Raw genomic sequence first — 115343 nt, 5'->3', positions numbered from 1 at the left:
CGTTAAATATCGATTGTTCGATCATAAGCGACTAAATATGGATCAGGTTTAATCGCAGATGGTGCTCTCCATAAAATATCATATTGCCCTTCTGCATTAGATTTAGCAACGTAAGGCCTCATTGTAAAATGATTGGTATCTAAATCGAGAAAAAGGTCTCCTCCTGGAGATTTGAAAACAGCGCCTGAAAGTGCAGCCAAAATACTTTCCGTATCGGTATACTCGGCATCAGATAAAGCACTAGCAAAGATATTAACAAGGGAGTATGCAACTTCACTAAAAACACAAGGTGTTTCATTTTCGCCAAATTTACTTTTAAAGTTATTATTAAACTGAGCGTTGATATCGGTACTTAATGACGAGAAATAAGGAGCAACGGATATATAACCGTCTCGTTTACCTTTATCTAGGGCTTGAATACTTGTTTCAACAGCAGTTAAAGAGGCTATCGGTGGTTTAATACCATCAACTTCTAAATCAGCATAAGCACTGAACAAACGAATACTATCTAAGCCGACGACTGTCGAGAATATAACACTAGGCTTGGTTGCTAGTAGTTGCTCTAAGCTAGTTTTTAAGTCTTCCTCTTCGGTCGAGAAGTTGAGATATTTTTCAATAACAACTTCTCCATCGCTAGCATCAAGAAATTCAGAAACGACTCGGTTGATTTCTCTTGGGTATAAGTAATCTAACCCTATTAATGCTACTTTTTTCCCATAGTGATCAAATATATATTTTAGAAGAGGCAATACTAGTTGGTTTGGTACGCCTCCTCCATAAATAACATTGGGGGAATATTCAAACCCTTCATAAACAGAAGGGTAAAATAAAATACCGTTAAAGCGCTCTATAATAGGTAAGACTGCTTTTCTACTAGATGACAAACAACAGCCAAAAATTACATTAACTCGATATTTTACTAATAATTCCGTAGCCATTTTAGCGTATAGCAAATCATCCCCTGCTGGATCTAAAATAATTGGCTTTAATAGTTTCCCTGAAATTCCTCCTTTTTCATTAATCTCTTCACAGGCTAATAAAACCCCACTTAGATGTGCTTTTTCAGGGATTGCCATCGGGCCTGATTGAGAAAAAAGAACGCCAATTTTTATTGAGTCTTGATGATTATTTTGTGGTGTTTTGTTGGGCATAAGCATTACTCTATTTAGTCGCTACAAATGGTTTATTTCTATGTCTTTATAATGGACTGTTCAAACTGCATAGCCATCGCTAATAACTTTTCGTCTTCATTGGGTTTACCCATTAGCATGATACCAATAGGTAGGCCATTGTCAGAAAACCCAACGGGTAACGTCACACAAGGGAAACCAGTCATGTTTCCTAATACACAAAACCACAACATACTTTTATGAGCATGGACTGTTTTTCCAGCAAACTCTTGCTCTTCTTCGTTTTGTGATGGTGCAGTGATGGGTAAAGTTGGCGTTGCAATTATGTCCCATTCCCCTAATTCGTTGGTTAAAGTATTGATTAACCGACTACGTAGTTTTTGAGCATGTAAAACTTCTAAGGCAGTAAGTCGAGAACCTGCTTCTAATTTAACTCTTAAGCTAGAAGAGAATCCATCAGCGTTAGCTTGTAGTAATGGTTGATGGTAAGAAGCCGCTTCACTAAATATGATGGCTTCCCACGCCTCATAATAGTTATCAACATTAGATAATTCAGCTTCTTTTACATGAGCTGATGATGCAATCAGGGATTTTTTAACAGTTTGATCGACCTCTTCGCTACTTTCTAAGCCATCTCCTGTTAAGTAAACAATCTCAAGAGTGTTATTGCTCTGTTCTTTTTTAAAATCCGTTGAAGCAAAGGTTGATACATCTTTTGGGTCATTGCCTAAAAAGTAAGGCAATAACATTTCAATATCCTGCAAAGAACTTGCTAGCGGTCCAGGCGCATCTAGTGACCAACTTAATGGTAAAACACCATGACGTGACGCTCTCCCATAACTTGGCTTGAAACCATAAATACCGCAAGCTGCAGCTGGCATTCGAATTGACCCGCCAGTATCACTTCCTAATGCCGCTGCCACAATACCAGAAGCAACAGCAGCAGCGGAGCCACCACTGCTTCCGCCTGTAACATGTTGAGTATTATGAGGATTAAGCACCGGGCCTATATTGGAGTTAACATTAGTCGGACTAAAAGCCCATTCATCCATATTAGTTTTGCCAAAAATGATCACACCCGCTTCACGAAGATTCGCAACAATCGTTGCATCCTGGCCACTTGGCTCAAGAGGCTTAGCATTAGAGCAGGCTGTGGTTGGGTAGTCCTTGGTTAAATAGTTATCCTTTATTGCAATAGGAATACCATCTAACGCACTCAACAACTTCCCAGTCGTACGACGAGCATCAGATGCCTCTGCTTGCGCTAAGGATATCTCTTTATCAAGTACTACATATGCGTTTAAATGTTTAAACTCTTCCGCCTTCTCCAATGCTTTTAGTGTTAAAGAGACAGCAGTTTCTTTACCAGAGGCTAAATCTAAGCTTTGCTGCTCTAGAGTACGATTATTTTTTAACATTGAATGCTCCTGAGTTTAATAGGTGTGCTGGCTCTTCAAATTGCGATTCAACTGGGATAGCTAATCCCGATCTAATACGATCTAAAATTTCCAGAACTTCTTGCTCTTCCGCTTTTGTTAATGGTGTAAATTGTTTATTTTTTTCCATGTTTAAACTCCTAATAACTCTTGTTGTAATGCTTTATTTTCACGTAAATCATCGCGGCTTATTACTCTATTTATTTCCCCTTTGTCCATCACATAAGCTTGTTTAGCAATGGATAAACAAAAATCTAGATCTTGCTCAGCAACCAGTATTGAGATGTTATCTTCTTTATTAATGCGTTTTAGAATGCCTGACATTTCATCAATAATAGAGGGTTGAACTCCCTCTGTAGGTTCATCTAGCAATAGGATTTTCGGTTTTGTTGCTAAGGCTCTAGCTAAGGCTAAGATTTGTTGTTGGCCACCGGATAACCCACCAGCAAGGTCGTTTATTTTTGGAACAAGAATCGGAAAATCTTCAAGAAGTTTTTCAACTATTTGATGAGCAATATGGCCATTGGCTGCAGCAGCAACAGCAATATTCTCTCTCACTGACATACGAGGAAAAACATATCGCCCCTGTGGAACATAACCAATGCCTAATTTAGCTCTGCTTGTCGGGGACTTTTCAGCTTTTACACCATCCATTTCTACGTGCCCAGTCATCGCGGGAATAGTTCCAGTCGCATATCGCATCACGGTTGATTTCCCCACACCGTTTCTGCCTAATAGTGCAACGATCTCACCCTGTTTAACTTCTAATGAGATACCTCGGATAATGGTTGTTTTTCCGTACCCTCCTGTTGCATTTAAGATTTTAAACATGCTTTCTTCTCCCTAAATAAACATCAAGTACTCTCTCGTCTTTACGTAATGATTGAATGTCACCCTCAGCAAATACTTTACCTTGATGAAGTACTGTTACTTCTCCTTCCAACGTGCGTACAAAATCCATATCATGCTCGACGATGACAACGGTTGTATGTAACGCTAAAATTTTAATTAAAGAAGAGAGTTCTCGAGTTTCTTCTTTGGTCATGCCTGCTGCTGGTTCATCTAAGAAAATAACTCTAGGAGCTAAACAAAGTACCATGCCGATATCTAACCATTGTTGTTGACCGTGCGAGAGAGCAGAAGCAGCTACATTAGATTGATCTTCGAGTCCTAACATAGTCAATATTTTATGACTGACTCCTAAGGCTTGTTGATTTTGCTTAGTACGTGAATATGCAGCTACCCAAAGATTATCCAGTACTGATAAATCACCGAATATTTGAGGTTTTTGGTTTTTCACTCCCATACCATTTTCTACTCGCTCAAAAACAGCTGAATGAGTTATATCAAGATCCCCTAGGTGAACAGAGCCACTTTCAGGTTTATACATACCAACACAGGTTTTTAGAAATGAACTCTTACCTGCGCCATTGGCCCCAATTAATGAGTAAGGTTTACCTGGAATAAACGAGCGATTTACTTTATTGACTGGAATCACTCCACCAAACTTTTTAAATAAATCATTTGTGGATAAGCTTTTGGCTGGGCCAGCTTGTTGTTCGGCTTCTTTTAGGATTTCTTTTAAGGTATCACCATCAATTTTTACTGGGTTGGTATTACGCGCCGCCGCATTGGGATCAGGAAGGAACCTTTTCCATAAAAGATCTAAACTCCCTAAGATGCCATTCTTTAAGAATAATACGAGGAGAATCAATGTTGCTCCTAAGATCAAGGTAGTTTGGCCTCCAGCAGTACCACCTAAAACAAAGGATAAAATACCAATAGTCAAAGCTCCCACAAAAGGCCCAACCAATGTGCCCAAGCCACCGACCAATACATAAATAGGCGGTAAAAAAGCTTCTTGGATAGAAAATATTGATGGACTTAAAAAGTTTGACCAGAGTGCATATAGGGTTCCAGCTAAACCTGCAATTGCCCCTGCATAAGTAAAATTAAGCAGTTGATACTTTCGCACGTCGTAACCAAGTAGCGCAGCTTTCTCCTGGTCTATGCGAATGCAGTCAATAATTCGTCCAAAATGGCTACTCATTAAACGACGAGTCACAAAGTAAAGTATTGAAGCGATGATAATAACGGCCATTAACGCTTGGTTAGGAGCCAAAGGTTCAGCCTCTTCGCCAAAACTAATGATAATGCCAGGAATATTAGATAAACCACTATCACCAACAATAGATGCTTCACCTACTTTGAGCTTGAATGGCTGCGCAACCGACCAAAGTAATAATGTAAATGTGTAAGTTAAAATCGTGCTTTGTAATGCCCCCATGCGGGCATAAAAAATAATATATCCTAATATGACGGCCAGAATTGCCCCAAAAAGAGCGCCAGCAGGTAATGCCCATATGATTGAGTTACCTGTGGTCGCCGAGAAATTGATTGCTACAATACTGCCAAAGTATCCACCCATTCCATAGAATGCTGTTTGACCTAAGCTTAATAAGCCACCTCTGCCCCATACGATGTCCAAACTCATTCCCAGTAAACCAAAAATAACCCATGAAGTTGAAACAAAAGCAAGATAAGGATCGATATAATAAGCTGCTATCAATGCGAATAAGATTGAAATAGCAGGTAAAGTGATCCCTGCTGATTGATAAATTTTTTCTGATAAAGTCATATTGATACCTACAGCTTTCTGCGCCATTTAACTGAAACTCCAAACGGGTATAACCAAAGCAATAATGCTGTGATGAGAAAGAAGAAAACTTCACCTATCACTGAGGATAAAAAGCTTGCAGTGATAGAAGCACCTCCACCTAGCCCTAGAGCAGTTAACACAGTTCCAGTTAATGCAACTGGTCCAGCAACAACAACGGCTAAGAAAGATTTAACGGCGAACGCTAATCCCATTGTTGGAGTAGCAGGGACGAGAGGTAATAATATTGCGCCAGCAAAACCAGCCAAACCACATCCGATAGCAAAAGTCAGTGTATTCACTTTATGTGAGTCAATCCCTATGGCTTGAGCCATTTGGGGCTGTTGTATTGAGGCACGAGCTTTCATTCCATATACCGTTTTAGTCATTAAGGTATATACAAATAAAAACATTAAAGCTGCGATGACTATCATCAATAATCGGTAGCCGTCTAAGCTATATTCTCCGATATTAATGCTGAAAGATGGGATAGTGGCAACGCTTGCTGTACTTGTTCCAAACAACACAACCACTAGTTGCATGAAAAACATACTTAAGCCCCAAGTCGCTAGCATGGTGTCAAATAATCTGCCATAAAGGCGTCTAATAATAAGCACGTCTACAATTGCTCCCATTAACATGGTAAAAGCAACAGCTAAAGGTATTGATAGTAGATAAGGTACACCCAATTTTGTTAGCGTTAAGGCGGTATAAGCCCCAATCATTAAAAACTCACTATGGGCAAGATTAATGACTCCCATAAGTCCAAATACAACCGCTAAACCCATTGCAGCTATCAGCAAAATTGAAGCGCTGGATAATGATGACAGTAACACTGTCATTAGATAGTCGAATTCCATAACTTTTCTCTCAAAAAGTGAAGAAATACACTCTCTTATGAGAGTGTATACAATACTGATTACACTAATTAACTAATCTAGTTTGCTTGTTAGAGTAATTGGTAGAGTGATAAGTAAACACTAAGCTTCTGGAGTGAAATGCCCTACTAATTTAGGGTTGCTGATAAGGTCACACGTTTCGTTTTCATAACTAGGTGCAATTGCATCAAATGTTTTTATAATGTCGAAACCATAGTTATCATCACCAACCGCAATGTAAGTATTTTGTTTTACATGATGAGATCCTGGTTCAACGCTGACAAAGCCATTGGGGCCTTTGAAGTTAATATCGCCACTTTCCATAGCGGCATAAACAGGCTTAGATTTGAAAGAACCTGATTTTTCTATCGCCTCAGCCCATAAGTGCACTGCATTCCATGCTGTCACCGCTTCTGGCGAAATAGTTTGTCCTTCACCATAAGCTTTGCTCCATTTATCTAGGAAGGCCTTATTTTCTGGGTTATCTAAACTTGAAAAGTAGACATGACTTGAAACGATTCCTTCACTCGCTTTAGGTGTTAGTAATACTTGCTCATTTGCAGTACTGTAGTTTGAAGAAACAACAGGAATATTTTCTTTTAAGCCTGCAGAAGAAAATTGCTCTAAGAATCCCACTTGATTAGGACCGACTGGAATAGCAACAACGAAATCAGGTTTTGCTTTTTGAATTTTTTGAATAGTAGGAGCATAGTCTGTCACAGTCAGAGCAAGGAACTCTTCTCCGACAACTTCACCCCCAAACTGTTTTGCGTACTCGTGGTACCAAAGTGCTGAGATAGTGCCGTAGTTATAATCAGGTGCCATAATATACATTTTTGGCCCGTATTCTTTTATTGCCCATTCAACCAACGGTTTTATTTGCTGGGAAGCAGAAGGACTTACTACAAATGTTTGTTTGTCACATGCTCCACCTTCATAAAGCGTACTATAGAAGTAAGGAACATCAGCTTTTCTAAAAATTGGGCGAATAGCTTCACGAGACGAACTTGTCATGCCTCCGAACACTGCAACTGGTCTATCCTTTAACACGGTTGTATTAGCATATTGAGTATATTTACTTAGCTCTGATTGTGTATCATAAGTAATCAATTTCAGCTTTTCACCCAGTAACCCTCCTTCTGCGTTAATGTCATCAATAGCTAATTTAACAGCATTGCTTTGCATGACACCAAAGATACTAAAGCTTCCTGTAATATCATAAATAGCACTGACTTTAATTTCAGCAAAAGCTGAATTCATTCCTAAGATTGCGCTACATAAAAATGCCCTTTTGACTATATTTTTTTTCATTACTTATTTCCCTTTTTCGGCAGAACCGTAAATTTAAAGCAAAAAAAAACGCAGCTGAATAAAGCAGAAATCTATAAAAAATTTCTTATTTATTCAGCTGCGTCGCTGATAATTCGTACTTAATTTAGTTATTAAATAAACTAAGTGTTATAAGTTATATCTCACTTAAAATAATTAAGCAACTATAATATTTTATATATATTCGCCTATTTAGCGGCGAGATTTGTCAGTCTTTTTAAAATATTTACGACTTTTTAGTTAGCTTGTCACAGCCTTGTATATTGTGTCTTTGCTTGATACATTCGGGAATATTATAAGATACTAAAATAGTATTATCGGCATCTTTTGAAATTATTAATTTTTGTGGAACATCGATCGCAACCTATTGTTCACACTGCATAAATGGAGCGCCAACGTTTGGGTTTAAAAAATCAACACTTCTGTTTCTATTAATTTTAGACCAACGCTTTTGGCATTTTTTTGATGGCCTATCAGAGTGAACAGAGTCAGACATTTTTCCACTAAATTTTTGTAAAAAGATCTGCTGTTTTTTCAACAGAGTTGTGACTTCTCATCGAAACGAGATCTTCTAAAGCATGACTATAGATAGTGTGCGATAGTTCAGGTTTTGAAAGACACCAAATTCAAACATGGACACCGTTATAACCACCATTTGGACACCTGTAGTAGTACGTTAAATTTGGTCACTTCGTTAGAGGTGATATCATCACCTTATAAATTAATAGGCGACACTATGAAAAAACGTACAAGACAACTATTTAACCCAGAATTTAAGTTAGAAGCAGCACAACTTGTTCTGAATCGGAGCCCATAATTGCCTCTCTGACTCGGATAGAGATAGGCCAACCAACTCTCTTTCTCTCATTGTTTAAGCCCAAGATCGAGAATGGCATCGAACTACACAAACGGATACAAACCATCTAGTGAGCACTACTGCCAATCCTTAATCTCTGGTATCAAACATTGTACCCCGAGGCGAGCAGCAGCTCTCTCTCATGTTTAAGGAGTGCTGCTCTGTCATCAATGATTTCTGAAAGCACTTGGCGTGGTGTCGCTGCTACCGATTTATATTCTTCAAACGAATCAACATCACTAATCTTCAAAAACAAACCACTGATATAATTGCGCGCATCGCAAGTGCTCTCTTGAGATTTAAAATACTCAACACCCTGAGCCGCTTCTCGTATTTCAACTAGTAATTCTTTAGGGCTACTTTCGCACGCAATGGCCGTATAGTTATCAAGCACACGCTTTGCAAATATCAATTCACTTAACGGAATATCGCGACCACTTTCAATCAACTCAAGACTCAAGGTTTTATTTGCGGACATTTTTTCCTCTAATACTTATTCATTTCATTAAGATGCAAGTTTATTTCAATAAGAGCTTTTGCGGAAGAATTTAGTGTGAGACCACTGACTATATTTTTTAAAATCTAAAGATTTAAAGAAAATGGTGAGCTATCTGAATGTTTTTCAGTTCTAGCATCCAGTAGTGGGCTCGATTTCAATGTGAGAAACTGAATACAACTAGATAGGCGACACCCGTAACCAAGTGCCGCCCTCCGGAGCTTCACATCTTATTACCTATGTGCTAGCGGCTGACCTTGAACGCCATTTTCAATACGCTCACTTTCTTCATCCAGCAAGGACTGAGGGAACTGGCTCATAAAGCAATGGCAAATTCCTTCTCCAATCATCGTTCGTGGGCCAAGTGGGTGTGTAATATGCTTATAAACCCCATGGCTATGTGGCTCTGTATGAGCATGTTCATGTTGATGACTGTGCGAGTGGTCATGCGCGTGGCTGTGTGAATGGCCATGATGATGAGCATGATCGTGTTGATGATCATGCGTCTCCGGATCTTTATATTCAGCATGATGATGGTGCACATCCACCTCCCCTGCTGCTAATCGTCGTTTGAAGGTCGTCATTAAGTCTTCATCAACGACCTTATCATCCATGATATTACGTACACGTACTTCAAAAGCATCAATCACTTTTTTATGATCGCGTAAATATGGCGTATTAATAAACTCAACATCTGGATTTTCACCTGCTACTTTATTGATGTACCCGGTAATTCGTTTAATTAATCGACCAGTAAACAGAAAATAAGGTGCAACCACAATACGTTTATATCCTAGCTTCAACAATTGCTCTAAGCCCACACCAACCGATGGATAAGTCACTCCTGAATACACGGTGTCAGCCCATCCAAAGCCCATATTTTCACTCACAATACGAGTTAATTTAGCGACTTCCGCATTGGCTTCTGTATCTGAGGTTCCGCGCCCCACCACCACTAACATGGTGTCATACAAATCTGCTGGAGGGTTATCCGCATTGAGCCCTAAAGACTCATAAATACGCGCCTGAAAAGCATCAATCATGGGATCTTGCAAACCTAGCTCTTGCCCATAAGTCACCGTTAAGCCTTCATTTTTTTCTTCATAAGTCGTCAACACTGAGGGAATATCATTTTTAGCATGCGTTGCGGCAAACAACATACCTGGCACCGCATAAATATGCTCAACACCCTGTTCAATTAAGCGATTTAATCCCATATGAATATTAGGTGCAGAATACTCTAAAAAGCCATACTCAATGGGGATCTCAGGAAAACGTTTTTTTAAGCCTTCAGCGACCAGTGAAAACTCGACTTCAGCGTCTTTATCTCGGCTACCATGGCCGCACACCATGATCCCTTTTTTAGTTGATTGTGTACTCATCTGATTCCTTTTTATAAATAATGAAATAGTTTAAAACAGTATCAAGCAATAACTTGCAGTATTCATATAAGCATGACGGTTTAACCTACTTACAATTCTTGTTGGGCCAATAGTTATCATATAAAAAAGATTCAATAGGCGCTGCCTGCGCCCAATTCTCTTCAATTAACATCGGCTTTTCATAAAACTTTTCAACATGGCCAATACATAAAATAGCGACTGGGCGACTATCTGCTGGCATGTTTAACAATTGTGCTAATGCAATCGGGTCAAACAAAGACACCCAACCCAAGCCAATTCCTTCAGCTCGAGCAGCTAACCACATATTTTGAATAGCACAGGATACTGAGGCGAGATCCATATCCGGCATCGAACGACGTCCAAAAATATGTTTTTCACGCCCTTCAGGTAAAGCTACTACGACCAGTTCAGCACACTCTAAAATGCCTTCTACCTTTAATTTTAAAAATTCACTTTTACGATCACCTAATAATTCAGCGGTCGTATTTCTCTCGCGCTCGACTAAGGCTTTTATTGCATTTTTTAAAATATCATCGGATATACGCAAAAAACGCCATGGCTGCATTAAACCAACACTTGGAGCTTGATTGGCAACGGTTAACAAACGCAATAACAAACCGGGCTCTAATGGTTGATTATTGAAATGGCGTATATCTCGACGCTCTTTGATCACACGATAAACCGCATCTTTTTCAAGGTCGCTATAACTATGCTGGCTTTTCATTATTTACTCTCTTGCATTTCGTCGCAGTCCAACAAGAGATCTTGCAACTGCCGTTCATATTCATCACTGGCTTGCCATAGGCCACGCTGGGCTGCTTCCATTAAGCGCTCAGCCATCTCTTCCATAACTTGTGGGTTATTATCTTTTAAAAACTGCTGATTCTGTTCATCAAACAGCAATGCATCACACACTTGTTTATATTGATAGTCTGCAATTAAATCTGTCGTTGCATCATAGGCAAAGAGGTAATCCACAGTCGCCCCCATTTCAAAGGCACCTTTATAACCATGCTCTCGCATCGCTTCAATCCACTTTGGGTTTAATACGCGAGAACGCAATACACGGTTCAATTCTTCTTTCAACGTTCTAACAACTGGCTGATGTGGGTTACTGTTATCACCATGATAAATACTCGGTGCACGACCAGAATACACAGCCGCGGCATTACTCATTCCGCCTTGAAATTGGTAATAGTCATCGGAATCAAGTAAGTCATGCTCGCGATTATCTTGATTTTGCACAACAACTTGCAGATGACTTAGCTGATGTAAAAAAGCCTCTTTTGCATCCACGCCATCCCCTGCTTTGTTGCCATATGCATACCCACCCCAGTTTAAATAGGCTTCAGCTAAATCACTTTTTTGCTCCCAACAACGCTCATCAATTAAGCCTTGTAAACCTGCTCCATAAGCACCGGGTTTAGATCCAAAGACACGATAACTGGCCTGCCGCTTAGCTTGTTGAACCGTCATGCCATCCGCGATAAGTTGTGCTTCTCGCTGCTCAATATTTTGCTGAATCACATTCCCATTACCTGGCTCTCGTAGTTCTCTGATTGCCAACACCGCCGCATCAAACAGAGCCATAACATTCGCAAAAGCATCACGAAAAAAGCCAGATACTCGCAATGTCACATCGATACGCGGACGATTAAGTAATTGAAAAGGTATCACCTCAAAATCGACCACGCGATGACTACCTTGAGCCCAAATCGGTTTAACGCCCATTAAGGCAAAGGCTTGTGCAATATCGTCACCACCCGTGCGCATGGTTGCCGTCCCCCAAACCGATAAACCTAATTGCTGAGGGTATTCGCCATGTTCTTGCAAATGACGATGAAGTAAGGCTTGTGCTGATTTTTGGCCAAGCTCCCACGCCGTTTTAGTTGGGATTGCCCGGTTATCAACAGAATAAAAGTTACGCCCAGTTGGTAATGTGTCTAAGCGGCCACGAGTTGGTGCACCACTTGGACCGGCCTCAATAAATTTAGCCGATAACCCATCAACGATAGCTTGCAATTCATTATCAACACTCGTTTTTAATGCGCTGTGAATATGCTGCTGTGCATAACGTAACAGTGCACAAGTGGCAGGATAAAGCGCAAGTGCATCTAAATTTTGTGCATCTAATAGGTACTCTGTTACCCAGCGTAACGCCAATAATTCTAAGCGTTCACGTGTATCTGCTTGGCTACGCCACAGCGTGTCGCTAACAGCGGCTAATAATGGCGGCTTATCACCTTGCCATGGTCTCCGATCGGCTTGTAATGGGTCAAACAACTGACCATCAACAGTCAATGCAAAATCAGCAACTAAACAATGTAATATACCCTGATTTTGAGGGCCTTCACCTCGCGGTAAACGTAATAATGCAACCAGCGTATTGGCGACCTTATGCGCATCAGGTAACTGGCCAAAGATATGCAAACCATGACGAATTTGCGCTTCTTTAATGTCACAAAGGTAAGTGTCTAACTCTTCTAATACTTGCTCGTCATCTTCGAGTGCCGCTTGATTTAATTCTTCTACAATATGTGTCTGCTGCACTTTTTCTAAAATTTGCTCACGTAACCAAGACTCTCGTCGTGTATCTAACCCTTGAGCTTGATAATACTCATCCACCAGCGCTTCTAGCTCGGCTAATTCTCCATAGCTTTCAGCTCTTGCCATCGGCGGCATTAAGTGATCAATAATCACCGCTTGGGTACGTCTTTTTGCCTGCGCCCCTTCACCGGGGTCATTAACAATAAAAGGGTAAAAATGAGGCATCGCACCTAACACAGCATCGGGCCAACATTCATTCGATAAGGCTAATCCTTTGCCTGGTAACCATTCCAAATTACCATGCTTGCCGACATGAATAATCGCATTTACTTGGTAGGTCACTCGTAACCAAAAGTAAAACGCTAAATAATGATGAGGTGGCACGAGATCTGGGTCATGATAATTAGCGAGCAAATCAATATTAAAACCACGCGCGGGTTGAATCCCAACAAAGGTTTCACCTAGGCGTATTCCAGATATCATTAACCGATCATTGCGGCACTTAATATCCTCTTCTGGTTGTCCCCAGCGCGTATTGATCGCTTGCTGACTTTGCTCCGGTAATGTTGCAAATAATTGTTTGTACTCTGCTAAGGATAAACTCTGCCAACAAGGCAAATGATGTAAGGTATTTGGGTTATTGGTCACCGCTTCTAATAATGATTCAATTAATGCATTACCATTCTCAGGAATATCTTCAACTGGATACCCCGCCGCTTGTAAGCGACGTAAAATATTAATCGTTGATTGAGGCGTATCTAACCCAACGCCATTACCAATGCGTCCATCTTTGGTTGGATAATTCGCTAAGACCAGCGCAATACGTTTTTTATTATTATCCAGCGTTGATAGTTGCAGGTATTTTTTAGCAAGCTCAATCACAAACAGCGCACGCTCATGATGTAATTGATACTGTACTAGTGATATTTGAGTTGCTTGATCAAAGAACGCCTCGCTTTTAAAGCTAATTGCCCGCGTTAAGACCTTTCCATCCATTTCAGGTAATACCACTTGCATCGCAATATCACGACTACGTAAACCTTGTTTATATTCTCGCCAATCGTCCAAAGTGCTACTCGACAGCACCACTTGTAAAATAGGGATATCAACTGTAAATAAGCGTTTAAAACTATTTGGCTCCGAACTTAAGTCTGGAGTGCTGACGGTGTTGGCAGCAAAACCGGTGGTATTCAATATTAAACGACAATCAAACTCTGTTAACAGCTGATTCACAACCAACATCGCTTGCGCATCTTTTAATGAGCTAATCACAATAGGTAACGGGTTAATACCATTTTCAGACATTAAATCAATCAACTGATCAAACATCTCGCAGTTCGCAGATTGCAAATGGCTACGATAAAAAATCAGCGCCACTGTTTTTTGCTGAGAGTGCCACTTTTGCATGACCAGCTGTTGATTATAAAACTGAGCTTGTGCTAAAAACGTGGGGGCTTGGCATGTGACGTCGAGAGAAAAAAACAACTTATTTAAATAATTGAAAAGTTGCAAACTATTTTCAATACCGCCCCCACGAAAATAACGCCATACCGTGTGCTGGACGACTCCAGAAACATTCGATAACTCTGTTAACTCAGGGTCAACATTATCATCACCGGGAACCAATATAAGCGTTCTTTCCGGCTTCTCGGTTGACCAACGCAACAACCCTTCAACGCCGTATTGCCAATACGCTTTGCCACCTAATAGCGAGACGACAACTACTTTCGCCTGCTCAAGCACCTTACTTTCATAAAGGTCAAAAGCAGCAGGCTTTAGTAAATGTGTCCAATTAGCCAAACGTGTTTCAGCCAAGCCCGGTGTTTGCTTAGCTTGTTGAAAACCCACTGACAAGGCGGTCAATTGACTATCGGCTGCACTAAGCACAACGAGTGGTGCGGGCGATTGCGCTAAATCGACAATCCCTTCTTCTTCAACAAACCCGCCTGGCTGTGCTGCTAATAGATGCATTGCCGATTAAACCTCAGCCGTTTTCAAAATGCGTAGTACTGCTGCTTCATCTAAGCCTTTACCAATTAAGACTAATTGTGTGCAAGGGGTTTCTGAAGCGTCCCATAATCTATCAAAGTGTACATCTAAACGCTTGCCTACGGCTTGTAACACTTGGCGCATCGGCTTATTTTCTACTGCCGCAAACCCTTTTACACGGAACAAGTTAAAGGTATTCAGTAGTTCCGTGACACTGCTTTTTAATTTTTCTGCATCGACCTTGCCTAAACTGACAACTATCGAGTCAAAGTGGTCATGAGCATGATCATGGTGTTCGCCATGTGCATGGTGATGATCATGATGATTATGCACTTGCTCGATGTTTTTTTCAGAGGCGGCATTGATGCCAATCAGTACCTCTATTGGCACATCACCATGATTGATATATGCGGTTTTTACCGAGTCGGGTAAACGCTTTTCAATAACCGATTTCACGGTTTTCTGGGCATCTTGATCTAACAAGTCACTTTTACTCACGACCACTAAATCAGCTGAATTTAATTGATCATCTAATAACTCTTGTAAGCTTGGATCATGATCTAAGCTATCATCGAGCGCGCGCTGTGCCTTCACCTTCTCTTCATCTGCAGCAAATCGCCCTGCAGCAATCGCTGGTCCATCAACGACTGTGATGACTGCATCAACTGTGCAATGCTCTTTAATACCCGGCCAATTAAACGCTTGTACTAATGGCTTTGGTAAAGCAAGTCCTGATGTCTCGATCAAGATATGATCTATCTGATCACGGCGCTCAACCAATTTTTCCATCACTGGTAAAAATTCTTCTTCTACGGTACAACAAATACAGCCATTCGCTAATTCATATATTCCATCATCTCCACCAATGAGCTCTGCTGTTTCATCTTCACATTCGAGTGGACAGCTACGCAGTAATTCAGAATCAATATCTAGCTCGCCAAATTCATTCATAATCACAGCAATACGCTTGCCTTTGGCTTTTTTAAGTAGATTAGCCAATAAGGTCGTTTTACCACTACCCAGAAAACCAGTTACTACGGTCGTCGGAATTTTATTTAATAAGAGATTACTTGCTGACATTATGTTCCTCTAACTCTTCAAGGGTGAGCTCGCCTTTACGACGGCGAAAAATATTGGGCTTATCTTTATGGTAAAGATAAGAATCATTAAAATTGTCTGTATCTAACACGTGCCCAACTAAAATAAGTGCGGTAAGTTTAAAACCTTTCGCTTCTACTTTTTCAGCAATATCCCCTAAGGTTCCAGTGACCTTATCTTGATCCGGCCATGAGCTCCGATAACACACCGCTACAGGGCAATCTTCACCATAGTGAGGAAGGAGTTCCGCGACAATTTTTCGTATTTTAGTGACCCCTAGATGGATCGCAAGGGTGGCGCCACTTTGTGCTAATTGTGGTAAACGCTCACGCTCTGGGAATGGAGTTTTACCTTCATAGCGCGTCATAATCACAGTTTGTGACACACCAGAAAGTGTTAGTTCTTTGCCGAGATAGGCGGCAGATGCTGCCATTGCACTGACACCTGGTATCACTTGATAATCAATATTGTGTTTTTCAAGACGACGGATTTGCTCCGCAATTGCACCATATAATGCGGGATCACCGCATTGCAAACGCGCCACATCTTTTCCGGCGTTGGCCGCTTCCACAAAGTAAGCTTCCATTTCATCAAGGTTAATTTTGGCAGTATCAACAATCAATTCTGCACTTTCCTCGACATCTTGTAACAGTTGCCGTGGAATCAATGATCCTGCATATAACACAACTGGACATTGCTTAAGTATTCGTGCACCTTTAATCGTCATAAGTTCAGGATCACCTGGCCCTGCACCAATAAAATAAACGGTCATGTTTCATTCCTTAACACTATTTGTATTCTGCCTATTACGCTAAAGCTGCGTATTTCAGCCAGGCTCAACATTTATGCAAAACCATGCTCACCCTCTCCATACAAGGGTAAATTGGGCAACAGTCTATAGTTTCTTTTTATAACCTCGTGGCGTGTATACCCACTCTTTTTGGCCATTAACAATATGCCTTGATTCGCTGTTACCTACGCTCACCAAAGTGAACATATCAACGTCTTTCGCATCTAATTCATCTAAACGGATGATACGAATACTTTCATCTTCTCGAGTAAGTTGCCTTCCTAATAACACGGGAGTTGAAGCTGGGCGATATTGTAATAACACATCTCGGGCATGGTTTAATTGCCAATCGCGCTTTTTAGATACCGGATTGTAAAAAGAGATAACAAAGTCCCCTTCTCCTGCGCTATGAATGCGTTTATCAATTGTTTCCCACGGCGTTAATAGATCGGATAAGCTAATCGTACAAAAGTCATGCCCAAGCATCGCGCCAACACAACTTGCTCCCGCCTGCATCGCCGAGATTCCCGGTATTACTTGAATTTCAACCTCTAACCATTCAGGGTTCTGTTGATCGCCCTCAAGTTGTCTATCAAGTAATTCAAAAACCAATGTTGCCATCGCATAAATGCCAATATCACCACTTGAAATAAGCGATGTTGTTTTACCGCTGGCAGCTAAATCGAGTGCTAATCGTGCTCGCGCAATCTCTTCCCCTAAAGGTAAATCATGGTGTACCTTGTTATTACAAGGTGCCCCTAATAAGTCCAAATAAAGCCCATAAGCGACTAGATCCGTACTTTCCTCAATCGCTTGTAATGCTTTCGGCGTGACTAACTGCGCATCACCCGGCCCCATGCCAACAATAAAAAGTTGTTTTTTACTATTCATTTCATTCCTTACTTTATGTGACTATTTTGACCGGACTCGGTGCACTCAATAGCACAGCTTTTATTGGCCTTATGGTAACTTCTCGCAATAGAGCATGTTGCCTGTCTATTTTTATGCTTATTCAGTAATAACTCACTGCCATTATCGGTATATTGTTGCGCTTGATATAATGCCGCCGATTCTGCCACACCATACACGCCAACGGTCTTCAATATATAATCCGATTTTGTCGATAACCGCTCTTCCATCTCACTTAACTGTGCGGCACTAAACGTCAGATACGGCTTACCTAATGTTGTAGCCAGTGACATTAAGCCCACTTCATCGGCTTTAATATCAATGCTACAAATGGCACTCACATCCTCAAAGGTCAATCCGGCTTTAATTAAACATGCTTCCAGTAATGACGCTAACACCGCTTCTGGACAGTCACGCTCACACCCCATGCCCACGACATAGACCGGCTTGATATAACTGTTCGCCGTGGTGATCACTACCTGATTATTCAACTGTTCAGAGACTTGCCGCGCGAGCTCATTCGCGCCACCTTCATGCCCTGAAAGTAATGGGATCACGAATTCACCTTTTTCATCCAACACGAGTACGGCGGGGTCAGAATATTTATCATTCAGCACCGGCGCTAAGGTGCGCACTACAATCCCCGTGGCACAAATAAAGATAAGCTGCTGACCTTGCATAAAGCACTCTTGCACAACCTTGGTAAAAGGAGTGGGTTTAAAACAGATACTCACCGGCCCAGAGAGTGACGTTTGCATCAAGCTGTGCTTTAAACGCCGTGCCAGCTGCAAACCAGTGTCGGTCAAACACACAATCGTAATCATTCGCAAGGCTCATCACGTGTTATAACAAACAATGAAAAATAAGGACCCGCTTGATCGGCTAGCTGGGATAAGTCACTCACCACCTGTTGATTATCACGGCTGATATACTCTAAATACTGCGCGTCATCAAAGCGATTGGTTTCTTTTAACAGGGTTAATATGCGCGCTCTCTCTTGTCCTGCTTTCATAATAACCACCGCATCATGTTCACATAATGCCGCTTTAATTTTTTGATCACTGTGGCGCCCTGTGACCACGGCAAATGATTGCTTAAGCACTGTCAACGGTTGCTTTAATTCAGCGGTTGCGGCAACGAATGCGGGAATACCGGGGATCACTTGAGAAGCGTACTGGCTATCTAAACGAGCTAATAAATAAGTAAATGAACCAAAAAAGAGTGGATCACCCTCACATAAAAACACCACTTTTTTACCTGTTTGCAGTTGCTCATGTATTTTTGATATGGCCTTATCATAAGCAGCATTCGCCGCGGCTCTATCACGAGACATCACAAAATGTATTCCTAAATGAGATTGTGTTTTACGTGGTGCTTTAAATGCTTCAGCGGCAATCGACAATGCATGTGACTGCCCTGATTCGTTTTCTAAATAACAAACAACATCTGCATCTTGAATCGCACGAAATGCTTTTAAAGTTAATAATTCCGGATCGCCAGGTCCAACACCTACGCCAATAAATTGCCCAATACCTGACGAGCTTTCAGAACATGCCTTATTCACTTTCACTTCCTTTGTTACATGGCTTTAGGTTGCACTTTGTAAAGCTAAATAAACTAACGGGCAATGCTGGCTGATAAGCCAATTGTTCCGCCAGACTTCTGCTCTTGCTTACCGCGATTTGTAACGTTTCTAATTCACTATCGTGTTGATTTTCGCGTTGCTCATAAAAGGCTAAGCATTGTGACTTGGTTTTTTCCATCACTGCAGATACTAGGATTTGCCCACCAGCAGGCAATTGCTGCCAAAGTGTCTCAAGTAAATGAGGAAGTTCACCATCACTGCCACCAATAAATATTTTGTTAGCAGCAGGTAATGAGGTCAGTGCATTAGGTGCACGCCCCCACGTCGGATACAAGTTACTCACCACACCAAATTTTTGTTGGTTGTGAATTAAACAATCAAAGCGTGCTTGATGGTGCTCAATGGCATAAATCGATGCCTTTGGCTGCCAATATGCCAACTCAACTGACACCCCGCCACAACCTGCTCCAATATCCCAAATCACATCGTCATTAGCGGGTTGGAGCAATGACAAAATCGCTAAACGCACTTCGCGCTTGCTGATCATTCCTTTACTGCCCAACTCACCTGTTTCAAAATCGGTATCCTTAATACCAGGAAACTCGGGTAAGTAACCGCCATTTCGTCCACATTCAATAAACGACACATGCAATGCGTCAAACTGCCATTCGCCACTCAGTAATGCTTCAACAGTAAAGTGAGTAATCTTTTGATCGCTATAACCTAAACGCTCTGCGACAATAATCCTCGCATCCGTAAACCCCGTTTGTAGACAAATCTCAGCAATATGTTGAGGCTGGCTATGCTTATCGGTAAGCACTAATAAGGTACGCTGTGCTTTTAAAGCTTGCTTTAATTTTGCTAGCGGGCGGCCATGTAAACTCAACACAACAATATCTTGCTGAGCGACACCTAAACAGTGACAAGCCTGTGTGATGCTCGAAACAGCAGGAAAAAATTGCACCTGTGCGTCATCGCAATGCTTAGTAATCCAGCTGCCTATGCCATAAAAGAGTGGGTCGCCAGATCCTAAAACAACGACTGCCTGAGCACGTACAATTAACGATTTTAACGCAGCTAGTTTTGGCATTAGCGCCACTTTAGAATGATAAGCATCATCACTAAGGTGGGCTTTGATGGTCAATAATTGCCGTTCCGAGCCAATAATTAATTGCGCAGATTGTAAAGCTGCCAACGCCTCTTGGGTTAACAGTGCGGTTTCAGCCACCCCCAATCCAACCACGCTAATAGTACGAGGATTTGTTATGTTTGCTGACATTAGTAGAATTCACCATTGATACAGCGTAGCAAGGCGTTACAGGTCGCACTAGAAACCGCACTGCCGCCTTCTTTACCGAGTAAGGTAATGCATTCGATCCCCAATGCTTGATGATGCTCCCATAACGCTTGTTTTGATTCAGCCGCCCCAACAAACCCAACAGGCATGCCAATCACTAGCGCAGGTTTAGGTGCCCCTTCAGCGATCATTTCCAATAATCGAAATAGTGCAGTCGGTGCATTACCTATCACTACAATACTGCCTGCTAAATAGGGTAACCAATCCGCTAATGCGGCCATCGTTCGCGTTTCTCCTGTCGCTTTGGCCCGAGCTGGCACACCTTGAGCATTTAAAAAGCACAACGGTTCGGTTTTAATCATGCGCTTGGTAATGCCCTGCTTGACCATTTCCACATCACATAAAATTGCCGCTCCGTTTTGTAACGCTTTTATCCCCGACTGGCACGCCTGTTCGCTTAATTTGACATGTTCCGCGACGGCTGGAATACCAATGCTATGTACGATACGCATCACCACTTGCTGTGCTTCTATCGATAAATGATCTAGTTCTGTTAACGCCCGTATTTGGCGAAAACTTTCTTGCTCTATCAAGGCGGGATCGTGGATATACTGAAACTTCATGTTATTTTCTCTTGCTTTGCCAAGTCACTTAATAACGCAACACAACTTGATCTATTATCAACCTGATAAGTTAATGGCTTAAGCTGTGGGCGTTGAAATTGATAAACAGGGATAGCAGCTTGCGCAGCGGCTTGAATTTTTGCGTAAGTCGCTTCACCTCCGCTATTTTTACTAATGATCACATCGATATGATGCTCCACCAGCAACGCTTTTTCTTGTGCCAATAAGAAAGGCCCTATCGCCTTTAACCAAGTGACGTTCTCTGGTAGCGCCACTTTCGCTGGCATTGCCGTCCGCAACACAATATGTCGTGCTTTTTTGGCTAAAGCATCAATGGTTGATTGACTGATTTGTCCTGCGGTAACAAAAACACACTGATGACTTGCGATTTGTGATATCACCTCTGACCATTGGCTTATTTCAATCCAATGATCTTGCTCTGTTTTGGGCCAAGGCAAACGATGAAAGCGAATGGCGGGAATAGAGAGGTCCTCACTCACCTGTGCAATACGGTTGCTCATTTGTTGCGCAAAAGGGTGCGTTGCATCTACAACATGACTAATGCCCTGATCGTGAAGATAACGCGCTAAGCCACCAAACTGGGTAAACCCGCCACTAATAACAGCACACGGCACCGTTGCTTTGCGAACAAGGCCGGCAATACTGTATACAACATCAACCCCTTGTTCGTGCAATGTTGTAGCTAATTTACGGCCATCTGCCGTCCCGCCAACAATTAACACTTTCATAGTGCTATCTCTTGCCTTTGATTAATCGCGGCTAACTGTTCTGAAGTGGCACCATTGCTATTGGCGACAAACTTGCCTTTTCTATCCACGGCCCAGACTTCAACCTCTATCGACTCGTGAACAATATCGGTGGCAACGGTGAGTGCGCGTTGACAAATCTCTGCCGCAATATCAATTTCAAGGGCTTGGCATTGATTAAGCACTTCGATAGTCGTATTGGCAGCGAGGATCTGCTGTTGTACTTTTTCACTCGCACCTAATGATTGTGCAATGTCGGCAAGCTGGTGAAAATCGATACTGGATTGGCGACTATTGAGATCCAAGTGACCATTCGCTAATTTGGTTAACTTTCCAAAGCCTGCGCTGATACTGAGCTTAGTAATGCGATAGCCTGTTTGTGCTTGTTTTTTTTCACGACGCAGGTATTTCAACATTGCCCCAACAAAGTCGCCCATTTCTATCAAGCTCATGTCATCCATCCCATAGTGCGCTTTAATTGCACGTTCACTAGCATTCCCCGTCGAGGCCGCTATGTGTATCACGCCGTTGGCACGCGCCACATCAATACCTTGATGAATTGATGCGATATAAGCTGCACAGGAAAAAGGACGAACAATCCCCGTTGTCCCTAAAATAGATAGCCCACCGATAATACCTAACCGCCCATTCATGGTGTGTTGGGCAATTTGCTCACCATTTTCCACTCCAACCGCAACTTCAAAACCACCTTGATATTGATAAGTAAGTGCATAATGTTGCAGGTGGCTTATCATCATTTTACGTGGAACAGGGTTAATGGCTGGCTCTCCTACTGTTAGCACCAAGCCTTCTCGTGTGACCGTACCGACTCCGTCTGCCGCTTTAAAGGTGACGCCAGGCTGAGTCGTTAAGCGCAACTCCACAAAAACGGTGGCGCCGTGTGTTGCATCAGGATCATCGCCTGCATCTTTAACTGTTGCGGTGCGTACTCCGCCATCAATCTCCTGATAACTGATAATATCTAAATTTACTTTTTCACCACGAGGTAGAGTGATTTCAACGAATCCAGGTTGTTTATTCGCCAATAACGAACGCAGCGCAGCAACACAGCAAGCAGTAGCACAACTTCCTGTGGTTAAGCCATTACGTAATGGCTGAGCTGTTTCACTCGATTCTGGCCACATCGTAATTAGTTGCCTTTTGGATTAATACTGTTTGGCTGATTCGTAACCACAGCATGTTGATCATTTTCCCAAGCATCAAGCATCTCTTTATCTGCTTGTTGCAAGTGACCACAAAAAATATCTGCAATCAGGCGCGGGTTGGATGGAAAAAATAGATGCAGATAACTGGCGGTTAAATTTTTATGACGATAAATCGCCTCTCCCGGTGCAGGATGACGTTGCCGTTGACCATAACCTATAGGCTGCATATTCATGATTGCACGTGAGCGGTGATGCGCATGCCCATGGATCTCTCCTTCGGGTAATATCGCTTTTTGCATACCTTGGCAGCCACGTTTACCTGACATACTGCCGTAACCATTTAGTAGCCCCAACATAGTATGTTGCTGTTCTTGCAAATCCAGCAACGAATCCAAACAATATAGGAAACCACCACACTCTGCTAACACTGGTTTGTTGGCATTAAAAAAGTCATTAATTTGCTTATGCAATACACTGTTGTCCGCCAAGGTTTGTGCATATAATTCAGGGTAACCACCCGGTAACCACAATGCATCAGCTTGCGGTAGTTGCGTATCTTTCAAAGGAGAAAAATAGCGAAGCTTTGCTCCCATCTCTTCTAATAAGCGCGTATTAGCCTGATAAATAAAGCTAAATGCACTGTCACGAGCCACAGCAATGTTTTTTCCAACCAATAAAGCTTCAACAGTGGGCGTTTGTACACTATAAAAATCGACTTCCGGCGGTAAGGTTAGTAATCGACTGGCTTCACTCTTGTTTCCTTGCGCTCGATCTTGCCCTTCTAGCAACCACTGACAACCTAACGTAAACTTTTCTTCTAACTGCTCACTGACTTCACTGGCTTGCACTAAGCCTAAATGCCGCTCTGGTAATGCAATGTTTGGATCTTTTTTAAGGCAAGCAAGTAACGGCAATTTATCTGCCAGTGCGTCACTTATTAGTTGGGCATGACGCGCTGTACTGCAGTTATTAGCTATGAGTCCGTAACATTGATAATCATCTCGAAAATTAGCTAATCCTATCGCCACTGCCGCAGCCGTTTGCGCCATCCCTTTCACATCCATGACAATGGCAATCGGAATATTAAAACGCGCGGCTAAATCGGCACTGGACGGCTCGCCATCAAACAACCCCATCGCCCCTTCGACTAAGATGAGATCCGCTTGCTGAGCTGCTTGATACAATTTTTGTTGGCAATAAGCTTCCCCGGCCATCCACATATCCAACTGCTCAACATGCCCCTTTGAAGCTTGTGCAAGAATTTGCGGATCTAAATAATCAGGGCCTGTTTTAAACACTCGGACGACTTTGCCTTGGGAGGTAAAATAGCGTGCAATAGCCGCAGTGATGGTGGTTTTACCCTGACCAGATGCTGGGGCCGCTAAAAATAAGGCTGGGCATGAGGCTGTTTGAGTTACGTGATTATTCATCAATATACTCCCTACTTTATCCATTCATGGCGACATATTCAGCTGCTAGCTGCTGCGCCAAAACGGGCCCTCTCCCTCTCTTTACCACTGACTTTTCAATATCAACCAGTAAGGTGGGAACATTAAGCTTTAAATCATGAATGTCGGCGCGAGTTCGCCCATCAGTAATCAAATAACAAAAAAATGAAATGCCCGGATAACGCAATCCAAGTTGCTGAATAGTCAGTGCGGCTTTTTCTAGCATTAAGCGAAATGGTGTTCCTCCCATAGCACTAATATCATTGAGTAAATGATCCACCGATTTAGGCGCTCGTCGATCTTTCATCAGAACTTCAACTTGCTCATTACCAAACCCTAGCAAGGTAACTTTGTCACGTTGTAAATAGGCATTCTCCGTGATTTTTTTGACCACTGATTTTGCAAACCCTGACAAGCTATCGGTTAACGTTGATGCGGAAGTATCTAATAAAATCAAATGCATTTTCTGACCGCCCTGCTTGTCTTTTTTGAACACCCAACGTTGTGGCGGCCAATGATCTAAACTGTTGGCCAAAGTTGAAAACCAATTTGGTTTTTGGCTATCTTGATGAGCACGTTGCAACCCTCGACTGTTTTGCCCTTTATGTTGGCTTATCTCGTGACGCCTTGCTAACGAAGCATTCTTTGCTAGAGCATGATCAAGCGCAGATGGCAGTTCAATCGCAGAAGAGTTTGCTACTGTTTGGCTCTCAGCAGACTGCATCGACATCGCTCCCCAATCACCTGAGGCACCTGAGGTGTGATGTGGTTGCTCATTATCTTGTTCATCCTCAAGCTCATTGCGCTCTTGGGGACGTGAAAAAGGACTTTGTTGCTGATCAGACGGTTTATTATTATGGCCTGATGAGCCATTCCCCTTAGCTGGTGGGGTCATATTTTGCATCCGGTGTAATAACACCAAAGGGGCAACCTGCTCAATATCTTCCATTGTAACGGCATTTCGACCACACCACGCTGCATGCGTTAAGCTGGCACGGTGCATAATGATATCAGCACGTAAACCATCCACATGAGCGGACTGACAACGTGTCGCAATCTCGGTAAAACAAGCATCATCACAGGTTACCTGTGCTAATAACGTCTGAGCATCGCTAATTTGCTGTTGCAACTGAGCTTGCTGTTCATGGTACGCTTGGCAAAAGCCATCACTATCCTGTTCAAAGTGCTGTCGCGCCTTCATGATATTAATACGCTCTTCAACACTGTATTGGTTATCCAACTCGACCATTAACCCAAATCGGTCTTGCAGTTGTGGACGAAGCTCTCCTTCATCAGGATTCATGGTACCAATCAACGTAAACCGAGCCGCATGCTGGTGGCTGATACCATCGCGTTCAATAATATTCACACCACTACTGGCCACATCTAATAGCTGATCAACAAGGTGATCTGGTAATAGGTTAACTTCATCCACATACAATACGCCCTGGTGGGCTTTTTGTAGTAACCCAGGATTAAACTTTACTGCGCGATCTTGTAGAGCGTGATCCAAATCCAATGTACCAATCAGCATTTCCTCGCTGGCCCCTAAGGGTAACGATACAAATTGCGCGGCATTATCGACTTTATTCGGCAGTAAATCGGTAACGGCTTTCGCTAACGTTGATTTAGCACAGCCACGTGGACCGGATATAAGCACCCCACCAATGGCAGGATTAACCGTTGTTAATAACAGTGCTAATTTAAACAACGCTTGTCCTTGCACTGCACTAAAAGGAAAAATATGTGGGGTTACTTGATGGCTCATTGTGACTCCTCATGCCACTGCAATTGCAGAGGTAATTTGTTCAGTTAACTGACCTTCTGCTAACACAAGCTGGCGCGTCATTAACTGCTCTGAAAACAATTTATCATGAGAAACAATAATCATTGCCTGAGGTAATGTTTGTAAAACATGTAATAGACGCAACTTCGCTTTTTCATCTAAGGCATTGGTAGGCTCATCTAAAATCAACACATCAGGATCCATGGCTAACACACTGGCTAATGTGATCATGCGTTTTTCTCCTCCGGAAAGCTGATGCGTAATACGGGATTCAAATCCCTGCATACCCAGTTTTTTAAGGGTATCTAAGGAGATTTGTATCGCCTGTTGCTTTGAAAACCCTAAATTTAGCGGGCCAAACATCACATCTTCCAACACGCTAGGACAAAATAATTGGTCGTCAGGATCTTGAAAAAGAAGGCCTGCTTTAGCACGCATCCGGTTAAATTGCTTTTCACTTTCACAGCGTTCGCCAAACGCAATGACCTCGCCTTGTTTGGCTTTCTTTAGGCCGACCATTAAATGTAACAAGGTAGTTTTGCCCACTCCATTATCACCATGAATCACCACGCGTTCACCGGCATGTAAGGTGAAATTGACCTTCTTTAACACATTACCACGCCGTGGGTAGGCATAGCTTAAGTTATGTAATTGAATAAGTGGATTACCAGAATAAGTCATTAATATTCAGTCCAATGATTGATAGTAAAAAACACAAAAACAACAAACCAAAATACCCGTCAATACGAGATAGCGTCATATCATCACTTAGATAATATCGCCCGCAAAAACCACGACACTTCATCGCATCAGCAATGCGCTCAGCCCGTTCAACCGACCTAATCAACAACATACCAAATAAATAGCCGATACTTTTCCAAGTGTGAAGGTTGGTTTGTAATACAAAAGCGCGAGCCTGCATCGCACGACGCATACGCTTATATTCCTGACTTATCACTTCTAAATAACGCACCATAAATAACAATAAATGCACTAATTTATCCGGCACCTTAAAATGCGCTAATGCATGCCCTAAAGTAGACGCAGGCATCGTCGCGACCAATGCAAAAAGTACCAATAATACAGCATTCGCTTTAATAGTAATCAATAAAGCATGATTAAGTCCTTGCCAACTCGCTACCACTCCCCAAAGGCTAAAAATAGGATCGCCTGGCGTTGTAAAAGGCAAAACGAAAATAAGCATGAGCATAAAAAGGTCCATCGCCAGCATCCGACGTAAGGTACGCTTAATATCCAATCGACTGGCTTTCACTAATAAAAAGGCCCCTGCTAGTCCAAATAGTGTCGGCCAAAATGATTGGCTTAATACTTCAACAAAAGCAAAACCTGTCGCACTGACTACTCGTACACGAGGATCAACCCTATCAACCCATGATGCTCGATGCTTTAACGCCTGCCCGGACCATGACGTAAAGCTATGCTCAAGCTTCTCTGACATTAATGCTTCGCCTTTAATTTATGTTCTCGCCACAGCGCCAGCGCTCCGAGCAGGCCGAATATATAGCCAATACCGCCCAATATATCCCGTAAGCCTGATTTTTCTTTGAGTGATTGAATCTCTTTGCGTAATGGTTTTATTTGTTTAGCAATTGCCTTCTGAAGTTGTAAGTGATTAATGGATGAGTTAGTTGCAAGTGATACCGTCGCCGAATCAATACCTAATTGAGCTTGTTCTGATTCTGACATAGGGATAGTGAGAGCTGTACTATCAGGCAACTCTTCTGCCGGTAATTGCATGGTCAATTGATGACCGGCCCCTAAGTTCACTTCAAATACATGAGTTATTGATTGGGTTGCCTGAAAGGTAAAAAAGCCTTCATCATCAGTCAGTACTTCCCCTAGCGCAACGCCCGACTGAGTTGAGACTTTTACGACGCTGCCAGCACTGGCCATGCTACCATTTGAAAACCCAACTTCTCCTTCAATCGTAAATCCATCGGCATAGACTCCGCCGACCACATTATGCGCTGACGCGTTAACACAGCCGATCATCAGTAACATAACAAACCAATAAATACGCGTCATGATTGATGCCCTTTATCAATAAATTCAGGCTTAACCCTATGAATCAGATAAACAGCGGCATAAGAAACAAAGCCTTCTAGGATCATAATAGGAATATGGGCAGGTAACACCGCTTTGGCAGCCAAAATAAAAGATTCTCCCGATAGAGCTAATGACAATGCGACCATGGTTGCGGTCAGTGCAATTGATATCGCACCAGCAGCAGCGCCCCAGCACGCTGCAACATTGGCACTGTTGCTACGTATTCCGCGATAACAAAGGTAAAATACCAATACCGCCGGTAATGCAATATTGAGTGTATTCACACCGAGTACCAGTAAGCCGCCAAAGCCAAAGAATATCACTTGTAATAATAACGCCACCAGTAAGGCAGGAAAGGCAACCCACCCTAATAAAAGACCCAGTAACCCATTCATAATCAAATGAACACTTGAAACGCCCAAGGGCAAATGAATATAAGATGCAATAAAAAAAACCGATGCTAATACGCCAATTAAAGGCAGGCGTTCATAATCCATTTTTTTTAAGCCAATATAAACACCAATTGCTGTTAATGCAGCCCCACTAACAAGTACCGGCACTGATAAAGCACCATCAACAATATGCATTATTCTCTCTTAATATGTGTGAGTGAATCGATAGTCAATCTATATGGCCCTCTACAGGCCATATCTTTACTTAACAATTACTGAGGTAGCTTTTCAGCTTGCACCCATATTACGGCATCTTGTGATAAAGGTTTACCCTTGTGAGTTGTTTTTTCGCCTACTCCGAGTGCGGCAAAACCCCAATGCCCGGCCTTTAATAATGGGAAATGAAAGGTGCCATTTGCATCTGTATAGATGGTTTGAGCAACAAACGCATCCGATGAAGTTGGCATTATCGATGTTGCCGCAAAACGATTATTATCCATCTCAGGTATGTAGTTAATAAATTCAACCTCAACAGCGGCAAAAGGAACTGGCTTACCGTGTGACTTTACAACGCCACTAAATATCCCCCCTTCATATAATGCATAAGGTTTGGTTAACGGCACAATCTCAGCACTTAAATTTAAATCATCATTCCAACTACTCGGTAAGTTGCCGACATTGACAATCGTTTTAGTGATCTGCTGAATATAAACATCTTCTTCAGCTTCAAAGTAAGGAGAAGGCTGCAGAATAAATACATAATCACCTAGACCACGTAACTTAACCTGCGCTTGAAAGGCATTGCCAGTATCCACGGCACTTTGCCACTGAATGGCTTCAACCTTATTCAGTAAGTCCGTTTTTTTGCCTTTTTTGAGCATATAGAAAGCTTCAAGGGGTTCCACTTTCATAACATGACCGCTTATTGCCGGATGAGTAAAGGGCATTTTCAAGGTCACAGTACCACTTTTTTCATGCAATAAATGAGGCGTATAAAGCATTTGAAAATGTGCCTGGGCAGGCCACACAGACAAACAACCTAATGCACTAATAAATAGCGAATAAACTAATTTTTTGTCGATTTTATTTTTAAATAGATTTAACACAGAATATCTCCGTCTGAATATAAGCGCAGGCGAAGCTGGGAGGAGAGTGACTATGAGTGGTACAGAATAAACGTTACATCTTTTTAGCCATCCGGTGAAGCCCTCCGCAACACCACGGTACTAGCGAATGCAGCCAGTATCATCCAATGGTTTGGTATCCGGGCTAAACAATTGTTATCACACAATGTTGTACCGTTGCGGGGGCAGCCTGGCTTTTCACCAGTTCCCAAACATTTAACAAAATCACTTTTTTATGATCAGTAAATGTATCGTTTAAAGTCGATATCCAAAGGAAGCAGAACAGTAACTTGCTATGGGTCAATAAGTCAACCTACGTTGACCCTTTATTGTCGGAGTGATGATACAGAGAAATGAATAGCCACCAACTTAATAGGCACCTTTTAGTTAGACAAAATGACTAATTGGGAGGTGCTTATGCGCAGTAAAAGATATCCAAAAGAATTTAAAATTGAAGTGGTAAAACAAGTCGCTGAAAAGGGAAAGAGTTAAACGGGAAATCTACTCTACACGGGAAGCTGCTCGTATGGATATCTTTGTATATATTGAAATGTTCTACAACGTACAACGCTGGCATGGTTCCAATAATCAATTGTCGCCTGTAGAGTATGAGAAGAAATACGAAAGACGACTAACGAGTGCCTATTGACTTGGTGGCTATTCAGTTCCTAGCGACAGAACTCGATAATTTCAGCTTTTGATAGTTTTAACTGTGGTTCGTTTTTGTTTAATTTGAATGCTAAGGTCACCTCGTTTTATTAAAAATAATATTACAGTCTCGTTGATTAAAATGTAACTAGCTTGTCGATAAATAATGATGTATTCCACAACCGCCTTGATACATTTGTTTTGATATAGAAAAGGAACATGAAGTGAAAATGATTACACAGTTGCTGGTACAATCTCGACGTACCATGTTATTAGCTATTGTCGCTAGTGCTGTAAGTGCGGTAGCCGGTGTGATGATTATTGGTGGAATTAATTACACTCTGGAACATGGTATCGAGTCTTTAACATATTCTGTTATGGCTTATGTGGCGATAGTCGTTGTTTTGTTTGTTAGTGGTGTGTGGTCTCAAATTTTGTTAGTGGGTTTAGGGCATCGTATGGTGTACCAGCTGCGGTTGCAACTTATCAGACGAATTCTTAATACACCTCTAGAACGTCAGGAAACGTTGGGAGGCCCAGCTTTATATAACGTATTAACTAGAGATGTACCTATGATAGCTAATGCGACTAAGCAGCTACCTGTTTCGTTTTATAACAGCCTTTTGTTATTAGCTGGTATTAGTTATTTAGCATGGCTTTCTCCTTTATTATTCCTTATTACTTTAATAATAGTGGCTGTAGGCGTTTGGGCTGACTTAAAGTTGGTGGGGCGTACTAAAACTTTGATGGATGATGTGCGTAAATTTGATGAACGCCTTTTTGAGCAATATGAAGCAGTGATAGAGGGCCGTAATGAATTAGGGTTAAGTCAACCTCGGCGGCATCATTTGTTTGAACAACGTTTCGAGCCTGCCGCTAAAGGTGCGCTAGATGCAGCAGTAAAAGCAGATGTATTATGGGCAGTTAATTTAAACTGGACCACTGTATTAGTTTTCAGTTTGATTGGCCTAGTATTTTTCTTAGGGGTGACACAAGAATCGATAACACAGGATGTCATTGTTGGGTATGTATTAACAAGCATGTTTTTACGTACTCCCATCGCGATGATTCTTGGCGCTATACCTTCAGTTATTCGAGGCTCAGTTGCATTGAAAGCGATTGATAAATTGATGCTAGCTGATGCCAGTATCTCTGATGATAATTCCGTAGCTCCTGTCAAAGAGGTTTTTTTTGAGTCACTGCAACTTGTTAATGCTTGCTATCAGTATCCTTCAGAAGGAGAAGAATTAGGGTTTCACCTTGGGCCAATTAACTTTCAATTAAAACGAGGCGAATTAATCTTTATTGTAGGTGGTAATGGAAGTGGTAAATCGACATTAGCTAAGTTGCTTACGGGTTTGTATTCACCTGAAGAAGGCTGTGTGAAACTTAACGGAGAAGTTGTCACTCGTGAGAACGCATCAAATCACCGTAGTTGCTTTTCAACCATCTTCTCTAACTTTTTCTTATTTGATGATGTATTAGATGGTGGTTATAAAGCAGATTCACATGTGTATGACTCTGACGATAGAAATGTTCATTTTAAAAATCGAGTAAATTACTATTTAAAACGCTTAGCGATAAATCACAAAGTAAGTATTGAAGAAGGACGACTATCTACCAAGTCTTTATCTCAAGGACAACGTAAGCGTTTGGCGTTGCTCTTAATGTATATGGAGGATCGGCAAGTACTTTTATTGGACGAGTGGGCTGCAGATCAAGACCCAGTCTTTCGAGATATTTTCTATCGAGAAATTTTACCTGAATTGAAAGCGGCTGATAAAACGATTATTGCAATTAGTCATGATGACCGTTACTTCGATGCAGCTGACAGAGTTTATAAATTGGAAGACGGGTGTATTAATACGTTTGATGTAAACACGGATTCACTTTTTCAAGCCCCTATTGTAAAGTGAAGACCGCTTAAATAGATTCAATAACTTATAGGAATAAATGAGGGGAAATATCACTGATGGATGCTATCGATGCTTTAATAAACCGTCGCTCCTATGCAAGATGCAACCTAATTAAACCAGCGCCGAATCAAGCTCAAATTGAAACGTTACTACAAGCTGCGATGTCCGTACCTGACCATGGTAATTTGAAGCCATGGCGATTTATTGTAGTACAAGATCAAGGCATCCGAGACTTGTCGATACTTGCACAAAAAAAATACGCTACAGTGATGTCTAGTGAAAATATCGCAGCTTTTGTAGAAGAGATAATAGCGACACCAATGATGGTGTTTGTGTGCTCTGATCTTACGTTAGATCATCGTGTTTCCATATTAGATCAACAACTTGCTGGCGGTGCAGCTTGTGAACATATTTTGCTAGCAGCCCATGCGCTTGGCTTTGCCGGAATTTGGCATACAGCAGAAGCCGATGATGACTTGCGCCAACTACTTTGTCTTAAAAAAGAAGATAGTATTTTAGGAGTATTGTCGATTGGCACGGCAAAACGAACGTCGAAAGCTAAACGAGCATCATTTACTAGCTTGACTCAAACATGGGATGGAGAAAATGGCCTGAAAGCTTGGAAGGAAAATTAAGTCATTACTTTTTGCAATATATACCGATTCATTTTTTAGAAATTAATAACAAAAGAGTAAATTTTGTTAACTACGAATTGTTGAACAATACTCGTACCATTCACCTACCCTACTGTACAGCCCATATTATTACAATACTTAATCACTGATCTTTTTACGTGAGAAAGACGCTGAAAACGAAGCCGTTTTGTTGTCAAAATAGGCTAAGTGAAAAGTAAAAAACTAAGTTTTACTGCTCTATTAATTTGAATTTTACGTCTACTGTGAATCTAATCAATAAAACACCCCATTAATAGTAATAATTCTCACTACCCATTGTAAACGAGAATAACTTCCATTAAGATTCGTGATTTCTTGGATATTACTTGTTATTTCTGTAAATCACACTAAAGGAACTCATAGACATGAAGCTCACAATATTGTCTCTCAAAATAGGCCGGGAGATGAAAATTCACATATTAGGTACTTCGATATTGTCTCTAATGACTCCTATCGCAATAGCTGCAGATATCACAACTGAAGAAATAGATACCTATGTTGTCCAAGGTACTGAATTAAGTCGTTATGAATTTTTTGAAGCAGAATCTGCAACAGGTTTTACGACAGATATTAATGAAATCCCTCGTACTGTTCAGGTAATTCCTGAACAGTTAATACTTGACCAAAATGCACAAAATCTAAACGATGTTTTATCAAACTCTGCTGCAGTGACCCGATCAGATGGCTTTGGCGGTGTGGAAACAGAAGTTAATATTCGAGGTATTGATAATGAATATCTCTTTATTGACGGAAGCCCTGTTAGCTCTCGTTATAATATAGATGTTGATAATATTGAAAATGTAGAAGTTGTGCTTGGTCCTGCATCTATTTTACATGGTCAGGTGAGCCCTGGGGGAATGGTTAATGTAGTGACAAAAAAACCACAAGCAGATAGTGCTCACTCCATTCAGGTTGATCTCGATGAATATGGTAAACAAAAACTAACATTAGACAGTACTGGTTCTTTGTCCGATAAATTACAATATCGTGTTATTGTTAGCGGTGAAGACTCTGAAACTTACCGTAAAGTGAATACAGAAAGTGGCACTTTTGACCAAGAGCGTAATGCTTTCACAATTGCCCCTTCTCTAACCTATATCCCTAATGATAAAAATATTTTTACATTACGCCTTAGCTACTCTGAACAAGAGTTACCAATTGACCGTGGTACGGTTGCTATAAACGATGGTAATGGTAATTATACTATTTTTGATCCGTCAGAAAGCGCATTTAACAGTGAATTTGATATTCGAGAAAGTTCAGATACTTTGATTCAGCTTGATTGGGATTTTGAGTTTGATAGCGGATGGACAAATAAATTTAAAATTGGCTACTACGAAAAAGATCTTAATGACTATCAAACTCGCGCTATAACGGGCTTTAGCAGCGGAAGTATTGATGATTACGGTGACACTACGAGCATTATATTCGCTGCATTGGGTGGTAATTTAACTGGCACTACCCAAGCAAGTAATGGATTGTTATCGCGTCGCGTTGATTTTAACGACCAAACTCTGAGTGATTTTTTCTTATCTGATAGTCTTGTTGGGAATTACGAGCTTGGCGGTTTTGATAATACATTATATGTCGGAGGAAATTTCCATAGTCAGAAAATAGACGAAACTGACGGACTTGCATTTTCGGACTTTGGTGGCAATACCGTAGTGTATCTAGATGCTATCAATATCAATGATTCTGTACATGCCTCTAATACTAAGCTCGAAGGAACCGATATTAGTAACAGTGACACAAGAACTAATGAACTTGGATTGTCTATTCAGAACTTAACTAGAGTAACTGACAAGTTAAATATTCTTGCTGGTTTACGTTACGATGTATATGAAATTAAAGGGGAAAGTACGACCTATTACACAACCAGTAATAGCATTCTTTACTCAGAAGTTTCTGATCCTGAACCTGTCGACATTGATAGTTCGAACGATAATCTGAGTACACAGTTTGGCGCATTATATGATGTATCCGATGAAGTGTCTGTTTATACCTCTTATGCTGAGTCATTTACACCTAACTTCCCATCGGTAACGGAAGGAGTGTACAGTGGAGATTTTTCTCCTGAAACAGCCAAACAATTTGAAGCGGGCATAAAATCTAGCCTGCTTGATGATGAATTGCGTGTTAGTCTTTCTGCTTATAGCTTAGAGCGTAAGAACGTTGCAAGTGTTGATGGCAATTTAAACACGGTGCTCAATGGAAAAACAGAAACTAACGGTGTTGATGTTAGTGCAACAATGAAGTTTTTTGATGGATTAAATGTCCTCGCTTCATATTCATATCTTGATGCTCAAATCATCAAGGCAAGTTCTGAAAGTAATGATGGCAATACTCCAACCAATATTCCTGATAATAAAGCACGTATTTGGGGTTCATATGAATTTCAAAATGGCAATTTAACTGGATTAGGCTTTGGGTTAGGCGGGGAATATGTCAGTAAGCGATTTGGTAATGATGCGAATACATTCGCACTACCTAGTTATGCCGTTTATGATGCTGCTGTTTGGTATTACGTACCATTAGGAAATGAAATGAAACTTCGTCTAAATGCCGGAATAAAAAACCTAGCTGATAAAACGTACTACACTGCCAGCGGTAGTAATACTTTCCGAGTTAGCCAAGGTGACCCTCGCACTATCTACACAACAGTACGTTTAGAATATTAACACCAACTATTGGCCTTAAAGTATTATATATACCATTACGGCGCTACCTTAAAGTAGCGCCGATTTTTTATTTATACTAGATGGAAATTTGAATGTTAGTTATTGAACATCTCAATGCAGGTTATAGAAAAAAGCAGGTCTTAAAGGAGATAAATCTAACCTTTGGTGAAGGGGGCTTTATTACTTTAATGGGAGCCAATGGGTGTGGCAAAAGTACCTTATTACACTGCATTTCTGGATTATTAAAGCCTAGCAACGGTATCATTCATCTTAATGAATCCAACTTATTAACACTCAAGCGCAAAGAAGTCGCTCGACAACTTGCTTTACTTCCTCAAGTGGCTACAACACCTTCAGGCTTAACTTCACGCGAACTGATTATGCAAGGGCGTTTCCCTTGGCAAAGTTGGTGGAAGCAATGGTCAGCGTCAGATGAAACCGCGGTTAACGATGCCATTGAAGTGACAAAAGTCGGCGATTATTTAGATTTACCATTGGAACAACTTTCTGGCGGACAGCGACAGCGTTGTTGGATAGCAATGACGCTTGCACAAGATACACCTATTTTATTATTAGATGAACCCACGACCTATTTAGATGTATCTCATCAAGTAGAATTGATGAATTTAATTGCATCACTTAAATCGAAAGGCAAAACAATTATTGCTGTCCTGCACGATCTGAATCAAGCGGCCACTTACTCTGATCACCTCGTGATGATGAAAGAAGGAGAAATATACACGCAAGGCAAGGTACAAGATGTTTTCACCAAAGATAACTTAAAAGCAGTATTTAACCTTGATGCCAATATTATCACGGACCCTTTTCTTGGCACGCCTTTAGCCCTGCCAGTAGTTGATTTTAATCACAGCACTATGCATAACATCGACGATGTTGCGGCTAATTATACCAATCAAGAGCGTTAATATGATATTGCAATGTCTACGTGAAGATCATGCTGAACCTCGTTTTCCTATTATTAAATTATGCGGTGCTATCCTGCTGTTATTGACTGTCGTGATTGCTTCATTCTGGCACCTGAGTTTAGGCGCTAAAAGTATCGATTGGACAACTATATGGCAGGCATTAGTGGCGTATGATCCTTTAAACTCAGATCATGCAATCATAAGAGAAAGCCGTCAAGCGAGGTTAATTGTCTCATTGGCCGTAGGGGCCGCATTGGCGTTAGCTGGCGTTATTATGCAAGCAATCAGTAGTAATCCACTTGCCGACCCTGGCCTATTAGGTATTAATAGCGGTGCAGCCTTTTTTGTGGTGGCGAGTACATTATTTTTGCCTATGTTCGGGCCACATTATTTACCTCTTTTTGCTTTTCTTGGTGCTGCTGCTGCCGCTTTCATTGTTATTTTGTTAAGTGGTTGGGAACAAAACACGGAGCGATTGGTACTCGCTGGTGTGGCTGTAACCGCTATGTTTTCTGCAATGACGGCAATTTTATTGCTGATTGACCAACAGGGTTTAGATAAATTACGTCACTGGTTAACAGGCGCTATTGGAGCGTCTGACTTGGATAAACTACATTGGGTTTATCCTTATATCCTCGGTGCAATGGTGGCTAGCTTTGTAATTGTCCGCTCATTAAATGCCCTTCATTTAGGTTCCCGAGTTGCAGAAGGGTTAGGCGTTAATGTTTTATTGCTAAAAATAACAGGTTTAACCCTCGTGGTTATCTTGTCGGGGTCTGTTGTCGCCGTTGCAGGTCCTATTGGTTTCATTGGTTTAGTGGTGCCGCACATTGCTCGATTGTTAGTGAAAAATAATTATATCTGGTTGTTTCTCTACGCTTTGTTGCTTGGCGCTTTATTATTAATTGTTTCAGATATTGCTGCTCGCGTGGTGTTTCGCCCTTATGAAATTAATACCGGTATTATCACAGCATTTGTTGGCGCGCCTGTATTTATCGCACTTGTGCTAAGGAAAATGAAGTGAGTAAAGTTCGTTTTTCTCCCGGTTTTTTGCGTATAAAACCATTCCCTGGGACCTGTTTTCATGCCCGTTATAATGATTTGGTTTGGTTCGTTTTTTTTAGCGTGCTTTTACTTTGCATGCTCCTTTGGGGAGCTGCAACAGGAAGCTATCAATTCGGTTTTCTTCAAAGTTGGCATATTATTTTTTCGCCTGAATCGCAACCGGTTAAGTTAGCCCGTGTGATTTGGGAATTTCGTTTACCTCGTTTGCTAGCTGGTGCACTGTGTGGTGCAGCACTGGCTATTGCCGGTGTTATTTTACAGTCAATCACGCGCAATGCACTAGCATCACCCGGTCTAATCGGTGTAGAGGCTGGTGCCAACTTAACGATGTTGATTTTTGTGATGATAATACCAGGGACTATCCCCGTGCTTTGGTTGCCGGTGAGTGCCATGATGGGCGGCTTTGTGGTGGCTGCTTGTATTTGGTCATTAGCTTCCTACTCTGGCTACTCTCCTATTCGATTAATACTGATCGGAGTTGGGATAACATCCATGTTAAGTGCCTGTTCAGAAATGTTGATTACTTATGGTGATATTGAACTCGTTGAATCTGCATTGATGTGGCTTGGTGGAAGTCTGCATCAAGTTACTTGGTTAGAGGTTGATGTGATGCTGATGTGGTTAGTGGTCTCTGGTGGCTTATCATGGATGTGTTTTAGACCATTGAACCTGTTGGTGTTGGGCGATAAAGTAGCATTTTCTCGTGGTGTTAATAACCGAAAAATAATCCCTATTTTATTATTATTGAGTGTCGCATTAACCTCTTCTTCTGTTGCAACTGCCGGAACATTAACTTTTGTTGGGTTAATTGCCCCCCATATTGCGCGCCTCTTTTGTGCTGATCGCCATGGCGCATTAATACCGTTATCAGCTCTCATTGGCGCATGTTTAGTCGTATTGGGCGATACATTGGGCCGAACCGTTTTTGCACCGCTTCAGTTACCTGCTGGTTTGGTGTTAGTACTAGTTGGTGCTCCTTATTTTATTATGTTGATGAGTGGATTACGCAAATCGTAAACCCCAAAAGGAAATAAAAATGAAAATATCTTCGATGGTAAATTCTGTTTTAATTGGCATGCTTGGCTTAACGAGTATAAATTTACAAGCGACTGAAACACGCACTTTTGAAAATAAGTTTGGTAGCATAGAAGTGCCTACACAACCTCAATGTGTTGTGTCACTGCACGATTTTAGCTTAACGATTCAGTTGTTTGAACTGGGTGTTCAACCATGTGGTTCGGTAGGCCGTAAAAAACTTTGGTCTGATCCTTACTTTAGAGGAGTACAGCATCGTTTTAATACGGAAGGTTTAATGTATGTAGGCAGTCATAAATCACCCGATGAAGAAGCGATTTCTCTATCGGATCCTGATTTAATTGTTGGTCTTTATTATCAGGATAAACTGAAAGCCAAACTTTCTAACATTGCTCCGACTGTCATTCTTCCTACCAAAGACAAGCCGATAAAAGAATGGGCTCGCCAGCTTGCCGATTTAGTTGGAAAATCGAACGAATTTAACGATAAAAAAGCAGAATATGATTGGATCATTAGTGAATTTAAACGCTTGGTACCCGACTATAATAAAATTACAGTCACTACATTAGAAATCTACGAAGATAATTTCCAACTAATTGGCCGTGGTGGGTTAGATGAAGTAATTGCCGATATGGGATTGAGCCGACCTACTGGTTATTCAAATGCGAAAAAAGGCATTAACTATAGTTTAGAGCGTATTAGCGACATGGATGCTGATATTATTATCGATACTTACGAACCTTTGTTAGATACCAGAGAGGATACAAAACAATTCCGTAATTCAGTACAATGGAAAAACCTCTTTGCGGTTAAAAATAATCAGTTTTTATACTTTAATCGAAGTCGATATGGTGACTCGATGGGTGGCCTGATAGGATCTGCTTATCTTCTATTGTCTCATATCGCAGAGCGTGAACTTAAATTTCAGGCTCAAGACAAACTTAATTGACGCGTTGCTCGTTTATGAGATAGATATCGTTGATTACACCTACAACAACTTTAATCGGTTCGAACTGTGTTGCTTAAGATAATTTGTTTATACCTAAGCTTCGTTTCCACCAAGGACATGAGAAATCCGACATCTGGAAGAACTGAATAGCCACCAACTTAATAGGCACCTTTTAGTTAGACAAAATGACTAATAGGGAGGTGCTTATGCGCAGTACAAGATATCCAAAAGAATTTAAAATTGAAGTGGTAAAACAAGTCACTGAAAAGGTCATGGTGTGGCTGAAATCGCTTACCTGAATTCATCTTGAGTAATAAAAATTGAAATTTTTAGCTTTGAAAGGTGTCTTTGACGATTCTAAATCGAACTGATAACACACTAAAGGGTTATCCCCTTTTGCTGCGTTAAAATCTACACACACTACTTTTTCAGATAACACTTTGGGAGGCCCGGATAACGTGTAATGCCCAATGATACAAGGAGTAGCTGACTCTTCATATGCTGAATCATCCCACCACTCTATTCGTTTATGGGTGCGTGTTTTTCCTGTTTTATCTTTAAACGGCTTATCAACCTTTCGCTCAGGTCCTTTTAGTAATGTTTCACACAATGAAAATAGCTCATGATTCTCATCAAAAGCATCCAACCAATGCGCTTCTTTTATACTGTTATCAGGATTTAGGTAGAGTTTTAGACGGTCGATTGCTTGTTCATCCCAACAAGCATGAATCGTTTTTACTTCTTCAAAATCAAGAAACAAAGGTAGTGACTTAAACCAAGTAATCCAACGTGCATGTTCATCTGAGCCTTCTTTAACAGCATCTAAAAAACCACGATGTTGTTTTCTATTATTTTCCGTATGTGGACGAGCCCACTTACCTTGTTCTATTTCCGTCGCCCAACCAATAGCATTTAGTTCATGATTTCCCAATAAACAAAAAGCATGATTGCTATTTACTAATTCTTCTACTTGGTTAAGTAAAGCTAAATGATCACCATCACAGCCTGGTACACTATCGATCAGATCGCCAACAAACACCAATTGCCCACTTTTTACCGACGAATTCGAGTTGTTACGATCAAAGTCAATGTGCCGTAATAAGGTGACCAGTTTATTATGCTGAGCATGTATATCACCGATAAAATATAGCTGTTCTTTGAGTCTTTTCTGTTTCATTCATGGACCTTATGAGTACAATTTTGGGGATGTTAAGGAAACAATTTCAATTAAGGTAAATCACTCACCTAGCTTTTCGAAGTGCACCATCCACTCCCTACATTTCTTGGGAACCACTCTAATCGATGTACAAGCATCGGAATAGTCTATCTGACCAAAGTCAGGGTGGTTAAAATTTGATTTTATCACATCAACATACAAGCGAGATCTCCACTATCATACAGAACAATTAGTCATTTTAATGCGCATTAAAAAGTTTAAAATATACATTTTTACGCGCATAAAAATGATTTAAATTGCATTTTAATGCGCATTAAAGTGTAATAAGAGTAGTTGATGACATGAGAGATAAAGATGCAAAGATTCCGCATAAAAAAATTAATGGAATGGAAAGCCCAGAGAACGCGTAAACCTATGCTAATAGACGGGGCACGGCAAACGGGTAAGACTTACCTTCTGCAACGATTATTCGGCCAAAGCTTTGATAATGTCCTACGCATCGACTTTCTTGAATCACCAGAAATGATCGAAGCATTTTCTGGATCATTAGCGCCTCAAGATGTGCTCTCAAACATTGAACTGTTAACAAATAAAACCTTTAACCCTGACACTGATTTACTGATTTTGGATGAAATAGGTGAATGCCCAAGAGCGGTTACCTCTCTTAAGTATTTTGCTGAAAAAGCACCTGAGATGTATATAACAGCAAGTGGCTCTAACATTGGCTTACTGAATTCATTTCCTGTAGGAAAAATTGAACAGCTCAATCTTCGCCCGTTAACATTCTATGAATTTTTACTCGCATCAGGTGAAGCAGCATTAATTAAAGCTTTTGAAAACCAAACTAACTCAGCCCCAGCCCATACTAAATTGTTCGATAAGCTAACCGACTATTATTTCACTGGCGGTATGCCAGAAGCTGTCAGTACTTGGTTTGAATTAAAAAATGAAAGCATACTAGCGCGTGTTGAAGCCGTAGAAAATATCCATGCAAACCTGATTTCAGGTTACTCACGCGATTTTGGTAAGTACTCTGGCAAAGTCGATGCTGGGTTGATCGAATCAGTGTTTCACAATGTTCCATCTCAGCTTGCTTCTGTTATGGACGAGTCAGTAAAACGATTTAAGTTTAAAGGAGTGCATGAGCGAAAATCTCGCTATAGTGATTTTGAAACTGCAATTATTTGGTTAGATAAATGCCGATTAATACTAAAAAATCACCCCACTGATGGCCTACCACGTAATCCTTTAGCTGCCTATCAAAAAGAAAATAGAATTAAACTTTTTCTCTTCGATGTCGGACTGCTCAACCATATGCTCGGGAGCAGCTACAAAGAACTTAAGCAACAAGACTTTGAATATAAGGGCTACATTGCAGAGAATTTTGTTCAGCAGGAGTTTACAGCACAAGGGCTAGATCCAACCTTCTCATGGGGAGATGCTAGAGCAGAGATCGAGTTTATAGTAACCAATGATGAAGGGAAGATTATTCCTATTGAAGTGAAAAGCGGAAAACGCACGCGAGCTAAGTCGTTGCAGTCTTACATAACTAAGTGTCAACCTCATAAGACAATCAAACTAACAGGGACACAGGGATCGAATGCATTAGAAAAAGAGAATATTATTATGCCGCTTTACTATACTCAATATGTTGTTAGTCAGTATTTAAAATCGAGCCGATAAGTTATGCCTATATTTAAATATAAAACGACTGATATCGAGTGAGAAAGTAAAAATCAGAGGGCAAAAAAGAGTAAATTTGAATTAACTTAGTGTTATTTCAGAGAGTTAGGATTTAGAACAAGAAAGGAAAAGCTTGGAGCGTGCACCGGGAATCGAACCCGGATCATCAGCTTGGAAGGCTGAGGTAATAGCCATTATACGATGCACGCTACATCGTGGAACGGGTGTTAATATGCCACAACTGGATGAAAAGAAAAGAAGAATTTTGCGTTACTGTGTTTGAATGGCCATCTTTTCATCAGTTTGGCTATAATCCGAACGAGATACAGTAATAAGTGCTCGCAAGTTTACAAATTCCGGCTTCGAGTTAATAAGAAAATAAAGTACGTTCCCCCAATAACCGATACCACGGTTCCCGCCGCGATTTGAGCAGGAAATACGATCCACTGCCCGATTAAATCTGACGAACACAGTAAAACCGCACCAATCATTGGGGCTAAAACTAATTGCGTTTTCACATGCCTCGCTCCCAACAAGGTAGCAATATGTGGTGCAAGTAATCCGACAAAAGCAACCGGCCCCATGGTTGTGGTTACCGTCGCGCAGAACACTGCAACTATCGCCAGTAAACTAACATAGCTTATCGATACAGGTAAGCCCCGTGCCCGCGCGAATCGATGCCCTGTCGATAACAATGTTAACCATCGGCTGAGTTGCAAGCTGAGCCCAATGCCAGCCAGTACAACAACAAATGCTATCAGCGCTTCACTCGCACCAACTCGATAGGTTGAGCCCGAGAGCCAACCGAGTATGACGTATTTATCCGACCCTACTCGAGTTAATGAAAATTGGACTAATGCCTCTAATGTCGCGGTTAATGCAACACCGGTGAGTACAAGCATCGATGGTGAAAATTGATGTTTACGCCCCAAGAGTAACAACCCAACCAACGTGATAACACTACCGACAATGGCAACACCATAGCTGGTTTCATGAATCGAAACACCCGTCACCAAGCTCACTGATACCAACGCAAATACGGCTCCCGACGACACCCCAAGAATATCAGGGCTAGCTAATGGGTTATAAACCAAGCGCTGTAAAATGACACCCGCAACTGAAAGCCCTGCGCCAGAAGCCATTCCTGCAACCAATCGTGGCCACAAAATACTCCATTCAAAACTGTCTGGAATGCGAAATGAAGACACATCTCCCACCGGTACAAACAGCATCACCACAACAATAATAAACGCAATAGTGCAGACCGCGGCATAAACACCAGTCGATAAATAGAGCCGGCCTTTTGGCAACGTAAGAGACAATACATCTTGAGCTACGAATTTACTTCTTGCGATCACGATAAGCAGTGGTGCCCCAATAATTGCGGTCGCGGTTCCCGTTGGGATCAGATCCAACGACCACTGGCTAATATATACAGCCAAACTGTCAGTGATCAGCAAAACCGAAGCTCCACAAACCATCGATGCAATCAATTCGTGCCGCGAGCGCGTAAAACCAAATGATCTTGCTAGGTTTGGAGCAATAAGACCCACAAAACTGATCAAACCAACGGTTGTCACCGAAACCGCGACAAGCCAAACGCCGATAAGCGACAAAATAAAAAAGGCCATACTGGTGTTAAGACCACGACCTTCCGCTCCTTTCGATCCTAAGCTTAATATGGTTAATATTCTTGGTGCAAAGATAAGAATACCAAGACTTAACGTCAATTTAGGCAATAGCCATTTAACGGATAACCATCCATTTTGCGCGAGGTCTCCTGCCCCCCAGATAAAAAGGTTATCGGCGTATTGCTGATTGAGCAAAATGATCGCAGTGGCGAACGCGCCCAATAATAGATTAACCGCCATACCCGCAAGAATGACTGGTAACCCGGTTAAGTTGCGAACACCAACAATAGACACCACCAATGCCATCGAAAGCAGTGCTCCAAATAAGGCAAAGGACGGTTGCCACGACGACGATAACGTCGGAAACATAACAGATAAAACCACTAACCCTAGCCATGCGCCCGCTGATGTACCTAACGTAAGCGGCGACATTAAGCGGTTTTGAGTAAGCTGTTGAAATAGACTTCCAACCAAACCAAACATCCCGCCAACCGCTATCGCCATCACCAATCGTGGAAGGCTGGCATCCACAAATGTAGTCCATTCAAATGACTCATTAAGGGTTTGATGGGCAAATAATACCGTGTTGAAAAACGCGAGACTGGGGCCAAACTGATTTTGAATCGTTGTCAGGTGCAATATTACCGCGCTGCAAAATACACCAATGATAAAACCTAACTTCATTGAGTTTCAGCTACCTCATTTAACGTATTCGCTATCGCTCTGGCATTGTACAAAATGGACATCGCGCCACCATAGCTCCACACCGCAGGCACCGAGTTTACCAAATCAGATTTTACAAACGACATACTTTGCCAGATTGCAGATTGAGCGAGAAAATCTTGCTGATCGAAAGGTTCAAAATAAAGGGCAATATTCTCTCCGATCTTATTTAGCTGCGTAATGCGCATTTGAGTAACACCCCATTGAGAACTCGGGCGAGGTAAAGCACTTTCAAACCCCAACTTATTTAACGCGTATTGTGGCATTGAGTTATCCGCATACAGGTAAACCGACGTTGTGCTAGCAAATCGAAATAAGGACACCTTTGGCTTACCTTGAGGAAATGCGACGGACAATTGCTGATTCAACTGCGCCAACTCCGCTTCCATATTGGCTAATTTTGTTTCTGCTAGATCGGATTTCCCCAACACATGGGCTATACGTTTAAAATTGGTAATAGCGGTCGCGGCGTTGTCGTGAAGTTCACTGTACGTTTCGTAATACAAAACTGGTGCAATTTCGGAAAGTTTAGGCGCTAAATCTTTCTGTGGAGAAGCGACCAAAATCACATCAGGCTTTAATTCTCGTAACACAGAATAGTTGGGTTCACCTCGAGAACCGATATCCTGCGTTTCCGGTGGAACTGCTGGGTTTACAACCCATTCGGTGTACCCTTTAATATCCGGCATTGCAACAGGAGCTACGCCAAGTTCAATTACCTGCTCTGCAATATCCCAATTTAACGCAGCAACGCGAATCGGCACGTCTGGCAAGGTTTGTTCTCCCAAGCTGTCGACGACAAGGTGCTGCGCAAATGCGGCACTATTTATGGAAACAACGAGAAGCACAATCTGAAAAGCACTTCTCCAACAATTAAATGAAATTAACATACGACGGCGACCTTATGTTTATGGATTGGATGATCGACCAACTTGATTGGTTTTTGATATAAATCTGACAACGTATCTTCAGTCAGCACCTCTTCAGTACAACCTTCTATACTGACCTGACCACTTTTTAGAGCAATGACATGTTCGGCGTAACGCAAAATCAAATTAAGGTCGTGCAATATCACAATGACTCCTCGGTTTTGCTCTTGGTTTAATTGAGTCAGTAGATCCAAAATCTGATACTGGTGTTGGATATCTAATGCCGAAGTCGGTTCATCGAGGATTAAAATGGGAGAATGTTGAGCGATCAGCATCGCTATCCACGCACGCTGACGCTCTCCTCCGGATAGATTTTCAGCAGAGTCCTGCTCATATTGACTCACACCTGTGCTACGCATTGCTTCATCTACGATATTGTCGTCTTCTTGGTTAAATCGTCCAAACACACCCCGCCAAGGATAACGCCCAAGTTTGACTAACTCTCGAACAGTTAACCCTGACGCTTGGGGTAAATATTGAGGTAAGTACGCAATCTTTTGAGCGAGATGTTTCGCCCCAAGTGAGGTGATACAGGTGCTTTCAAGCTTGACCATCCCGCGATCGGGTTGTAATTGCCCCGCGAGTAAATCAACAAGTGTCGATTTCCCTGAGCCATTGTGGCCAAGAATCACCGTAAACTTATCCGTGGGTATTTCCAAGGCAGCAATATCGAGTATCGTTTTTTCGCCTTTTACAATACTGACACCTTCAAGCTGAAACATAACTTCTTCTCTTTTAACTAAAAACGCTCAAAAACAGCGTTCAAACTGTTTTTGAGCATTGTGACGATAGACTAATGATCGTGATTAGAATTTAAAATCTACATTAAATTCGAATGAACGTTCTACGCCATATGCGCAGTATGTTTTGTCGAAACAAGCATACGATTCTTCGTCAAATACATTGTTCACGACGAGGTTTGCCGATGTATTTTCCAATGAAGGACTGATTTCACCCAAATCGTAACCTACAGACATATCGGTAATGACATACGATGGCACCATTCCTTCAGTGTTTTCGGCATTCATTTGCATTTCACCCACATAGCGAACTCCACCACCAATGCGAGTACCACTTAACGCTCCATCAAGTGCTTGATAATTGACCCATAGATTTGCAGTATGCTCTGCAATGTAAATTGGCGTTGTTCCTTCTAGACCATTTTGCGTGTCTTCAGTGACTTCCATATCGACATAGGTATAACTTGCGCTCACATCAACGGATTCATTAACAAACCAACGACCTTCTAGCTCCAAACCTTGAGATGTTAATTCCCCAACCTGTAAAGCTGCAGCCCACGGGTCGTCAGGGTTGGCCATTAATGCATCGCTTTTAACAATATGGAAGACCGATGCCGTCGCTTCGTAAGACATATCGTTCGACAAATATTTCACACCAGCCTCAACCTGTTGAGCAAGCTCTGGATCGTAAGGGTCACCATCGCCATCTAATCCTGCTGCCGGTTCAAAGCTAGTTGCATAACTCAAGAATGGAGAGACACCATTGTCAAATTCATACAATCCACCTACACGATAAGAAAACTGGTTTTGGTCTGCTTCTTCATAATACCCGCTGTAATCACTTGTTGATTCATACCAATCATAACGACCACCCGCAATCAATACCCAACGGTTATAACGAATTTGATCTTGGAAGTAGATGCCAAGCTGTTCAACAGACACTTTATCCAGATACTCACCGCCTTTCTCTAATGAACTGGCATCGATCATATCGTTATCTGGATTGTAGATATTAAATCCAGTTACCGTGCCATAGGTAGTATAATTCGCATCACCCTTTAGATGTTGATAGTCAACACCAAACAACAGGTTATGCTCTACATCGCCAATGACGATTTGAGCCGTCAACTGGTTATCAATAGCAAATCCTGTAGAGGTTTCGTCTGTCGTATACGCGTAGCGGTCTAGATCACCGGTCGCCTCATTAAATTGCGATTCTTCGTGCCAGGTATTTTTCTGGAAAAGCTCGGCGTCGGTATAACGCGCATTTTGTAGAAACGACCAACCATTTTCAAAGTCATGGTTAATCTTATAACCGATCATCAGCACTTCGCGTTTAAAATCACTCCAATTGACATCACTTACTGATGTAGATGGAGATGTTGAGCCATAGTCACCGCTGATGATTGGCACTGAGGCGTTAACCCCCATTGCTGGGTCATTTTGGTAATAAAGGTTAAAGTTAACCAAAGTGCGGTCAGACACTTGCCAGTTAAGCGACGGCGCGATGACGTAGCGCTCTTCTGTTGCATTATCAACTTGGCTATCTTGTTTACGAGCCAATGCAACAAAACGGTAAGACAAGTCACTATTTGATACCTGCCCTGTCGTATCAACCGATGCTTCCACTAGATTACGTGACCCCGTCGCGATTCCGACATTAGTCGCGGAGTCGACTTGCGGTGACTTAGCAATAATATTCACCATTCCACCAGGAGGCATAGAACCATAGAGTACTGATGTTGGCCCTTTGAACACTTCAACTTGCTGCATTGCGATAGGGTCGATTTGAGGTTGTAAGTTCCACCCGTTTAAAAACTGCAGTAATAGCCCATCGTAGTGACTCTGCTCTACATCAAAACCTCGGATGTTAAAGGAATCAAACATCGTTACAGCAGCGCCGCGGTATTCCGTGGTCACACCCGGTGAATAACGCAATGCTTGATTTAATGACTTAACTGAGCGTTGTTCTATGAGTTCATTGTCAACAACCGTTATCCCTTGAGGTGTTTCTTCAGGTTGTAACGCTGTTTTTGTTGCGGTGTTTCGATATGTTTTTCCTAATATCGTGATGGTTTCTGAGTCTTCGCTTACCACCTCATCTGCCACTGCAGCGCCAGATAAAACCCCAAGTAATGCAATTGAAACGGCTGAGCGTTTAAATAAAATTGAACTGTCCATTGTGTAACACCAATAATGTAAATGATAACTAATCTCGTTTGTGGGGATTTTACAAAGATTACATTTTTAAAGTTAACAATTTGGTGCAAAGTTCAATTTAAATATAAATAATTCTCATTACCACAACCAACGGTCGAAATTTTACTAACGAAAATACTCAACTAACCCCCATATAACTGAAAAAAAAGTCATTAGCATGCTTGAATTGGGATCCAATATTCCAGAAGATGTTCTTGTGTACCTTGTTCAAAGTGAGCGGGATATTTCTCTATTTCGTAACCATCAATTGCGGTATACCCCGAGTTAGGTAACCAATGCAGCAATACCCATTCAATCGATGATGCCAGTTCATGAATAGGCCCTGAATGTTTGATCACTGCATAGGTTTGAGCGGGGATATCTAATCGATGTAACGAACTCATTAATTCAGGTGATGAGATACCCTCGAATGACTCTAACTCTATCCCTGCCCAATATTTAATTTGGGTTTGATCATTGGAAATCAAATCAAACACACCAATATGGTTTATAGGTTTACAATCGATCAATTGATTTAATTCAACCCAAATTTCCGGGACACGCAAATGGAAATTAGGGTTACTATCGAAAATACCATTAATTTCTCCGGAGATGCCCACCATAGAAAAGGCTTGAGCACTGTTAATTCGGACATCAACCAAGGCCGTTGCTGTTTTTGTATATTGCAGTGGACGTGTAGGGTAATGCAGGGGTTTACGTAATCCGGTCCTGATTCCTGCTTTTCTATAGGCGCGCGGGCTGACGTTAAACATCTGCTTGAATGCTCGGCTAAAACTTATCTCAGAATTAAACCCATGTTCAAACGCGATATCGATAATTTTATCGGACGTATCGAGAATTCGTTCTGCGGCATTGCTGAGACGAAGCTCACGTACATAGGTTGCAACACCTATCCCTGTTTGGCGCTGAAATACACGCTGTAATTGCCACCGAGACCAACAACTATGAACCGCAATTTGTTCTAAGGAAATCGCCTCCGAAATATTCGCGTGAATAAATGCCAACACCCGCTGTATGCGCTCATGTCCAGCATGAATTGATTGCGGTGCTTCCATTTCGTCCATCATTTAATTCCAATAACAAATTCGTGACTCATTTTATCAAATTATTAAATGAGAATTAATCTCTTTTAGCTCAATTCAATTTTATTGTTGGTCCACTATGCTCAAAACGATATGGCACTTCAGCGGTTGGGCTCTCGCCTCAGTACTAAACCCTTTGATTTAACGAAATAAAGAAGGGAAGCGTTGTACAAATTGTCCGTAAAGAATCTATTTTTTCTGTCAGTAGTCCTATTGAGGATTTTTAATTCACAGTGTAAATTCTAACGTTATTAAAATCTTCTTTTCTGATTCAAGTTTCAGTAGGTCAAATCTGTAATGTCAAAAGCGATTATCATTGTCCACGGCTTATTTATGTCACCAACTGCGATGCGAGTAATTGAATTACGTTTTCGGAAGCTCGGTTACGATACCTACAACTTTGGCTATTCATCTCGTCACTATTCTCATAAAGTTCTCGACCGCTTGCATGCGTTGTGCTGCTCTCTTAAACACGACAACGTATACTTCCTAGGCCATTCCCTAGGCGGTATTGTCATTAACCAATACCTTGGTGAATATCAAGCTCCAGCGAACTGCAAAAGTGTCGTAACACTTGGTACGCCTTATCACGGCAGTAAGATAGCACAATACTTCTCCACCACACCTTACCGTGATTTTCTTTTTGGGCATGACAAAACATCGCAAGTGTTATCAAACGGAGTCTCAGAATTTACCCGGCTTCCCATCGGCGTAATTATCGGAACGAAGAATATTGGGGTGGGTTTGGCATTTGGTATTGAGCGTGGTGATGGGACAGTTGATATCAAAGAGGCGACATTTGATGGAGCAACCGATCAGGTTCTAATTTCTCTAACCCATACTGCCTTAATTTATTCGAAGCAATCAGTAAAGCTCGCGCATTCATTTTTTATGAGCAATAAGTTTAAATAGCTTGAGCCATCCAAAGTCGACTGGATCAAATGAATACAGCTAGATTTCAGATACCAATGAATATGGGTAGAGGGATAGAATTATTAATGAAGATGTCTAGAGTGACACCTTTCATAATTGAATGCGCGACTAGTTAACTTCTTATAGGGTAAATCTTAAACTCTAGGATCGACCAGCCTCGTATCGATTTTATCAATTCCACTTCAACAACCGTTGTTGCCTCTTCAAATTCTACATACGCTTGATATTTGGCAGTGATGCTATGTTCTGATGTATCCCAAAATTTAAACCCCCTAGCTGCTTTTCCTGTCAAGCCAGTAAACTCTACAAAGTCTCCAAACTCCGTATAATCGTTCATCATGGTATCAAGTTCATTAATCGAATAGCGTTCTTTAATCTGGCTACTTGCAAAATGCAAGAAATTATTACTATCAAAGCGACGAGAAATTGCTGGGATCGCTCGTTCAGCATAAACTCGGCTTTCATCATCAAGTTTTGAACCTGTGAAATATCCTGTAAATAAGCCCAAAAAAACCGCTATTAGAGCGATGGCAAAAAGCCATTTCTTCATGGTGTAGGCGTCCTTAAAACAACGATTAAATATATAGAAATATGAGGATAATTGTAGACTGAATTTTTGGCTTATGCATAAACTAACACTCCAAAATCATAGAATTGGTAAGGTTTTATTCCATTTGTTTTATATCCGAGACATCAAAAATGTTTGATTTTATACTGACAAAGACCAAATAACCCCTAACAAATTGATGACATTACTCAATCATTCCTATTGAGTTTTTACATAATAATGACATAAAGTAATTTAACACCAGAAGAAACCCCTATTACCTGGCTATTTATAATTAAGATAAAAAAATGGCATGAGTTCAATCTACGAGTTTAACTCCTAAGCTCTCCAATAAATTCAGTGCTTCAAAACGACTAAATACCGCATTCTCCACTTGGTTATTTAGTACATTGATGTCGTAATAACATGACTCGCTCAAATCGACATTTTTCAGATTAGTGTTCATGAATAAGCTATTTGAAAAGTCACAACCTCTCCAATTTGAATCGACAAAGTTTCCTTCTCGAAAATCGGCGTCTATGACTTTACATTCAGCAAAAATCAATCGATTTAATGTCAAACCAAACATAGAAATACCGTTTAATATTGAACGGGAAAACTGCAGTTCAAAGTCAACATGAAACGTTGGCCAATCAACCTTAGTAAAATCAATACCAACCAACTTTGATTCACTGAATATAACATCGAATAAACGACTCGCGGGTAAATTCACTAAACTCAAATTACAGTTAACAAATTTGCATTCATTAAATGTACAATTGAGAAAAGTAGATTGAGAAAAATCACAGTCGACAAATTCACAAACTTCAAAAGTAACACCTTCAAATTCGAATTCTGAATAACAGAGCCTATTAAACCGCTGATCATAATATTCATCGTGAGAATTAATTTTAGTTTGCGACATATTTGCTCCAAATAAGCCTTTATACTAATAGATAAGATTTTTAAACGATTAAATGAGTCGCTAACGCATATTTGGTTTACGTGTCGAAGCGAGTACCAAAACTGATTGCTTTTCTTTGATCGTCATCGTGTGCCAAGAAATAATTTCCTCGTAACTGCGAAAACAACCAACACAAATATCATGTTGATCAAGACAACAATTCCGAATGCAAGGATTTTCAATCTGTGCAGCACCATTGGCGTTCGATTTATCTTTCATTATCACGATTCCAACGTAAGTTACCCAGTAAATCTAATGAAATGTTTCGATATATACTGCTTCGACTTTGTTTCTTGCCCATTCGGTCCGACGTAAAAACTTCAATGACGACTTAATTGATGGGTTTGAATTAAAACAATTAATCGGAATCATTTCACCAAGGCGTTTCCAACCAAAATGTTCGACCAATCTCGTTACAATCATCTCTAAGGTAACGCCATGAAGTGGGTTATTGGCTTGAGAGGTACTCATATCACTTCCTTATTCATATTTTTCGCGTGATGCTCAAGACGGCAAGACTATCACAGTTCAATACGCCTTCGCAGCACTAACAAAACCCGTTACACTAATGATCTAATCCTCGATATGACCCAGAATGTGAAACTCGGAACTCGCTTAACTCAACTTGCCTCCATGACAGACGGACAGTATGACCATATTTGGGATTGCTGCTGCGATCATGGTTACCTAGGCGCACATTTGCTCACTAAAAGCTCCACAAGTACGGTGCATTTTGTTGATATTGTTCCTGAATTAATGGCGCAACTTGAAGATAAACTTAACCGACACTTACCCGACTGTTCCCAGCGCTGGCAAGTTCATTGTGCCGATGTCGCCAAACTGCCCTTAGAATCCTTTTCAGGTCGACATCTTGTGATTATCGCTGGTATTGGAGGTGATCTAATGGTCACGATGCTAGAAGCTCTGCTAAAAAACACCCAATACGACAACATTGAGCTGTTGCTGTGCCCTGTCAACAACGCATTTCACGTTCGAAAAACGCTACGACATCACCACTTATCGCTCATCGACGAAACCGTTTTAGAAGAAAACGGCCGTTACTACGAAGTCATTAAAATAAAAAAGCAGATAGATACAGCAGGCTCAGACGTCGCGTTAGTTGGAAGTAGAATGTGGCAGGTTAATCGCCCCGAACAGTACGCAATAGTGCAACAATATTTAGATAAAATATTATTGCACTATCATCGCAGTGCCAAGAGTGACCCAATAATGGCGAGCAAGATCATCGCGGCTTACCAAAAGGTGAATATTGAATCAACGTGTCGTAGCAATTAAAGGTCGAAAAACGTCATAAATTGGCGGTAAGCATCAGATTCATTCTCAATTTCAGCTCGAAAAAAATTTAACCGCGTTCCTGGCTTGGCTTGAGCTAACTTCATCAAACTCATTTTTGAAACACAGCCAAGTTTAGGATAACCACCGAGCGTTTGACGGTCATTCAATAAGATAATCGGTTGGCCATTGGCTGGAAACTGAATAGCTCCTAACGCAATGCCTTCTGAGATAATGCCCGACACATCACACTGAACCACATTCCCCTCTAATCTCATCCCCATTCGATCCATCTTATCAGTCACCACATAGGGTTTCTCATAAAATGCATATCGAGCCTCAACAGAAAACTTGTCTGCTTGATAAGATTCAATAACCCCAATACTTAAACAATCAGAATACTTTGGAATAAAACGACGTGGTACCCAATTATCGATATCATCTCTTATAGCCTGTTCATTTGCCTTAACAGGTAGAATATCGTTCACCGCTAACGCTTTTCCAGCACGTTCAGCTAATCCACCTATCCCGTTCCTAACGACTGTTGACGCACTATCAAAGACCATCGGGACATCATATCCACCTCTCACAGCAAGGTACGCTCTCATACCTGTTTTAGCGTATCCCAGCTTAAGAGTTTGACCTTTACGGAGGGTAAATGAGCGCCAATTCCCTATCGGTTTTCCGTCAACGTTTGCACACAAATCGGCACCACAAATAGACAGCATCACGTCGGAAAGTGCGCTAAAAGCCGCTCCCCCCATCGTGATTTCCAAAGCAGGTGTATTGGCTGAGTTATCTAATAAATAATTCGCCCAACAAAATGCATGCATATCGACGGGACCACCAACGCTCAAACCTTGCCGTGCAACACCCATTCTTCCGAGATCTTGAACTAGCGACAACACACCGGGAGCAACGACCTTTAATCCCATTAGATTATCCCCCCAAGATCCAAAAACTGTTCACGACTAATTGCAGAAAACTGAATACGGTCACCGACATTAAATGGCATCATTGGATCACTGTTCACATCAAAGAGCGCCAGCGGGCAATTTCCAATAATGTTCCAGCCTCCAGGAGTTTCCAGTGGATAAACAGCGGTTTGCGAATCGGCAATACCAACGCTGCCTTTCGCAACCTTGAGTCTCGGCTCTTTATGACGAGGAGCAGAAATTCGTTCATCCACCGATCCTAGAAAAGCAAAACCCGGAGCAAAACCTATCGCATATACTGTGTATTCAGCCTGCCGATGAATATTAATGACATCCTCAACTGAAAGGCCTTTAGCAAACGCGAGCGCCTCAAGGTCTGGAGCGACTTCTGGGTGATAATAAACGGGTAGCTCTACCACATTTTTCAGACCGTTTTGGGACGTATCTCGATCTAAATTCACAAGTTCGGTTTCGCACCATTCGAGTAACTCTCTAACTGCCAACTTTAATGGATGAAACTCAATCAAAACTGACGTATATGAAGAAATAACATCAGTTACTTGCAGAGGAAATTGTGCATGAACCCGTTGTGTAAACAATGACAGTTTGTCTACTAATTCTGGAGAGATTTCATCACCGATATATGCAATAACACTCGTCTCCGATATTTGAGAAACCTGTATTTCCATCAACGAATCGCTTTTCGTAATTTTTCAATTGTCGCCACGGATTCTTTATTGTCTCCATGAACGCATATTGTGTCAGCTTGCAGTGCCAAAGTATGACCATCAATGGTTGTCACCGTACCTTGTTCTGTGAGTTGCTTAACCTGGTTAATAATAAGCTGAGGATCGTGATATACCGACCCAGCAATCTCACGTGATGATAAAAAGCCCTCAGTGGTATAGGCTCGGTCAGCAAACGCTTCAAATAGCAGTTTTACGCCATAAGACTCTGCAATTGCTTGGTAGGCTTGGTTATCTGCTTTTGCCAGAATCATCAATGGTACTGAAAAATTCGCTTCTGAAATGGATTCAACAATTGCGGTAAATACACGCTCGTTGGCCATCATGTCATTGTATAAAGCACCATGAGGCTTGATGTAATCCATACTCGCCCCATTTAGCTGACACATACCAAGCATTGCTCCGACTTGATAAGCGACTAAATTCTTGAGTTCGTCATGGGTATGCGGAATTGAACGGCGCCCAAATCCTTTCTTATCATCATACCCAGGATGTGCGCCGATCGAGACACCATGGCGCACTGCATTTTTAATTGTTCGTCCCATAACATCTGGGTCTGAGGCATGAAAACCACACGCTATATTTGCCATATCAACAAAAGGCATTACCGCGTCATCCATGCCAATTGTCCAACAACCGTAGCTTTCACCTAAGTCACAATTCAGTTTCATAACAAGCTTCCTTATTCAACTAACGTCATCCATGATAATACAATTCACTTTTAAATACATTTTGTATGCACTTTAAATCCTAATCACTTTTTAATTGTTGTCAAACTGTTTAAATGCCGTTAAGGTAAAGTTGAATTCGTTGATTATTCCAGCAACAAGCTAGTATTTATTGTGCGTTATGGAATATTCAGGTGATTTTTACTCCACATCCAATTTTCAGTGCCATGGAATTACTTTCGAGGAATAGGCTATGATCAAACCAATATTGAAAAAATCTCTCATCGCGATTGCACTTCTCACGAGCAGCACCAGTTACGCTGCAACTCGTTGGGACATGGCAACGCCTTATCCAGATGCGACTTATCACACCCAAAACATTGTCCAGTTTGCTAACGAAGTGAAACAAGCAACCGATGGTGAACTAGAGATTGTTGTACATACAGGCTCATCTTTAATCAAGCACCCAGAAATTGCTCGTGCAGTTAGGACTCAACAAGTCGCGATTGGCGAAGTTTTCATTGGTATCTTAGGGAATAGCGACCCAATTTTTAAACTTGATAACATTCCATTTTTAGCGACCAACTTTGAGCAAGCTAAAGATTTATATGCCGCATCCAAAGCCGCTCTTGAAGCAAGACTAGACGAAGATGGTTTAATGTTACTGTATTCCGTTCCTTGGCCACCTCAAGGCATTTACAGTAAAAAACCAGTCAACTCTGTCGACGATATCAAAGGCTCCAAAATGCGTGCTTACAGCCCAACGCTCTCTCGCCTGGCGGTTTTGCTTGATGCGACTCCAACAACTGTACAAAACGTTGAGATTCCGCAAGCCTTCTCCACTGGTATTGTCGATATGATGATCACTTCATCAAGTACTGGTGTAAATAGCCAATCTTGGGACTATTTATCCAACTATACCGATGTACAAGCGTGGATTCCGAAGAACATGGTTATTGTTAACAAACGCGCTTTCAAACGTTTACCGAGCGAAGTGCAGAGCGAATTACTGGCGACAGCTGAGCTTGCGGAAACTCGCGGTTGGGAAATGGCAGAAAAAGAAACGGTTGTTCAAACTGCAGCCCTTGCAGAGAACGGAATTGAAGTGGCAGCGCCAACGGAAGATCTGATGACATCGCTTAAGTCTGTAGGCGAAACAATGGCTAAAGAGTGGGCCGAGGAAGCTGGAGACAACGGAAAAGCCATTTTAGCTGACTATCAAAAATAGTCTCTCACCTAAAATTAAGTCATAAAATGCGAGAACAGGGAGTTCGAACATGCAACGGATACTTGATAAAACCTATGCCATGGCAGGCGCAGTGTCAGGCTTATGTATCGTACTAATTTGTATCACTATATTAGTTCGAGTCATAGGTAGATGGTTTGGCATAGTCATACCGTCGAGTGATGATTTTGCTGGATACCTTTTAGCCTCCTCCAGCTTCCTTGCTTTAGCCTATTCATTTCGCCAAGGTTCACACATCCGTGTAACGCTGTTTCTTCATCGTTTGGATGAAAAGCGCAATGTTGCTATCGAACGCTTTGTTCTCGTATTGGCTTCTATTTTAGTAAGTTACCTCTGTTATCAACTAAGTTATATGGTCTGGGAATCATGGGTTTTTGAAGAACTCACTCATGGCTATATTCCCATTCCACTTTGGTGGGTTCAACTTCCCGTCGCTATCGGAGCAATTGTTTTCTTCATTTCAATTGTCGATACAACGGTGAGACATATTTATAACGGCGACCGTATTCCAAAGTCTGACGAAGAACAGCTCGCAGAATCCCAACCTATCGAATTATCTTCTGAGAAAGGAGATTCTCTATGAGCGAAATAACCATTGGCATTATTTTAGTTGTCCTGCTTTTAACTCTCCTTGCAAGCGGGACGTGGGTTGCACTGTCTCTTATCTCTGTTGGTATCGTAGGTATGATGCTGTTGGGTAATGAGTCTTTTGGGCTTATATATTCAACATCTACATGGGGTGCCATTTCCGACTGGTCGCTAGCTGCACTCCCACTTTTTATATGGATGGGCGAAATTCTCTTTCGTACTCGATTATCGAAAGATCTTTTTGAGGGATTAACGCCTTGGCTAAGTCGAGTGCCAGGGGCTCTTTTACACGTAAACATACTTAGTTGTGGAATCTTTGCCGCGGTTTCAGGTTCATCCGCAGCCACCGCGGCCACTATCGGTAAAATGACACTTCCAGAGCTTAAACGAAAAGGTTATGACGACAAAATGGCGATTGGCACATTAGCGGGTTCTGGTACGCTAGGTCTGCTGATTCCGCCATCAATTATCCTCATTGTCTACGGCGTATCCGCTGAGGTATCCATCGCTCGTTTGTTCATAGCGGGTGCTATCCCGGGAATCATGTTGCTGTTATTGTTTGTTGGCTACACCATGCTTTGGTCGGTCAAACACAAATCAACCATCCCTCATGAAGAAGCTCGTTACACCTTTACCGATAAACTGGCTGGATTAATCAAACTGGTCCCTGTCAGTTGTCTAGTTCTCTTTGTACTTGGCTCTATTTATGGTGGTATCACTACCCCGACCGAAGCGGCATCATTTGGCGTCGTTGGTTCACTCATTCTCGCCATCACCAGTCGAACATTAAGTTGGGATACCTTTACTGAGAGCTTGATGGGTGCGGTAAGAACATCCTGTATGATTATTTTCATTCTTGCTGGCGCGGCCTTTCTAACGGTTGCAATGGGCTTTATTGGCCTCCCAAGAATGCTGGCTGAGCAGATAGGATTACTCGAACTGTCTCCATTCATGCTGCTATTTTATCTTACAATTCTGTTTGTCATACTTGGCTGCTTTCTCGATGGTATTTCTGTTGTCGTGTTAACCACATCAGTAGTACTACCAATGGTGACACAAGCTGGCATCGACCCATTATGGTTTGGTATTTATATCGTCCTCGTGGTGGAAATGTCTCAAATAACGCCCCCTGTCGGATTTAATTTATTTGTTATTCAAAGCTTAACGGGTAAAAATATACTCTACGTCGCGAAAGCAGCATTACCTTTCTTTTTCGTTCTGCTCTTCGCCGTAATATTAGTCACAGTATTCCCTCAAATTGTAACGTGGCTACCAATGAGTATGACTCAATAATAAAGGAATCAACAATGGGTAACTCCGACTCAAATACACCACATTTGCCGATAGTTTCCTCATCTCATTTAGCCAGTAATGAAGCGATGGCCTTGAGTGAATTTGAATACGCATTAACCATGATGCACAATGCTTTCCAGCGCTGGACCCAATCATGCAGTTCCACCGCTGGCATGCCGGAGCTTAGCCCTCTCGACATATTGGTCGTTCACAATATCTACCACCGTGACCGACCAAAACGTATTGCCGATGTCGCCTTTACACTTAACATCGATGACCTTCACACAGTCTCTTATGCAGTGAGAAAATTAGTAAAACTCAACTTGGTGAAAAGTATTCGACAAGGAAAAGACACGTTTTATCAGGTCACCGAATCGGGTGAACAGTTTTGTATTCAATATCGAGATGTCAGGGAGCAATGCCTCGTCGATGTTATTCAGCGTATCGGCATTAACGACCAATTGGGAGATGTCGCAACATTAATGCGAACCCTTTCGGGATTTTATGACCAAGGCTCTAGAGCGGTTCGTTCTTTGTAATTCACTTGCAAGATCAATGTATTGCTCGTGTCTACTACATAAAGCATTTCAAATAGGCTTGCTCTAAGGAGAGCCTCCAAAAAAGAAACTCACCTGCCAAAGTGAAATGGTGAGTTTAATTTTGTTCCTCATCATCTATTTTTTTAGCTTCTTTAGTCACTCTAAAAACCAGAAAACACAAGCCAGCAACGGATTGCCCAAATTGTTGAGTTCGACAATGGCTGCTTGAGTATTTACATAACCAATAGTTTTCATCATTAGAAGGCGCGAAAAGTAACAATGAGATATGAGAAGCTGAATATAACCAGTTTTGGTCTCACTCATAATTAAAAAAATAACGCCGAACCAATTTCGGGATCGGCATCGAACCACACTTATTCTAGGAGGTAGTTACAAACCTCCTTCCCATAGAAATAGATTTCATCTCAATAAAACGATAGGACAAATCCGACAATACAATAGTGAAGAACAATGAAACTAGTGTCGCTAGTACAAAACTAATTTCCATCTCTTTGAAATAATGAAAAACAATTGCAATACAAAGCATATGGAGTAAGTAAAATGAATAACTAATTTTACCTAAATATACAAAAATTTTATTTCTTATTTTAACTTTAGTTAGTAATAAAATACAGAAGAAAAAGCTGAAAAAATATGTCAAATACCATCTAACCCAAACATCTTGATAATACAGCTTGAAAGTAATAAATAAACAAACCATATAAAATATTGAAATAGCCACTAATGGTAACAAAAGTTCAGTTCTATTATTTATTAGGTAATAACGCAAAAATGAACCATAAAACATAACAGATAAAGCAATAGGTAAAATAATTGGAAGGTTAATACCGTATTGAAACCGAACAAACCCTCCAACTAGAGCTCCTAGAGAGAAAAGAACGATTAAGGCTAATATTGTTTTAATACTATGTAATTGTTTTATATAAAATAAAGCTGCACAAGCTCCATAAAATACAAGTTCAATAAAAAGTGTCCAATATGGACCCAACACATTTTCAACACCAAAAGCTTTTTGGATCATAGAAAAGTTAATGATTACCTGGGATACAGAATTTACAAAAATATCTTTCTCCAGAAACTCAGCGTGGTTGAACAGAAATAAAATTAACACTGAAAGAATAATTGACGCCCAATAAACTGGGTATAGACGGAAAAAACGTTTTATCAAAAATCTTTTTATCGGTTGATGAGTATCATCTTGTAAACTCAATGGAATAATAAAACCACTAATAATAAAAAATACAACAACTCCAATTCGACCTAAATCCACAAAGTCAATTCTGATTCCAACTGTTTCGCAACAGTGGTAGACAAAAACGAGTATCGCCGCTATTCCTCGAATAGAGTCTATATATTCCAACCGATTGTTCACACTACTTCCTTATCACACTTTAATATTTTTAAAATTACAGCAGACCAACACCTGCTTTTTGATAATCCTATCATGACTACAGTAACAACTGTAGTACTCAAGCAAGAATGCAAACATGAGTAAAAAAAAGCGGAGTAGTAAACCAACTGAACTAGATATTAACATTATAAAAATATTAAATATAATCAAATAGTTAAATACAAGCAATCTCTAACAAGATAAATTTAGAAGCACGCAGATAAAACTTGAACCTAGTATTGAGCTTGAAACAAGATACTTAAACCGAGATAAAAATTCTACACCCATAATCTTTACCGCAAACGCTCCAACACGACCGCTTGATCTAGCTCCATTTGATAATCGCTGTAATCCAGTCCTTTATCGAAAACAAATTCGGTGATTAGAGTCCGCACACGAGCCACTAGCTGCTCTGATGTCCATGGTTTTTCAAAGTAGCTATCTATACGAGCATGATTGATTGCGGTAATGGTATCGCTGTGAGTTGCTTGGCCAGTAAGTAAGATTTTTCTGGTTTGACGAAAGCGATCGTCTTGAGAAATTTCGGTTAACAGCTCGACACCAGTTTTAATTGGCATAATATGATCTGAAATAACCAGCGCAACAAAATCTCCTTCAGCATCCAGCTCTTCCATCAATTCCGACGCTTCATTTGCAGATTCACAATCCTCGATATAAACCCAACCACTTAGGCTATCAAGATCATTCAATACTGCATCCAATACTTCTCGCTCATCATCAATACAAATCAGATTTAGCTTTTCCATGTCATTCCCCTATTGGTAATCAATTACTGTCGGTTGCTCTACATGCTATTTCTTGTACCCATACCTTAAAACTTAGCCTATAAACCCCACAACATTCAGAATCCACACTAAAACAAAACTGCCCAATACCCCAACAACACCCAACACAACGCCGACTTGTGCCATTTGATTACTTTGAACGTTCCCCGTCGCATGTGCCAACGCATTTGGTGGCGTGCTGATAGGCAATGACATACCGAGTGAAGCAGCAAACGTCACCACAAGTATGAGCGTCATTTCCCCACCAAGTGGCTCCAGTGATACCATAGACGCGCCAAGTGCAGCCATAATCGGCATTAACAGGTTTGCCGTTGCGGTATGAGACATAAAATTCGCCATCAACAAACAAAGGAAGGCCGCTCCAAATAACACGACATAGGGCGAATAAGCATCGAAAGGAATACTGTGAACTAATGATTTGGCTAATCCGGTTTTATCAAGTGCTAAACCAAGGGCAATCCCCCCCGAAACGAGCCAAAGTACGTCCCAGGAAATTTTCTTTAGGTCTTCTCGATTGATAATTCCTGTAATGGAAAATACAGCAACAGGAATTAAAGCGACCGTATACGAGTTCATACCGTGAGCTGATCCCATCAACCAGAGCAAAATCGTTCCTGCGAAAGTGATATATACCGTAATTGCCTTAGGCGTTTTTAAAAACTTACCTTTAATATTTAACTCAATCGTTTGCTGTTCTGCACGGTACAGGCTTTTGATTAGAAACCACGCTAACGCCATCATAATAATCACAAACGGGACACCAAAAACCATCCATTCTCCGAAGGTGATCAAGCTGTCATCAACCAAATATTTTAGCGCGATGGCATTTGGTGGCGTGCCAATTGGCGTACCTATGCCACCAATATTTGCCGCGACTGGAATACTCAACGCAAAGGCAACACGCCCGGGGTCTTTCGGCCCAAATACGGCGATAACCGGAGTAAGAATCGAGAGCATCATCGCTGTCGTGGCGGTATTGGACATAAACATTGAAAAAACGCCGGTAATCAACATCAATCCAAGCATGACGAACTTCGGATCTTTACCAAACGGCTTAAGGAGAATTCTCGCCAAGTTGACATCCAAGCGATACTTAGTTGCTGCAATCGCAAGAAAAAAACCACCAAGAAAAAGCATAATAATTGGGCTTGCGAAGGTGGCCATAATGTCTTTGTAACTTAGTAAATCGCCAAACCCAGCCTCCCCGGCACCACTGCGTAAAAAGATGATCCCTTTATCGGATAAGAGCATCAGTTCAAGCACAATAATGACAACGGAGGTGGCATAAATTGGGATGGGTTCAAACACCCAACAAAGTGCCGCAAGTAGGAATATTGCAATCACGCGCTGCTGGATAACAGTAATATCGTCAAATGGAAATGCCGATTGCGGTAATAGCAAAATTATCAAAGGGATGAGGAGCGGAATGATATATTTAATATACTGACGCATGATGAATTAGCTTCCGGTTAAAAATTAAATTAAGACCAGAAAGTACCGTCGGGCAGGATGAAAAATACGATGGCATTTTTCACACAATCAAGCAAACTCGTAACGGACTTATCAATGTAGTTGTCGCCAACTGTTAGCATAACCACATTAAGAGCTTAAGCTCAAAATAGGCTAAAGAAAACACAATTAGTCCGAGACCGTGACCAGTGTAATACCATTCATTTTAATAAGGGTATTAACCTAAGATCTTCCCATCACTGATCTACGCAAACACCGTTCTTATAATTAGCAGATGCCATTTATATTTGATAAGTGTACACTATTCAAATCACACTGATAATGAGAGCTGATTGTGAACGATCACGACAATAAAAAGCATCGTTTCTGCAACCGAGGTGGACCAAGACCCGGTTGTGGTCGTAAACCTGGCGTTAAAACTCGACCAGTACGCATTCCCGAATGGTTACTAGATGCATTAGAAGAAATCGGCGAACCTCGTAAGTGCATTGTTAAAGCCTGTATTGCTCAATATGGAATTGAACACCCACGTAAGAAAGAATCTCATGACTAAAAAAGCGTTCATCATCCACTTTCTACAAATGAACCGCACATCATACCTACTAGCAATTGTTCTGATTATTCTTGTTAACTGGTTGCAAGTGGAAATTCCGCGTTATATTCAATTGGCGATTGATTTGATCGACGATGCCTCCGTTACGGGTCACGATCAGCTTATAACCTATGTATCAATCGTCATATTGATGTCGGTTGCTATGATCATAGTTCGAATTTTTTCACGTATTTATGCACTCAACCCAGGCCGTATCACCGAAGCGGCATTAAAAAATATTCTTCTAAATAAACTCAACCGCTTACCTAATCGGTTTCATGGTCGATTTGCATCGGGGAAGCTTATTTCGATCATAAATAACGATCTAAATGGGATTCGCTTGTTCTTTGGAGCCGGCTTTCTTCAAACATCTAATGCGCTGCTTGCTCTTTCATTTACGCCAATCTGGATGTGGCATATTTCACCAGAGCTTACACTTTATTCTATGATCCCAATTGTTATTGCATTCGTGATATTTCGAGTTGGCTTTAGAAAAATGAAAACATTGCACATGGAACACATGCACCGTTTACAAAGTCTATCGGCTCAATTGATGAATTTTTTATCGGGTATCGACCTTATAAAAAGCCAACAAATGTCGCCTTGGGTACGTGTAGAGGCTGAAAAACTGAATCAACAGTTGCTCACCTGTCGGATGCAAATAACCCGCATTCAAGTGTTCATCATGCCGGTTCTCGATTACGCCAATAACCTAATGAAAATCATGATCCTTGGGCTTGGAGGCTACTTGTTAATGAGCCAGCAGTTAACGTTGGGAGAAATTACCGCTTTTCTCGCCTATTCCGTGTTGCTCGCAATGCCGTTAATGCAATTAGGTAGAATTGCCACGATTTATCAAAGAGGCATGGTCGGTATCGATAGTGTCCAAACAATATTAAATGCAGAAGTACCTGAACAAGATTCGCAACACCTTCCTCAAACAGAGGTAGAAGAATTAAAAGGCAACACTCTTTCGGTGCGTAATTTGAGCTTCAAGTACCAAGGTGATGATCGGTTAATTTTGGATAACATCAGTTTTGATATACCGGCAGGAAAAAAAATAGGTTTTCTTGGAAGTATCGGCTCGGGTAAAACAACCTTGGTTAACTGCTTAAATCACCATCTTGATGTTCCAGAAGGCACTATTTTCCTCGGGAACAAAGACATCACCACATTTGCTCGTAACGATTTACGCCGCTATATAAAAACCGTGACCCAAGACCCCTATTTGTTCTCAGCAACCATTGAAGAAAATATCCGTTTTGGCAGTGCCAATAAAGGTTTCGACAAGTCCCACATTAATGAAGTGCTCGAACTAAGCCAATTGGCTAGCGATGTATCTCGGTTTGAAAAAGGTGACCAAACACTCGTCGGTGAGAAAGGCATTATGTTATCTGGTGGTCAAAAACAACGTCTCAGCATTGCCAGAGCACTACTTAAAACGAGTGATTTAATCATCATGGATAACGTACTTTCTGCCGTTGATTATGAAACCGAGCGTAAGATTCTGGAGGGTTTGTTTGAACGTCTCACCAATCAGTCGGTACTTGTGGTTTCTCATCGGGTCAATGCTCTAGAATATATGGACGAAATTATCGTTCTAAATCACGGCAAGATTATCGCAAAAGGCGACCACGCTACTCTACTTAAAACATGCCCTTATTATTACGAAACCTGGCTATTACAGCAAAATGAAACAGAGGCTGAAGCATGTTAAAAGCGGACGATCTTCAATACCTAAAGCACTTTTTTAAGTTTGCGAGAACATACAAAACATCCGCAGTACTTGGAATTGCCATGCTGCCTCTTTCTGTGATCACCAACTTACTGTTTCCTTGGTTGATCATCCAGGTCATCGATATTCATCTCACCCATGAAAATATGGATGGATTGTGGCTCCACATCGGTTATCTACTGATCGTACTCGTTGCTAACTATGTCGTCGATTCAATCTATTCGTATAATTTACGCAAAACTGGCCAATACACCGTCACCGATATGCGCTCGGTCTTGTTTGATCGCGTACTTAAATTACCACGCAGTTATTTCGATAACATTCCAACCGGAGTCACGCTTTCTCGACTAACCAGCGATCTTGAAACCATTGGTGATTCATTTGTTCAGTCTATTGTTGGGCTAGTGAAAGATTCAATCAATACGATCGCCTTACTTATTATGATGCTGTTCATCGATTGGAAACTCACTCTCATCGTCTTAGTTATCATGCCTCCGGTGATCTATCTGACCATGTATGTGCGTAACCGCCTGCGGGCAATGCACCAAATCACACGTTCTGCGTTGGCACGAGGAATTGGATTCTTACAAGAAGTTTTACTCGGTGTTAAAACCGTTCAACTCTATCGCGCAGAAGAAGAAGTCGAACAAAAGTACAAGACCTATAACGACGAATTTTTGAAAGCACAAAAGAAAGCGAATAAGTACGATGCGATATTGTTTGCGTTTATTTCAGGCGTAACGTCAATTACGATGGCGTTGATGATTTGGTATGGTTCAGGGCAAGTACTGCAAAACACACTAACATTGGGCGTACTGATTGCCTTTATAAATACACTGGAGAAGGTTTTCGTCCCGATTCGCGACTTTACCTCACAAATCGCGTCTATTCAAAGCTCGTTCGCCGCGTTCGACCATATTGAAGAACTCTTTGTTCAAGAGACTGAAGAAGAAGGCCGAGAATTACACCCCTCCGCTAAAGTGAGAGATGTATTAAGCCAATTCAATAGCCTAGAGTTTAAGAACGTCAGCTTCCGTTACAACGACGACTTACCTTATGTCCTTAAGAACGTCTCATTTGTCTTAGAAAAAGGCCATCAAATTGCATTAGTCGGTTCAACAGGATCTGGAAAATCAACCATCCTACGTTTAATTTCAAAAACATATCAAGACTACGAAGGCAGTATATTACTCAATGGCATCGAACTATCGAAGATTTCAATCGAAGACTCGACCCATCTATTTTCACTGATGATGCAAGATGTCTTCCTATTTGAAGAGAGCATTCAATTTAATATTTCACTAGGTAAATCTGAAATTTCAAGTGAGGACGTTAAGCAAGCGGCTCGTTATGTCTACGCAGAGAGTTTTATCGAGCAACTTCCTGCAACCTACGACTTTCAGTTGGACAAAAACGGGTCCAACCTTTCTGTCGGCCAAACTCAGCTGATCTCTTTCACTCGCGCCGTTGCGCAAGGTGGACAAGTTATGATGCTAGATGAAGCGACTAGCTCGGTCGATTCTATTACTGAAGAGTCTATTCAAAAAGCGATGGATCGCCTATTTCAGGAAAAAACGGTGATTGCGATTGCACACCGTTTAAGTACGGTTCGTCATTCCGATACCATTTTGGTGCTTGAAAAAGGAGAAATCGTTGAACGAGGCAATCACAGTCAACTTATTGAACTCAATGGCGTGTATTCAAGCTTACTCAACGAATCGATTGCACAAGTACCAAAGGTGGATCAAAAGTTGGAAGCTTATGTGTAATATGAAATGAAAAAAGTCGTCGTAAGCACCCATTAATTCCTTGGACAATTACTGCATAGCTTACCATCGGTTTTTTTATAGACAAAACAACAACTTTTACGGGTAAAATCGATTTCAACACCATTTTGTGCAATGACAAAACTCCCCTCAGGCGTTGCAGGCAACCCGAACGCGGCTAACCACAAATGAGACTGTTGAAGTACGTAGTCTGGGGATAATAACGTTGGACTGTATTTTTTCAATTGCAATAGTGCTGTAAGCAATATATCTCCTAACAGAGCTTGCATAAAATGAGGGCGACAACGATAGGCATCATCGAGTAACTCTCGATAATATTCGAAGCTTTGACTCAGTTCTTTGCCCACAAGCTCAATCAAACGCTCTGTCGATTCAAAGTGGAATGTGATGGACGAGAAATACATGCCACGCAATTCAGTTCCTCTTCGTCCCTGTTTAAACTCAGAAAAACTGGGCACATGGTGCAGTCCATAAATACTCACCAAGGCAACATAAATAGGTTGCCAAACAAGCAGTGTGCAAGTTCGAGTAAGCCAATAGCTATTATCCGCTTCTGGATGCGATAGTTTTAAATGCTGGTATAAGTCGGTAACAACTTTCTGATCTCGTTCCCAATTTTCAGGAATATTTGTTAACAAGAAATCTTCTTCCTGATCTTGGAAATTCATGTCCGGCAAAAAGGATTGAGTTAACTGTTTGAGCTGCGTCGCTAAAAGCGAGTCATTGTGTTTCATTATTTAGATTCACCATTGTATCCGACTATGCTTTTCGATAAGCGACAAGCAGCAGCATAAGAAAATACGCGCTACCAATTACCGACACCATCAGCCCTGCAGGAATCTCATTCGGCGACATAATACTACGCCCTAAATAATCGGCCCACACTAACAAGATCGCTCCTGTCATTCCTGATGCCGGTAGCAAGTGGCTGTGCCTAGATAAACCAAATAGTCGAGCGCAATGTGGAGCAAGTAACCCCACAAAGCTAATTGCACCGATATTCGAAACGCATATAGCCGTCATCACGGCTGCCACACTGAGTAATACGATCCTTTGTCGTTGTAAATGCACCCCTAAGGTTCGAGGTAAGACTTCTCCTAAACTGAGTAAATCTAAATGACGTAAACTTGGCAAAATAACCACGAAAGACAAAGTAAGTGTCAGCAACAATATTAATAACTGCTCGCTTGAAGCTCCATAAGTCGTACCTGCTAACCACATCATGGTTACCGACGCCGTTGAGGTACCAAAGGTCAACAATATCTGAGTAGCCGTGCCTGCAAATGCAGTAATCACAATCCCGAATAGAGCAAGCTGTGACACACTCAGTTGTTGTTTAATCCCCCAAGACAGTAACCCTATCACGATACCGGATCCAGCAAGAGCGGCTACCATTAAGAGAACCTGATCGGCCGCAGGGTAAACCACCAGAACGCAGGCGATGATTAAAATAGCAAATGCACTCACACCTGATATATCTGGACTCGCCATCGGGTTTTTAAACAATGTTTGCAACAATGCGCCAGCGCACGCCAGACCTACCCCCCCAAGCGCAGCCAACATCACGCGTATATTTACCCAATTCGCCCCTTCTTCATTCCCGGAAGCCAAACACACGTATAATGTGATGATGAGTAGTACGCTTAAAACCGTTAACGTCCTCTTAGGAGACCAATGGAGCAAGGGTTTTAACGCAATATTTTGATTTTCCGTTGCTGCGAGCACGCGCCCAGAGCGTTGAAACAACAAATAAATAAAGTAAGGCGCTCCTAATAAGGCAGTGAAAGCACCGGTCGGCAGTCGATACCCCAAAAACAACAAGCTTCTTGAACACCATTCAGCAAACAATACGAGCACTGAACCTATGATTATGGTTAACAACCATTGCCCCAAGAAATGACGACCACTAAGTTGAGACTTGGTAATCATCAGCCTAGTTAAATGTGGGGCCATCAAACCAACAAAGCCTATCATTCCCACTATCGATGTCGCCAATGCTGCTTGGGTAATCGCCAGCAATAGGATAATCCAACGCCAACGTTTAACCGATAACCCTAAACGCGCTGCATGGGTATCGCCCAAGATAAATAATGCCAATTTCGGTAGGACTGCGAGAGTCAGTAGCAGGCTTACTAACATCGGCAAAACGGTATGTTCCAATGTATGACTGCTGGTTTGTAACACTTGCCCGCTGCCCCAAAGGAATAAGCCATCCATTTGATTTTCAAAATACAGAATAAAGAGCGACGAAAACGCGCCGGCGCTGAGACCAAGCGTCATTCCAATCAATACAACAGGAAGTTTTCCACCACCAATTAATTGACTCAATAACAACACGAAAAACGAAAGCAACAACGCACCAACTAGCGCACCACTCCAAACAAAAACAAGCGTTGCTTCGGGCACAAATACTCGTATTAGCACAGCTCCAAGCAACGCACCAGACGCGATACCCAGAGTAGAGGGAGACGCAAAATCATTATCCAGCGTCGTTTGAATCAATAGTCCAGAGCTACCTAACAGTGCTCCCGTTAATAAAGCGATCAATGCTGTCGGTAGCCACACGTTATCGCGCATGATCTGACTAAGAGTCGGGTCACTAACATCGGGATGAAACGTTAAGTACCCAAAAACTAACAGCGAGACCAAAAACAAATTGATAGAAAGCAATTTAGTCATTAGATTGAGCCTGCCAAGTGAGTAACGACTGGGTAAATGCTTGCGCCATTTTTAAGCTAGACAGCGGGCCACCAAAACTAAAAAGAGGTTCAACACTTGAATGATTATTTTGTTGCATGAAGGGTAAGTGAGGCCAAACCGGCGATGTCGTCATTCTTTCGCTATCAACCTGATTTCCCGCCAATATTAAATGTGTATTGGTTAATGCTGGAAGCTGCTCTAATTGTAGATGAGTGAAATCTTTGCCCGGTAATGCCGAACTCCAGGTGTAATCTAAACCCAGTTGTTGTGCGATTTCTCCTGCTAGGCTGCGATCACTAAACATTCTTAGCCCATACCCCATGCCGACAAATTTCCCGAAACTAACCGGAAGGTTCTCCAAATCCGCTTGCGAAAGTTGATGACTTAATTGACTCAATTTCTCTCTCATCGACGCAACAATACTTTGAGCTTTAGCTTCTTCATCAACCGCCTTAGAAATCGCAAAAAACACCCGTTGTGAGGTGTCGAAATAGCTAAAGTTGGGTTGAGACACATCACCAAATTGTTGATATAGCAACGTGGGTGCAATTTTCTCAAGTGCTTCGAGTATATGACGGTGACGAAATTCGTATCCCACGATAAGGTCTGGCTTTAACGCTGCTATAACCGCGAGGTTAGGTTCTTGACGGCGACCTACCTCGGTAACAGAACGCGGCAGTTCTGGGGTGTTTGTCTGCCACTTTCGGTAACCATTTCCTTCGGTTACTCCGAGGGGAACCACATCGAGTGTCAGCAGCATTTCAGCAACCGTCCAATTTAATGCCACGACTTTTTTTGCTGGCTTAGTCACATCGATGCAAGTTGTTAAGCAAACGGAGCTTGATGCAAGCGAATAAGAAGCCTGAGCCAAACACATACTCAGAAAAAGCAGACGCAATACCAACGCTTTCACCTCTGTTCCTCAGGCCACAACACGTGTTGATTACCAAGAGAATACATCTTCATTGGGGTTTGATAAATCTCGCTGACATCTTGCGGGTTCACGACCTGATTAACCTCTCCTTGATTAATGATTTTTCCGTCATTAATCAAAATGGCATTGTCGCTAAATAAGCGAGCTTGATTTAGGTCGTGTAACACCCAGACGATGGTCTTATTTTGTTCTTTGTTTAAACGACGAACGATGTTTAAAAGGGTCAACTGATGAGAGATATCGAGCCAAGATGTGGGTTCGTCGAGCATAATGATATCGGTATTTTGAGCCAATATCATAGCCAGCCAACTGCGCTGTAATTCTCCACCAGACAAATCCGTTAAAAACCGATTCGAGTAACAGGTAATGCCCGTTTCACTCATTGCCCAATCGATGATTTCCTTGTCTTCTTGGGCAACACGTTGATACCACGGACGATGAGGATGTCGGCCAAAGGTCACTAAATCCCGTACCGTTAAGGTCGCTGGAACCGGGTTTCGTTGCGGCAACATCGCCAGTTGTTTAGACAATTTCGAAGGACTAATACTCGATAATGCTTGCTGATTAAGTAATATTTGTCCTGTGGTTGGCGGTGTTAGCCCACACAACAGAGAGAGTAAGGTGCTTTTGCCTGAGCCATTAGGCCCAAGCAAAGCGGTCACAGAACCAGACTCGATGTCACCGGTCATCTCTTTCAAGATCGCTTTTCCACCAAGTTGAAGAGAAAGCTTGGAAAAATGGAACAATGACATCCCCTAGAACTCTAAATTATAAGTGACTGCGAACGTTCTTCCTTTACCCTTAAAGCTAACCAAGCTCTCGTTGTAACCGCTGTAGAGCATTTGGGCACGCTGAGACCAAAGCGTGTAGTAGTCTTTATTCAGTACGTTTTGTATTCCAAAACTTACTTTGCCAACAGGAAGTGAGTAATAAGAACTTAAATGCACCAAAGAATAACCTTCAAGTTTACCACCATCGTCGTCGTGATAATTTGCAATGGTTTGCAACTGCAGATCTGCGCCATAATCGTAATTATCATAACCAGCTCGTAGCAATGCATTCGATGGGCTAGCAGTTTCAGCAGCTAAATTCGACCAACTGCCATCAGACTTGGTTTCACTTTCGATCAAATGGCCTTGTAATCCAACGTACCATTCATCAGTGAAGTGATAATTGAGTTGCCCTTCGAGACCATAAATTCGTTTTTGATCATCATTAACGATAATGGCATAGGTGCTCGAGTCATAAGAGGTTGTTTTGTCGGACAACGAATAGTACATCGCCAACTGGGTTTCAATTTTATGTTGCGCTAAGCGCCAGCCCAGCTCAAGAGAATTTGTTGTAACGCCTTCTAATTCATTATCAGCAACAGAAATACTGCTGACTAACGTCGAACCACTATATGTACCGTTACCGTAGTACTTAGCAGGATCAGGGATCTCAAAGCCTTGGCTAAAATTAGCCCATAGCTGTTGATTATCATTCACATTGTAAATACTACCTAAGTTGGCTAACCACTCCGTATAATGAGTCGTTCCACCCTCGATCTCATCTGCAGCATCACCGTATATCAACTGTTGTGAGATTCCGGTGTAGTCTCCGATTTCATGCCCAATGTATTGAAACCTTAATCCACCAGAAACTCTTAGATCTTGGTTAACTTGCCATTCAGCTTGTGAGAATACGCCTATCTTCTGTGTCTCGACATCTGGGTAGCGTTGGACGGTATCAGTCTGAGTAAAAGAGGTACCGCCAGACAAAAAAGCGGAAGTGATATCATAGACAAGCCAGTCAGCAGAAAATGACTCCTTCGAGGCATCAATACCGTAGTTCAATTCAACGTCGCCAATCTCTTTACTGAGTACGACTTTTGCGCCGAGAATGTCTGTTTCCTGTAACGAGGCTCCATATAAGTAGTAAGAACCATTACTGTTATAAGGATCAAAAGAAGGAAACGGGAAGAACTGCATTGATTCGTTGCGATAATAAGCTTGGGCCAGCATTGAGTGCCCCAACACATCTTTATTGCTGTATTGAACGTTGACCATCACACGCTCGGTACTCGGTTGGTCGTCCAAATCTAACTCATCACTGATCGTGATTTCATCGCTACCCGTGGCTTTGGTTAACAAAGCACCAAGATCCGGTGTGTAGTCAGTATCCTGTTTGCTACTGTAATACTGCGCTGTTACTGAAACAGCTTGATTTTGATCCGGTTCAAATTCAACGTTCGCCATCACATCAATAATTTCGTTGAATTGCATATCGGTTTGAGTGATGTCTGGTAAGATCATCTCTCCATTTGCATCATAGCTTGCACCACTTCCTTCGTAAGACGCTGACAAACGACCTCGCAACTGTTCGCTACCGCCGGAGATAGCCACTGCTATGTTTTTAGTTCCATCATCACTGTCTTGAAAACTCGACGTTGCGCCTACTTGCAACTCTACCTTCGCTTCACCTACAGACGATTTCTTCGTGATGATGTTAATGATCCCACCGGATGCACCTGCACCATAGATAGATGTTGCGCCCGAAAGCACCTCTACTCTTTCAACGTTAAACGGCGAAATACTATCAAGCTGACGACTGATCGAACGGGTTGAATTGAGTGATACACCATCAATCATAATCAATGCCGATCGGCCACGCATATTCTGAGCGTAGTTTGTTCTGCTCTCTCCACCAAAATCATAACCGGGAATTAATCGCCCCAAAGCGACCTTCAAATCAGCGCCAGTATTTATCTCTTTTGTTAGCTGATCATGATCAACAACCCACATTGTTGCGGCAACATCAGAAATCGTTTTATCCGCGCTGTTGGCGGTAACGATAATCGTATCGAGATTACTTTCAGCCTGTGTCGAAAGCGTAAATAGTACCAAAGCAAGAGGCGTAAGTTTGGTGGTTAAGTTATTCATTTTATTCCTTCAATTCATGAATACTGCAGATTATGGCAAGCCTCAACTGATCAAAACGTACGATATCCGTTTTAATCGAATGACCATGTCAATTCCATTGAGAAGTTTGGCTTTAGTTCGAAGTTCTTAAGGAAAGAAACTCATTCTTATCCAGATGATGCAGCATTATTCAAACACTAATGATAATAATTTGTATTATCATTGATCGTTTGTGATATTCCTGTCAATCATTTCTCGAGGAAATTGAACGGTTTTGAAAGCAAAGATTCTAAGCAATTGATTCACATATTGAATCAATTGCCTCATAGATACAGTAAGAGTTATTTATTGAAAGGAATTTCAGCTTCTAAAGCAGGTTTGATATCGATGAGTTTCGTCCCTGTTAAGCAATCCAAGCCTTTAACAAAGATCTCTCCATACTCGATTTTTTCGATTGGAAGCACGGCGATGCCAATAGGATTAGGCCGGTGAGGTGAGCGTAAGGCAAACGTCCCTCTTTGTGTCGCACCATCTCTGCTCATTTGCTTCAAAAGGTTTCGGTCTGTTCCTTCAAACCAATAGACAAGTAGAATTTCTTGGCCAGCATGTAATCCAGATAACCCAACTTGGTAACCTTCATAAAGAACAATTTTACATAGAGGCCCATCAGGTTGAATAGTATGAGGGCAATCAGCCATATATTGATAAGGCGTTAATATATGACCGATAAAATTGAGTTCAGCGTTCATTTATACCTCCCCAACCGTGTCGATTTTAACGATAAACATTCTCAATGCTTAAATGGATGGTATTCAGATCACGCCCCTCTCACGAGTCGATAAAAACTGAACATCACTCAATTGCATCAAATATCATCTAACATTAACACTAAATGTGATCTTCTTTCCATAATTTAAAGGGTAAAAGTATTCAGTTAGATTTGAATAACATCAGAAAAAATCAGATACAGCAAAGATAAGTTAGGCAGAGGAGTAGGAATACTGAGCGGGGGAAACACGCTGATAAAATCACTGCACCCCCTTTTTTTCGAAGCACTATCATATAGTTGGAACTGATTAGCAGTAGTCACCTGCACTGGCGAGATCTTCCCCATCCCAACACCGTTCGATATCAACATAACCATATTTTTCTTTTGGATTTCGGTCGACAAGAATTCCTGACAACTCCGATTCATGCTTCAATTCGTAATCTCCATTTTCATAAGTCACAACAAACTTATCCGAGGTGTTATCGAATAACATCACGGCACGTTTGTTAAATTGAGTGGTCATTGCACATATCTCCAAAAGGTAATTTCATTGAATAAAATGTACGACAAAAATGCACTCAATCGAACCCTATCGATATGAAAGCTGTTCCCGTTGATGAGACTATGCAACAAACTTACCCAGCTGCACTTATGACAAAGCAATACATGAAGAAGTCATGTTAACCTGAACGGTAAGCAAGTCCATTGGTAAAAGAGATCACCTCCAAAGGGGTAAAAGACAATGTTATGCCTGTTTTATCTTGGCTTTTCTTTTTGAGAGTTTTCGACAACACATTATCCCAATGTATGTCACTCTGAACCATAATTTGCAGCCCATCACCATGCTGCCAATCGACAAACAACAAGCTTGCAATAGGATTTAGATGTAAGTTACCAAGCGTATTATAAAACCCATTACCAACGTAATCTTCGACCAATAATTGTCCATCAGCATTAATCTTTACAAACCCCGGTTTCCCACCACGGTGAGAGATATCTGCACCCCGATTATTTAAAGTTTTTCCATCATTAAAACGACTGGCGATAAAAAATGTATCAGCATTGGTTATGATATCGAGGTCTTTCTCATTGAATTGATGGCGAGTTTGAGTAGAGAATTCACCATAATGGCGATTGGTTAATAACGTCTTAGGTTGAATATACTTAGGGCAATTACCATAACTTTGAAGTACTTTTACTTTAATCATTTTTTGACCAACATCGACCACGATAACATTGACTCGATTACGCCTTTTCGTTTCAAACTCGATTCCCAACAAACCAATCCTATCGCCAACATCAACAAAATCTGGTAAAAAATCACCCATGGTATTTTGGGTATTTATCACCAATTCAGTATCCGATGGCGATTGAATAAACCCTACAGCACCAAATAGGACACTGGCTTGAGCAAGAGAACGGTGATCGTCATAACCAATAAATATCATCGTCAACGATTCAAAAAAATCACGGTGTTGCTGAGGCATAAATTGACGAATGAACTTAGGACCGATTTGGGCCATCAGCTGATCCGTACCTACCTTTTTCTGGACACTTAACTCGCCCTCATGCCATATAGGTGAAGATTCATTCGCCATAGCCATCAATTAACCACAAATCAATTCAAGTCGAATGCCACCTGGAATCGCACACATCATATGATGCAGAGGTGTTCCAGCCAGAGCTTCCGGTGCAAACTCAACGTCAACATCTTCGCGCAACTTAAACTGCTCGTTCAAAGCTTCGAGCTGTTCCAAACTCTCAACTTTAAGCGCAAAGTGGTGCAATCCGACATTCTGTTGGCGATTAAATTCTACCTGATTATTACTCTCTTTTATTTGCCATAGAGTCAGCATTACCGTGCCATCAGAGACAAAGATTGCTGGGTAATCGGGTTTTCCACCTACTTGTGTAAAGTTAAGTAGTTCGATAAAGAACGCCGCCGTGGTTTCAATATTTGGCACACTTAATCCAAGGTGATGAATACCACCCGTACTAATGTTTTCCCTAGTTGACGTTTGGTTTGGAGTTGGATGACACATAACACGCACCTTTAAATAAGTTAAATAAAACAAAAGTGAACAGATCTGTCTACACTATAGGTGAACAGATTTGTTTACGTCAAGTTAAAACGCGTTATAATTTGAATAAGTCAATGAGGCAGAATTATATGCAACCAAGAAAACAACACTTAATCGAAACAGCGCAAATTCTATTTAATCAGCATGGGTACCACGCCACTGGAATCGATTTAATTCTGGCTGAGTCGAAAGTATCCAAAGCTACCCTATATAAACATTTTCAAAGTAAAGAAGATTTAATTTTGGCTGCGTTAGCTCTTCAGCACGGGCGAGTTTTGGAAATGATCAATAAAAAGTTTATCGAAGCAGAAAATTCAGATGAGCCTCAAGTACTTGCACTCTTTGATGCCCTAGACGACTGGTTTAATAGCGAGCACTTTTTTGGGTGTAATTTTATTAACGCCAGTGCTGAATATTCTGATACCCTTCATCCAATATATAAATACGCTGCTAAGCACAAACGAGCGATGGTCGAACTCATTTCGACAAAACTCGATGCCCACAATGTCGGTAAAGCCGATCAAATTGGCTTGCTAGTCGAAGGGGCGATTGTGATGGCGCATACTCACGGAATAAAAAACTCTGCGCCAATGGCGAAAGAGATGGCTCGACGTATTATCACCGATTAATAGCAACTGATATTATTGCTAGTGTGACGACTGACATAGGGCAGATTCACCGAACCAACTCGATTGCTTCTGCCATCTATACCAGATCTCGGTATTGTGGACGTTGTAATGAATTTATTTCTTATTTTATAAAACGATGAAGTGAACAAATTCGGCAATCTCTTAGATGTCGATACCATCGCTATTTTGGGTTAATTTATACATGCAATATAGCTCTGCTAATGCCTCTTCAAACAAGTTTCGTCTATGCCTATATAGCGCGCTACTGGGCGTTTTCGTCATCATGCTGTTTTTTGGATTAAGACCGAAAAGTGGACCATTAAATGAGAACTTTTCATTTATACCAGAACAAAGCGCTGCTCAATTTGCCAACGACTCAATGCTTCTTGTGCCGTCTCTTGTTATTCCAGAAAGAGAAGAACACGATAAATTAAACCTTCACATGGTGTTTAAACCAGGAGATACGAAACGCCTCCGACTAAGATTTCTTGTTCAAGTTCGATCTGACGAACCTCAAAATGACTTCGTTATCGCTCAATGGGATCAATCGCTCATTATTTTGAATGGTGATGATTTTTCCAACGCTAAAAAGCAACCTAAAATTTACGTCAAAATACCGCAAACTGAGCAACCAGTATTATTGTCGATCACTTCCGACAATACAGGCACATGGGTATACTTCGATGGCCAGGAAGCTGCTCACAATAAGCACGTGATTCTCACGCTTCCTGAGGTGTATGCTAATAACTTAATTTTGGGAAATGATGATACCGAAAGTCGCCCTTGGTTAGGTCGCATGTATGGAATAAACCTCTTTTACACAACAGATGAATTTACCAGTACGGTATTACGTCATCATCAAGAGTGGCAAAAAGAAGGAATGCTACCCACGATATCTGGCAATAAAGCAATTACAAGTCTGAATTTCACTAAAGAACAAACCGACAATTTAATGCTGGTAAAAGAGACCCCGTATGCTGATCGCTCTGTACTCGAATGGCCAGCAGCACAGCTATTTCACCTTGACCTCTATTTTATCTTCGATATCGTGATTAATTTCATCGGCTTTATGCCATTTGGTTTGATACTGATGATGCTTCTTCCGACCAACATTTCCCTTAGGTATCGTTTGCTCTGTGTGTCGTTGGTTTCATACGGTTTTAGTCTTTCTATTGAAGTTTCCCAGATTTGGATTCCTCTAAGACACTCTTCTTCTCTGGATCTACTACTCAATACCTCAGGCGGCTTAGCTGGCGCTCTCAGCTTTATTCCATTGTTGAAAAAGAGTGAGCAAATTTGTTCTTTCTATCATCTAATTAAAAAAAGAATTCGACGAGTTACATAACCCACTAGCATTAAAAAAATAGGCAACAACCGTTGCCTATTTTCTTCGAATTTTAACCTATTCTACTGCGACAAAATGCCCCGGCTCACATTCAACCAAACGGAGTTTCGTTGGTGGATCTCCTGCCTCCCTTACTGGACTAGGAATGTCGCCCGAGAGCATAGTGAAATCAGTACGCTGAGTAGGATCCGCGATTGGTACAGCAGAGAGCAGTTTACGAGTATAACTGTGTTGCGGGTTTTCAAATATCTGCTGTCGAGTCCCCATCTCTACAATCTGACCTAAATACATAACCATAACTCGATGGCTAACTCGTTCGATAACCGCCATATCGTGAGAGATAAAAAGGTAACTGAGTTTAAGCTCCAATTGCAGCTCCAACATCAAATTAAGCACAGTGGCTTGAATAGAAACATCGAGAGCTGAAACCGCTTCATCGGCGATAATTACCCCAGGTCGGGTCGACAGAGCTCGTGCGATCGCAATACGCTGACGTTGTCCACCAGAGAATTCATGAGGATAACGTTCTGCATGTTCCGGCTGCAACCCAACTCGTTTTAACAATGCCATTACACGATCTTTTTGCTCTGCTTTTGTCCCTTGATTGTTGATCACCATAGGCTCAGCGATCGATGCGCCTATGGTCCTACGTGGATTAAGCGATGAAAAGGGGTCTTGGAAAATAAATTGAATATCTCTACGCAACTCACGCATCTGCTTTTTATCGAGGGTCATCAGGTCTTGTCCCTTGAACATCACCTGCCCTGATGCCTGTATCAGCTTGAGTATAGAAAAGCCCGTCGTCGATTTACCACAACCTGACTCTCCGACAATACCGAGAGTTTCACCTGGGTAAAGTTTGAAGCTCACATCTTCCACTGCATGCACTAGATGAGTCGGGCGACCAAAAAAATTCTTGTTCGAGACAAATTGGGTATGCAGATTTTTCACTTCAAGGACGGGAGCGCCATTATAAAGTGCTGTATCAACCTCTTTTTCTTCTGGAGGCGTTTGATTAGCACAACCACTAAGCTCTTGCTCCATCTCCAACACCGGTAACGTTGCAGGGTTCTTTTTACCGGCCATACAACCGAGAGTCGGCACAGCACGTAGCAATGCTTTGGTGTAAGGGTGTTGCGGACTTTTGAATATGCTGGTGACGTCATTCTCTTCGACAACGTGGCCTTTGTACATCACGACAACACGATCGGCCAGTTCAGCGACAACTCCCATGTCGTGAGTAATAAAGATGACGGCCATACCAAGATCATGTTGCAAATTGCGCATAAGTCCAAGAATCTGTCCTTGAATCGTCACATCCAGCGCGGTCGTTGGCTCATCGGCAATCAATAGTTGCGGATTGCAGGATAATGCCATAGCCGTCATAACTCGTTGACGCATCCCCCCAGACATTTGGTGTGGATATTCATCGAAGCGCCGCTCGGCATCAGGAATACGAACCAGATTAAGCAACTCAATGACCTTGCGCTTGACGTCACTCCCACTTATCTGTTGATGGGTCAGTATAGCTTCACTGATCTGATCGCCAATGGTAAATACAGGATTTAGTGATGTCATCGGCTCTTGAAAAATCATCGACATATCGAAGCCACGAATCTTTGAAGCTTCCTTTCGAGAGAGATGAGTTATATCATCAACAGATCCGTTGCGACGACGTAAATAAATATTGCCCGAATCCGTAATAACAGTATCCAATAACTGCATAACACGGTTCATAGTCACGGTTTTTCCCGATCCCGATTCACCAACAATCGCTAACGTTTCTCCACGCTTAACGGAAAAAGAAACGTCATGCAGTACCTTTGTGTTGCTATTAAAACCGGGGAATGACAGCGACAAATTGTTAACCGATAAAACTTCGTCATCGGCTATAGAAGCATTCTTTGTTAAAGACATGGTATTTCCATTCCTATTATATTTTCACACTCATCAATGATGCTGATCAGTTAATACGCTGTTTGCGTCTATTCGAAATAGCCTTTTTTCTCAAGCTTTCGATCCCGCATCATAATTTGACCTTTAGCGATGACGTCGCGCAGTTCCAAACTGTCTCGTTCCATGATAATCAGATCAGCATCTGCTCCCACAGTCAGTTCACCTTTCCGCCCAGTTAACTTATATGCTTTAGCTGGAGTCGTTGTTAAAGGTTTGAGTGCTTTTTCTAGAGGAATATCGAGGTCGTTAACCAAACGTTTTAGCTCAAATAACATGGAACTTGGAGAACCGATGTCCATGCCTATTATCTGACTACGGTCTTTACTCCATACCGGCAGCGAACCTCCAGCATCGGAACTAAAACACACTTGGTCGTATAAGCCTTCGCTACTTGCTCTTAGGGCGAAATCGGCCGCATTTGTATGCAGCCCATCTTTTGTTCTGACCTCATTAGCACAGGTCGCATCAATAAATGCCCCCATGGAAGCAAGTTCTAATACTTGTCGACTGAGCTTTTCTGCTGGCCGATTAACATGAGTCGGGATAAAGTAATCAGCACGAAGGCCATGCTTCTCGATTGCAGCAAAAATTAAATCAAGTCCATCGTCAGCCGCACCACAGTGCACCGTAATAAATCCAGGTTTCCCGGAAATAATCGCAGCACGTCGCACATCAACGGTCAGCTTTGCTAACTCATCGGCACTGTATCGACTCCCTCTATGGTCAGCCATGGCAATCTTTAATCCAACGATCGGATCATGATAAGTAATATCACGCCCAACATCACCACTGATGGTCGGTGACGGGACACTATAAGCGCCAGTAAGCATAAAAGCCGTCATGCCTTCACTGTTGAACGCTTGGGTTTTGGCGTAAAGATTCTCAACGGTTCTCGTTAATGAGTCGGTACCAAGCAAACCAATGGCTGTCGTTACCCCATTAGCGATATTCATTGACAGAGTCATCTCAGGAGTACGTGAACGAAATCCATCCTCTCCTCCTCCACCTGTAAAGTGTTGATGCCCATCAACAAAGCCTGGGATAATATTCATACCTTCAGCGTTAATACAGGTTACTTCACCCGGTAAGTTTTCCGGATTGATGGTCTTTTCCATCGCAAGAATTTTGTTGCCACCGATAAGAACATCACCTACGCCTCGATATTCTGGAGCATATAATTCTCCCTTTTGAATTAAAATCATCCTTATCTATACTCCTTTAAAATGCCTCTGTGGATCGGCAAATTGACATGTTCTTCATTTTTAATCAGCGCTTCATTTTCGGGTTCAGTTCATCACGCAGCCAATCCGCAAATAAATTGATACCTATAACTAAAAGAATAAGCGCGGTAGCGGGAAATAAAGTCATCCACCACATGCCGGCATAGATATAATTTTTGCCAATCGCAATCATCATTCCTAATGAGGGTTCAGTGATAGGAACACCAACACCTAGGAAACTTAATGTCGCCTCCAGCATAATAACCACGGCCAAATCAACAGCCATAACAACAAAAATAGGCGGTAGAGCATTGGGCAAAATGTGATAGAAGAGAATACGAACATCATGTGCTCCCGCTGCTTTAGCGGCCATCACATATGGATTGTCTTTAATTTCTAATACGCTGCCTCGAATCGTGCGGGCATATTTGACCCAGTCGGCAATGCAAATGGCCAACACAACGGTAAATAGCCCTCTGGTTTCAAAAACACCGAGAAGCAGCACTGCGAGTAACGTGGTAGAAAATGAAAATACGGTATCGGCGCTGCGCATCACAAATGTATCGATCAGGCCACCATAATAGCCACCGATCAACCCTAGCAGAATGCCGATACTGCCCGCGATGGCAACAACAGAAAAGCCGACAATCATTGAAGTGCGTAAACCGTAGATAATGGTCGATAAAATACCTCGGCCCTGATCATCAGTACCAAGCGGAAATGAAGTCGAACCACTCTCAGCCCAGAATGGTTCCAGCAGCATATTGCCAAGATCTAGGGAAGCCAAATCATAGGGATCCATCGGTGCAATAACCGGGGCAAAAATTCCGACAATAGCAAAACAGAGCATAATTACAGCACCGATTACTGCCGGTTTGTCGCTAAAAAAGCTACGTAAGCGTTTGTTTGTCACTGTAGTATTCATGAGTAACCTAACTGTAACGAATTTTGGGATTCAGCACGGCGTATAGCAAATCGACCATAATATTGATGGCCAAAATGATACATGCAGCGAGCATAATGTAAGTGACGATGATCGGCTGATCGGTCTCGAAGATAGAGGTCAGCAGTAGATTTCCCATACCGGGCCACTGAAAAATAGTTTCAGTCACGATCGAAAAGGCAATCAATTCACCAAAAGATAAGCCAGCAATCGTGATAACCGGAATCATGACATTGCGAAGCGCGTGTTTCAGAATAACCTTCATCGGAGACAGACCTTTTGCCCAAGCTGTCTTGATGTACTCTTCGTTCATCACCTCACGCATTCCTGCACGAGTTAGGCGCATCATTACGGCCAGTTGATAACTGGATAGGGTAAGAGCGGGTAGAATGATATGGGTTAGACCATCCCATGTAAGCAATCCAGTACGCCAAGACCCGATGTTCACCGTCTCACCACGGCCGAATGAGGGTAACCACTCTAACCACACTGAAAAAATCATCACCAACAAAATGCCCGTTAAAAATGTCGGTATGGAAACACCCAGTAATGAACCTGACATGAATAGCCGAGAAGCAATCCCCGAAGGCCAAATAGAGACAACTATCCCAAGTCCCACCCCAACGACAAAAGAGATTGTCAGAGCAACAAGAGCAAGCTCAAATGTTGCTGGAAAACGTTCTAAGATCGAATCAAGTGCATCAACCTGACTCACATACGACTTGCCAAAGTCTCCATGCAAAGCACCTTTTAGAAATCGGAAATACTGAATATGAGTCGGCTGATCTAGCCCGTATTCCACTCGTACCTGCTCTTGCTCTTGCTGAGTGGCGTACTTACCAGCCAGTAACAACACGGGATTACCGGTAAAACGAAAGAGACAGAAGCAGACAAAAGAGACAACCATCAGAACAAGCAGTCCCTGCAGTATTCTGCGAAAAATATATTTTGCCATAGGTCCTCAAATGAGGCCGCAAAGCGGCCCTCATGAAGTGAAAGGTTTGAGAATTAGTGTATTTCTTTGACAGTGATCCAACGATCAGGACGTGGTGAAAACTTAATTTCCTTATCCTTTACAATCGCGTAGAGATCTTGCTGGTAGTGAAGAGGGATAATGCTGACATCTTCTAATGCGAGACGGTTAAGTTCTTGCAATGCCGTATTGCGTTCGTCGCGATCAACTATTGATGATGATGCAATCAACTTCTGGTCAAAGTCAGCGTTAGAATAAACTGCGCCGTTATACCCTCCCATGCCTTTGTCTTCGTCTGGAGTGTGAAGGAGTTTTTCAGCACTTCGTCCGAAGTCATAAGAACCATCGAACCAACCAATGAGATAGAAAGGAAGCTTGTGGCTGGTAACTTCATCAAAGAAAATTGATTTAGGTTTCACGTCTACTGTCACGTTAAGCCCAACTTTGGCGAGATATTTTGCAATCGCTTCAACGATTTTTTCATCATTAATATAACGATCGTTAGGACCAGAAATAGTGATATCGAAACCATCTGCATAACCTGCTTCTGCCAATAATTGCTTAGCTTTAGCTGGATCATACTCAATACGTTTAAGTGACTGGTTATAACCTACCGTTGCTTGGTCAGGAATCTGATGAGCTTTAGTGGCTTTGCCCTGCATAACCTTTTCGATTATTTCATCTTCATCTATAGCATAAGCAATTGCTTGGCGAACTCGCTTATCTTCATAAGGCGTGCCTTCTGCATTACCAAGTGATAGAAAAATACTGCGGCGAGCCGCTCGCTCAATCACATCGATGGTAGGCATCTTAGCAATGCGGTCAGCCAAAGTTAGAGGTACTCCGCTTACCATATCAACTTGCTTGCTAGATAATGCTGCAAAACGAGTGGCTTCTTCAACAATTGGGCGGAATTCGACACTTTTGTATTTTGGCTCCCCTTCCCAATAATTGGAGTTTGCGGTCATACGCACATAAGAACCTTTAACCCACTCGTCAAATATATACGCGCCAGTTCCAATTGGGCGAGTGTTGTAATCTCCAGTATCACGATCGATAGAAGACTCTTTATCTACGATGAAGTTCTGGTGCATCGTTTCCGCAAACCAAGGCACCGGTTTGACTGTTTTGAAAATAACTGTGTAAGGATCGGGCGTTTCCATACTTTCGATGGAGTTACCAAAGTTAAGCAGCTTAGAGTACTTGGAATCTTTCATTCGTTCGAAAGTGAAAACAACATCATCGGCATTAAAATCATTTCCGTTACTAAACTTAACGCCCTCGCGCAATTTAAACTCCCAAGTCTGTGCATCAACACGTTTCCACTCGGTTGCTAAGGCCGGTGAAAGAACACCATCCTTTCGTTGGAGCAACCCGTCGAAGAAGTTAGACATGTAAGAAAAATTGGCATCAGAAGAGTGAGCTTGTGGGTTCATAGATTTAGGTGGAGCATCTGTTGCTATCACCAAGTCAGCCTTAGCCAATGCCAAAGATGGACTAGCCATCGCAGCAGCTATCGTTGTAAGTACTACCAGACGTTTCATTAGTAATTCCCTTCACACAAAAAGTTAATGGTAAAAAACACAATACGCTCTTGAATGCATATATTGAGTTAATTAAGAATTGGGATATCCCGCTCCCAACGGATAGAAATAGAGAAGATACAGGCTAGAGATAGGTAATCTTTCTGCGAATCGAGAATACGAATTCAGAGCCTATATAACTTAAATTAATCAAATGGCCACGGTGAGTCAATATTTTATTTAAACGAGGTGTTATTTTTTTTTAAACCAAAAAAGACAAAAAAATATTCAGCTTTAAAATAAGAACAAGCCATCAAATGCCATCGCCTCTTCGAAAGCTTCATCGAAAAGATGACCAACGTTTTGTTTCTTAAAGTGCTCAGAGATATAAGCATGCAACCCTTCTGGGGTATTGCGTTCATCCTCTGGGTTGATGGAATCAACGCACATTTGGACTTCAAGATTAAACAGTTCTAACGTTGCGGAAGAATCTGTAAAAAAGCCACGAAGGTCATGTTGATCGTAGGAGTTACCACCAATATGAGGGCCAACACCGATAAAGTTAACCTTGGGTTTTGGTAAATTAGTTCCTTGAATTAATACCTCAAAACAAGGACAACGTTCCACAATATGCAGCTTGTGTTGCTCGGGAAACTTTACGGCACAAGAAACCGCATTGGCCCAGTATTGTGCATAAAGACGTAAGTGAAAAATATCATCTTTAGCCTTAAGTTGGTTCAGGCATTTATTGATATCTTCATCAAGACAATGATGACAAATATACTGCGTTACCTTGTCACCTTTCGGAGCGTTTTCTCTAAATAAATCCAAGCGCTCACGAACAATTGCAGCGGTTAGATCATATTGAAAACGAGCGACATCATCTTTAACTTCATTTTGAAACTCGCGTTGCATGTAGAGAGAGTACGGCTGATACACGCCACTTGGACGTGACTTAATCAATACCCTATCTCCACCAAAGTGCTCAAATACCGTTAATAATAATTCGAAGTTAAGCCGCTCATAAACCGGCAACATCCGCCCTTCAAGCTTACGTCTTCGGTTATTAACCAGCAGATTAGGAATATCGAATTTATTCAGGCTTTGATAATCGTACTCAGCTAAGATTTGATTGATCTCAGCGATGGTGTAATTGAGAGCAAGCAGAATCGAGGTGATTTTATCTTTACCAGGATGATTGATTTGCTTCTTACTTAATTTCGTCAGATAAGTATTAGAAACCCCAGATAGTTTACTAATGTTATTCAGATTAAGAGCACTACTTGAAATGATATCAAGTATAGTATCGGGATATATACGCATAATCAGCCTGATTCAAAGTATGAAGAATGTCCCTTCTCTGACTCTTAACCGCTTGTTAAAACTCAGCTAAAAATTTGTTGAGATGAGACTAGGAGCGCGAGTATAGAAAGTATAAGCGCTGAGTAAAAGAGTCAAATACTCTTCATTACCACAATGTTACCGTTTTCTGCTATTCAAAATAACAAACAACTGAAAATTATAAGAAAAAAAATGATAAATATGGGGAGTAAAGGTCAAGGTATAATGTAAAACTTTGTTAATCAATATCTCGCTTGATACCCATGGCTCCCCTCCCACAAAAAAATAAAAAAATAGGCAACCAAAGTTGCCTATTATTCGAATGGAGATTAGACACCTCACTCGCTCAATTCATGTTTGATGATCAAAAGAAACCAAGTGGATTTTTATCATAACTAACTAATAAATTTTTAGTTTGTTGGTAATGTTCTAAAGCCATTTTATGATTTTCTCTACCAATACCAGACTTTTTATATCCACCAAAAGCAGCGTGTGCAGGGTATAAGTGATAACAGTTCGTCCAGATTCGTCCTGCTTGTATTTTACGGCCCATTCGATACGCTTTATTCATATCTCTTGTCCAAACACCTGCGCCTAAACCAAATTCAGAATCGTTCGCTAATGCTAAGGCTTCCTCTTCATCTTTAAAAGTTAAGACTGAAATAACAGGACCAAAAATTTCTTCTTGGAACACACGCATTGAGTTATTACCTTTTAATAATGTTGGCTGAATATAATAACCCTCGTTATAGTCATTATCCATTTGTGCAACACTACCGCCCATTAATACTTCAGCGCCTTCTTCTTTACCAATATCTATATAGCCTAGAATTTTATCAAATTGGGCTTCAGACACTTGAGCGCCAACCATTGTTTCTGTATTGAGTGGGTTACCTCGAGTAATAAGTTTGGATCTTTCGATAACTTTTTCAATGAACTGATCATAAATATCTTCTTGTACAAATAATCGAGATGGGCAGGTACATACTTCACCTTGGTTAAAGAACGCTAATATTGCCCCTTCAATACACTTACTTAAGTACTCATCTTCATGATCTAATACATCATTAAAGAAAATATTCGGTGACTTACCACCTAGCTCTACTGTTGAAGGAATAATATTTTCAGCTGCACATTTTAAAATGTGAGAGCCTGTTGGAGTTGAACCAGTAAACGCTATTTTTGCGATTCGAGTACTAGAAGCCAAAGCTTGACCTGCTTCTTTACCAAAACCATTTACAATGTTTAGTACCCCTGGTGGCAAAAGATCTTGAATTATTTCCATTAATACTAAAATAGAGGCTGGCGTTTGTTCTGCTGGTTTTAAAACCACACAATTACCTGCCGCTAATGCTGGTGGAAGTTTCCACGCGGCCATAAGTAATGGAAAGTTCCAAGGAATAATTTGCCCGACAACACCTAGTGGTTCGTGAAAATGATAGGCTACCGTATTTTCATCTAGTTCACTTAAGGTACCTTCTTGTGAGCGTAAGCAGCCAGCAAAGTATCTGAAATGATCTGCTGCTAAAGGAATATCAGCCGCTAAGGTTTCGCGAACAGCTTTACCGTTATCCCACGTTTCTGCAACAGCAAGGATTTCTAAATTCTCTTCAATTCTATCAGCGATTTTTAGTAAAAGGTTTGAACGTTCTGTTACTGAAGTGGCTGCCCAAGCATCTTTTGCATTGTGCGCTGCATCTAAGGCAAGCTCAATATCAGCCTCATCAGACTGGGGGATTTTACAAAATACTTTGCCATCAACAGGGCTTCTATTATCAAAATAGCGGCCATTAACAGGCTTAACCCATTCGCCTCCAATGTAATTATCGTAAACCTCTTTAAAGTTAACAATTGAGTCTTGTGTGCCTGGCTGAGCATAAATCATAAGGTCATCCTTCCGTTAGATACGTGTCGTTAGATACATTTCGTTTTATGGTTTTAGTCGCACTCTGTTGTTGTCGAGAGCTCAGTTTTGCTACGCAATTCACACGCCAACATTGACACTATTGAGCCAAACCAGAGTTAACATTATGATTACATTTCATTAACAGTGATTCCCCAATCTAAAACACCGTTATGTTCAATCTGTTCACTTTGTTCAACTGTCTTAAAGTGGCACACTCAAATTGTTACATTATGGAACACTTATGCAGCTACAACTCGACAATACAATTGATTGGCTCAACAATTCATGGCACCGAAGTAATGAAGCGGGACTGCGTGAACATCGCCTACCTGACGATATTCGTTTAGAGAAGTATCAGCTCAGTGAACGGCGAGAAAACGCGAAAATTTTGATTGCCAGCATCGAAGAAATGGCCCTACCTTTGTTCAATCAAATGTTTGCCAGAACCAATAGCCGCTTGATTCTGACTGATACTCAAGGTGTTATCATTCGTTCATGGGGACAAGAAAAATTCGCCAGTCGACTTACCTCTATTGCGCTAGAAAGTGGCGTGTGTTGGCAAGAAAAGTTAAAAGGCACCAACGCAATTGGAACGGCCATTGTCGAAGCCAAACCCATCACGGTGATTGGCAAACAACACTTCATCAATCAGCATAGATTCATCAGTTGCTCAGCCAGCCCGATCTTTGATTATCAAGGTAATATGTTGGGCGTTTTAGACATTACTAGCGAACAGCAAGCTCATACCAACACCACTCAATTGTTAATTCAAAGCATGGTGCAGAAAATAGAAAATCGCTTGTTATTTAACATTCCTAATGGCTCAATCAGAGTCAATATCGCAGGTGACGATTCACTGCTCGATAGTGATTGGCAAGGCATTATGATTGCCAATGAAGTCGGAAAGGTTATCGCTCACAATCAAGCCGCTTCTCACCTACTCAATAATCCCAATATGGTTGGGACATCACTCGACTCGTTGCTTAAAAAAGAGGCGCCTTCTTTTGTCTATCGCTTGCACCAACAACCGACAGCAACTGTCACCAAATCCACCACCTACTCCCCATCGTGTAATTTGCATCATGGGGATGATCAGATCGAGAATGCATGGCAGCAGGCGTGTCGTGTGATTGATAAGCAGATCAATTTACTAATTCTAGGTGAAACCGGCGTGGGTAAAGGCGAGTTTGTTAAAGCACTCCATCAACAAAGCGAACGTAAACGCTCTCCCCTCGTCGTGGTGAATAGCGGTGCTCTGCCGAAAGATCTAATTGAATCCGAACTGTTTGGTTACGCTCCCGGCGCTTTTACCGGAGCCAACAGCAAAGGGTTTCAAGGTAAGATTCGTCAAGCTAATAATGGGATTCTATTTTTAGACGAAATTGCAGACATGCCGCTTGATGCGCAATGTCGATTGTTGCATGTATTGCAAGAAAAAGAAGTCGTTCCTATCGGGTCTAATCAGTGCCACAAAGTTGATATCCAGATCGTTGCCGCAACGCATAAAAACCTAGAACAACTGGTTGAACAAGGTGCATTCAGACAAGATCTGTATTACCGACTTAACGGCCTAGTGTTCAATCTTCCTGCGCTACGAGAACGCAAAGACAAATCCGCATTGATCCAAGAGATTCATAAAAAATACAGCAAGCCCAACCAGCAGATCGATGCTGGCTTATTGGCCTTGTTAGAACGCTATAGCTGGCCGGGAAACATAAGAGAGTTGGATAACCTACTTCAAGTTGCCACTCTACTTGCTAGCGAAGAATCAACATTGTTACTAGAACACATTCCCGATCAAATTATGCGCTCTCTTTTATCGGTAGACACTCTCTCATCACCGACTACGCCAAACCATGCTGATAAATCACAAGAGATCAGTTTACAAGAGACCGTTGAAGAGACCATTCTCAATACCTATCGAGCCAATAACGGCAATATCAGCCGAACCTCTAAAATGCTCAATATTAGTCGCAATACGCTGTATCGAAAGTTGAAGAAATTAGGGATATTGTCGTAAATAAACAGTCTGATGGTCCATCAACATCGAGTCTATCAACCCTAAAATCATCTTGAATTCTCTGCAAATTCAATTTATTAAAGCCATACCATTCATGTTATTTTAATGATAGATTAAACTCAAATGAGAATCATTATCGAGAAATAAAGTGAACATACCAGCACCTAAAAACCTAACCGTCATTGCATCACAACAAATCACTCCCAACATGCAACGTATCACCCTACAAGGCGAATCACTTGCCCTATTTCCCAGTGACTGTGAAGGTGGGTATATAAAGCTGCTATTCAATAAAAAAGGACTGACAGATTTAAGTTCAATGACTGAAGAAGAACGTCCTGTCATGCGAACTTACACCATTCGTCACTTTTCACCGGCTAAACGCACAATCGATATCGATTTTGTCAGACATACCACTCCCAATTTCAATAGCGGGTTTGGGGCTCGCTGGGGAATGCAGGCTCAGATTGGTGACACCATCGATATCAAAGGCCCTGGTTCTATTAAAGAAATCAATACCAATGTTGACTGGTTTTTTATGGTTGCCGACATGACAGCATTACCCGCGTTATCAGCAAAAATCAGCCAACTTCCTAGTGATGCAAAAGGCTATGCCGTTATAAAGGTTCTCGAAAAAGAGGACATACAAACCATTGCAGCGCCAACTGGAATTAATATTGTCTGGTTAATCGACGGGGAATCACTTGCTGATATTGTTACATCTCTACCTTGGCTAAACGGTGGGGTATCAGTTTGGGTAGCATGTGAGTTTGATTCAATGCGTCAATTGCGCACTTATTTCCGCAACGAGAAAGCGGTTGAGAGTGACAATATTTATATCAGCAGCTATTGGAAGCAAGGCGTTACAGAAGATGGACACAAAGAAATAAAGAGAAAAGATGCCAGTGAACATAATGGCTAATAGATAAAATACTGACATTATTACAAGCTCGTTTTCGCGTATACCGCAGTACCACCCAGCTCTCCCGATGTTAACCTGCGGTCATTGCGCAATGTTGCCAGCGCTGTTAATCAAGCACACATTCTGCATAACCCTCTCACGATTTTCTAACTTTCTACTCTCTTTTCTGATTGAAAAATAAACGCCATCATAACGCAATAGAAATGTATTTTTTCCGTCATATACGAGTGCTTAACTACTGTTCGACATTGACAAGCATAACTTGTCTACCACAGCACTATTTATATCCAACGAGGAAAATATGAATAAAGTTACCGCACTTTTACTATCACTGATCTCAGTCTCTGCCAGTGCACAAACCACACTATTACTGTATACCAGCCAGCCCAATCAAGATGCCCAACAAACCGTTGCCGCATTTGAAAAACAGAACCCAGAAATACGAGTGAATTGGATACGTGACGGTACAACTAAATTAATGACGCGCTTTCAAGCAGAACAAGAAGCGGGAGTTAAAAGCCCAGATCTACTTTTGATTGCTGATAGCGTCACAATGGAGTCACTCAAGCAAAAAGATCTGCTTTATCCGTACCAATCAAAACACCAAAAAAACTATGACTCAGCACTTTACGATGCAAAAGGTTACTATCACGGAACCAAGATGATTACCTCGGGGATTGCCTACAACACACAGGCAAGCTTTAAACCTACATCTTGGTGGGATTTAACCAAGCCTGAGCTAAAAAATCTAACCGCAATGCCTAGTCCTCTTTATTCTGGCGCTGCTCTTATTCACCTTGCGACGTTGACTGAAAATGAAGATCTCGGGTGGGATTATTATCAACAGCTTAAAAATAACCAAGTTAAAGCCCAAGGTGGAAACGGAGGCGTACTTTCCGCTTTGTCATCAGGAACAAAAGCGTATGGCGCTATCGTAGATTTTTTAGCCATTCGTGAAAAAGCGAAAGGCGCTCCAATCGAGTTTGTATTTCCTAAAGAAGGCGTGAGCATGGTTACAGAACCTGTCGCAATTCTTGCAAATAGCAAACACACAGAAGCAGCCCAGCAATTTGTAGACTTTCTCTTATCGGAGCAAGGTCAAGAATTGGTAAAGAGCCAAGGCTACATTCCCGCATCCAATCAAGTCAGTACTCCAGAAGGGTTTCCTTCGCGTGATCAAATTAAGATGATGACATTTGACGCTAACAATGCGTTAAAGAATGCCAATTCCAACAAAGCTCGTTTTGCTGAGATCTTTAACTAAAAATGAAAACAGCCACCATGATCAACTATACAAGCCTCTATCGGGGGCTTGTCATACTGTTGTTGCTAACCGTTGTCGTGCTGACGGTTTTACCGTCATTGCAATTATTCATCACTTCTCTATCCGATCTGAGCCAGGGTTTGAACTCCAGTCTTTGGCGAGTCTTGTCTAAACCATCGACTTGGGTAGCGCTGTGGCATAGCTTATATACCAGCACACTTGCGATGCTCTTATCACTCGCGATTGGCGGCTTCTTATCGATACTGCTCGCATTAACAAATATTCGGTATAAGCCACTTTGGGCGTTCCTTTTCATGCTCCCAATGATGATTCCCCCACAGGTTACCGCTCTTAGTTGGATTCAATTATTTGGCCCAAGCAGTACCATTCTAAAGAGTCTCGGAATGGCGCCTCCACTAGGTAGCCCAAACCCTATCTATTCAGCAGAAGGCATCGCTTTTTTACTTGGCATTCAACATGCCCCACTTGTCTTTTTAGCGTTGAGAACACAATTGATTTCTCTACCTAACGAGCAAATCGAAGCTGCGCGCTTATGTGGGACGTCAACGAAACAGATTTTGTCGGATATTATTTTGCCATTGTGTTATCCCGCAATACTTGCAGCGGCTGCGCTTGCTTTTGTTTCGTCCTTGGGTAACTTTGGGATTGCCGCAATGATTGGAATCCCAATTTCCTACCAAGTGCTACCAACCCTGATTTATCAATATATGGCTAATTTCGGTAGTCATGTTCTTAATGATGTTGCAAGTTTGTCTATCATTATGGCGTTACTGGCTTATCTGATTATTTATGTTCAAAATAAAGCGCAGCAAGCCAGTTCGACACACCTTATCGGAAGCAGTGGACAAGCGCTCTATATTCGCTTGGGAGCATACCGAAACCCTGCCGAATGGGTGCTCGCTCTGCTACTTTTCCTAATTTTGATATTGCCACTGCTCGCATTAATATTCAGCTCTCTAATCCCAACAATGGGCGTACCTTTAAACTGGAACACATTAACCTTTGACGCTTATCAGACCATTTTAGCCAAACACAGTTCAACATACACCGCACTGACTAACAGTATGTTTCTTTCAATAACAGCTGCGATTACATTGGTGGTTATTTGTCTACCTCTTGCGTATTTTTCAACTCAGTTTCCAAGCAGAAAAACTCAACTTCTCATCAGTATCATTGACATTCCATATACGCTTCCCGGCATCGTTTTAGCCATCGCGTGTATTCTACTATTTGCCCGCCCGATACCATGGCTCGACTGGAGTCTTTATGGCACGTTAGGGATCATTTTTATCGCCTACCTAGCGCGTTTTATGGCGGTTTGTTTTAAAGCCATCTTTACCCAAATGAAACAAATTGATCCAGCAATGGAGGAAGCTGCTCAGCTTTCAGGCGCAAGTGTCATGGTGCGTCTAAGAGATATCATTTTCCCACTGCTTGCACCTTCTGCCTTTGCTGGCGGATTGCTTGTTTTTCTCACCGCCGTCAATGAATTAACAGTCTCCGCTCTGCTTTGGAGTGCAGGAACTGAAACCTTAGGTGTCGTGATTTTTAACTTGGATGAAAGCGGCAATAAAGTTCTGGCTTCGGCGGTTTCAGTGGTGGTTGTTTTACTGATTGCCATTGTGATGTGGTTACTCAACTCTCTGTCTCGATTTTTACCCAAAGGAGTCATTCCATGGCAAAACTAATTCTCGATAATGTGTGTAAAGCCTATGGCAATCAAATGGCCGTGAACGACCTCTCATTAACGATTCCGAATGGCGCATTCTGTGCACTGCTTGGCCCAAGTGGCTGCGGTAAAACAACGACATTGCGCATGATTGCTGGTTTAGAAAACCTAACATCTGGCTCACTCATTATGAATGACCAAGTTCTCGATAACGGGTGTAACGCTATTCCACCAGAAAAGCGGCGAATGAGTATGGTTTTCCAGTCCTACGCTTTGTGGCCCCATATGACCGTTAAGGAAAACGTCTCTTATCCACTAAAAGTACAAAAGCAAACAACAGCTCGAACTCAAGCAACTGTTAAACGAGTATTAGAAACGGTAGACATGGCGCAATACGCAGAGCGAAAGATCCAAGATTTGAGCGGTGGACAGCGCCAAAGAGTGGCCCTTGCTCGCTGCCTCGTTGCTGAGCCTGAAGTGGTGTTGCTTGATGAACCGCTAGCCAATCTCGATCGTCACCTACGCTCAGCCATGGAACAAAGCTTTCGAGAATTTCATCAAGAAACGGGAGCCACTTTCGTATTTGTCACACATGATCAAGCCGAAGCTATGGCGTTGGCTACTCATATTGCGGTAATGAATCAAGGTAAGTTAGTACAGTGGGGAACACCTGAGTCGCTTTATCAACAGCCTAAGTCTTCTTGGCTGGCCAGTTTTATTGGAAAAGGGAGCGTTGTTAACCTGCCAATCAATCAACATGCAAAAAGAAAGCTCGATGCTCATGATTTAAATACCCATACTACAGCTCTGCCTTTGCCCGTATTGCTGCGCCCTGAGCATGTTCACCTTGCAGAAACCGGTATCGCTGCTTACGTGAAAGATTGCGTATTTTTGGGAGAACGTTACCTGTTAACCCTAAGCTTTCTTCACGATCAACAGTCCGTTATTTGCTATCACAATTCCGCCATCGCCGTTAATACAATGGTCAATGTCGCTTTAGAACAAGGCTGGCGAGTGGATGTAGCATGACGATTTCTATCGATATTCTTAGCGGACTAACCCCTAAAGCACCCGCGGCAATTATACTGCGTATCGCTAAGCGGAAATTTCTGCTTGATGCAGGTGCTTGTATTGGTTCAACAGAGATACCTTGGCAGCTTCCTAGTGATGTTGATGCGGTGTTTATCAGCCACGATCACCACGATCACATAGGCGGAGCGACGCAACTTCCTCATCATATTCCAATTTATTGCTCAAAGTTTGTGGCCACCAAACTCACCAACCATTCCAATGTGCATATCCTGCCGATCTCTGGCTGTACTGAAGTAATGGGGATACAGGTGCGCACTGGTTCAAACGGACATGCACTCGGTGGTCTCTGGTTTCATTTTAATGCTGGCAGAGGCATTTTCTATAGCGGTGACTACTGCTTAGAATCGGACACTTATCGTTTTGACTCACCGCCAATCGCCGAGATTGCCTTGCTTGATACTTCGTACGGCAACTATGACACTCCTCTATCGACACAAAAAATAGAGTTAATGAACACACTAGAACACGCTGCTAATAAGGGTAGTATTCTACTGCCAGTTCCCGCTTCTGGACGCAGTATTGAGATAGCGTTGTGGTTAAATGAATGGTGCTCATCAACAATTTGCTTTGATCAAAATGGTCTGGAACATATCAATGAAGCACTAGTTGAAAATGATACAGGGCTGAAAGAAACCAAAAAGAAGCAATTGAAAACCCTTAGCCAATTTGTGCATGCCATTCAAAATATCTCCGATATTGAGCCGAATAATATCGTTCTCGCCGGCTCTCCTGATCTCGATGGTGGGTTAGTTAAGACTTTGATTTCTTCTAACGATACTCCAATCAACAATATCATTTTTACCGGACACATCGGTATGTTAGCAAAACAACTATGCCAACAAGGTGAGGCCGACTTTCATCGTTGGAATGCACACCCCACACTGACCGATACAATTAGGCTCGCACAGCACCTTCAATGTCAAACTCTTATTCCTTTATTTCATCCCGATCTATCGACGTTTCAGACTCACTTATTTAACTGCGAGATTCATACAGACAATCACTGGGAACCCTCTTATGTCACTGATTAAAAAACCATTCATTTTCATGCGCCACGGCGAAACTGAAGCGAATCAAAATAACGTTTTTTGTGGTTCGACCGATATACCACTGAATGCCAATGGAAGACAGCAAGCACTCGATGCAAGAAAGCCCGTTGCAACAGTCATCAAAAACGATATCAAAATCGTATCAAGCCCGATGCAAAGAGCCGTCGAAACCACCAAATTAGCGCTACCAAATACCGAGTTTTCTACCGACGTTGATTTATCAGAACGAGATTGGGGCGATTTAGAACTTCAACCAATAACCAAACAGGTGTGTTACTTCGATACCCCACCAGGTGGGGAACCTTGGGGGCCATTCATTACTCGAATAACACAAGCAATAAACCGAGTTTTGTCAGAGTATGATAACCCGGTAATTATTGCGCATTCTGGCGTCTATCGAGCCATTCAATTTCATTTAACTGGCACACCAAGTGGGCCTCGAATTCCAAATGCGACCCCAGTTAGATTTTGGCCAAATGCAACAAACGAGTGGAAACAACAAATTATCAGTGAGTCACTTGTTTGCTTGGACTCACGCGAAAAGCAATAAAAGCACCAAAAAAAGCGCTCCTTGTGAGCGCTTTAAAACATCATTCCCAATCTAATATTACTTTCCCAGACAGCCCACTGCGCATGGTGTCGAAGCCTTGTTGGAAATCATTGACTTTAAAATGATGCGTAATGATTGGCGTTAGATCTAAGCCAGATTGGATAAGGCTTGCCATCTTGTACCAAGTTTCAAACATCTCACGGCCATAAATACCTTTGATCACCAAGCCTTTAAAGATCACTTGATTCCAATCGATGCCCATATCTGATGGTGGAATTCCCAATAATGCAATGCGACCGCCATGGTTCATCTCTTTTAACATGCTATTGAACGCCATTGGGTTGCCCGACATCTCTAAACCGACATCGAAGCCTTCGGTCATCCCCAGATCCGCCATTACTTGCTCCAACGGTTGTTCAGCCACATTGACAGCTCGAGTCACACCGACTTTCTCAGCCAACTCCAAACGGTAAGGGTTCACATCTGTGATAACCACATGACGCGCACCCACATGTTTAGCTACCGCTGCGGCCATAATGCCAATTGGACCAGCTCCGGTGATCAACACATCTTCGCCGACCAAATCAAAAGAGAGCGCTGTGTGTACTGCGTTACCAAACGGGTCAAAAATTGAAGCTAAATCATCAGAAATACCATCTGGGATCTTAAACGCATTAAACGCTGGAATCACCAAATACTCAGAAAATGCTCCAGTACGATTGACGCCCACGCCAACGGTATTACGGCACAAATGGGTCCGTCCACCTCGGCAGTTGCGACAATAACCGCAAGTAATATGCCCCTCGCCTGAGACGCGATCGCCTAATTCAAAGCCGCGAACTTCTTGACCCATTCCGACCACTTCGCCCACATACTCATGACCCACTACCATAGGCACTGGTATTGTCTGCTGCGACCATGCGTCCCAGTTATAGATATGAATATCGGTACCGCAGATAGCCGTCTTTTTAATCTTAATCAACAGGTCATTGTGGCCGACTTCAGGTTTATCTACCTGCGTTAGCCAAATGCCTTCTTTCGCTTCTAATTTTGCTAAGGCTTTAATTTTCATCGTTTTAACCCTAAATCAAGCCCATCTCTTGCCCGACTTCAATAAAGGCATCAATCGCTTTATCCAACTCGGCCGAGCTATGAGCGGCAGACATTTGAGTACGAATACGCGCTTTGCCATTCGGAACCACAGGGAAGGAAAATCCGATAACATAAATGCCTTTAGTGAGCGCACGTTCGGCAAACTCAGCGGCGACTTTAGCATCACCAAGCATAATCGGAATAATGGCGTGATCCGCTCCACCTAAGGTAAAACCAGCTTGTTGCATGCGACTGCGGAAATGGCTCGCATTGCGCCAAAGTTGAGCTCGCAGTTCATCGCCTTCTTTAAGTAAATCCAATACCCGAATAGAGGCCGCCACAATCGCAGGAGCAACCGAGTTAGAAAAGAGGTACGGGCGCGAACGCTGACGCAGCCAATCGATGACCTCTTTTTTGCCCGAAGTATAACCACCCGATGCCCCGCCCATCGCTTTACCCAACGTGCCGGTAATAATATCAATTCGGTCAATCACATCATGATATTCATGGGTACCTCTACCTTCTGCGCCCATAAAGCCCACCGCATGAGAGTCATCCACCATGACTAACGCCGAGTATTTATCCGCCAGATCGCAAATAGCCGGTAAGTTCGCCACCACACCATCCATCGAGAAAACACCGTCGGTCACGATAAGCTTATGCCTTGCGCCTGCTTTATCCGCATCGATAAGTTGCTGCTCCAACTCAGCCATATCATTATTGGCATAACGGAAGCGCTTGGCTTTACACAGGCGAACACCGTCAATAATCGAGGCATGATTGAGCGCATCAGAGATAATCGCATCTTCTGGGCCTAAAATAGTTTCGAAAAGGCCGGTATTTGCATCGAAGCACGAGGTGTAAAGAATGGTGTCTTCCATCCCTAAAAACTGAGAGAGCTTTGCTTCTAACTCTTTATGCGCATCTTGAGTTCCACAAATAAAGCGCACCGAAGCCATACCAAAACCGTTATCGTCCATACCCTGTTTAGCCGCTTCAATGAGTGCAGGATCATTGGCTAAGCCCAAATAGTTATTCGCGCAAAAATTGAGTACCTGCTCGCCACTTGAGATTGACACCGATGCTTGCTGCGCCGAGGTAATAACACGTTCAGATTTATACAGGCCATCGGTTTTGGTCTGTTCTATTTGTTGCTTGATCTGTTCGTAAAATGCAGCACTCATAGTCGGGCTCCTTACTCAATGTTTGGAAGAGATTCAAAATCACACAAAGAGTGAATGAATGTTCTCTTTGCCGTGTATACCTATATTAAAACATCACGATTAATACTATTATCCTGTTACATGGAAAATCATTAGTGAATCGCAGGCACAAATAGATGATTTCAAATAAGCTCATTACTCTGTTGCCCGACCTTGCTGCCTTTATTTTGGTGGTAGAGGAGAAAAGCTTTACCGCCGCGGCCAAGAAGTTAGGCGTTACTCCTTCAGCATTAAGTAAAACCATCAGTCGATTAGAAAAAGCGTTGTCGGTGAAGCTGTTTGAGAGAACCACTCGCCGCTTGTTGATCACCGAAGCTGGAAGTCGAATTGCTCAGCAGTGTCGAACCATGGTCAATTCTGCCGAGCAAGCGGTCGAACTGTCTAATGAACAACATGCTCTCGCGGCTGGGCCGATTACAGTATCGGCGCCGGAAGCCTTCCTCAATATCGTACTTCAACCCTTGGTGATTCCGTTTTTAAAACAGTACCCCGACATCCAACTTAAATTGCGCGCAGTTGATGGTCCTGTTGATATTTTTAGCCACGGCATTGATATCTGCTTTCAACTTACGGATAAACCCAACCCCAATTTAGTCCTAAAAGAGATCGGCGCAACCTCGTTAGTGTTGTGTGCGAGCCCAGAGTATTTAGCATCAAGAGGCACGCCAAACCACCCTACCGAGTTGCTAGATCATGACTGCCTCTATTTAGCCGAAACCGACAACGATAATATTTGGCATTTTGTTCAAGATGATGAGCAACACTCGGTCGCGGTCACCGGGCGTTATGCGGTGAACGAAGCGCAAATGCGTTTAAATGGGGTTATCGATGGTCTAGGGATCGGTATCTTTCATGATTTTGTGGTTCGTCGCGCCATAGAAAAAGGCGAAGTTGTTGAGGTGCTGAGCGACTGGGAGATAAAAGGCAATTACCACGGCACCATCGCCCTGCAATACGCACAAACCAAGTATATGCCCGCTCGGTTTCGGGTGTTTATTGACTACATGATGGAGCAGGTTCCCACGACTCTAATATCAGCATAATGAACGACGAATATACTGCGCTCTACTTAACGTGGGGCATTCCGTCACCTACTTCTCACGGCCAACCATACCCCACCAAAAAGTCGTCATTTGTCATTTCATATGAGTAAAGCTGTGGTAATTGGACTAGAACAAATTCACTGTCTACACTGAAAATGTATCAATCCTAGGAATGTTAATCATTCACACCGAAAATATATTAGTCGTGAGAATATAGTGAAGAAAATTATGCAAATATGTATTAATAGGTTAAGTTTTTTTCTGTTTATAACATGCACTCTACTTAGTGGAACCTCTTATGCCGAAAAGAAATACACTCCAAGCGATGTTTATGCCAATATTGATTATGCTTCTCGGTTATTAGTAAAGGTATTAGAAGAGAAAAACATTACTGATATTGCTTTACCTAAATCTCATGAAACAGCCGTTAAACCCATGCATGTTTATGAGCTTAATGTGGCAACTATTGCAGAGATATATCAGTATACGTTGGAAAACAAGCTCACCCCCCCACCGTTGACCTTTTCGTCTCCTATTAACTATTCACCTACCGATGTTTATTATCTAACACAGATAGTCACCGATGCCATAGAGCGAATCTATGAAAACAATGTTGGTGTTAATGTATACAATGTGGAACGTTTTTCTAACAAAAGTCCAAAGGATGTATACGATAAATTATTCAAACTTTATGCTAAGGTGCTGCGCTTACGAGGCTATGACAAAGTTAGCCCCAATCAAGTTTATGCGCAAACCTATCGTGCTAAGACCGATCTAAAATCTATTATTTCAACACTCTCCAATCGCTTAGATGACTTAAATTTTGACCAAAAAAGACTATTGGTTACAGCAGCCTATGGCATGCATCCTGATGGCTCTAAGATGGAGGCTTACGAGAAAGATAAAACGCCAAAAGATGTCGTCATATCTGCACTATCCGTTAGAAAAAAAATCAATCAGCTCAAAGAAATCTACAAGATGGAAACCTTAGCCATACCACAGGAAAACTCTTTTTCAAAGGTGACTCCATCAGATGCTTTTTTACAAACTCAGTACATCATTGCTGAAATTAATTTATTAAAAAAGCCATTAAACATAAGTAATTCAACAGATATCGCAATTGAAGTTAAAAATAAAAAACCTTCTGATGTCTATCAAGAAATGAAGCATATCAACTATTTATTAGACAGATTGATAGATCAAAAAGGAGCTTCTTTATAATGCTAACGTCTTTAAAACAAAAAATATTTTTACTCAATACAAGCTTTATCGTAATTGTAATTATTGGGAGTATTTTTCTTGGCTATCAAATAAATAAAACGCAGCAAGGTTCTAGCGAGCAAGACACCAGTATCGATCAACTATCAACTCTGAGCGAGTTAGATAGTCAGTTTTCAAAGCTAAGAGAAAAGAGCTTATTGTTTGCCATGCTATTTAGGGATGACGCTAAAGAAGCCGTAGAAAAACACTATAAAAATACCATGTCTATTATTGGTGGAAGCGGATCTTCGGAATTAGAAAAGCTGGCTAAGCCTATTGATGAGTATAATAATATACTTCATAAAATGGCTGTTTCTTTCATTAACGATGATAAAGTCAATGGAAGCTTATTACTAAGCGATGCTTATAAGATATCAGACGATATAGAGAGAACCATTGCAACCAATATGCAAAACCTGGAAGAGCATATTCGCCAGTTATCTGCTGAGAACAGCGCAAAGCAAGCCGCAACGAGCAGCACAATTAAAATATCTATCTTACTGCAAATCGCATTAGTCATTATATTAGGTACTGGCTTTACATTTTTATTATCCAAAATCATCGTAACGCCTCTTAATAGTTTAAGAAAAACCATTAATACTATTCAAGAACACGGTGACCTTACATTAAGAGCAGATATAAATTCAAAAGACGAAATTGGACAATTAAGCCAATCTTTCAACATCATGATTGACAACTTGAATTCTATTGTCAGCAATGTTCGTACACAATCTGAAGAGGTATCTATATCGGCAAGCGAGTTGTCTGGCATAACAAAAACCACAGCAACAGGTACTCACAAACAACTAGAAGAAACACAACATCTAGCAAATACCATTGAGCAGCTATCGATTGCCATCGAAGAAATTGTCAATAACGCAACTGAGACCTCTAAATCTGCCGAAGAAACAAATGCTACCGCTTTATCCGGACATTCTATTGTTGGTAATACCGTTGACGAGATTAATCAGCTCACTATCGATATGGAACAGGCTTCGGTCGTTATTGAAAAGGTAAAAGCGGATAGTGAGAATATTGGTACAGTGCTTGATGTGATTAAAACCATTGCAGAACAAACGAATTTATTGGCACTAAATGCAGCAATTGAGGCCGCGCGTGCAGGTGAACAAGGCCGAGGGTTTGCGGTTGTTGCCGATGAAGTAAGAACACTGGCACAGCGAACGCAAAAATCGACCATAGAAATAGAAAACCTTGTCGCCACATTGCAAACTGGTGCGCAAAATGCGGTGACGGTTATGAACACGAGCCAAGACAAAGTCAATACAACGGCATCACAAGCTCAGCAAGCAGGTAAAGCGCTCGATAATATTAAGAATGAAATTCAAGCGATCTTAACAATGAATACCGATATTGCATCGGAAGCGCGGCAACAAATAGAAGCCACAAACAATGTACGAGACAACATTAATACAATAACCGAAATATCTCAGCAAGCCGCGAATGCTACTGACCAAACATCAACCGCGAGCGCTCAATTGGATAATCTCGGTAATCAGCTAAAAAGTAGCATTAGTCAATTTAAAGTATAAAATGCTTCTTAGTGAAGACTGCGGCCATCGCTTATGGAGCACCACTCACTGTTAATTTATGGCGAACCCTAAATTTATCGCGGTTAACTAAAATTGGCCGCGGTTTTAGGGTTTGCTCGATACAACCCTTCAGACGATACCAAGCGTAATCCTCACTTCTTGACCAGTTAAATACAAAGGCGTTCATTTGGAAATTTTAAGCGACATACTAAAATCGTTACGTGTAAGTGGCAGTGTCTACTTTTGTAGTCACGTTGAACCCCCATGGTTTAAAGAATATTTCAACAAAACCACCGCTGGGTTTCATTTAATTAGACGTGGAGCATGTTGGGTAAAAATAGGCGATCAAGTCGAGCAGTTGTTTACAGGTGATTTGATTTTTTTAGGGCCAGGCATTGACCATATTCTTACTAGTGAGCCACCTGAAGGGCAAATGCCTATTAGCGGAGATTCTACTTTGCTGTTATGCGGATACTGTTCCTTTGAAAATGATGCATTGTCTCCGTTAAATAACATTTTTGAACAGGTCACAATCGTACGTGAGGATGAACTTAATAAACACGCTTGGTTAAAGAGCACGTTTGATCAACTCAGTTCAGAATATATGGCGCAAAATCCTGGTAATGAAATTATTGTTAACAAACTGACCGAAGTGGTGTTAGTTGAATTAATACGAATAAATTTTGGTCGCCAAGAGCAGCATTCCTTTGTTCATGCTTTACGTGATAAACGTATTAAAAAAGCATTACAGTTTATTCATGAATCGCCTTCCAAACCATGGACCATCGAAAATTTAGCATCTAATGTCGGGATGTCTAGAGCAGCATTTTCCAAAAAATTCACCTTATTAGTTGGACATACGGTATTCACGTATTTATCGAACTTGCGTATTCAAAAAGCGAAGGAAATGATCGAAACCACAACGTTACTTATTGATGACATAGCACTTCATGTGGGCTACGAATCCGAACGAGCTTTTACAAAAACCTTTAACAAATATGTGGGTATGACACCAAAGCAATTTCGTAAAATGAAAAAGAACGAGCTGCCGTAACTAAATCAGTCGCATAATGAATTCATCGAGTAAAAAGGGGCTAAATATATATAGCCCCGATTTGTTATTTTTTCGCATTAAGCACCTTGCCAAGTAAAACGACTGATGCCGCTAATAAGACTAAGTCTTTCACTAAAAACTGTCCTGGTACGACGTTAAGCGCTGGAAATCCACCTAATGACGCTTCCCATACAGGAGCCGTTAATAATAAGCTTGAAGTCACTGCGAAAGTAGCAATAGCCCCCAAGCTACCAACAATACCGACAATTCGGTTAACTGGTGTAAGTAAAATAGCAATGGCTGTTGCTATTTCTGTAGCGCCGATAAAGTTTGAAGCACCTTGTACTGTAAATACACTATAGAGCCAAGAAGTCAGTGGGCTTGATACGACAAGACCTTGAATGGCACCAGCTTCATAAGCGGTAAATTTCATGCCACCAATCCAAACTAAAATTAGTGCAATGGAAAAACGTAGCGCTGTATCACCAACAGCTGTAACATTTTGAGCAAGTTCTGAAGCATTAATTACAGATTCTTGGTTAGCATTGTTTTTTGTATTTTGAGCTATATTAATCGATGTCATGACCGTATCCTTATTCAAGTATTTTGTAATTTTTTAACTGGTTTTCTAAGTTAATAAATGTGTTAGTGCCCCACTACGTAGAGCTTGATGAAAGTCATCACAACCACCAATATGTTCGTCATTAATAAATATTTGCGGTACAGTTCTTCGCTTGCTACGTGCCTGCATTTCACGAGTTAATTTATCGCTCCCGGTAATTTCATATTCTTTGAAAGATAAACCTAAGCTTTTAAGTGTCGCTTTTGCTTGTTTGCAATATGGGCAATAGCCTTTGCTGTATACTTCAATTTTAATCATAAGATCATCTCCATTTTATTTGATTGATGCTTTATCTATATTTCGCTTCGATGGAGCCATTATGACGGCTATTGAAAACGCAACAACGTGCGAAAGTATTCAATTAATACATCAATCGTCTTTTTTATGGAGTTTAAAAGGTCAGTTTCTTTTGGAAGGTGGGTAAATTATTAGTGCGCAGGTAGCTGGTAAATGAATGCTCAATAGAGATGACTTAAACGCACTAAGCAGCGGTCATGAGTCGCTCAAGCATAGAACATGACCTTGCATGAAGTGTGTTGATTTAGGAATTTACTGCATTGCTGAGGTGTCAGTTACTTATTGGATTGCTCCTTTTTATTGAATTTTACGACGGCATTAGCATGAGCGTCTCTAATTAATGGTAAAATATTTTCAAACGATGCTTTTGATGGCGAAAGTATTTGTACCCAAGACATCCAAGCGTAAATAGGATGAGGCATCAACGTATCAAGTTGAGTAAAGTCATTACCTGTATTAACAATACAACCTTTGGCTGGACGTTTTGGCTTTTCACCGAAGTAACTTTCATAATTTGACGGGCCGACACCAATACTGACTCTAAAAACCGAATCTCGATCAAGTTGCGATGATTTGTCGTTATCACCATTCTTTTCTTTAATTGTACAAAAGTATACACCGTTAGGAAGAAGGTTCCCTGGATTATAAAACAAGGAAGTCTCACCCCAACTGGTCTTAGGAACTACACCATCAAATTCAGATATTATTGCTTGAACGATACTCTCTGGAGACATGATTCTTCCTTGATACAGTTAACGTCCAAATTCAGATGCGCCGTGGGCGTCACCTGAATTTGATTATTAAGCTCTTGTTTCAACTAATTCTTGACCAGAAAGACATGTCGACTGACTCTTGGTTTAGAAGCTCTAAATATTTTTGAGCTACATCATTATCAAGCCACCGCCGACATATTTCTTCGGCTTTCTCTTGTGTTGTAGCAATTGCAACATCTGCATATTTTCCATCTACGCCCTTTAACAGGAAATGAGATAAGAGCTCATCTTCTTTCGATAGAAATTTATCATCGATCTCTTTGGAAAGGGCGACAAGTTCCTCTTCGCTTACTCCATCTTTGAGTCGGAAAACAGCAAACTCAAACCCTAAAAATTCGAGTGTGTTACTTTTGAAAATCATAATTATCTCCTTTGAATATGGAGATGTCATCTTCCTTCGATACTACTGACAACATTGTGTCAGTAGCATTATTTTTTGACTGACATTTTTTGATATTCAATGTAGTCCTTTAAGGAAACACTATCTGGTAGCTGCCCTGGAGCACATGCAGATCTTAGGCTCTCAATGTGATCAAGCCTAAAATCGCGATATTCATCCCTTAGACTACACCAACTACCTAGCGTCCATTTTCCTCCCCAGAAAAAGAAGCCGAGTGGAAAAATCGTCCGATTAGTTGACCTACCTGATAGTGATTTGTAGCGAACTTGTACCCACCGTTTCTCGCGTATGAATTGATGAATTTCATCCCAATAATCAAAATCCATAGGACGAATATGCTCACCTGGCACCCTGGCTACTCGTTGATCACTTGGCTGTGTTGAAACTGAATTTGGTAAAGAGGCTTCAATTTTGCTCAATAAAGAGTGGGATGCTTTGCTAAGAGTAGGCCCTGTCCATGAGGAAATCATATTTACACCCAATATCAAAGCTTCTAACTCGTGCTCGGTAAGTTGTAATGGTGGTAACTCGAATCCCTCAGAAAGCCTATATCCAACCCCAGTTTCTCCATATACAGGAACTCCAGAAACAGAGAGATCATCAATATATCTGTAAATAGTTCTTTCAGAAACAGAAAGTCGTTCTGAAAGCTCTTTCGCGGTAATAGGTTGATGTGCCCGCAAGATGTTTGTTAGTTGAAAGAGTCTATCTGATTTACGCATGAGTTCTTGGTGGTTCTCGATTTAAGGGGCTAACGCTTTGCTAAACGGAAATAAAATTGTTAACTAAAATTAGCGACGTATGACCAAAACCAACAGATGCTTTATATCCTAAGCTTGAACGCAGTCGCTGTCTATTGTAGAAATAATTCAAGTAACCTTTTAATTTAGAATGTAATTTTGGCCAGCATCAAATTAGGTTCTCTTTTTATCGCCTGAGTTATGGCTTTAATCTTGAACTTAACAGGACAGAACCCTATTTTTCTTGGTTGGGTATATTTGGGCATTTTAGCCTCCTCAGGGTAAGGAGGAGGTGTCCACTAAAGCGAGGGAGACTATTGTCCTTTTGAGTGACTTGTTAGCATTTTATGACACTATTGCCTTACCGATTAGATCAATTAAATAAACAGCTGCCGTTGAAATAGGTAATAATAGGAGGAGTACAAAACCAACAAGTCTTGTGCGTAACCAGCCATTATCAAATTTAAACTTTGGCATGGGGTTAATAAATTCTTTAAATGACCTAACAACTAAAACGTAGCCTATAGGGTAAATACACATAAACAAGAATAGAATAAATAGTTTGCTACTAAAATCAAACACAAAAATAATTAATGCCAATGCGAATAAACCACCAATCATGGCTCGGCAAAGAATTGTATAAAAGTTAATTAACGGGTTTAAAATATATTTTTCTGCATGGGAAATAGCAGTCTTATTTGTACCGAAAGTTATTCTAAATATAGCTACAAATAAATATAGTAGTACAGTCCCGTATCCAAGGGTATCAGGTGCAAAATGTTCAAGAGCGGCATTACGAATTTGCTCTGATAATACAAAATTGTCAGCTGTAAAATACTGGATAAGTTGATCTAGCCCAATCAGCTTCGTTATATAAGCTACAAAGCTAGATAGAAATACTACGATAGAAAAAGATAGATATTCCCACTTGTGAATATTATATTCATTTTTGATTGTTACTATTAATTTACTCATATGCTCGACCGAAATGCTAAACGCCGCGTTAAGCGGACCAACATTGTGGGTTATACTGTGAAGCGAAGCGAAATGTAACCCACTGTTTTAGTTCCGTTTAACGCCCGCTTGAGTTATGAGTAACACACCACCGAATCTAACTTAGACACCGTAACCACATAAGCCCCAATTGACGCCAAAAGTGCCTAGCGTTACGAATCGACTTGAAGCGTTTGTTAGCACTACTTGTCAACCACCTGCTCTCTCATTATGTTTGAAGTAGGTACATCTACATCTAAATTGAAAGGCAAAAAATAAAATACTATTGCTAATAGGACCCCTATTAGCCCTGTAATGAAACCTCCAATACTATAAAATTTAGCCTTTTTGTTTTCTTTGGAGTGAACTGCTACTAAGTCTTTGATTTGAGCAGTCAGTGGATCTAGCAATTCAGTACTTCCAAGCTTATCCCTTACACGCTCTAAATGGAGCCTAATGTCACTAGGAAGCGTCTGAAAAGGTTCATCGTGTTTATAGGCGGCAATATAGTTTTCAATCAGATCTAAATAGTCAGATAGTTTTTCATTTTGGCCAGTTTTGATATCTCGAGCATATTCTTCAAGTAACCAATAAATTTGACTCGGCTTCAATCCCCGAGTCTGAGCAACCCTTTTCATCCCTTCCCAATCTGGTTGAGAGTGGATTACAGCATTTTCAAAATCAAATTTGAAGCTTTTCAAAGTTGAACGATTAACCATTATTGTCGCTATTGCTTCAAGCAAAGTCCCACCGAACCACGCAATAAAGCCGCCAAAGATCGCCGCAATCACAATCCCAATGTATGAAAAAGTTTCCAATATTTTCTCCAATGAAGATTTTAGGTTTTAGTGCTAACGAGGCTGTAGGATTTCTACCTAGCCTCATTCTCGATTTTGATCTTACCTCTATTTCACCATGGTATGAGCTTGAATGCATTAACTCCTTGTGATCTAATCACCATTATTCACATATTTAGTGCGGTCATGCCAAACTTCAAAACCGATTATTCAAATCAAAATATGTTCGTTCCTGTCAGTATCGATGAGCAATTAATACCCGGAACTATTGAGTTCGCTATCGCGCACATCGTTGATAATCACTTGGACCTATCGCCGTTTAATGCCTTATATCACAATGATAAAAATGGCGCTGCAGCATACCCTCCTCCTATCATGCTCAAGATTATCTTTTTCGCTTTCTCGCTCGGCATATTATTCAGTCGGAGAATTGAACGATCCTGCAAAAACAATGTTACTTTCCTGTGCTTATCTGGCGATGAAAGACAAAATTGATAGCTCTGAAGGAAGGCGGCAATACAGTAAACGGCTTGGTTGTGTTGAGCCTGTTTTTGGCAACATTACCGTTAACAAACAAATGAATCGATTTACGCTAAGAGGCAAAGAGAAAGTGAACGCCCAATGGGCGATGTTCAGTATACTACACAACATCGAAAAGCTGCGAAATCACTTAAAATAGAGGGTAAAACCTCTATTTCTTACCCAATATTACGCTAAATTCACACACCGTTCCTAACCTCTATAATTGCTGGCTGAAGGCAAACATGGTCGCACAGTATTTGCTTAATTTCTGACTGAGTAAATCAGCAGCAAAACTAAAAAATCAACTCAAAAAAGAGAAATCCTACAACCTCAACGCCTTGCTAAGCAACAAGTTGCCCCGGCTTTACATCACTCCAGACAACACTAGCTAATTGAGGCTCTTCATTGAGTAGGCTTTCATCAAATGCTTTTAAAGTTGGAAGGATATTGTTAGTGAGCTTATTTAACTGATCTGACGGGTCAATTGTAAAGTTAATATGTCGTGTAGACACATGGGCCAAATTCCCCCTATGACCACCAAAAGTACTGAAGTCTTCCATATTTACTTCAGGGAAATGATCAATCATTCCTGTCGGGGCAACTAATTTTCGTAAATTTTTAGCTTTAATCCCATTGTTTGAATTGATTATGCCATAGTAACTAAGACTCATCTTAGTTAGTAAGGTAGTTAATGAATCTGATAACTTACTGCTATTTATAGTTGGAATTTCAACTTCTTCATTTGTCGCGCTCCAATCAAGCTTAGAATAGGTAATTAAGGCCATTGCACAAGCTGAAGGTTGCTTAGTCTGTCGGTATTTTAAAACTTGTAGCTCAACAAATTTATAGCAAATAGATTCAATATAATATTCGACTTCTGAATGGACAAGTAGTGTATACCCTTTAGTCATATCGAGGGTTTTATCATCGTAGCCAGCCAAAGCGTCGAATTCTTCTGGAAGCAAATTTGTTCGTAAATCAGCCAGCCGTAACTCTAATGATTGAAATAAATCTGTGTTCGCCATGCTAACCTCGATTTAATTCAATGTTATCGATTGATGTCCCAAAGCGACTATTTATAGTATCTATTAAGACGTTAAATCGAGTTGTTACAGAGGAAACGCTCTTGGTGGTTTTTTCAAGAGAATTTACGAAAGATTGGTTGCTTTCACAAAGCTCAATAAACATAGCTTTGAAATCTTCGGGAGTTATTGCAGAAATTTTTTGTCTTATTGCATCGTCGGAAAATACATAAATTAGAATTTCAAAAATAGCTCTATTCTTTCTTGATTCAAAGGCTTCTCCATTCCACTTTGAATAGCTATCATCACCAAATATTGACATTATAAGACCATGAGCCTCATCAATTTTTTGGCAATGTTCGTCCATAGTTCCAATCAAGCTATTAAAGTTATCTGAAAAGTATTTAAAGCCTTGATCTAAGAAGTCTTTTAAATTCCCTCTGTACGTTGATATTCTGTCAAAATTAGTAAATAATCTTAACATTAACTCTACATCTCTCATTCGAAAGTCTGTAGTAGTATTTCCAAGAAAATACCTTAGTGCTTCAGAATTTTCAGATTTTTCGTCAATATATGATGTGAACTCACCTGGGTATAAAGCAAAACGAAGCTCTTGAGGACTAAGCGGCAAACTCCCAGTGTTAAGCCTGTAAAAGACTTGGGATAACATTTTTTCAGATGGACAGTTTTTGATTATAACTGTTCGAATCCATTGGTTTTCAAAGTTTGAAAGATTATATCTATCTTCTACCAAATCTTCGTATATTTTTCCTTCAAGTTCATTAAGCAGCGGTAAGTGTTTAAGCCTAAGAGCCGGATAAATATCTCTGCTATCCACAGCAGCAAACTGAAGAATACTAAGTAATCGTTGCTTACCATCCAATACAATAAAACGACCTCTTTCATGAGGATCTTCAGCAAGTACCAATTGAGGTATTGGCATTCCAATTAATAAAGACTCAATGAATAAGCTTTTACGCTCTTTTGTCCATGCATCTCGGCGCTGAAATATTGGAGATAGACTAATATTACCTTTTTCGACTTGGCGGATAATTGTTTCTGTTGTCCAATCTGTACCTGTAACAACTGCATTGCCAAATTCTGCTAAGCCAATTTCATCAAGGTAATCATCAAATTCATAGTTGTTTTCAAAATCTGTGTTCATGTATGTTCCATTTGAGGCAGATTGCCTGAATATTTGTTTTGCTGCTTAACGCCGCGCTCACCGGTAAATTGGGAGCGAAGCGAGTAATTTATCCGCGGGCAGCACCTTGTTATGAAGCATTTACAGCCTCAGTAAATTCTTTACGGCTTATTTCCCAGCAATCAAGTAGGCAGCCAATCGTACCTCTGAGCTCAATAGATGATTCAGTATGATTGATAAATGATCGGTTCATTGCTAAACACTCAAGCTCCTTAGCAATAGAAAAAAGCGCTTTTCCAACTTCAGCTTTAGCAAAATATTCACCAATAATATTAGTTGGCAGCAAATCAAAGTCAGCCATCACTTTTGTTCTAACCTGAGAGGAGACAGCTTTACCCTCAGTTGCAAATTGCTCAACTAAGGACAATGAAAGGGTGAGCATTTTAGTTACACCTTCACGACCCTTTGAGCCAAAAGTAAAGCCCTCTACAAGCTTAGTTACTCTTTGATCATGATCTAGGAAGGACAACTCTTTGAGCATAAAATCGACCCCAACTGAAACCAAAGATAAAGAATAATAAAAGCACCTAAGAGCAACATTAATTTGGCTTGGTTTTGTCATTATTTGCTCAGCAAAGAAGCGAGACACATCAAGCCATTGGTTGCAGGTGTCAAAGCTAATTTCACTTGCAAGTAGACTCTTGCACTTTAACATTTGTCCTTTCCAATCACCGTCAAGCTTTCCTAAGCCATAATTATCAATTTCTTCTATGAACTCCTCATCAGACAATCTGTTTGTTAAAAATCCTTCAGACTTTGACAGCTTGGATAAAAATACTCCATCCAGAACTAAAACATCTAGACCTGAACCAAAACCTTTCACTTCTTTTCTTTTGTCAGTAGTAGCAACAATCACATTGTTTGCGCTAACAGCTTTAGCTAGACCTTTAGCCCAGAATATCCTTTCAATTGCTTGGGGTGTTTTCTTGTTTTTTACATCTACAATTGTGATATTACGCGTAAGTGAAGACTCCCTGCTATACAACCACAAGTCGATGTCTGTGACATCAAAACCTTCGTAAACAAACGGAACTCCACGAACAACAAAGTAACCAGATTGCATAAAGTAGTTTCTAAGCTGCTCTTCCATCTCAAAGCCTTTGGATACCTTTTTAGCCATTAGAAACCACCTCCTGTTCTTAAAGCGCTAATCATATCGTTGGTTTCAAACGGACTTTTTTGAATTTGCTCGCGCCTAATGATTTCACGATTAGCTTCAGGCCCTCTAAATTTAGTGATGGCTGCTCCTGGCAGAGACTGAATTGACTGTTCACTTACATCACCTTGCCGTATAGCTTGTAGTGCCAATTCGCCTACTTCTCTTTTTAGAAGCCTCATCAATGGCCCACTGCGACCACCTTTGGTTCCATGCCTAATTGAAACAACCCCTTTCAATTCTAGTACTTTGTAATCTTGCCCTATCGCACTTACTGGACCAACTTCTCTGCCATCAATCAGTGCCCCTAAAAGGCGATCTATCATACTGATTTGGCCACGAGCATAGGTGCTTTTCGTCATACCATAGGTCAAAGAGGCTACAAAGGCTTTAGCCAAATCAAAGGCATCATCAACCATAGAGTTACTGAATTTTGAGAAAGCCGAAGGCAGAGTTAAGTAGCCGACTTCTTCGTGGTTATTACTAACTACATTTATATCAAAATACCCAATTGAATTTACCTTTTTAAACAAAGGCTCACCTAATATTCTTATTGCTTCCGAGTATGGTACACAAGCATTCTTCTTCAGCATTTGAGTTAATTCGTTTAATGAAGCCTGCTCTGCTGGTTTCAATGAATCCAAAACAGCCTTTGTCTTAACAGCGGAGTCCCGCCTAAATAAATTTCCATTAAATAATATCTTTTCATCTTTACTAATTGATTCAGCATCGACAAAACCAATATTTTCTGAGTCATAAAACAACTGATCAACTTCCTTTTTTGGTAGCTGAAAATCATCGGAAATCTTCTCTGAGATGTCAGAGCTACTTACAGGCTTAGTCGAGGCTATTTCAGCTAACTCAATTGCAGAAACTTCAATGCTTTTTGGTTCCAGAGACTCAAATATATTGGTTGTATGCTGAAGAGCTGAGGAAGTCGTTACACCAAGAACACCAACTCCAGATGGAGTTACATCTATCAACTCTTGGTCTTTAAGTACATCTAGCAGTTTAGGTAGTTCAAATGCAGTATTAATATTTGAGGCATTTGCTAGCACATTCAACTTGTCTATTGAAAGATTGCTCTCGTTAGTCTCCGATATTGCTGATAGCAAAATCCCTGCCTTACCCGCGACAAAAGTATTTTGGTATTCACCTTGGTTAGTTACATTCTGTAATTTGTTTGTATGGTGAATTAACCATGAACCTTGGACCTTTTTATCCATGCAACTTGTCCTTATGTTGATTACGCTTCATAACAGTTGTTATATGGACATTGTCACCTAGACAGTATCCATATAAGTGATAATACTATTAATTAATAATCTCTTAACTGATTGATAATAGTTGTAGAAAAGAATGAATTCCATATTACGCCATCACAAAATAAGGACAATATCGTTTTAATTAATTCGAACCATGCTTTGATTGAATTATGTATTTTTATACAGTATTGGTTCTATTATGAAATCTCTGTTTTTAACCAGCCTACAAGAATTCATGCTTGCACGTCATTGTGCGCGCATAACTATCAAGGCCTATCTTTATTGGACAGTTCAATACACCCGAGTAAATTAGGTAAAAGAGGAGCTTAGAGATTGGGAGATAAAAAGCAATTGTCTCGTCATCACCACTTAAGTCAGAAACAAGCGGCACGACGTGACTAAAATGGCGACTCGCGTCGCCATTTTTATAGCTGTTGCTCTATGTGTTTTGCTAATGACAATAACGGAATATCACAACCGTTCGGCATCGTGAGTAAAATGCCTCCAATGGTATCGTTAAATTTATGCGGCAAACTTATACTGCAGGCATCAAATACATTCGCCACACTCGTATTACGTAAGCACAGTAAATTGATTCGGTCATAATCTGCATCTTGCTCAAGTTCTGTAAACGTCGGTGCCTGTATTGCGACAGTGGGCATCAATAGAACCGCATTATTAAATTCATCATTAAACTTAGCCACCAATCGCTCTCTTTCGGCAATGGTGTTGCTAAATTCTTCAATACTGACGTTCTCTCCTTTCTTAATCCGCGAGCGTACTCTTGAATCAAGCTTGTCACTGTCGAGAGCGAATTTCGATTGGTAGTAATCACGACTTTCAACCGCTGAAAAATGCCAAACAGGGACATTTTTGTAGTGTTCGAGCAGTTCAACCTCTTCTACAATGACCTCATACCCTGCCTGCTTAATCTTAGCGACCGCATTATCGAACAACGCCAAAATCTCGGTCTCAATGTCGTCAAAACCAAAATTGGTCGGAACAACAAATCGAATATCATCGACTTTTGCATCGCTTAGCTGATTTCCCGACAACACTTCCCACGCCACGCCACATTCGTTAACCGTTGATGCTATTGTTCCGGCGCAATCCAAATAATCG

103 protein-coding genes, 1 tRNA gene, 5 pseudogenes and 1 riboswitch (1 of these 110 only partly in view) are annotated in these 115343 nt (G+C 41.3%); of the genes and pseudogenes, 35 read left to right on the top strand and 74 right to left on the bottom strand.

Translation table 11 applies throughout. The features are described 5' to 3' along the window. Nucleotides 1-2 precede the first annotated feature (2 nt). From ACXJY6_RS01675 to ACXJY6_RS01545, 27 genes are all read right to left on the bottom strand, one after another. The gene (locus ACXJY6_RS01675; protein ID WP_456051416.1) at nucleotides 3-1151 is read right to left on the bottom strand and encodes a transporter substrate-binding domain-containing protein; all 1149 of its coding nucleotides are present in this window, start codon (nucleotides 1149-1151) and stop codon (nucleotides 3-5) included. A 38-nt stretch (nucleotides 1152-1189) separates the two neighbouring features. Next, entirely contained in the window at nucleotides 1190-2548 is a 1359-nt protein-coding gene (locus ACXJY6_RS01670; RefSeq protein WP_458767067.1) for an amidase, read from the bottom strand. Next, a complete protein-coding gene (locus ACXJY6_RS01665) occupies nucleotides 2535-2696 on the bottom strand; it encodes a hypothetical protein (protein WP_456051414.1) in 162 nt (53 codons plus the stop codon). Before ACXJY6_RS01665 ends, ACXJY6_RS01670 begins: the two co-directional genes overlap by 14 nt. 2 nt (nucleotides 2697-2698) lie before the next feature. Continuing rightward, on the bottom strand, nucleotides 2699-3397 hold the full coding sequence (locus ACXJY6_RS01660; RefSeq protein ID WP_458767065.1) for an ABC transporter ATP-binding protein: 699 nt from the start codon (nucleotides 3395-3397) through the stop codon (nucleotides 2699-2701). After that, on the bottom strand, nucleotides 3390-5231 hold the full coding sequence (locus ACXJY6_RS01655; protein WP_458767063.1) for an ABC transporter permease subunit: 1842 nt from the start codon (nucleotides 5229-5231) through the stop codon (nucleotides 3390-3392). Before ACXJY6_RS01655 ends, ACXJY6_RS01660 begins: the two co-directional genes overlap by 8 nt. After that, nucleotides 5213-6082: a branched-chain amino acid ABC transporter permease gene (locus ACXJY6_RS01650; RefSeq protein ID WP_458767061.1), complete on the bottom strand. Its 870-nt coding sequence runs from the start codon at nucleotides 6080-6082 to the stop codon at nucleotides 5213-5215. Before ACXJY6_RS01650 ends, ACXJY6_RS01655 begins: the two co-directional genes overlap by 19 nt. Nucleotides 6083-6202: 120 nt before the next feature. Then, a complete protein-coding gene (locus tag ACXJY6_RS01645; protein ID WP_458767059.1) occupies nucleotides 6203-7411 on the bottom strand; it encodes an urea ABC transporter substrate-binding protein in 1209 nt (402 codons plus the stop codon). A gap of 977 nt (nucleotides 7412-8388) precedes the next feature. Beyond that, nucleotides 8389-8763, bottom strand: coding sequence for a hypothetical protein (locus ACXJY6_RS01640; protein WP_458767057.1), 375 nt, complete (start codon nucleotides 8761-8763; stop codon nucleotides 8389-8391). A 251-nt stretch (nucleotides 8764-9014) separates the two neighbouring features. After that, a complete protein-coding gene (locus ACXJY6_RS01635; protein ID WP_458767055.1) occupies nucleotides 9015-10163 on the bottom strand; it encodes a sirohydrochlorin chelatase in 1149 nt (382 codons plus the stop codon). Nucleotides 10164-10248: 85 nt separating this feature from the next. Further along, nucleotides 10249-10908, bottom strand: coding sequence for a 5,6-dimethylbenzimidazole synthase (gene bluB / locus ACXJY6_RS01630; protein WP_456051407.1), 660 nt, complete (start codon nucleotides 10906-10908; stop codon nucleotides 10249-10251). Beyond that, a complete protein-coding gene (gene cobN, locus ACXJY6_RS01625; RefSeq protein ID WP_458767054.1) occupies nucleotides 10908-14702 on the bottom strand; it encodes a cobaltochelatase subunit CobN in 3795 nt (1264 codons plus the stop codon). Before cobN ends, bluB begins: the two co-directional genes overlap by 1 nt. A gap of 6 nt (nucleotides 14703-14708) precedes the next feature. Then, nucleotides 14709-15800 carry a cobalamin biosynthesis protein CobW gene (cobW, locus tag ACXJY6_RS01620; RefSeq protein ID WP_458767052.1) on the bottom strand — a complete coding sequence of 364 codons (1092 nt, stop codon included), beginning with the start codon at nucleotides 15798-15800 and terminating at the stop codon, nucleotides 14709-14711. Further along, nucleotides 15787-16590, bottom strand: coding sequence for a precorrin-4 C(11)-methyltransferase (gene cobM, locus ACXJY6_RS01615; RefSeq protein ID WP_456051404.1), 804 nt, complete (start codon nucleotides 16588-16590; stop codon nucleotides 15787-15789). The genes cobW and cobM overlap by 14 nt, the downstream gene beginning before the upstream one ends. A gap of 123 nt (nucleotides 16591-16713) precedes the next feature. Then, nucleotides 16714-17499 (bottom strand): precorrin-3B C(17)-methyltransferase, encoded by a 786-nt coding sequence (cobJ, locus tag ACXJY6_RS01610; RefSeq protein WP_456051403.1) that lies wholly within the window; start codon nucleotides 17497-17499, stop codon nucleotides 16714-16716. Between the two features lie 8 nt (nucleotides 17500-17507). Continuing rightward, on the bottom strand, nucleotides 17508-18341 hold the full coding sequence (locus ACXJY6_RS01605; RefSeq protein ID WP_456051402.1) for a cobalt-precorrin 5A hydrolase: 834 nt from the start codon (nucleotides 18339-18341) through the stop codon (nucleotides 17508-17510). Continuing rightward, on the bottom strand, nucleotides 18338-19081 hold the full coding sequence (gene cobI, locus ACXJY6_RS01600) for a precorrin-2 C(20)-methyltransferase (protein ID WP_458767050.1): 744 nt from the start codon (nucleotides 19079-19081) through the stop codon (nucleotides 18338-18340). Before cobI ends, ACXJY6_RS01605 begins: the two co-directional genes overlap by 4 nt. Further along, entirely contained in the window at nucleotides 19074-20381 is a 1308-nt protein-coding gene (cbiE, locus tag ACXJY6_RS01595; protein WP_458767049.1) for a precorrin-6y C5,15-methyltransferase (decarboxylating) subunit CbiE, read from the bottom strand. The genes cobI and cbiE overlap by 8 nt, the downstream gene beginning before the upstream one ends. Continuing rightward, nucleotides 20381-21022, bottom strand: coding sequence for a precorrin-8X methylmutase (locus ACXJY6_RS01590; RefSeq protein ID WP_456051399.1), 642 nt, complete (start codon nucleotides 21020-21022; stop codon nucleotides 20381-20383). The genes cbiE and ACXJY6_RS01590 overlap by 1 nt, the downstream gene beginning before the upstream one ends. Next, complete coding sequence (locus tag ACXJY6_RS01585) at nucleotides 21019-21771, bottom strand: precorrin-6A/cobalt-precorrin-6A reductase (RefSeq protein ID WP_458767047.1); 753 nt, start codon at nucleotides 21769-21771, stop codon at nucleotides 21019-21021. Before ACXJY6_RS01585 ends, ACXJY6_RS01590 begins: the two co-directional genes overlap by 4 nt. After that, nucleotides 21768-22934 carry a cobalt-precorrin-5B (C(1))-methyltransferase gene (locus ACXJY6_RS01580; protein ID WP_458767045.1) on the bottom strand — a complete coding sequence of 389 codons (1167 nt, stop codon included), beginning with the start codon at nucleotides 22932-22934 and terminating at the stop codon, nucleotides 21768-21770. The genes ACXJY6_RS01585 and ACXJY6_RS01580 overlap by 4 nt, the downstream gene beginning before the upstream one ends. A 5-nt stretch (nucleotides 22935-22939) precedes the next feature. Further along, complete coding sequence (locus tag ACXJY6_RS01575) at nucleotides 22940-24385, bottom strand: cobyrinic acid a,c-diamide synthase CobB (protein ID WP_456051396.1); 1446 nt, start codon at nucleotides 24383-24385, stop codon at nucleotides 22940-22942. A 16-nt stretch (nucleotides 24386-24401) separates the two neighbouring features. Beyond that, entirely contained in the window at nucleotides 24402-26171 is a 1770-nt protein-coding gene (locus ACXJY6_RS01570) for an ATP-binding protein (protein WP_458767043.1), read from the bottom strand. 9 nt (nucleotides 26172-26180) lie between these two features. Continuing rightward, a complete protein-coding gene (locus ACXJY6_RS01565) occupies nucleotides 26181-26870 on the bottom strand; it encodes an energy-coupling factor ABC transporter ATP-binding protein (RefSeq protein WP_458767041.1) in 690 nt (229 codons plus the stop codon). After that, a complete protein-coding gene (gene cbiQ / locus ACXJY6_RS01560) occupies nucleotides 26854-27648 on the bottom strand; it encodes a cobalt ECF transporter T component CbiQ (protein WP_458767040.1) in 795 nt (264 codons plus the stop codon). Before cbiQ ends, ACXJY6_RS01565 begins: the two co-directional genes overlap by 17 nt. Beyond that, nucleotides 27648-28235: a NikL family nickel/cobalt ECF transporter subunit gene (locus tag ACXJY6_RS01555; protein WP_458767038.1), complete on the bottom strand. Its 588-nt coding sequence runs from the start codon at nucleotides 28233-28235 to the stop codon at nucleotides 27648-27650. The genes cbiQ and ACXJY6_RS01555 overlap by 1 nt, the downstream gene beginning before the upstream one ends. Further along, nucleotides 28232-28843: a cobalt transporter CbiM gene (gene cbiM / locus ACXJY6_RS01550; RefSeq protein ID WP_458767036.1), complete on the bottom strand. Its 612-nt coding sequence runs from the start codon at nucleotides 28841-28843 to the stop codon at nucleotides 28232-28234. The genes ACXJY6_RS01555 and cbiM overlap by 4 nt, the downstream gene beginning before the upstream one ends. 77 nt (nucleotides 28844-28920) lie before the next feature. Then, entirely contained in the window at nucleotides 28921-29754 is an 834-nt protein-coding gene (locus ACXJY6_RS01545) for a DUF4198 domain-containing protein (protein ID WP_458767034.1), read from the bottom strand. Between the two features lie 132 nt (nucleotides 29755-29886). Further along, a riboswitch (cobalamin riboswitch) is annotated at nucleotides 29887-30019 on the bottom strand. Nucleotides 30020-30244: 225 nt separating this feature from the next. Here ACXJY6_RS01545 and ACXJY6_RS01540 point away from each other — a divergent pair. From ACXJY6_RS01540 to ACXJY6_RS01500, 9 genes and pseudogenes are all read left to right on the top strand, one after another. Continuing rightward, nucleotides 30245-30421 (top strand): annotated as a pseudogene (locus ACXJY6_RS01540) (IS3 family transposase); the annotation flags it as partial. 229 nt (nucleotides 30422-30650) lie between these two features. After that, on the top strand, nucleotides 30651-32336 hold the full coding sequence (locus ACXJY6_RS01535; RefSeq protein ID WP_458767419.1) for a cyclic peptide export ABC transporter: 1686 nt from the start codon (nucleotides 30651-30653) through the stop codon (nucleotides 32334-32336). 56 nt (nucleotides 32337-32392) lie between these two features. Beyond that, nucleotides 32393-32971, top strand: coding sequence for a nitroreductase family protein (locus tag ACXJY6_RS01530; protein ID WP_458767033.1), 579 nt, complete (start codon nucleotides 32393-32395; stop codon nucleotides 32969-32971). Between the two features lie 404 nt (nucleotides 32972-33375). Beyond that, nucleotides 33376-35688 (top strand): TonB-dependent siderophore receptor, encoded by a 2313-nt coding sequence (locus ACXJY6_RS01525; protein ID WP_458767031.1) that lies wholly within the window; start codon nucleotides 33376-33378, stop codon nucleotides 35686-35688. Nucleotides 35689-35780: 92 nt separating this feature from the next. Beyond that, nucleotides 35781-36614 carry an ABC transporter ATP-binding protein gene (locus ACXJY6_RS01520; protein WP_458767029.1) on the top strand — a complete coding sequence of 278 codons (834 nt, stop codon included), beginning with the start codon at nucleotides 35781-35783 and terminating at the stop codon, nucleotides 36612-36614. A 1-nt stretch (nucleotide 36615) separates the two neighbouring features. Next, a complete protein-coding gene (locus ACXJY6_RS01515) occupies nucleotides 36616-37638 on the top strand; it encodes a FecCD family ABC transporter permease (RefSeq protein ID WP_458767027.1) in 1023 nt (340 codons plus the stop codon). Further along, a complete protein-coding gene (locus ACXJY6_RS01510) occupies nucleotides 37635-38696 on the top strand; it encodes a FecCD family ABC transporter permease (protein WP_458767025.1) in 1062 nt (353 codons plus the stop codon). The genes ACXJY6_RS01515 and ACXJY6_RS01510 overlap by 4 nt, the downstream gene beginning before the upstream one ends. Before the next feature lie 19 nt (nucleotides 38697-38715). Next, the gene (locus tag ACXJY6_RS01505) at nucleotides 38716-39663 is read left to right on the top strand and encodes an ABC transporter substrate-binding protein (RefSeq protein WP_458767023.1); all 948 of its coding nucleotides are present in this window, start codon (nucleotides 38716-38718) and stop codon (nucleotides 39661-39663) included. Nucleotides 39664-39869: 206 nt separating this feature from the next. Next, nucleotides 39870-39955: pseudogene (locus ACXJY6_RS01500) on the top strand (transposase); the annotation flags it as partial. Between the two features lie 9 nt (nucleotides 39956-39964). On the opposite strand, the gene ACXJY6_RS01495 reads toward ACXJY6_RS01500, so the two are convergent. Next, nucleotides 39965-40840, bottom strand: coding sequence for a metallophosphoesterase (locus tag ACXJY6_RS01495; protein WP_458767022.1), 876 nt, complete (start codon nucleotides 40838-40840; stop codon nucleotides 39965-39967). A gap of 354 nt (nucleotides 40841-41194) precedes the next feature. Between ACXJY6_RS01495 and ACXJY6_RS01490 the strand changes: the two genes are divergently transcribed. After that, entirely contained in the window at nucleotides 41195-42523 is a 1329-nt protein-coding gene (locus ACXJY6_RS01490) for an ATP-binding protein (RefSeq protein WP_458767021.1), read from the top strand. A gap of 134 nt (nucleotides 42524-42657) precedes the next feature. Here the strand turns inward: ACXJY6_RS01490 and ACXJY6_RS01485 are convergent. The 6 genes from ACXJY6_RS01485 to ACXJY6_RS01460 all read right to left on the bottom strand — a co-directional run bounded on the left by ACXJY6_RS01485 (nucleotide 42658) and on the right by ACXJY6_RS01460 (nucleotide 49830). Further along, nucleotides 42658-42732, bottom strand: a tRNA-Gly gene (locus ACXJY6_RS01485). A gap of 138 nt (nucleotides 42733-42870) precedes the next feature. Then, a complete protein-coding gene (gene fhuB / locus ACXJY6_RS01480) occupies nucleotides 42871-44838 on the bottom strand; it encodes a Fe(3+)-hydroxamate ABC transporter permease FhuB (RefSeq protein ID WP_458767020.1) in 1968 nt (655 codons plus the stop codon). Continuing rightward, nucleotides 44835-45767, bottom strand: a complete 933-nt coding sequence (locus tag ACXJY6_RS01475) for an iron-siderophore ABC transporter substrate-binding protein (protein ID WP_458767019.1) — start codon at nucleotides 45765-45767, stop codon at nucleotides 44835-44837. The genes fhuB and ACXJY6_RS01475 overlap by 4 nt, the downstream gene beginning before the upstream one ends. After that, nucleotides 45761-46528, bottom strand: coding sequence for an ABC transporter ATP-binding protein (locus tag ACXJY6_RS01470; protein WP_458767018.1), 768 nt, complete (start codon nucleotides 46526-46528; stop codon nucleotides 45761-45763). Before ACXJY6_RS01470 ends, ACXJY6_RS01475 begins: the two co-directional genes overlap by 7 nt. 84 nt (nucleotides 46529-46612) lie before the next feature. Further along, the gene (locus tag ACXJY6_RS01465) at nucleotides 46613-48727 is read right to left on the bottom strand and encodes a TonB-dependent siderophore receptor (protein WP_458767017.1); all 2115 of its coding nucleotides are present in this window, start codon (nucleotides 48725-48727) and stop codon (nucleotides 46613-46615) included. Between the two features lie 191 nt (nucleotides 48728-48918). Continuing rightward, nucleotides 48919-49830, bottom strand: coding sequence for a helix-turn-helix domain-containing protein (locus ACXJY6_RS01460; protein ID WP_458767418.1), 912 nt, complete (start codon nucleotides 49828-49830; stop codon nucleotides 48919-48921). Between the two features lie 315 nt (nucleotides 49831-50145). On the opposite strand from ACXJY6_RS01460, the gene ACXJY6_RS01455 reads away from it, so the two are divergent. Next, nucleotides 50146-50760: an esterase/lipase family protein gene (locus ACXJY6_RS01455; protein ID WP_458767016.1), complete on the top strand. Its 615-nt coding sequence runs from the start codon at nucleotides 50146-50148 to the stop codon at nucleotides 50758-50760. A 133-nt stretch (nucleotides 50761-50893) separates the two neighbouring features. Here the strand turns inward: ACXJY6_RS01455 and ACXJY6_RS01450 are convergent, their stop codons facing one another. The 4 genes from ACXJY6_RS01450 to ACXJY6_RS01435 all read right to left on the bottom strand — a co-directional run bounded on the left by ACXJY6_RS01450 (nucleotide 50894) and on the right by ACXJY6_RS01435 (nucleotide 52763). Beyond that, nucleotides 50894-51331, bottom strand: a complete 438-nt coding sequence (locus ACXJY6_RS01450; RefSeq protein ID WP_458767015.1) for a hypothetical protein — start codon at nucleotides 51329-51331, stop codon at nucleotides 50894-50896. Nucleotides 51332-51647: 316 nt separating this feature from the next. Next, a complete protein-coding gene (locus ACXJY6_RS01445; protein ID WP_458767014.1) occupies nucleotides 51648-52253 on the bottom strand; it encodes a pentapeptide repeat-containing protein in 606 nt (201 codons plus the stop codon). A 60-nt stretch (nucleotides 52254-52313) separates the two neighbouring features. Next, a complete protein-coding gene (locus tag ACXJY6_RS01440) occupies nucleotides 52314-52511 on the bottom strand; it encodes a DUF1289 domain-containing protein (RefSeq protein WP_456051340.1) in 198 nt (65 codons plus the stop codon). Between the two features lie 33 nt (nucleotides 52512-52544). Then, entirely contained in the window at nucleotides 52545-52763 is a 219-nt protein-coding gene (locus ACXJY6_RS01435; RefSeq protein WP_458767013.1) for a VF530 family protein, read from the bottom strand. Between the two features lie 114 nt (nucleotides 52764-52877). Between ACXJY6_RS01435 and ACXJY6_RS01430 the strand changes: the two genes are divergently transcribed. Beyond that, complete coding sequence (locus ACXJY6_RS01430; protein ID WP_458767012.1) at nucleotides 52878-53588, top strand: tRNA (adenine(22)-N(1))-methyltransferase; 711 nt, start codon at nucleotides 52878-52880, stop codon at nucleotides 53586-53588. On the opposite strand, the gene ACXJY6_RS01425 is transcribed toward ACXJY6_RS01430, so the two are convergent. Genes ACXJY6_RS01425 through ACXJY6_RS01415 form a run of 3 tightly spaced genes read right to left on the bottom strand, consistent with a single transcriptional unit; the run spans nucleotide 53585 to nucleotide 55937 of the window. Then, nucleotides 53585-54520 (bottom strand): 5-oxoprolinase subunit C family protein, encoded by a 936-nt coding sequence (locus ACXJY6_RS01425; RefSeq protein WP_458767011.1) that lies wholly within the window; start codon nucleotides 54518-54520, stop codon nucleotides 53585-53587. The genes ACXJY6_RS01430 and ACXJY6_RS01425 overlap by 4 nt on opposite strands. Beyond that, nucleotides 54520-55209: a 5-oxoprolinase subunit PxpB gene (gene pxpB / locus ACXJY6_RS01420; protein WP_458767010.1), complete on the bottom strand. Its 690-nt coding sequence runs from the start codon at nucleotides 55207-55209 to the stop codon at nucleotides 54520-54522. The genes ACXJY6_RS01425 and pxpB overlap by 1 nt, the downstream gene beginning before the upstream one ends. After that, nucleotides 55209-55937 carry a 5-oxoprolinase subunit PxpA gene (locus tag ACXJY6_RS01415; RefSeq protein ID WP_458767009.1) on the bottom strand — a complete coding sequence of 243 codons (729 nt, stop codon included), beginning with the start codon at nucleotides 55935-55937 and terminating at the stop codon, nucleotides 55209-55211. The genes pxpB and ACXJY6_RS01415 overlap by 1 nt, the downstream gene beginning before the upstream one ends. 250 nt (nucleotides 55938-56187) lie before the next feature. Between ACXJY6_RS01415 and ACXJY6_RS01410 the strand changes: the two genes are divergently transcribed. From ACXJY6_RS01410 to ACXJY6_RS01395, 4 genes are read left to right on the top strand one after another with little or no spacing between them, the layout of a single operon-like run. Next, nucleotides 56188-57162 (top strand): TRAP transporter substrate-binding protein, encoded by a 975-nt coding sequence (locus ACXJY6_RS01410; RefSeq protein ID WP_458767008.1) that lies wholly within the window; start codon nucleotides 56188-56190, stop codon nucleotides 57160-57162. Between the two features lie 49 nt (nucleotides 57163-57211). Continuing rightward, a complete protein-coding gene (locus tag ACXJY6_RS01405; protein WP_458767006.1) occupies nucleotides 57212-57763 on the top strand; it encodes a TRAP transporter small permease in 552 nt (183 codons plus the stop codon). Next, nucleotides 57760-59061, top strand: coding sequence for a TRAP transporter large permease (locus ACXJY6_RS01400; protein ID WP_458767004.1), 1302 nt, complete (start codon nucleotides 57760-57762; stop codon nucleotides 59059-59061). Before ACXJY6_RS01405 ends, ACXJY6_RS01400 begins: the two co-directional genes overlap by 4 nt. 14 nt (nucleotides 59062-59075) lie before the next feature. Beyond that, entirely contained in the window at nucleotides 59076-59600 is a 525-nt protein-coding gene (locus tag ACXJY6_RS01395; protein ID WP_458767002.1) for a winged helix DNA-binding protein, read from the top strand. Nucleotides 59601-59979: 379 nt separating this feature from the next. Here ACXJY6_RS01395 and ACXJY6_RS01390 read toward each other — a convergent pair whose 3' ends face one another. From ACXJY6_RS01390 to ACXJY6_RS01380, 3 genes are all read right to left on the bottom strand, one after another. Next, a complete protein-coding gene (locus ACXJY6_RS01390) occupies nucleotides 59980-60993 on the bottom strand; it encodes an acyltransferase family protein (RefSeq protein WP_458767001.1) in 1014 nt (337 codons plus the stop codon). 311 nt (nucleotides 60994-61304) lie between these two features. Further along, the gene (locus ACXJY6_RS01385; protein WP_458766999.1) at nucleotides 61305-61778 is read right to left on the bottom strand and encodes a response regulator; all 474 of its coding nucleotides are present in this window, start codon (nucleotides 61776-61778) and stop codon (nucleotides 61305-61307) included. Nucleotides 61779-61850: 72 nt separating this feature from the next. After that, nucleotides 61851-63269: an SLC13 family permease gene (locus ACXJY6_RS01380; RefSeq protein ID WP_458766998.1), complete on the bottom strand. Its 1419-nt coding sequence runs from the start codon at nucleotides 63267-63269 to the stop codon at nucleotides 61851-61853. A 352-nt stretch (nucleotides 63270-63621) separates the two neighbouring features. Here ACXJY6_RS01380 and ACXJY6_RS01375 point away from each other — a divergent pair, with 352 nt between their 5' ends. The 3 genes from ACXJY6_RS01375 to ACXJY6_RS01365 are packed head-to-tail and all read left to right on the top strand — an operon-like array spanning nucleotide 63622 to nucleotide 67383. Then, a complete protein-coding gene (locus tag ACXJY6_RS01375) occupies nucleotides 63622-63840 on the top strand; it encodes a hypothetical protein (RefSeq protein ID WP_458766996.1) in 219 nt (72 codons plus the stop codon). Further along, nucleotides 63833-65596 carry an ABC transporter ATP-binding protein gene (locus ACXJY6_RS01370; RefSeq protein ID WP_458766995.1) on the top strand — a complete coding sequence of 588 codons (1764 nt, stop codon included), beginning with the start codon at nucleotides 63833-63835 and terminating at the stop codon, nucleotides 65594-65596. Before ACXJY6_RS01375 ends, ACXJY6_RS01370 begins: the two co-directional genes overlap by 8 nt. After that, complete coding sequence (locus tag ACXJY6_RS01365) at nucleotides 65590-67383, top strand: ABC transporter ATP-binding protein (RefSeq protein ID WP_458766993.1); 1794 nt, start codon at nucleotides 65590-65592, stop codon at nucleotides 67381-67383. The genes ACXJY6_RS01370 and ACXJY6_RS01365 overlap by 7 nt, the downstream gene beginning before the upstream one ends. 32 nt (nucleotides 67384-67415) lie before the next feature. Here the strand turns inward: ACXJY6_RS01365 and ACXJY6_RS01360 are convergent, their stop codons facing one another. The 9 genes from ACXJY6_RS01360 to ACXJY6_RS01320 form a co-directional block, all read right to left on the bottom strand. Further along, nucleotides 67416-68135 carry a siderophore ferric iron reductase gene (locus tag ACXJY6_RS01360; protein WP_458766991.1) on the bottom strand — a complete coding sequence of 240 codons (720 nt, stop codon included), beginning with the start codon at nucleotides 68133-68135 and terminating at the stop codon, nucleotides 67416-67418. 25 nt (nucleotides 68136-68160) lie between these two features. Further along, complete coding sequence (locus tag ACXJY6_RS01355) at nucleotides 68161-70080, bottom strand: iron ABC transporter permease (RefSeq protein ID WP_458766990.1); 1920 nt, start codon at nucleotides 70078-70080, stop codon at nucleotides 68161-68163. Beyond that, nucleotides 70073-71014 (bottom strand): ABC transporter substrate-binding protein, encoded by a 942-nt coding sequence (locus ACXJY6_RS01350; RefSeq protein ID WP_458766989.1) that lies wholly within the window; start codon nucleotides 71012-71014, stop codon nucleotides 70073-70075. The genes ACXJY6_RS01355 and ACXJY6_RS01350 overlap by 8 nt, the downstream gene beginning before the upstream one ends. After that, nucleotides 71011-71787, bottom strand: coding sequence for an ABC transporter ATP-binding protein (locus tag ACXJY6_RS01345; RefSeq protein WP_458766987.1), 777 nt, complete (start codon nucleotides 71785-71787; stop codon nucleotides 71011-71013). The genes ACXJY6_RS01350 and ACXJY6_RS01345 overlap by 4 nt, the downstream gene beginning before the upstream one ends. 3 nt (nucleotides 71788-71790) lie before the next feature. Next, nucleotides 71791-73956 (bottom strand): TonB-dependent receptor, encoded by a 2166-nt coding sequence (locus tag ACXJY6_RS01340; RefSeq protein ID WP_458766986.1) that lies wholly within the window; start codon nucleotides 73954-73956, stop codon nucleotides 71791-71793. Nucleotides 73957-74276: 320 nt separating this feature from the next. After that, nucleotides 74277-74684 carry a TrmO family methyltransferase domain-containing protein gene (locus ACXJY6_RS01335; protein ID WP_456051320.1) on the bottom strand — a complete coding sequence of 136 codons (408 nt, stop codon included), beginning with the start codon at nucleotides 74682-74684 and terminating at the stop codon, nucleotides 74277-74279. 327 nt (nucleotides 74685-75011) lie between these two features. Next, complete coding sequence (locus ACXJY6_RS01330) at nucleotides 75012-75227, bottom strand: hypothetical protein (RefSeq protein WP_456051319.1); 216 nt, start codon at nucleotides 75225-75227, stop codon at nucleotides 75012-75014. A 157-nt stretch (nucleotides 75228-75384) separates the two neighbouring features. Beyond that, nucleotides 75385-76308: a hypothetical protein gene (locus ACXJY6_RS01325; protein WP_458766984.1), complete on the bottom strand. Its 924-nt coding sequence runs from the start codon at nucleotides 76306-76308 to the stop codon at nucleotides 75385-75387. Between the two features lie 3 nt (nucleotides 76309-76311). Further along, nucleotides 76312-76746 carry a VOC family protein gene (locus ACXJY6_RS01320; protein WP_458766982.1) on the bottom strand — a complete coding sequence of 145 codons (435 nt, stop codon included), beginning with the start codon at nucleotides 76744-76746 and terminating at the stop codon, nucleotides 76312-76314. 128 nt (nucleotides 76747-76874) lie between these two features. Between ACXJY6_RS01320 and ACXJY6_RS01315 the strand changes: the two genes are divergently transcribed. Further along, nucleotides 76875-77414, top strand: coding sequence for a TetR/AcrR family transcriptional regulator (locus tag ACXJY6_RS01315; RefSeq protein ID WP_458766980.1), 540 nt, complete (start codon nucleotides 76875-76877; stop codon nucleotides 77412-77414). A gap of 202 nt (nucleotides 77415-77616) precedes the next feature. Further along, entirely contained in the window at nucleotides 77617-78759 is a 1143-nt protein-coding gene (locus ACXJY6_RS01310; protein ID WP_458766978.1) for a VanZ family protein, read from the top strand. A gap of 57 nt (nucleotides 78760-78816) precedes the next feature. Here ACXJY6_RS01310 and ACXJY6_RS01305 read toward each other — a convergent pair whose 3' ends face one another. The 7 genes from ACXJY6_RS01305 to exaC form a co-directional block, all read right to left on the bottom strand. Beyond that, entirely contained in the window at nucleotides 78817-80676 is a 1860-nt protein-coding gene (locus ACXJY6_RS01305) for an ABC transporter ATP-binding protein (RefSeq protein ID WP_458766976.1), read from the bottom strand. A gap of 68 nt (nucleotides 80677-80744) precedes the next feature. Beyond that, a complete protein-coding gene (gene iadA / locus ACXJY6_RS01300; protein ID WP_458766975.1) occupies nucleotides 80745-81917 on the bottom strand; it encodes a beta-aspartyl-peptidase in 1173 nt (390 codons plus the stop codon). A 64-nt stretch (nucleotides 81918-81981) separates the two neighbouring features. After that, nucleotides 81982-82860: an ABC transporter permease gene (locus ACXJY6_RS01295; RefSeq protein WP_456051312.1), complete on the bottom strand. Its 879-nt coding sequence runs from the start codon at nucleotides 82858-82860 to the stop codon at nucleotides 81982-81984. Between the two features lie 7 nt (nucleotides 82861-82867). Further along, nucleotides 82868-83833 carry an ABC transporter permease gene (locus tag ACXJY6_RS01290; protein ID WP_456051311.1) on the bottom strand — a complete coding sequence of 322 codons (966 nt, stop codon included), beginning with the start codon at nucleotides 83831-83833 and terminating at the stop codon, nucleotides 82868-82870. Between the two features lie 53 nt (nucleotides 83834-83886). Continuing rightward, nucleotides 83887-85395, bottom strand: a complete 1509-nt coding sequence (locus tag ACXJY6_RS01285; protein ID WP_458766973.1) for an ABC transporter substrate-binding protein — start codon at nucleotides 85393-85395, stop codon at nucleotides 83887-83889. A 273-nt stretch (nucleotides 85396-85668) separates the two neighbouring features. Beyond that, nucleotides 85669-86697: a hypothetical protein gene (locus tag ACXJY6_RS01280; RefSeq protein ID WP_456051309.1), complete on the bottom strand. Its 1029-nt coding sequence runs from the start codon at nucleotides 86695-86697 to the stop codon at nucleotides 85669-85671. Between the two features lie 382 nt (nucleotides 86698-87079). Continuing rightward, nucleotides 87080-88600 carry an acetaldehyde dehydrogenase ExaC gene (gene exaC / locus ACXJY6_RS01275; RefSeq protein ID WP_458766971.1) on the bottom strand — a complete coding sequence of 507 codons (1521 nt, stop codon included), beginning with the start codon at nucleotides 88598-88600 and terminating at the stop codon, nucleotides 87080-87082. 262 nt (nucleotides 88601-88862) lie between these two features. Here exaC and ACXJY6_RS01270 point away from each other — a divergent pair. The 8 genes and pseudogenes from ACXJY6_RS01270 to ACXJY6_RS01235 all read left to right on the top strand — a co-directional run. Beyond that, nucleotides 88863-90417, top strand: a pseudogene (locus ACXJY6_RS01270) (sigma-54-dependent Fis family transcriptional regulator); the annotation flags it as partial. A gap of 86 nt (nucleotides 90418-90503) precedes the next feature. Next, nucleotides 90504-90641 (top strand): annotated as a pseudogene (locus tag ACXJY6_RS01265) (helix-turn-helix domain-containing protein); the annotation flags it as partial. A gap of 208 nt (nucleotides 90642-90849) precedes the next feature. Further along, on the top strand, nucleotides 90850-91563 hold the full coding sequence (locus tag ACXJY6_RS01260) for a siderophore-interacting protein (RefSeq protein ID WP_458767417.1): 714 nt from the start codon (nucleotides 90850-90852) through the stop codon (nucleotides 91561-91563). Between the two features lie 301 nt (nucleotides 91564-91864). Then, nucleotides 91865-92827 carry an ABC transporter substrate-binding protein gene (locus tag ACXJY6_RS01255; protein ID WP_456051306.1) on the top strand — a complete coding sequence of 321 codons (963 nt, stop codon included), beginning with the start codon at nucleotides 91865-91867 and terminating at the stop codon, nucleotides 92825-92827. Between the two features lie 2 nt (nucleotides 92828-92829). After that, nucleotides 92830-94536 (top strand): ABC transporter permease, encoded by a 1707-nt coding sequence (locus ACXJY6_RS01250; protein ID WP_458766969.1) that lies wholly within the window; start codon nucleotides 92830-92832, stop codon nucleotides 94534-94536. Next, entirely contained in the window at nucleotides 94524-95546 is a 1023-nt protein-coding gene (locus ACXJY6_RS01245) for an ABC transporter ATP-binding protein (protein ID WP_456051304.1), read from the top strand. Before ACXJY6_RS01250 ends, ACXJY6_RS01245 begins: the two co-directional genes overlap by 13 nt. Beyond that, a complete protein-coding gene (locus tag ACXJY6_RS01240; RefSeq protein WP_458766967.1) occupies nucleotides 95543-96640 on the top strand; it encodes an MBL fold metallo-hydrolase in 1098 nt (365 codons plus the stop codon). Before ACXJY6_RS01245 ends, ACXJY6_RS01240 begins: the two co-directional genes overlap by 4 nt. Then, on the top strand, nucleotides 96627-97208 hold the full coding sequence (locus tag ACXJY6_RS01235) for a histidine phosphatase family protein (protein ID WP_458766965.1): 582 nt from the start codon (nucleotides 96627-96629) through the stop codon (nucleotides 97206-97208). Before ACXJY6_RS01240 ends, ACXJY6_RS01235 begins: the two co-directional genes overlap by 14 nt. A 40-nt stretch (nucleotides 97209-97248) precedes the next feature. Here ACXJY6_RS01235 and tdh read toward each other — a convergent pair whose 3' ends face one another. Next, a complete protein-coding gene (tdh, locus tag ACXJY6_RS01230) occupies nucleotides 97249-98280 on the bottom strand; it encodes an L-threonine 3-dehydrogenase (RefSeq protein WP_458766963.1) in 1032 nt (343 codons plus the stop codon). Between the two features lie 10 nt (nucleotides 98281-98290). Further along, entirely contained in the window at nucleotides 98291-99484 is a 1194-nt protein-coding gene (locus ACXJY6_RS01225; protein WP_458766962.1) for a glycine C-acetyltransferase, read from the bottom strand. A 155-nt stretch (nucleotides 99485-99639) separates the two neighbouring features. On the opposite strand from ACXJY6_RS01225, the gene ACXJY6_RS01220 reads away from it, so the two are divergent. The 4 genes from ACXJY6_RS01220 to ACXJY6_RS01205 all read left to right on the top strand — a co-directional run bounded on the left by ACXJY6_RS01220 (nucleotide 99640) and on the right by ACXJY6_RS01205 (nucleotide 104430). Then, complete coding sequence (locus tag ACXJY6_RS01220; protein ID WP_458766960.1) at nucleotides 99640-100566, top strand: LysR family transcriptional regulator; 927 nt, start codon at nucleotides 99640-99642, stop codon at nucleotides 100564-100566. Between the two features lie 216 nt (nucleotides 100567-100782). After that, on the top strand, nucleotides 100783-101787 hold the full coding sequence (locus tag ACXJY6_RS01215; RefSeq protein ID WP_458766959.1) for a hypothetical protein: 1005 nt from the start codon (nucleotides 100783-100785) through the stop codon (nucleotides 101785-101787). Next, nucleotides 101787-103376, top strand: coding sequence for a methyl-accepting chemotaxis protein (locus tag ACXJY6_RS01210; protein ID WP_458766958.1), 1590 nt, complete (start codon nucleotides 101787-101789; stop codon nucleotides 103374-103376). The genes ACXJY6_RS01215 and ACXJY6_RS01210 overlap by 1 nt, the downstream gene beginning before the upstream one ends. Before the next feature lie 187 nt (nucleotides 103377-103563). Next, entirely contained in the window at nucleotides 103564-104430 is an 867-nt protein-coding gene (locus tag ACXJY6_RS01205) for an AraC family transcriptional regulator (protein WP_458766956.1), read from the top strand. Nucleotides 104431-104494: 64 nt separating this feature from the next. On the opposite strand, the gene ACXJY6_RS01200 is transcribed toward ACXJY6_RS01205, so the two are convergent. From ACXJY6_RS01200 to ACXJY6_RS01170, 7 genes are all read right to left on the bottom strand, one after another. Continuing rightward, on the bottom strand, nucleotides 104495-105013 hold the full coding sequence (locus ACXJY6_RS01200) for a YkgB family protein (protein ID WP_458766955.1): 519 nt from the start codon (nucleotides 105011-105013) through the stop codon (nucleotides 104495-104497). A gap of 45 nt (nucleotides 105014-105058) precedes the next feature. Next, a complete protein-coding gene (gene grxC, locus ACXJY6_RS01195) occupies nucleotides 105059-105310 on the bottom strand; it encodes a glutaredoxin 3 (RefSeq protein ID WP_458766953.1) in 252 nt (83 codons plus the stop codon). Between the two features lie 314 nt (nucleotides 105311-105624). Continuing rightward, nucleotides 105625-106083 carry a DUF6194 family protein gene (locus tag ACXJY6_RS01190; RefSeq protein WP_458766951.1) on the bottom strand — a complete coding sequence of 153 codons (459 nt, stop codon included), beginning with the start codon at nucleotides 106081-106083 and terminating at the stop codon, nucleotides 105625-105627. Nucleotides 106084-106162: 79 nt separating this feature from the next. Next, nucleotides 106163-106483 (bottom strand): hypothetical protein, encoded by a 321-nt coding sequence (locus tag ACXJY6_RS01185; protein WP_458766949.1) that lies wholly within the window; start codon nucleotides 106481-106483, stop codon nucleotides 106163-106165. Between the two features lie 68 nt (nucleotides 106484-106551). Continuing rightward, nucleotides 106552-107244 (bottom strand): helix-turn-helix transcriptional regulator, encoded by a 693-nt coding sequence (locus tag ACXJY6_RS01180; RefSeq protein WP_458766947.1) that lies wholly within the window; start codon nucleotides 107242-107244, stop codon nucleotides 106552-106554. A 363-nt stretch (nucleotides 107245-107607) separates the two neighbouring features. Further along, on the bottom strand, nucleotides 107608-108237 hold the full coding sequence (locus ACXJY6_RS01175) for a hypothetical protein (protein ID WP_458766945.1): 630 nt from the start codon (nucleotides 108235-108237) through the stop codon (nucleotides 107608-107610). A 221-nt stretch (nucleotides 108238-108458) separates the two neighbouring features. Beyond that, nucleotides 108459-109073: a hypothetical protein gene (locus ACXJY6_RS01170; protein ID WP_458766943.1), complete on the bottom strand. Its 615-nt coding sequence runs from the start codon at nucleotides 109071-109073 to the stop codon at nucleotides 108459-108461. Nucleotides 109074-109238: 165 nt separating this feature from the next. On the opposite strand from ACXJY6_RS01170, the pseudogene ACXJY6_RS01165 reads away from it, so the two are divergent. Together ACXJY6_RS01165 and ACXJY6_RS01160 are read left to right on the top strand one after the other, a co-directional pair. Then, nucleotides 109239-109538: pseudogene (locus ACXJY6_RS01165) on the top strand (transposase); the annotation flags it as partial. Beyond that, the gene (locus ACXJY6_RS01160) at nucleotides 109504-109731 is read left to right on the top strand and encodes a transposase (RefSeq protein WP_458766942.1); all 228 of its coding nucleotides are present in this window, start codon (nucleotides 109504-109506) and stop codon (nucleotides 109729-109731) included. The pseudogene ACXJY6_RS01165 and the gene ACXJY6_RS01160, both read left to right, overlap by 35 nt. Before the next feature lie 184 nt (nucleotides 109732-109915). Here the strand turns inward: ACXJY6_RS01160 and ACXJY6_RS01155 are convergent, their stop codons facing one another. The 5 genes from ACXJY6_RS01155 to ACXJY6_RS01135 all read right to left on the bottom strand — a co-directional run. Beyond that, entirely contained in the window at nucleotides 109916-110599 is a 684-nt protein-coding gene (locus ACXJY6_RS01155) for a HEPN domain-containing protein (RefSeq protein WP_458766941.1), read from the bottom strand. Between the two features lies 1 nt (nucleotide 110600). Next, nucleotides 110601-111761, bottom strand: a complete 1161-nt coding sequence (locus tag ACXJY6_RS01150; protein ID WP_458766939.1) for a GmrSD restriction endonuclease domain-containing protein — start codon at nucleotides 111759-111761, stop codon at nucleotides 110601-110603. A gap of 109 nt (nucleotides 111762-111870) precedes the next feature. Beyond that, nucleotides 111871-112920, bottom strand: coding sequence for a hypothetical protein (locus ACXJY6_RS01145; RefSeq protein ID WP_458766937.1), 1050 nt, complete (start codon nucleotides 112918-112920; stop codon nucleotides 111871-111873). Further along, entirely contained in the window at nucleotides 112920-114182 is a 1263-nt protein-coding gene (locus ACXJY6_RS01140) for a hypothetical protein (RefSeq protein WP_458766935.1), read from the bottom strand. The genes ACXJY6_RS01145 and ACXJY6_RS01140 overlap by 1 nt, the downstream gene beginning before the upstream one ends. Nucleotides 114183-114646: 464 nt before the next feature. After that, on the bottom strand, nucleotides 114647-115343 hold the 3' portion of the coding sequence (locus tag ACXJY6_RS01135) for an amidase family protein (protein ID WP_458766934.1). It continues 539 nt past the right edge of the window; the window shows 697 of its 1236 coding nt (coding positions 540-1236); its start codon lies beyond the right edge, outside the window — the gene reads right to left on this strand; its stop codon occupies nucleotides 114647-114649.

It is taken from the genome of Vibrio phycocola (assembly GCF_054404255.1).
Note: the sequence above shows the minus strand (reverse complement) of the source record. Positions and strands in the feature narration are given on the sequence as shown.

What these genes read in the sequence shown, in the direction of transcription:
- ACXJY6_RS01675 (WP_456051416.1), bottom strand. Translation starts at nt 1,151, where the DNA reads ATGCCCAACAAAACACCACAAAATAATCATCAAGACTCAATAAAAATT.
- ACXJY6_RS01670 (WP_458767067.1), bottom strand. Translation starts at nt 2,548, where the DNA reads ATGTTAAAAAATAATCGTACTCTAGAGCAGCAAAGCTTAGATTTAGCC.
- ACXJY6_RS01665 (WP_456051414.1), bottom strand. Translation starts at nt 2,696, where the DNA reads ATGGAAAAAAATAAACAATTTACACCATTAACAAAAGCGGAAGAGCAA.
- ACXJY6_RS01660 (WP_458767065.1), bottom strand. Translation starts at nt 3,397, where the DNA reads ATGTTTAAAATCTTAAATGCAACAGGAGGGTACGGAAAAACAACCATT.
- ACXJY6_RS01655 (WP_458767063.1), bottom strand. Translation starts at nt 5,231, where the DNA reads ATGGCGCAGAAAGCTGTAGGTATCAATATGACTTTATCAGAAAAAATT.
- ACXJY6_RS01650 (WP_458767061.1), bottom strand. Translation starts at nt 6,082, where the DNA reads ATGGAATTCGACTATCTAATGACAGTGTTACTGTCATCATTATCCAGC.
- ACXJY6_RS01645 (WP_458767059.1), bottom strand. Translation starts at nt 7,411, where the DNA reads ATGAAAAAAAATATAGTCAAAAGGGCATTTTTATGTAGCGCAATCTTA.
- ACXJY6_RS01640 (WP_458767057.1), bottom strand. Translation starts at nt 8,763, where the DNA reads ATGTCCGCAAATAAAACCTTGAGTCTTGAGTTGATTGAAAGTGGTCGC.
- ACXJY6_RS01635 (WP_458767055.1), bottom strand. Translation starts at nt 10,163, where the DNA reads ATGAGTACACAATCAACTAAAAAAGGGATCATGGTGTGCGGCCATGGT.
- bluB (WP_456051407.1), bottom strand. Translation starts at nt 10,908, where the DNA reads ATGAAAAGCCAGCATAGTTATAGCGACCTTGAAAAAGATGCGGTTTAT.
- cobN (WP_458767054.1), bottom strand. Translation starts at nt 14,702, where the DNA reads ATGCATCTATTAGCAGCACAGCCAGGCGGGTTTGTTGAAGAAGAAGGG.
- cobW (WP_458767052.1), bottom strand. Translation starts at nt 15,800, where the DNA reads ATGTCAGCAAGTAATCTCTTATTAAATAAAATTCCGACGACCGTAGTA.
- cobM (WP_456051404.1), bottom strand. Translation starts at nt 16,590, where the DNA reads ATGACCGTTTATTTTATTGGTGCAGGGCCAGGTGATCCTGAACTTATG.
- cobJ (WP_456051403.1), bottom strand. Translation starts at nt 17,499, where the DNA reads ATGAATAGTAAAAAACAACTTTTTATTGTTGGCATGGGGCCGGGTGAT.
- ACXJY6_RS01605 (WP_456051402.1), bottom strand. Translation starts at nt 18,341, where the DNA reads ATGATTACGATTGTGTGTTTGACCGACACTGGTTTGCAGCTGGCACGG.
- cbiE (WP_458767049.1), bottom strand. Translation starts at nt 20,381, where the DNA reads ATGTCAGCAAACATAACAAATCCTCGTACTATTAGCGTGGTTGGATTG.
- ACXJY6_RS01590 (WP_456051399.1), bottom strand. Translation starts at nt 21,022, where the DNA reads ATGAAGTTTCAGTATATCCACGATCCCGCCTTGATAGAGCAAGAAAGT.
- ACXJY6_RS01585 (WP_458767047.1), bottom strand. Translation starts at nt 21,771, where the DNA reads ATGAAAGTGTTAATTGTTGGCGGGACGGCAGATGGCCGTAAATTAGCT.
- ACXJY6_RS01580 (WP_458767045.1), bottom strand. Translation starts at nt 22,934, where the DNA reads ATGTGGCCAGAATCGAGTGAAACAGCTCAGCCATTACGTAATGGCTTA.
- ACXJY6_RS01575 (WP_456051396.1), bottom strand. Translation starts at nt 24,385, where the DNA reads ATGAATAATCACGTAACTCAAACAGCCTCATGCCCAGCCTTATTTTTA.
- ACXJY6_RS01570 (WP_458767043.1), bottom strand. Translation starts at nt 26,171, where the DNA reads ATGAGCCATCAAGTAACCCCACATATTTTTCCTTTTAGTGCAGTGCAA.
- ACXJY6_RS01565 (WP_458767041.1), bottom strand. Translation starts at nt 26,870, where the DNA reads ATGACTTATTCTGGTAATCCACTTATTCAATTACATAACTTAAGCTAT.
- cbiQ (WP_458767040.1), bottom strand. Translation starts at nt 27,648, where the DNA reads ATGTCAGAGAAGCTTGAGCATAGCTTTACGTCATGGTCCGGGCAGGCG.
- ACXJY6_RS01555 (WP_458767038.1), bottom strand. Translation starts at nt 28,235, where the DNA reads ATGACGCGTATTTATTGGTTTGTTATGTTACTGATGATCGGCTGTGTT.
- cbiM (WP_458767036.1), bottom strand. Translation starts at nt 28,843, where the DNA reads ATGCATATTGTTGATGGTGCTTTATCAGTGCCGGTACTTGTTAGTGGG.
- ACXJY6_RS01535 (WP_458767419.1), top strand. Translation starts at nt 30,651, where the DNA reads ATGATTACACAGTTGCTGGTACAATCTCGACGTACCATGTTATTAGCT.
- ACXJY6_RS01530 (WP_458767033.1), top strand. Translation starts at nt 32,393, where the DNA reads ATGGATGCTATCGATGCTTTAATAAACCGTCGCTCCTATGCAAGATGC.
- ACXJY6_RS01525 (WP_458767031.1), top strand. Translation starts at nt 33,376, where the DNA reads ATGAAGCTCACAATATTGTCTCTCAAAATAGGCCGGGAGATGAAAATT.
- ACXJY6_RS01520 (WP_458767029.1), top strand. Translation starts at nt 35,781, where the DNA reads ATGTTAGTTATTGAACATCTCAATGCAGGTTATAGAAAAAAGCAGGTC.
- ACXJY6_RS01515 (WP_458767027.1), top strand. Translation starts at nt 36,616, where the DNA reads ATGATATTGCAATGTCTACGTGAAGATCATGCTGAACCTCGTTTTCCT.
- ACXJY6_RS01505 (WP_458767023.1), top strand. Translation starts at nt 38,716, where the DNA reads ATGAAAATATCTTCGATGGTAAATTCTGTTTTAATTGGCATGCTTGGC.
- ACXJY6_RS01495 (WP_458767022.1), bottom strand. Translation starts at nt 40,840, where the DNA reads ATGAAACAGAAAAGACTCAAAGAACAGCTATATTTTATCGGTGATATA.
- ACXJY6_RS01490 (WP_458767021.1), top strand. Translation starts at nt 41,195, where the DNA reads ATGCAAAGATTCCGCATAAAAAAATTAATGGAATGGAAAGCCCAGAGA.
- fhuB (WP_458767020.1), bottom strand. Translation starts at nt 44,838, where the DNA reads ATGAAGTTAGGTTTTATCATTGGTGTATTTTGCAGCGCGGTAATATTG.
- ACXJY6_RS01475 (WP_458767019.1), bottom strand. Translation starts at nt 45,767, where the DNA reads ATGTTAATTTCATTTAATTGTTGGAGAAGTGCTTTTCAGATTGTGCTT.
- ACXJY6_RS01470 (WP_458767018.1), bottom strand. Translation starts at nt 46,528, where the DNA reads ATGTTTCAGCTTGAAGGTGTCAGTATTGTAAAAGGCGAAAAAACGATA.
- ACXJY6_RS01465 (WP_458767017.1), bottom strand. Translation starts at nt 48,727, where the DNA reads ATGGACAGTTCAATTTTATTTAAACGCTCAGCCGTTTCAATTGCATTA.
- ACXJY6_RS01460 (WP_458767418.1), bottom strand. Translation starts at nt 49,830, where the DNA reads ATGGACGAAATGGAAGCACCGCAATCAATTCATGCTGGACATGAGCGC.
- ACXJY6_RS01455 (WP_458767016.1), top strand. Translation starts at nt 50,146, where the DNA reads ATGTCAAAAGCGATTATCATTGTCCACGGCTTATTTATGTCACCAACT.
- ACXJY6_RS01450 (WP_458767015.1), bottom strand. Translation starts at nt 51,331, where the DNA reads ATGAAGAAATGGCTTTTTGCCATCGCTCTAATAGCGGTTTTTTTGGGC.
- ACXJY6_RS01445 (WP_458767014.1), bottom strand. Translation starts at nt 52,253, where the DNA reads ATGTCGCAAACTAAAATTAATTCTCACGATGAATATTATGATCAGCGG.
- ACXJY6_RS01440 (WP_456051340.1), bottom strand. Translation starts at nt 52,511, where the DNA reads ATGAAAGATAAATCGAACGCCAATGGTGCTGCACAGATTGAAAATCCT.
- ACXJY6_RS01435 (WP_458767013.1), bottom strand. Translation starts at nt 52,763, where the DNA reads ATGAGTACCTCTCAAGCCAATAACCCACTTCATGGCGTTACCTTAGAG.
- ACXJY6_RS01430 (WP_458767012.1), top strand. Translation starts at nt 52,878, where the DNA reads ATGACCCAGAATGTGAAACTCGGAACTCGCTTAACTCAACTTGCCTCC.
- ACXJY6_RS01425 (WP_458767011.1), bottom strand. Translation starts at nt 54,520, where the DNA reads ATGGGATTAAAGGTCGTTGCTCCCGGTGTGTTGTCGCTAGTTCAAGAT.
- pxpB (WP_458767010.1), bottom strand. Translation starts at nt 55,209, where the DNA reads ATGGAAATACAGGTTTCTCAAATATCGGAGACGAGTGTTATTGCATAT.
- ACXJY6_RS01415 (WP_458767009.1), bottom strand. Translation starts at nt 55,937, where the DNA reads ATGAAACTGAATTGTGACTTAGGTGAAAGCTACGGTTGTTGGACAATT.
- ACXJY6_RS01410 (WP_458767008.1), top strand. Translation starts at nt 56,188, where the DNA reads ATGATCAAACCAATATTGAAAAAATCTCTCATCGCGATTGCACTTCTC.
- ACXJY6_RS01405 (WP_458767006.1), top strand. Translation starts at nt 57,212, where the DNA reads ATGCAACGGATACTTGATAAAACCTATGCCATGGCAGGCGCAGTGTCA.
- ACXJY6_RS01400 (WP_458767004.1), top strand. Translation starts at nt 57,760, where the DNA reads ATGAGCGAAATAACCATTGGCATTATTTTAGTTGTCCTGCTTTTAACT.
- ACXJY6_RS01395 (WP_458767002.1), top strand. Translation starts at nt 59,076, where the DNA reads ATGGGTAACTCCGACTCAAATACACCACATTTGCCGATAGTTTCCTCA.
- ACXJY6_RS01385 (WP_458766999.1), bottom strand. Translation starts at nt 61,778, where the DNA reads ATGGAAAAGCTAAATCTGATTTGTATTGATGATGAGCGAGAAGTATTG.
- ACXJY6_RS01380 (WP_458766998.1), bottom strand. Translation starts at nt 63,269, where the DNA reads ATGCGTCAGTATATTAAATATATCATTCCGCTCCTCATCCCTTTGATA.
- ACXJY6_RS01370 (WP_458766995.1), top strand. Translation starts at nt 63,833, where the DNA reads ATGACTAAAAAAGCGTTCATCATCCACTTTCTACAAATGAACCGCACA.
- ACXJY6_RS01365 (WP_458766993.1), top strand. Translation starts at nt 65,590, where the DNA reads ATGTTAAAAGCGGACGATCTTCAATACCTAAAGCACTTTTTTAAGTTT.
- ACXJY6_RS01360 (WP_458766991.1), bottom strand. Translation starts at nt 68,135, where the DNA reads ATGAAACACAATGACTCGCTTTTAGCGACGCAGCTCAAACAGTTAACT.
- ACXJY6_RS01355 (WP_458766990.1), bottom strand. Translation starts at nt 70,080, where the DNA reads ATGACTAAATTGCTTTCTATCAATTTGTTTTTGGTCTCGCTGTTAGTT.
- ACXJY6_RS01345 (WP_458766987.1), bottom strand. Translation starts at nt 71,787, where the DNA reads ATGTCATTGTTCCATTTTTCCAAGCTTTCTCTTCAACTTGGTGGAAAA.
- ACXJY6_RS01340 (WP_458766986.1), bottom strand. Translation starts at nt 73,956, where the DNA reads ATGAATAACTTAACCACCAAACTTACGCCTCTTGCTTTGGTACTATTT.
- ACXJY6_RS01335 (WP_456051320.1), bottom strand. Translation starts at nt 74,684, where the DNA reads ATGAACGCTGAACTCAATTTTATCGGTCATATATTAACGCCTTATCAA.
- ACXJY6_RS01330 (WP_456051319.1), bottom strand. Translation starts at nt 75,227, where the DNA reads ATGACCACTCAATTTAACAAACGTGCCGTGATGTTATTCGATAACACC.
- ACXJY6_RS01325 (WP_458766984.1), bottom strand. Translation starts at nt 76,308, where the DNA reads ATGGCTATGGCGAATGAATCTTCACCTATATGGCATGAGGGCGAGTTA.
- ACXJY6_RS01320 (WP_458766982.1), bottom strand. Translation starts at nt 76,746, where the DNA reads ATGTGTCATCCAACTCCAAACCAAACGTCAACTAGGGAAAACATTAGT.
- ACXJY6_RS01315 (WP_458766980.1), top strand. Translation starts at nt 76,875, where the DNA reads ATGCAACCAAGAAAACAACACTTAATCGAAACAGCGCAAATTCTATTT.
- ACXJY6_RS01310 (WP_458766978.1), top strand. Translation starts at nt 77,617, where the DNA reads ATGCAATATAGCTCTGCTAATGCCTCTTCAAACAAGTTTCGTCTATGC.
- ACXJY6_RS01305 (WP_458766976.1), bottom strand. Translation starts at nt 80,676, where the DNA reads ATGTCTTTAACAAAGAATGCTTCTATAGCCGATGACGAAGTTTTATCG.
- iadA (WP_458766975.1), bottom strand. Translation starts at nt 81,917, where the DNA reads ATGATTTTAATTCAAAAGGGAGAATTATATGCTCCAGAATATCGAGGC.
- ACXJY6_RS01295 (WP_456051312.1), bottom strand. Translation starts at nt 82,860, where the DNA reads ATGAATACTACAGTGACAAACAAACGCTTACGTAGCTTTTTTAGCGAC.
- ACXJY6_RS01290 (WP_456051311.1), bottom strand. Translation starts at nt 83,833, where the DNA reads ATGGCAAAATATATTTTTCGCAGAATACTGCAGGGACTGCTTGTTCTG.
- ACXJY6_RS01285 (WP_458766973.1), bottom strand. Translation starts at nt 85,395, where the DNA reads ATGAAACGTCTGGTAGTACTTACAACGATAGCTGCTGCGATGGCTAGT.
- ACXJY6_RS01280 (WP_456051309.1), bottom strand. Translation starts at nt 86,697, where the DNA reads ATGCGTATATATCCCGATACTATACTTGATATCATTTCAAGTAGTGCT.
- exaC (WP_458766971.1), bottom strand. Translation starts at nt 88,600, where the DNA reads ATGATTTATGCTCAGCCAGGCACACAAGACTCAATTGTTAACTTTAAA.
- ACXJY6_RS01260 (WP_458767417.1), top strand. Translation starts at nt 90,850, where the DNA reads ATGCAACGTATCACCCTACAAGGCGAATCACTTGCCCTATTTCCCAGT.
- ACXJY6_RS01255 (WP_456051306.1), top strand. Translation starts at nt 91,865, where the DNA reads ATGAATAAAGTTACCGCACTTTTACTATCACTGATCTCAGTCTCTGCC.
- ACXJY6_RS01250 (WP_458766969.1), top strand. Translation starts at nt 92,830, where the DNA reads ATGAAAACAGCCACCATGATCAACTATACAAGCCTCTATCGGGGGCTT.
- ACXJY6_RS01245 (WP_456051304.1), top strand. Translation starts at nt 94,524, where the DNA reads ATGGCAAAACTAATTCTCGATAATGTGTGTAAAGCCTATGGCAATCAA.
- ACXJY6_RS01240 (WP_458766967.1), top strand. Translation starts at nt 95,543, where the DNA reads ATGACGATTTCTATCGATATTCTTAGCGGACTAACCCCTAAAGCACCC.
- ACXJY6_RS01235 (WP_458766965.1), top strand. Translation starts at nt 96,627, where the DNA reads ATGTCACTGATTAAAAAACCATTCATTTTCATGCGCCACGGCGAAACT.
- tdh (WP_458766963.1), bottom strand. Translation starts at nt 98,280, where the DNA reads ATGAAAATTAAAGCCTTAGCAAAATTAGAAGCGAAAGAAGGCATTTGG.
- ACXJY6_RS01225 (WP_458766962.1), bottom strand. Translation starts at nt 99,484, where the DNA reads ATGAGTGCTGCATTTTACGAACAGATCAAGCAACAAATAGAACAGACC.
- ACXJY6_RS01220 (WP_458766960.1), top strand. Translation starts at nt 99,640, where the DNA reads ATGATTTCAAATAAGCTCATTACTCTGTTGCCCGACCTTGCTGCCTTT.
- ACXJY6_RS01210 (WP_458766958.1), top strand. Translation starts at nt 101,787, where the DNA reads ATGCTAACGTCTTTAAAACAAAAAATATTTTTACTCAATACAAGCTTT.
- ACXJY6_RS01200 (WP_458766955.1), bottom strand. Translation starts at nt 105,013, where the DNA reads ATGACATCGATTAATATAGCTCAAAATACAAAAAACAATGCTAACCAA.
- grxC (WP_458766953.1), bottom strand. Translation starts at nt 105,310, where the DNA reads ATGATTAAAATTGAAGTATACAGCAAAGGCTATTGCCCATATTGCAAA.
- ACXJY6_RS01190 (WP_458766951.1), bottom strand. Translation starts at nt 106,083, where the DNA reads ATGTCTCCAGAGAGTATCGTTCAAGCAATAATATCTGAATTTGATGGT.
- ACXJY6_RS01185 (WP_458766949.1), bottom strand. Translation starts at nt 106,483, where the DNA reads ATGATTTTCAAAAGTAACACACTCGAATTTTTAGGGTTTGAGTTTGCT.
- ACXJY6_RS01180 (WP_458766947.1), bottom strand. Translation starts at nt 107,244, where the DNA reads ATGCGTAAATCAGATAGACTCTTTCAACTAACAAACATCTTGCGGGCA.
- ACXJY6_RS01175 (WP_458766945.1), bottom strand. Translation starts at nt 108,237, where the DNA reads ATGAGTAAATTAATAGTAACAATCAAAAATGAATATAATATTCACAAG.
- ACXJY6_RS01160 (WP_458766942.1), top strand. Translation starts at nt 109,504, where the DNA reads ATGTTACTTTCCTGTGCTTATCTGGCGATGAAAGACAAAATTGATAGC.
- ACXJY6_RS01155 (WP_458766941.1), bottom strand. Translation starts at nt 110,599, where the DNA reads ATGGCGAACACAGATTTATTTCAATCATTAGAGTTACGGCTGGCTGAT.
- ACXJY6_RS01150 (WP_458766939.1), bottom strand. Translation starts at nt 111,761, where the DNA reads ATGAACACAGATTTTGAAAACAACTATGAATTTGATGATTACCTTGAT.
- ACXJY6_RS01145 (WP_458766937.1), bottom strand. Translation starts at nt 112,920, where the DNA reads ATGGCTAAAAAGGTATCCAAAGGCTTTGAGATGGAAGAGCAGCTTAGA.
- ACXJY6_RS01140 (WP_458766935.1), bottom strand. Translation starts at nt 114,182, where the DNA reads ATGGATAAAAAGGTCCAAGGTTCATGGTTAATTCACCATACAAACAAA.